This is a genomic window from Microbacterium sp. BR1 (assembly GCF_002812725.1).
Lineage (GTDB): Bacteria > Actinomycetota > Actinomycetes > Actinomycetales > Microbacteriaceae > Microbacterium.
Map to the genome: position 1 here is coordinate 171503 of NZ_NMUN01000009.1, position 115343 is coordinate 286845.

At 65.6% G+C, this 115343-nt stretch carries 107 protein-coding genes and 2 pseudogenes (2 of these 109 running past the window's edge); 57 read left to right on the forward strand and 52 right to left on the reverse strand.

Going from position 1 to position 115343, the window contains the following annotated elements:
* A protein-coding gene (locus tag CGU35_RS15005) for an alpha-ketoacid dehydrogenase subunit alpha/beta (protein WP_100812324.1) crosses the window boundary here: on the reverse strand, window positions 1–988 show its 5' portion. It extends 1190 nt beyond the left edge of the window; the window shows 988 of its 2178 coding nt (coding positions 1–988); the start codon lies at window positions 986–988; its stop codon lies off the left edge, out of view.
* 160 nt (window positions 989–1148) lie between these two features.
* Between CGU35_RS15005 and CGU35_RS15010 the strand changes: the two genes are divergently transcribed.
* Genes CGU35_RS15010 through CGU35_RS18750 form a run of 3 tightly spaced genes read left to right on the forward strand, consistent with a single transcriptional unit; the run spans window position 1149 to window position 2363 of the window.
* Entirely contained in the window at window positions 1149–1682 is a 534-nt protein-coding gene (locus CGU35_RS15010; RefSeq protein ID WP_100812426.1) for a VOC family protein, read from the forward strand.
* A gap of 13 nt (window positions 1683–1695) precedes the next feature.
* Window positions 1696–2193, forward strand: coding sequence for a GntR family transcriptional regulator (locus tag CGU35_RS15015; protein ID WP_269800330.1), 498 nt, complete (start codon window positions 1696–1698; stop codon window positions 2191–2193).
* The gene (locus CGU35_RS18750) at window positions 2190–2363 is read left to right on the forward strand and encodes an FCD domain-containing protein (protein ID WP_269800331.1); all 174 of its coding nucleotides are present in this window, start codon (window positions 2190–2192) and stop codon (window positions 2361–2363) included. The genes CGU35_RS15015 and CGU35_RS18750 overlap by 4 nt, the downstream gene beginning before the upstream one ends.
* 624 nt (window positions 2364–2987) lie before the next feature.
* On the opposite strand, the gene CGU35_RS15020 is transcribed toward CGU35_RS18750, so the two are convergent.
* A complete protein-coding gene (locus tag CGU35_RS15020) occupies window positions 2988–3311 on the reverse strand; it encodes an ArsR/SmtB family transcription factor (RefSeq protein WP_100813230.1) in 324 nt (107 codons plus the stop codon).
* A 384-nt stretch (window positions 3312–3695) separates the two neighbouring features.
* Between CGU35_RS15020 and CGU35_RS15025 the strand changes: the two genes are divergently transcribed.
* The 11 genes from CGU35_RS15025 to CGU35_RS15075 are packed head-to-tail and all read left to right on the forward strand — an operon-like array spanning window position 3696 to window position 14385.
* The gene (locus CGU35_RS15025) at window positions 3696–4427 is read left to right on the forward strand and encodes a hypothetical protein (RefSeq protein ID WP_069696858.1); all 732 of its coding nucleotides are present in this window, start codon (window positions 3696–3698) and stop codon (window positions 4425–4427) included.
* Window positions 4428–4440: 13 nt separating this feature from the next.
* On the forward strand, window positions 4441–5040 hold the full coding sequence (locus tag CGU35_RS15030; protein WP_157814014.1) for a M23 family metallopeptidase: 600 nt from the start codon (window positions 4441–4443) through the stop codon (window positions 5038–5040).
* A gap of 24 nt (window positions 5041–5064) precedes the next feature.
* Window positions 5065–5361, forward strand: coding sequence for a hypothetical protein (locus CGU35_RS15035; protein WP_036300536.1), 297 nt, complete (start codon window positions 5065–5067; stop codon window positions 5359–5361).
* Window positions 5361–6812: a hypothetical protein gene (locus CGU35_RS15040; protein ID WP_036300537.1), complete on the forward strand. Its 1452-nt coding sequence runs from the start codon at window positions 5361–5363 to the stop codon at window positions 6810–6812. The genes CGU35_RS15035 and CGU35_RS15040 overlap by 1 nt, the downstream gene beginning before the upstream one ends.
* Entirely contained in the window at window positions 6809–8302 is a 1494-nt protein-coding gene (locus tag CGU35_RS15045) for an SCO6880 family protein (RefSeq protein WP_036300538.1), read from the forward strand. Before CGU35_RS15040 ends, CGU35_RS15045 begins: the two co-directional genes overlap by 4 nt.
* Window positions 8302–9912, forward strand: coding sequence for a hypothetical protein (locus CGU35_RS15050; protein WP_157814015.1), 1611 nt, complete (start codon window positions 8302–8304; stop codon window positions 9910–9912). The genes CGU35_RS15045 and CGU35_RS15050 overlap by 1 nt, the downstream gene beginning before the upstream one ends.
* A gap of 2 nt (window positions 9913–9914) precedes the next feature.
* Window positions 9915–11204: a ParA family protein gene (locus CGU35_RS15055; protein WP_036300576.1), complete on the forward strand. Its 1290-nt coding sequence runs from the start codon at window positions 9915–9917 to the stop codon at window positions 11202–11204.
* 15 nt (window positions 11205–11219) lie between these two features.
* Window positions 11220–13034, forward strand: a complete 1815-nt coding sequence (locus CGU35_RS15060) for a type IV secretory system conjugative DNA transfer family protein (protein WP_036300577.1) — start codon at window positions 11220–11222, stop codon at window positions 13032–13034.
* Window positions 13031–13426: an HNH endonuclease signature motif containing protein gene (locus CGU35_RS15065; RefSeq protein WP_036300578.1), complete on the forward strand. Its 396-nt coding sequence runs from the start codon at window positions 13031–13033 to the stop codon at window positions 13424–13426. The genes CGU35_RS15060 and CGU35_RS15065 overlap by 4 nt, the downstream gene beginning before the upstream one ends.
* Window positions 13423–13899, forward strand: a complete 477-nt coding sequence (locus CGU35_RS15070; protein WP_051513879.1) for a hypothetical protein — start codon at window positions 13423–13425, stop codon at window positions 13897–13899. Before CGU35_RS15065 ends, CGU35_RS15070 begins: the two co-directional genes overlap by 4 nt.
* 39 nt (window positions 13900–13938) lie before the next feature.
* Entirely contained in the window at window positions 13939–14385 is a 447-nt protein-coding gene (locus CGU35_RS15075; protein WP_069696852.1) for a single-stranded DNA-binding protein, read from the forward strand.
* A gap of 309 nt (window positions 14386–14694) precedes the next feature.
* On the opposite strand, the gene lpdA is transcribed toward CGU35_RS15075, so the two are convergent.
* The 6 genes from lpdA to CGU35_RS18425 form a co-directional block, all read right to left on the reverse strand.
* On the reverse strand, window positions 14695–16092 hold the full coding sequence (gene lpdA / locus CGU35_RS15080) for a dihydrolipoyl dehydrogenase (protein WP_100812325.1): 1398 nt from the start codon (window positions 16090–16092) through the stop codon (window positions 14695–14697).
* A gap of 64 nt (window positions 16093–16156) precedes the next feature.
* Complete coding sequence (locus CGU35_RS15085) at window positions 16157–16861, reverse strand: SDR family NAD(P)-dependent oxidoreductase (protein WP_036300211.1); 705 nt, start codon at window positions 16859–16861, stop codon at window positions 16157–16159.
* Between the two features lie 69 nt (window positions 16862–16930).
* Window positions 16931–17812, reverse strand: a complete 882-nt coding sequence (locus tag CGU35_RS15090; RefSeq protein ID WP_081766396.1) for an NAD(P)-dependent oxidoreductase — start codon at window positions 17810–17812, stop codon at window positions 16931–16933.
* Window positions 17791–19173, reverse strand: a complete 1383-nt coding sequence (locus tag CGU35_RS15095; protein WP_036300216.1) for a M24 family metallopeptidase — start codon at window positions 19171–19173, stop codon at window positions 17791–17793. Before CGU35_RS15095 ends, CGU35_RS15090 begins: the two co-directional genes overlap by 22 nt.
* Entirely contained in the window at window positions 19173–19559 is a 387-nt protein-coding gene (locus tag CGU35_RS15100; RefSeq protein ID WP_051513789.1) for a RidA family protein, read from the reverse strand. The genes CGU35_RS15095 and CGU35_RS15100 overlap by 1 nt, the downstream gene beginning before the upstream one ends.
* 125 nt (window positions 19560–19684) lie before the next feature.
* Window positions 19685–20377 (reverse strand): helix-turn-helix domain-containing protein, encoded by a 693-nt coding sequence (locus tag CGU35_RS18425; RefSeq protein WP_051513791.1) that lies wholly within the window; start codon window positions 20375–20377, stop codon window positions 19685–19687.
* Between the two features lie 244 nt (window positions 20378–20621).
* Here CGU35_RS18425 and CGU35_RS15110 point away from each other — a divergent pair, with 244 nt between their 5' ends.
* A complete protein-coding gene (locus CGU35_RS15110; protein ID WP_069696851.1) occupies window positions 20622–21305 on the forward strand; it encodes an enoyl-CoA hydratase/isomerase family protein in 684 nt (227 codons plus the stop codon).
* A gap of 73 nt (window positions 21306–21378) precedes the next feature.
* On the opposite strand, the gene CGU35_RS15115 is transcribed toward CGU35_RS15110, so the two are convergent.
* Both CGU35_RS15115 and CGU35_RS18270 read right to left on the reverse strand, forming a co-directional pair.
* Window positions 21379–21975, reverse strand: coding sequence for a flavin reductase family protein (locus CGU35_RS15115; protein WP_442923071.1), 597 nt, complete (start codon window positions 21973–21975; stop codon window positions 21379–21381).
* A gap of 718 nt (window positions 21976–22693) precedes the next feature.
* Window positions 22694–22900 carry a hypothetical protein gene (locus CGU35_RS18270; RefSeq protein ID WP_036299415.1) on the reverse strand — a complete coding sequence of 69 codons (207 nt, stop codon included), beginning with the start codon at window positions 22898–22900 and terminating at the stop codon, window positions 22694–22696.
* Window positions 22901–23081: 181 nt separating this feature from the next.
* Here CGU35_RS18270 and CGU35_RS18865 point away from each other — a divergent pair, with 181 nt between their 5' ends.
* Window positions 23082–23408: a hypothetical protein gene (locus CGU35_RS18865; RefSeq protein ID WP_036299416.1), complete on the forward strand. Its 327-nt coding sequence runs from the start codon at window positions 23082–23084 to the stop codon at window positions 23406–23408.
* A 323-nt stretch (window positions 23409–23731) separates the two neighbouring features.
* Here the strand turns inward: CGU35_RS18865 and CGU35_RS15125 are convergent, their stop codons facing one another.
* Both CGU35_RS15125 and CGU35_RS15130 read right to left on the reverse strand, forming a co-directional pair.
* Complete coding sequence (locus CGU35_RS15125) at window positions 23732–24931, reverse strand: acyl-CoA dehydrogenase family protein (RefSeq protein ID WP_036299419.1); 1200 nt, start codon at window positions 24929–24931, stop codon at window positions 23732–23734.
* A 728-nt stretch (window positions 24932–25659) separates the two neighbouring features.
* Entirely contained in the window at window positions 25660–26931 is a 1272-nt protein-coding gene (locus CGU35_RS15130) for an acyl-CoA dehydrogenase family protein (protein WP_100812327.1), read from the reverse strand.
* 908 nt (window positions 26932–27839) lie between these two features.
* Here CGU35_RS15130 and CGU35_RS15135 point away from each other — a divergent pair.
* The gene (locus CGU35_RS15135; protein ID WP_198519613.1) at window positions 27840–28400 is read left to right on the forward strand and encodes a YceI family protein; all 561 of its coding nucleotides are present in this window, start codon (window positions 27840–27842) and stop codon (window positions 28398–28400) included.
* Window positions 28401–28817: 417 nt separating this feature from the next.
* Here the strand turns inward: CGU35_RS15135 and CGU35_RS15140 are convergent, their stop codons facing one another.
* The 4 genes from CGU35_RS15140 to CGU35_RS15155 all read right to left on the reverse strand — a co-directional run bounded on the left by CGU35_RS15140 (window position 28818) and on the right by CGU35_RS15155 (window position 36530).
* Window positions 28818–31931, reverse strand: coding sequence for an AAA family ATPase (locus CGU35_RS15140; RefSeq protein WP_232711338.1), 3114 nt, complete (start codon window positions 31929–31931; stop codon window positions 28818–28820).
* A gap of 425 nt (window positions 31932–32356) precedes the next feature.
* Complete coding sequence (locus tag CGU35_RS15145) at window positions 32357–33352, reverse strand: hypothetical protein (RefSeq protein ID WP_100812328.1); 996 nt, start codon at window positions 33350–33352, stop codon at window positions 32357–32359.
* A 6-nt stretch (window positions 33353–33358) separates the two neighbouring features.
* A complete protein-coding gene (locus CGU35_RS15150; RefSeq protein WP_442923072.1) occupies window positions 33359–35089 on the reverse strand; it encodes an ORC-CDC6 family AAA ATPase in 1731 nt (576 codons plus the stop codon).
* A gap of 151 nt (window positions 35090–35240) precedes the next feature.
* A complete protein-coding gene (locus tag CGU35_RS15155) occupies window positions 35241–36530 on the reverse strand; it encodes a metallophosphoesterase family protein (protein ID WP_036297723.1) in 1290 nt (429 codons plus the stop codon).
* 91 nt (window positions 36531–36621) lie between these two features.
* On the opposite strand from CGU35_RS15155, the gene CGU35_RS15160 reads away from it, so the two are divergent.
* The 3 genes from CGU35_RS15160 to CGU35_RS15175 all read left to right on the forward strand — a co-directional run bounded on the left by CGU35_RS15160 (window position 36622) and on the right by CGU35_RS15175 (window position 39757).
* Window positions 36622–37800, forward strand: coding sequence for a DNA adenine methylase (locus CGU35_RS15160; protein ID WP_157811203.1), 1179 nt, complete (start codon window positions 36622–36624; stop codon window positions 37798–37800).
* Window positions 37801–38171: 371 nt separating this feature from the next.
* Window positions 38172–39185, forward strand: coding sequence for a zeta toxin family protein (locus tag CGU35_RS15170; protein WP_036297729.1), 1014 nt, complete (start codon window positions 38172–38174; stop codon window positions 39183–39185).
* A gap of 17 nt (window positions 39186–39202) precedes the next feature.
* Window positions 39203–39757 carry a recombinase family protein gene (locus CGU35_RS15175; protein WP_100813238.1) on the forward strand — a complete coding sequence of 185 codons (555 nt, stop codon included), beginning with the start codon at window positions 39203–39205 and terminating at the stop codon, window positions 39755–39757.
* On the opposite strand, the gene CGU35_RS15180 is transcribed toward CGU35_RS15175, so the two are convergent.
* The 6 genes and pseudogenes from CGU35_RS15180 to CGU35_RS15205 all read right to left on the reverse strand — a co-directional run.
* The gene (locus CGU35_RS15180) at window positions 39754–40074 is read right to left on the reverse strand and encodes a hypothetical protein (protein WP_036297731.1); all 321 of its coding nucleotides are present in this window, start codon (window positions 40072–40074) and stop codon (window positions 39754–39756) included. The two genes, CGU35_RS15175 and CGU35_RS15180, sit on opposite strands and share 4 nt — an antisense overlap.
* A 236-nt stretch (window positions 40075–40310) precedes the next feature.
* Window positions 40311–40598, reverse strand: a complete 288-nt coding sequence (locus tag CGU35_RS15185; RefSeq protein WP_036297733.1) for a hypothetical protein — start codon at window positions 40596–40598, stop codon at window positions 40311–40313.
* Window positions 40595–41431, reverse strand: coding sequence for a hypothetical protein (locus CGU35_RS15190; protein ID WP_157811204.1), 837 nt, complete (start codon window positions 41429–41431; stop codon window positions 40595–40597). The genes CGU35_RS15185 and CGU35_RS15190 overlap by 4 nt, the downstream gene beginning before the upstream one ends.
* 335 nt (window positions 41432–41766) lie before the next feature.
* On the reverse strand, window positions 41767–43008 hold the full coding sequence (locus tag CGU35_RS15195) for an IS256 family transposase (protein WP_100809640.1): 1242 nt from the start codon (window positions 43006–43008) through the stop codon (window positions 41767–41769).
* A 62-nt stretch (window positions 43009–43070) separates the two neighbouring features.
* Entirely contained in the window at window positions 43071–43448 is a 378-nt protein-coding gene (locus tag CGU35_RS18430; protein ID WP_198519614.1) for a hypothetical protein, read from the reverse strand.
* Window positions 43449–43450: 2 nt separating this feature from the next.
* Window positions 43451–44107, reverse strand: a pseudogene (locus tag CGU35_RS15205) (ParA family protein); the annotation flags it as partial.
* A gap of 117 nt (window positions 44108–44224) precedes the next feature.
* Between CGU35_RS15205 and CGU35_RS15210 the strand changes: the two are divergent.
* The 8 genes from CGU35_RS15210 to panB all read left to right on the forward strand — a co-directional run bounded on the left by CGU35_RS15210 (window position 44225) and on the right by panB (window position 50355).
* Window positions 44225–44815 (forward strand): hypothetical protein, encoded by a 591-nt coding sequence (locus tag CGU35_RS15210; RefSeq protein WP_232711339.1) that lies wholly within the window; start codon window positions 44225–44227, stop codon window positions 44813–44815.
* The gene (locus tag CGU35_RS15215) at window positions 44808–45026 is read left to right on the forward strand and encodes a hypothetical protein (RefSeq protein WP_146048055.1); all 219 of its coding nucleotides are present in this window, start codon (window positions 44808–44810) and stop codon (window positions 45024–45026) included. Before CGU35_RS15210 ends, CGU35_RS15215 begins: the two co-directional genes overlap by 8 nt.
* Before the next feature lie 110 nt (window positions 45027–45136).
* Window positions 45137–46381, forward strand: coding sequence for a bifunctional phosphopantothenoylcysteine decarboxylase/phosphopantothenate--cysteine ligase CoaBC (gene coaBC / locus CGU35_RS15220; RefSeq protein ID WP_036297740.1), 1245 nt, complete (start codon window positions 45137–45139; stop codon window positions 46379–46381).
* Between the two features lie 40 nt (window positions 46382–46421).
* Window positions 46422–47372, forward strand: coding sequence for a type I pantothenate kinase (gene coaA, locus CGU35_RS15225; RefSeq protein ID WP_051513293.1), 951 nt, complete (start codon window positions 46422–46424; stop codon window positions 47370–47372).
* Between the two features lie 109 nt (window positions 47373–47481).
* On the forward strand, window positions 47482–48210 hold the full coding sequence (locus tag CGU35_RS15230) for a DUF2520 domain-containing protein (protein WP_232711340.1): 729 nt from the start codon (window positions 47482–47484) through the stop codon (window positions 48208–48210).
* Complete coding sequence (gene panC, locus CGU35_RS15235) at window positions 48207–49058, forward strand: pantoate--beta-alanine ligase (protein WP_036297741.1); 852 nt, start codon at window positions 48207–48209, stop codon at window positions 49056–49058. The genes CGU35_RS15230 and panC overlap by 4 nt, the downstream gene beginning before the upstream one ends.
* 11 nt (window positions 49059–49069) lie before the next feature.
* Window positions 49070–49453 carry an aspartate 1-decarboxylase gene (panD, locus tag CGU35_RS15240; protein ID WP_306342095.1) on the forward strand — a complete coding sequence of 128 codons (384 nt, stop codon included), beginning with the start codon at window positions 49070–49072 and terminating at the stop codon, window positions 49451–49453.
* Window positions 49450–50355 (forward strand): 3-methyl-2-oxobutanoate hydroxymethyltransferase, encoded by a 906-nt coding sequence (gene panB, locus CGU35_RS15245; RefSeq protein WP_100812329.1) that lies wholly within the window; start codon window positions 49450–49452, stop codon window positions 50353–50355. The genes panD and panB overlap by 4 nt, the downstream gene beginning before the upstream one ends.
* Before the next feature lie 137 nt (window positions 50356–50492).
* On the opposite strand, the gene CGU35_RS18275 is transcribed toward panB, so the two are convergent.
* On the reverse strand, window positions 50493–50621 hold the full coding sequence (locus tag CGU35_RS18275; protein ID WP_198517666.1) for a ParA family protein: 129 nt from the start codon (window positions 50619–50621) through the stop codon (window positions 50493–50495).
* 126 nt (window positions 50622–50747) lie between these two features.
* Between CGU35_RS18275 and CGU35_RS15250 the strand changes: the two genes are divergently transcribed.
* The 3 genes from CGU35_RS15250 (at window position 50748) to CGU35_RS15255 (ending at window position 52563) form a co-directional block, all read left to right on the forward strand.
* Complete coding sequence (locus CGU35_RS15250) at window positions 50748–51038, forward strand: hypothetical protein (protein WP_232711341.1); 291 nt, start codon at window positions 50748–50750, stop codon at window positions 51036–51038.
* A gap of 156 nt (window positions 51039–51194) precedes the next feature.
* Window positions 51195–51428 carry a helix-turn-helix transcriptional regulator gene (locus CGU35_RS18435; RefSeq protein ID WP_051513295.1) on the forward strand — a complete coding sequence of 78 codons (234 nt, stop codon included), beginning with the start codon at window positions 51195–51197 and terminating at the stop codon, window positions 51426–51428.
* Entirely contained in the window at window positions 51415–52563 is a 1149-nt protein-coding gene (locus tag CGU35_RS15255; protein ID WP_158497526.1) for a tyrosine-type recombinase/integrase, read from the forward strand. Before CGU35_RS18435 ends, CGU35_RS15255 begins: the two co-directional genes overlap by 14 nt.
* A gap of 956 nt (window positions 52564–53519) precedes the next feature.
* Here CGU35_RS15255 and CGU35_RS15260 read toward each other — a convergent pair.
* From CGU35_RS15260 to CGU35_RS15270, 3 genes are all read right to left on the reverse strand, one after another.
* Window positions 53520–55952 carry a S8 family serine peptidase gene (locus CGU35_RS15260; RefSeq protein ID WP_081766254.1) on the reverse strand — a complete coding sequence of 811 codons (2433 nt, stop codon included), beginning with the start codon at window positions 55950–55952 and terminating at the stop codon, window positions 53520–53522.
* 1 nt (window position 55953) lies between these two features.
* Window positions 55954–57129 (reverse strand): AAA family ATPase, encoded by a 1176-nt coding sequence (locus CGU35_RS15265; protein WP_036298077.1) that lies wholly within the window; start codon window positions 57127–57129, stop codon window positions 55954–55956.
* 167 nt (window positions 57130–57296) lie between these two features.
* Window positions 57297–58037, reverse strand: coding sequence for a GNAT family N-acetyltransferase (locus CGU35_RS15270; RefSeq protein ID WP_036298075.1), 741 nt, complete (start codon window positions 58035–58037; stop codon window positions 57297–57299).
* 834 nt (window positions 58038–58871) lie between these two features.
* Between CGU35_RS15270 and CGU35_RS15275 the strand changes: the two genes are divergently transcribed.
* Both CGU35_RS15275 and CGU35_RS15280 read left to right on the forward strand, forming a co-directional pair.
* Window positions 58872–59948, forward strand: a complete 1077-nt coding sequence (locus CGU35_RS15275) for a Fic family protein (protein ID WP_232711342.1) — start codon at window positions 58872–58874, stop codon at window positions 59946–59948.
* 226 nt (window positions 59949–60174) lie between these two features.
* A complete protein-coding gene (locus CGU35_RS15280; protein ID WP_100812331.1) occupies window positions 60175–61923 on the forward strand; it encodes an ATP-dependent nuclease in 1749 nt (582 codons plus the stop codon).
* 255 nt (window positions 61924–62178) lie between these two features.
* Here CGU35_RS15280 and CGU35_RS15285 read toward each other — a convergent pair whose 3' ends face one another.
* From CGU35_RS15285 to CGU35_RS15325, 9 genes and pseudogenes are all read right to left on the reverse strand, one after another.
* Entirely contained in the window at window positions 62179–62865 is a 687-nt protein-coding gene (locus tag CGU35_RS15285; protein WP_100812332.1) for a hypothetical protein, read from the reverse strand.
* A gap of 156 nt (window positions 62866–63021) precedes the next feature.
* Window positions 63022–63227, reverse strand: a pseudogene (locus CGU35_RS18870) (IS5/IS1182 family transposase); the annotation flags it as partial.
* Window positions 63228–63268: 41 nt separating this feature from the next.
* A complete protein-coding gene (locus CGU35_RS15295) occupies window positions 63269–64300 on the reverse strand; it encodes a HoxN/HupN/NixA family nickel/cobalt transporter (protein WP_198519615.1) in 1032 nt (343 codons plus the stop codon).
* A gap of 1 nt (window position 64301) precedes the next feature.
* A complete protein-coding gene (locus tag CGU35_RS15300) occupies window positions 64302–65051 on the reverse strand; it encodes an urease accessory protein UreD (protein ID WP_232711343.1) in 750 nt (249 codons plus the stop codon).
* Window positions 65048–65812 carry an urease accessory protein UreG gene (ureG, locus tag CGU35_RS15305; RefSeq protein WP_100812333.1) on the reverse strand — a complete coding sequence of 255 codons (765 nt, stop codon included), beginning with the start codon at window positions 65810–65812 and terminating at the stop codon, window positions 65048–65050. Before ureG ends, CGU35_RS15300 begins: the two co-directional genes overlap by 4 nt.
* Complete coding sequence (locus CGU35_RS15310; protein ID WP_100812334.1) at window positions 65805–66485, reverse strand: urease accessory protein UreF; 681 nt, start codon at window positions 66483–66485, stop codon at window positions 65805–65807. Before CGU35_RS15310 ends, ureG begins: the two co-directional genes overlap by 8 nt.
* 12 nt (window positions 66486–66497) lie before the next feature.
* Window positions 66498–68195 carry an urease subunit alpha gene (locus tag CGU35_RS15315; protein ID WP_100812335.1) on the reverse strand — a complete coding sequence of 566 codons (1698 nt, stop codon included), beginning with the start codon at window positions 68193–68195 and terminating at the stop codon, window positions 66498–66500.
* Window positions 68182–68532, reverse strand: coding sequence for an urease subunit beta (gene ureB, locus CGU35_RS15320; RefSeq protein WP_100812336.1), 351 nt, complete (start codon window positions 68530–68532; stop codon window positions 68182–68184). The genes CGU35_RS15315 and ureB overlap by 14 nt, the downstream gene beginning before the upstream one ends.
* Before the next feature lie 26 nt (window positions 68533–68558).
* On the reverse strand, window positions 68559–68861 hold the full coding sequence (locus CGU35_RS15325) for an urease subunit gamma (protein ID WP_100812337.1): 303 nt from the start codon (window positions 68859–68861) through the stop codon (window positions 68559–68561).
* 465 nt (window positions 68862–69326) lie between these two features.
* Between CGU35_RS15325 and urtA the strand changes: the two genes are divergently transcribed.
* From urtA to CGU35_RS15365, 8 genes are all read left to right on the forward strand, one after another.
* Window positions 69327–70628 (forward strand): urea ABC transporter substrate-binding protein, encoded by a 1302-nt coding sequence (urtA, locus tag CGU35_RS15330; protein WP_100812338.1) that lies wholly within the window; start codon window positions 69327–69329, stop codon window positions 70626–70628.
* Window positions 70629–70721: 93 nt separating this feature from the next.
* Window positions 70722–71606, forward strand: coding sequence for an urea ABC transporter permease subunit UrtB (urtB, locus tag CGU35_RS15335; protein ID WP_100812339.1), 885 nt, complete (start codon window positions 70722–70724; stop codon window positions 71604–71606).
* Window positions 71603–72703, forward strand: a complete 1101-nt coding sequence (gene urtC / locus CGU35_RS15340) for an urea ABC transporter permease subunit UrtC (RefSeq protein WP_100812340.1) — start codon at window positions 71603–71605, stop codon at window positions 72701–72703. The genes urtB and urtC overlap by 4 nt, the downstream gene beginning before the upstream one ends.
* Entirely contained in the window at window positions 72700–73521 is an 822-nt protein-coding gene (gene urtD, locus CGU35_RS15345) for an urea ABC transporter ATP-binding protein UrtD (protein WP_100812341.1), read from the forward strand. Before urtC ends, urtD begins: the two co-directional genes overlap by 4 nt.
* A gap of 1 nt (window position 73522) precedes the next feature.
* Window positions 73523–74206 (forward strand): ATP-binding cassette domain-containing protein, encoded by a 684-nt coding sequence (locus tag CGU35_RS15350; RefSeq protein ID WP_100812342.1) that lies wholly within the window; start codon window positions 73523–73525, stop codon window positions 74204–74206.
* A 69-nt stretch (window positions 74207–74275) separates the two neighbouring features.
* Complete coding sequence (locus tag CGU35_RS15355; RefSeq protein ID WP_374935781.1) at window positions 74276–76030, forward strand: purine-cytosine permease family protein; 1755 nt, start codon at window positions 74276–74278, stop codon at window positions 76028–76030.
* Window positions 76030–76596, forward strand: a complete 567-nt coding sequence (locus CGU35_RS15360) for a TetR/AcrR family transcriptional regulator (RefSeq protein WP_100812343.1) — start codon at window positions 76030–76032, stop codon at window positions 76594–76596. Before CGU35_RS15355 ends, CGU35_RS15360 begins: the two co-directional genes overlap by 1 nt.
* A 28-nt stretch (window positions 76597–76624) precedes the next feature.
* Window positions 76625–77209, forward strand: coding sequence for a TetR/AcrR family transcriptional regulator (locus tag CGU35_RS15365; protein WP_100812344.1), 585 nt, complete (start codon window positions 76625–76627; stop codon window positions 77207–77209).
* Between the two features lie 53 nt (window positions 77210–77262).
* On the opposite strand, the gene CGU35_RS15370 is transcribed toward CGU35_RS15365, so the two are convergent.
* The 3 genes from CGU35_RS15370 to CGU35_RS15380 form a co-directional block, all read right to left on the reverse strand.
* Window positions 77263–77634: a hypothetical protein gene (locus tag CGU35_RS15370; protein ID WP_100812345.1), complete on the reverse strand. Its 372-nt coding sequence runs from the start codon at window positions 77632–77634 to the stop codon at window positions 77263–77265.
* Between the two features lie 172 nt (window positions 77635–77806).
* Entirely contained in the window at window positions 77807–78967 is a 1161-nt protein-coding gene (locus CGU35_RS15375; RefSeq protein ID WP_181003462.1) for a class II glutamine amidotransferase, read from the reverse strand.
* A gap of 28 nt (window positions 78968–78995) precedes the next feature.
* Window positions 78996–80720, reverse strand: coding sequence for an amidohydrolase (locus CGU35_RS15380; RefSeq protein WP_100812347.1), 1725 nt, complete (start codon window positions 80718–80720; stop codon window positions 78996–78998).
* Window positions 80721–81131: 411 nt separating this feature from the next.
* On the opposite strand from CGU35_RS15380, the gene CGU35_RS15385 reads away from it, so the two are divergent.
* Window positions 81132–82700, forward strand: a complete 1569-nt coding sequence (locus tag CGU35_RS15385) for a sugar transferase (protein WP_100812348.1) — start codon at window positions 81132–81134, stop codon at window positions 82698–82700.
* 36 nt (window positions 82701–82736) lie between these two features.
* On the opposite strand, the gene CGU35_RS15390 is transcribed toward CGU35_RS15385, so the two are convergent.
* Both CGU35_RS15390 and CGU35_RS15395 read right to left on the reverse strand, forming a co-directional pair.
* Window positions 82737–83855 (reverse strand): glycosyltransferase, encoded by a 1119-nt coding sequence (locus CGU35_RS15390; RefSeq protein ID WP_100812349.1) that lies wholly within the window; start codon window positions 83853–83855, stop codon window positions 82737–82739.
* A complete protein-coding gene (locus CGU35_RS15395) occupies window positions 83852–84880 on the reverse strand; it encodes a glycosyltransferase family 4 protein (protein WP_100812350.1) in 1029 nt (342 codons plus the stop codon). The genes CGU35_RS15390 and CGU35_RS15395 overlap by 4 nt, the downstream gene beginning before the upstream one ends.
* A gap of 68 nt (window positions 84881–84948) precedes the next feature.
* Here CGU35_RS15395 and CGU35_RS15400 point away from each other — a divergent pair, with 68 nt between their 5' ends.
* Window positions 84949–86094: a glycosyltransferase family 4 protein gene (locus CGU35_RS15400; RefSeq protein WP_103663410.1), complete on the forward strand. Its 1146-nt coding sequence runs from the start codon at window positions 84949–84951 to the stop codon at window positions 86092–86094.
* Here CGU35_RS15400 and CGU35_RS15405 read toward each other — a convergent pair.
* Genes CGU35_RS15405 through CGU35_RS15415 form a run of 3 tightly spaced genes read right to left on the reverse strand, consistent with a single transcriptional unit; the run spans window position 86087 to window position 90164 of the window.
* Window positions 86087–88039 carry a glycosyltransferase gene (locus CGU35_RS15405; RefSeq protein ID WP_100812352.1) on the reverse strand — a complete coding sequence of 651 codons (1953 nt, stop codon included), beginning with the start codon at window positions 88037–88039 and terminating at the stop codon, window positions 86087–86089. The two genes, CGU35_RS15400 and CGU35_RS15405, sit on opposite strands and share 8 nt — an antisense overlap.
* A 9-nt stretch (window positions 88040–88048) precedes the next feature.
* Window positions 88049–89269 (reverse strand): L-2-hydroxyglutarate oxidase, encoded by a 1221-nt coding sequence (lhgO, locus tag CGU35_RS15410; RefSeq protein WP_100812353.1) that lies wholly within the window; start codon window positions 89267–89269, stop codon window positions 88049–88051.
* A complete protein-coding gene (locus CGU35_RS15415) occupies window positions 89262–90164 on the reverse strand; it encodes a glycosyltransferase family 2 protein (RefSeq protein WP_100812354.1) in 903 nt (300 codons plus the stop codon). Before CGU35_RS15415 ends, lhgO begins: the two co-directional genes overlap by 8 nt.
* A 148-nt stretch (window positions 90165–90312) precedes the next feature.
* On the opposite strand from CGU35_RS15415, the gene CGU35_RS15420 reads away from it, so the two are divergent.
* Window positions 90313–91269, forward strand: coding sequence for a glycosyltransferase (locus CGU35_RS15420; RefSeq protein WP_100812355.1), 957 nt, complete (start codon window positions 90313–90315; stop codon window positions 91267–91269).
* 143 nt (window positions 91270–91412) lie between these two features.
* Window positions 91413–92408, forward strand: coding sequence for a glycosyltransferase family 2 protein (locus tag CGU35_RS15425; protein ID WP_157814017.1), 996 nt, complete (start codon window positions 91413–91415; stop codon window positions 92406–92408).
* Window positions 92409–92455: 47 nt separating this feature from the next.
* Here CGU35_RS15425 and CGU35_RS15430 read toward each other — a convergent pair whose 3' ends face one another.
* A complete protein-coding gene (locus tag CGU35_RS15430; protein WP_198519616.1) occupies window positions 92456–93280 on the reverse strand; it encodes a polysaccharide deacetylase family protein in 825 nt (274 codons plus the stop codon).
* Window positions 93281–93431: 151 nt separating this feature from the next.
* Here CGU35_RS15430 and CGU35_RS15435 point away from each other — a divergent pair, with 151 nt between their 5' ends.
* The gene (locus CGU35_RS15435) at window positions 93432–94508 is read left to right on the forward strand and encodes a glycosyltransferase (protein WP_157814018.1); all 1077 of its coding nucleotides are present in this window, start codon (window positions 93432–93434) and stop codon (window positions 94506–94508) included.
* 121 nt (window positions 94509–94629) lie between these two features.
* The gene (locus tag CGU35_RS15440; RefSeq protein WP_157814019.1) at window positions 94630–95625 is read left to right on the forward strand and encodes a GNAT family N-acetyltransferase; all 996 of its coding nucleotides are present in this window, start codon (window positions 94630–94632) and stop codon (window positions 95623–95625) included.
* 43 nt (window positions 95626–95668) lie between these two features.
* Here CGU35_RS15440 and CGU35_RS15445 read toward each other — a convergent pair whose 3' ends face one another.
* Window positions 95669–96775 carry a DegT/DnrJ/EryC1/StrS family aminotransferase gene (locus CGU35_RS15445; protein ID WP_100812360.1) on the reverse strand — a complete coding sequence of 369 codons (1107 nt, stop codon included), beginning with the start codon at window positions 96773–96775 and terminating at the stop codon, window positions 95669–95671.
* Window positions 96776–97103: 328 nt separating this feature from the next.
* On the opposite strand from CGU35_RS15445, the gene CGU35_RS15450 reads away from it, so the two are divergent.
* Window positions 97104–98006: a glycoside hydrolase family 16 protein gene (locus CGU35_RS15450; RefSeq protein ID WP_146048060.1), complete on the forward strand. Its 903-nt coding sequence runs from the start codon at window positions 97104–97106 to the stop codon at window positions 98004–98006.
* Here CGU35_RS15450 and CGU35_RS15455 read toward each other — a convergent pair.
* Genes CGU35_RS15455 through CGU35_RS15465 form a run of 3 tightly spaced genes read right to left on the reverse strand, consistent with a single transcriptional unit; the run spans window position 98003 to window position 101186 of the window.
* Window positions 98003–99133, reverse strand: coding sequence for a DegT/DnrJ/EryC1/StrS family aminotransferase (locus tag CGU35_RS15455; RefSeq protein WP_100812431.1), 1131 nt, complete (start codon window positions 99131–99133; stop codon window positions 98003–98005). The two genes, CGU35_RS15450 and CGU35_RS15455, sit on opposite strands and share 4 nt — an antisense overlap.
* Window positions 99130–100131, reverse strand: a complete 1002-nt coding sequence (locus tag CGU35_RS15460) for an SDR family NAD(P)-dependent oxidoreductase (protein ID WP_100812362.1) — start codon at window positions 100129–100131, stop codon at window positions 99130–99132. The genes CGU35_RS15455 and CGU35_RS15460 overlap by 4 nt, the downstream gene beginning before the upstream one ends.
* On the reverse strand, window positions 100128–101186 hold the full coding sequence (locus tag CGU35_RS15465) for a Gfo/Idh/MocA family protein (RefSeq protein WP_232711345.1): 1059 nt from the start codon (window positions 101184–101186) through the stop codon (window positions 100128–100130). Before CGU35_RS15465 ends, CGU35_RS15460 begins: the two co-directional genes overlap by 4 nt.
* Before the next feature lie 115 nt (window positions 101187–101301).
* Here CGU35_RS15465 and CGU35_RS15470 point away from each other — a divergent pair, with 115 nt between their 5' ends.
* From CGU35_RS15470 to CGU35_RS18285, 6 genes are all read left to right on the forward strand, one after another.
* Window positions 101302–101907, forward strand: a complete 606-nt coding sequence (locus tag CGU35_RS15470) for an acyltransferase (RefSeq protein WP_100812364.1) — start codon at window positions 101302–101304, stop codon at window positions 101905–101907.
* A gap of 251 nt (window positions 101908–102158) precedes the next feature.
* Window positions 102159–103418: a GNAT family N-acetyltransferase gene (locus tag CGU35_RS15475; RefSeq protein ID WP_146048061.1), complete on the forward strand. Its 1260-nt coding sequence runs from the start codon at window positions 102159–102161 to the stop codon at window positions 103416–103418.
* Between the two features lie 40 nt (window positions 103419–103458).
* Window positions 103459–104625, forward strand: coding sequence for a GNAT family N-acetyltransferase (locus CGU35_RS15480; protein ID WP_100812366.1), 1167 nt, complete (start codon window positions 103459–103461; stop codon window positions 104623–104625).
* A 91-nt stretch (window positions 104626–104716) separates the two neighbouring features.
* Entirely contained in the window at window positions 104717–106195 is a 1479-nt protein-coding gene (locus CGU35_RS15485) for a hypothetical protein (RefSeq protein ID WP_100812367.1), read from the forward strand.
* Between the two features lie 76 nt (window positions 106196–106271).
* A complete protein-coding gene (locus CGU35_RS18280) occupies window positions 106272–107738 on the forward strand; it encodes a hypothetical protein (RefSeq protein ID WP_157814020.1) in 1467 nt (488 codons plus the stop codon).
* Window positions 107735–108670, forward strand: a complete 936-nt coding sequence (locus CGU35_RS18285) for a glycosyltransferase family 2 protein (protein WP_157814021.1) — start codon at window positions 107735–107737, stop codon at window positions 108668–108670. Before CGU35_RS18280 ends, CGU35_RS18285 begins: the two co-directional genes overlap by 4 nt.
* A gap of 51 nt (window positions 108671–108721) precedes the next feature.
* Here CGU35_RS18285 and CGU35_RS15495 read toward each other — a convergent pair whose 3' ends face one another.
* From CGU35_RS15495 to CGU35_RS15510, 4 genes are all read right to left on the reverse strand, one after another.
* Complete coding sequence (locus CGU35_RS15495; RefSeq protein WP_157814022.1) at window positions 108722–109621, reverse strand: GT-D fold domain-containing glycosyltransferase; 900 nt, start codon at window positions 109619–109621, stop codon at window positions 108722–108724.
* A 224-nt stretch (window positions 109622–109845) separates the two neighbouring features.
* Window positions 109846–110892, reverse strand: a complete 1047-nt coding sequence (locus CGU35_RS15500) for a glycosyltransferase family 4 protein (RefSeq protein ID WP_103663411.1) — start codon at window positions 110890–110892, stop codon at window positions 109846–109848.
* A gap of 8 nt (window positions 110893–110900) precedes the next feature.
* The gene (locus tag CGU35_RS15505; RefSeq protein ID WP_036298092.1) at window positions 110901–111719 is read right to left on the reverse strand and encodes an ABC transporter permease; all 819 of its coding nucleotides are present in this window, start codon (window positions 111717–111719) and stop codon (window positions 110901–110903) included.
* Window positions 111719–112927: an ABC transporter ATP-binding protein gene (locus tag CGU35_RS15510; RefSeq protein WP_100812370.1), complete on the reverse strand. Its 1209-nt coding sequence runs from the start codon at window positions 112925–112927 to the stop codon at window positions 111719–111721. The genes CGU35_RS15505 and CGU35_RS15510 overlap by 1 nt, the downstream gene beginning before the upstream one ends.
* 192 nt (window positions 112928–113119) lie before the next feature.
* Here CGU35_RS15510 and CGU35_RS18290 point away from each other — a divergent pair, with 192 nt between their 5' ends.
* The 3 genes in view from CGU35_RS18290 to CGU35_RS15520 are tightly spaced (each overlapping or abutting the next) and all read left to right on the forward strand, a layout consistent with a single transcriptional unit that may run on beyond the window.
* Entirely contained in the window at window positions 113120–113971 is an 852-nt protein-coding gene (locus CGU35_RS18290) for a hypothetical protein (RefSeq protein WP_157814023.1), read from the forward strand.
* Window positions 113968–115098 (forward strand): glycosyltransferase family 4 protein, encoded by a 1131-nt coding sequence (locus tag CGU35_RS15515; protein ID WP_157814024.1) that lies wholly within the window; start codon window positions 113968–113970, stop codon window positions 115096–115098. Before CGU35_RS18290 ends, CGU35_RS15515 begins: the two co-directional genes overlap by 4 nt.
* On the forward strand, window positions 115095–115343 hold the 5' portion of the coding sequence (locus CGU35_RS15520) for a glycosyltransferase family 4 protein (RefSeq protein ID WP_181003464.1). Its footprint extends 924 nt past the window's final position; 249 of the gene's 1173 nt are visible here — the first part of the coding sequence; the start codon lies at window positions 115095–115097; its stop codon lies off the right edge, out of view. Before CGU35_RS15515 ends, CGU35_RS15520 begins: the two co-directional genes overlap by 4 nt.

Below are 115343 nucleotides of genomic sequence, written 5' to 3' on the forward strand. Positions count from 1 at the left end.
CGCCCTCCGCGTCGATGAGGTCGCGTTCGATCATCTTGGAAGCGACCAGATCGAGGGGGTCTCGGGCACGCCACACTGCCTCCTCCTCCTTGGTGCGGTAGCCGAAGGCACTACCCGGGTACGGGCCGTTCTGGTGGAAGAAGCGGTACACCTCGGCCTCGATGATCGTGGGCCCCTCTCCCGCACGCATCCGCTCGGCCGCTTCCCGGGTCGCGAGGTAGACCGCGAGCGGGTCCATGCCATCGACGCGCCACGACGGAATACCGAAGCCCTGACCACGCACCGAGAACCGCGGGTCCGCCGTCGCCTCGCTGGCGTGCGTGGAGACCGCGTAAAGATTGTTCTCGACGAAGAAGCAGACCGGTAGCTTCCACGCCGCCGCCAGGTTCATCGATTCCAGCACGGAGCCGATCTGGGCGGCACCATCACCGAAGTAGTTGATCGTCAGATCGGTAGTGCCGCTGTGCTTCTGGGCCCAGGCGTTGCCTGCCGCCATCGGAGCGCCGCCGCCAACGATTGCGTTCGTGCCGAGCGCGCCCGCCTCGAACCACTGCAAGTGCATCGACCCACCTCGCCCGCGGCAATAGCCGCTGGCGAGACCGAGAATCTCCGAGAGGGTGCGGTCGAAGATCGTCTGAATGGCGGGAGTGATGGGCTGTGCCGGGTCGATGCCATCGGGGCTCACGTGCGTCAGCGCCTTCGCCAGGAACTGATGATGCCCGCGGTGAGATCCGTTGACCCCGTCCGTGGAGCGCAGACCGACGATGGAGCCGACGGCGCCGCCCTCCTGGCCGATGCTCGAATGCGCCGGCCCGTGAACGAGTCCCTCTCCCGCAAGCTCGAGCACCGTCTCCTCGAACGAGCGGATCAGATGCAGCTCGGCCAGCATCGTGCTCAGCAGAGTCGGATCGGCGGCATTCCAGTCCGCGGGCGTAGTGGTCAGTTCGAACCAGTCCGCGCCCGTCTGCAGTCGCTTCTTCTTCGGCATCCTCGCCACTTTCCCCTCGTGAGCGGTCACATTTCCGCCAAGTTGGATCCAACCCTCGCAGAGGATTTGATCCAATGCAACCCATATTCGCCACTTTGCCAACCAAACCTAGGCGTATCCTAGGGTTCTGGATACAATCCTCGGGGAGAGGATGCTGAACATGAAGCCCAAAGGAATACCCGGCGTACGCGGAACCGATCACATCGGATTCACGGTGCCTGACCTCGACGAGGCGCACGCCTTTCTCGTCGACGTCATCGGGTGCACGCAGATCTACGCGCTCGGTGCAAAGGAATCCGACAGCAACTGGATGCACACGCACCTGGGTGTTCATCCACGAACCGTCATCCGAGAGATTCGCTTCTACCGGCTGGGCAACGGCGCGAACTTCGAGGTCTTCCTGTACGAATCAGCGGATGGCCAAAACCCGCAGCCACGCAACAGCGATATCGGCGGCTATCACATCGCGCTCTACGTCGAGGATCTCGATGCCGCAGTCGAGTATCTCCGGGCGAATCAGGTCGAGGTCATGGGCGATCCGACCTCCAGTAAGCAGTCCGCAGAAGGACAGCGCTGGGTCTACTTTCGCAGTCCCTGGGGACTCCAGTTCGAACTGGTGAGCTTTCCCGAAGGCAAGGCATACGAGAATGGTGCCGACCAGTTGCTCTGGCATCCGGCGAACCCGGGACGCTGACGGAGGACGAAAGATGACACCCGCTGCAACGGCCCATGGGGCCACCGGCGCAAGGATCGCGGCGGGCCTTCGGCTGTCGATCCTTGACGGAGCATATGCCCCCGGGGAGCGGATCCGCCAGGACGAACTCGCTGAGAAGCACGGGGCGAGCAGGCTCCCCGTGCGGGAAGCACTGCGCATGCTCGAAGCGGAGGGGCTTGTCACACTCATCGCGAACACCGGCGCGTGGGTATCGAAACTGAGCGCCACCGATTGTGAGGAGATGTACCAGATGCGGGAGCGGCTCGAGCCGTTGCTGCTCCGACTGAACGTTCCACTCCTCACCGAGGAAGAGATCGATGACCTCGACTTCCTCGCCGACAGAATGGAGACCTCGAACGACGTCGAACGATTCCTCCGACTTGATCGCGAATTCCACCTTTCGTGTCTCGACGCCGCACCCACCACCGTCCTCGGAGACACGGTGAAGTCGCTGTGGAATCGCACCCAGCACTACCGCCGCGCGCGGTGACGAGGCTGTACTACTCGGACGGCGACCGCAGCGTCCACCACGATCACCACCTCATCGTCAGCGCAATGCGACGCCGCGACCCAGAGGAAGCCGAAAGGGCACTTGCCGGGCACATCCGCCGCAGTCGACTCGAGCTCCGTCGCCACCCCGAAGTCTTCACCGTCGACTGACGCGCGATTCAGCGACCAACAATGTGCGGCCGTGCTCTGGAGAGAATCTCCCGCACACTCACTCGCCGGTCAAGGCCATCCTCGCGGCAATGGCTTCCGCGATCACCAAAGCTCCAGGCACCTGCGCGGCGGGAACCTCTGGGATGTCGCACATCCGAGGCAGCGGGATCGGAGTGGGGAAGAGCATCTTCGTACTGGCAGTCTCATAGTCAGATCCCCAAGCCGCCGCATGGCGAAGGCGCAGCTGACTCACACTCAGACCCGTAGAAGGACACCATCAACGACCAGGAGGGCCGCATGGCATCGACCCGAGCGCGTGGCAATCGACGTGACTTGGCGCATGCGTAGCTACCCGACGGACGGTGTCGCGGTCGCGGTCGCTGCGACGACACGGTCTCACGTGGCTCAAGCCCGATGCCCCCGCAGGGTTGACGCTTGCGGCGGTTGTGTTTCGCCGATTGATCTCAATCGACCAGCACGTCCGCCGCCGCCGCCTTCGGATCCGAATCGACAAGCCCCCGATCGCCCCGCTTCGCACAACGCGGCGCTGTCCTGGCACGCTATCTCGTCGCGATCCCCAAGAGCGCCCAGATCTCCGGAAGGTGCGAACCGGCGAGCGGCCGCTCAGAACTCGCCGATCGCCATTCCCAACCGGAGGTAGAGGTCGGTGACGGCCTCGTCGTTCACGCGGTACTTGATCCAGATCCCTCTCCGGGACTGCCCCTCTACCGGGGGTGGGTCGGCGATGACGAGGCCGGCCGCTGCGAGCTCGTCGAGGATCGGCTTGATCGTCGACGCACCAAGTTCAAGTGCGTCGCAGATGGGGCCGGCGGTGACGTCCGGGTTCGATCGCAGGTATCGCAGGACCGCTGCTTTGACGAGGCTCCCGAGAAGCGCGATCGGCTCCTCGGAACCCTCGGAACCCGCTGGCTGAGCGATACGAGGCATGAGGTCCATTCTGCTGCACCGACCGTGCACACGTCCAGCAAACAATACGACTTAGGGGTTTACTCGAAGACAACACTGCTATACCGTGTGGTCATGGTCGGGTTGAGCAAGCCACAGGCACCGCGGTCGAACGCGGCGCTCGCAGCCTTGTCCCCCAAACTTCCTACAGACGACTCGCTCATTCACGGCCTAAAATTCGCTCACCCAACTCGGCTCTGTCGCGAGGTGTCCACACGCACGCATTTGTGCCGAGTTGTCCACAACCTTGGGTCGGTTCCTTTTCCGTGCTGCCCCCGGATGCGTAAGATGCCGCCACGGCGACCGTCGCGCGAGCCGTTCTCCCCGTGCACGGTGGCCATCCTGCAAGATCAGGAGGGCTGACCAATGACGACAAATCAGGCTTCAGGGCGGCGCGGACTCGCGTGGGCGATCATCGGCGGCCTCGTCCTGATCGCCGGAATTGTCGCGATCATCGTCAGCTCCACCCTCTCCTCCCCATCCCCTACCGGTAGCCCCGGCGGAAACTCGAATACTCCGAGCCCGGGTGGAACGGAATCAGCGGGCGGTGAGTTCGTGGATCCTGCGGTCTCTGAGCGTGGATGGGTACCGGAGCCGATCACAACTGACCCCGAGACCTATATCCGGGCCGCGCTCGAAGCGGCTTCCACGTTCGACACCACATTGAGCACCCGCGAAGAATGGTTGGACTACCTCGACAGCTGGTTCACGCCAGACACCCGCTACACGTCGGAAGCCGACCAACAGTCATCGGTAGACGACGCGCAGGTCGAGTTGCGGACGGGTGTTGTCCTTCCTCAGGAGGAGTGGGACTCGCTCGCCCGCGAGGATGGCCGCGTCGTAGCGAAGACGAGTGGGGACGTCATCTACGTTGCCGTCAGCGATGACGCATCCGGTGACATGTCGATCGGCACTTCGGACGTGACGTTGACGTTCACCCGGTCAGATGGCGACGGAGGGGAGACGGCGTACGAGGAACCGGTGCGGGTGAGCGTCCAGGTGCTCTGCGGGCCGGCATCGGTGCCGACACTCGAGTCGGCGCAACAGGCTGGGGATTGCAAGGTGGTCCGCTACTTCACGGAGCCGTTGGAGCCCTGACATGGGAGCCCCGATGATCGCCGCCGCAGCCCTCAACACGAGGACTGGCCGGAAGATCCTGATCGGGGCGAGCCTCGCTGCCCTCCTAGCGGTCGCGTTCCTGCTGACGCCGCTGATCGCCGTCCCGTTCGCCGTCGCGGGCAGCATCGTCAGCACCACCTCGGCTGGGTCCGGTGCCGCTCCAGCGGTCAGCGGCGAGTGGGGATTTCCGCTCGCCGGGGACTACTCCAAAGGTCGCGGGTTCGGGTACAACCCGGTGCAGGGATGCAGCTACTGCTCCACGGATCATCAGGGCTACGACATGGCCCAAGGCTGTGGAGCCACCGTCTACGCCGCCGGGCCCGGCGAAGTGATCACTGCCGGCTCCTATCAGGGCTACGGCAACGCGGTCCGCATCGACCACGGCGGCGAGATCGTCACCCTCTACGGCCACATGCAGTGGGACTCGCTGCGCGTCACCGTCGGGCAGGCGGTCACCGCCGGTACCCCGCTGGGCGCGGAAGGCAACACGGGGAAGTCGTTCGGCTGCCATCTGCATTTCGAAGTCCGGGATTCCGGAACTCCGGTAGCCCCGGAGCCGTTCATGGCCGCCCGCGGCCTCCCCCTGATGTAGGCCACCGAGCAAGGGAGCACGATCATGTCCAGGCGCACCACTCCCGGGAATGTCGACATCCCCGACATCCAACCCGACTTCTCGGCCCCGTTCTTCCAAGGCTTCCAAGTCATCGCGTCCTACATCCTGGCCGGGGCGATGCTGGTCGTGCTGATCATGTTGATCATCGCCGGCGCTGCCCTCGCATTCCGCGGGTTGGCATCGGACCGGGTCCGCACCTGGGCAGGCGAGAACATCCTCTGGATCTTCATCGCCGCCGCCGTGCTTGGCGCCGCATCCGGTCTATTCGCCTGGTTCGTGAACTTCGACTTCGGTTTCTGATGAACCTGTCGCGCGTTCTCCGTCTCGGCATCGTCGTGGGCATCGCGCTGACCGTGGGATCCGGCACCGCCGCGCAAGCGATGACGACGCATGCCCCCAGCCCTGTGCGGATGGAGGTCGTTGGCGGAGAACCGTGGTCGGCTCCCGCCTATCCCGTCGACTGCCAGATCGCCAGCGGACAAGTCACCTGCACACCGACCGATCCAGGAAACGTCACACCTCAGCAGTGCTTCATAGGCGTCTCTCTGGGCGGCGAAAAGGCGACGGTCTGCACGACCTACGAGGGGCACGCGCGGGCGATCCAATCCGACGGAGGCAAGGCGCTCACTGTGAAGTACGGGTGCAGCCTTGGCGATGCCGTCTGCGTCACGTTCGAGAATGCCGGTCGCGGGATGGCGTTGGCGGCGACCGGGATGATGTTCCTCGTCGCGGAGAACATGCGCTTCGATACCAGCAGCCTGTTGTGGACGGCGGCGGTCGATCAGTGGTCGTTCTGGCAGTGGGCGATCCTCATCATCACGTTCGGGGCGATGGTGTGGGCCATCGCCGCCGCGGTCGTCTCGGGCGACCGGGCCGAACTGGTCGGAGCGTTGGTGCGGTCCTTCATCGCGATCCCCGCAGTCGCGATCACGCTGTGGCTGACCGGACATCTGTTGAACGCGGTCGATGAGATGACCTGGTACATCCTCAACGGCGAGGGCCCCGCCAGCATGTACTCGACGTTGCAGTCGGTGATGTGGGCGGGCGGACAGGCGAACTACTTCTTCGCGTTCCTCATCCACTTCCTCCTTATGCTCGGGATGCTGCTGCTCATGCTGGTGTTCGCGTTCCGCAACATCGTGCTGGCCGCGCTGATCATGGTCGGTCCGGTTGCATGGATGCTGTTCCCGGTCCGCGGCATCGGACCGCAATGGGTGGTCCGGTATGTATCCGCGGTGATCGTACTGCTGCTGACGGGGCCGCTCACGATCGGGTTCGTGACCCTCATCATCAACGGCCTCGCCGGGGTGAAGACGATCTGGAACCCGCAGTCCTGGCCGCTGCTGGTCGGGCTCGTGTTGGTGGCGTTCGCGCCGTTCGCGATCTTCGGACTGTTCAGCTTCGCCGGTGCGGTCGCCGCCGACGGTGTCGGGTCCCGTCTCGGCTCGCACGGCGGGCGGATGGCCACCGGCGCCGCCCGCTCCGCTGCACAGATCCCCACCCGCCTGGGCGGGCTACCCTCCGGTGTGCGCCCGGCCGGCAGCTCGTCCGCATCCACCGGCCCCTCTCCGAGGTCCGCCTCGACACGCTCGACGTCGGCGGATTCGCCGCGCGGTGCGCTCTCTCCCGCCCAGACCCGCACCGCCCCGTCGAGCGGTCCTGGGTCGAGCGGTAGTGCCGGGAAGCCCGCGCCGTCACGTCCGCCGGCGACGTCGCCGCAACCTCCGACCACGGATGGGAGATCGTTATGACCGCCACACCCGAGTACGCGCGCCCTGTCCGGTTGCCGCGCCGGTCACGGCAAGGCGTCGTGATGGGCATGGACCCCTGGCAACTCGCCTTCCTCGCCACGGCGGCGCTGATCCTGCTGGTGTTCGTGAACAGGTTCGGCCCGCTGGGGCTGTTGTATGGGGCGCCGCTGTATCTCGGGTTCGGCGTGACCGCGCTCACCAGCATCCACGGGGTCTCTACCCCGCGGATGGCCGGGCTGTGGCTGATGAAGCAAGTCCGGCACGCCGGCGGCGCCACCACGCACACGTTCCGCCCCGAACGGCCACGCCTGGCCGGGACGCTGAACCTTCCCGGTACGCGGGCCTCGATCCAGCTGTGGGACACCGGCCAGGCCGGCGCCGTCTACAACCCCCACGACCGGTCCGTGTCCGTGATCGCAGAGCTCGAGGTGCAGGGGTTTTTGATGCATGACCTGCCGGAACGGTTCGACCTGGCCGAGCAGTTCGACCGGGTCCTGGGCCCGTTCACGCAACGCCCGGGGGTGAAGCGAGTGACGTTGCAGGAACGCACCTTGCCGACCACGATCCGCGCCGCCCGGGAACACTACGACACCGTCCGCCGCGTCCAAGACCTCAACCCGGACTCCCCGGTCGCGCACAACTATCAGGATGTGATGGACCGGTCCGAACGGTTCGAGGTCGCCCACCGCAACTACCTGATCCTCACCCTCGACCTGGTCGTCCTCGGCTCACAGCTGAAGGCGCTCGGCGGTGGCCAGGACGCGATTCTCGCCCTGGCGCAGATCGAAGCCGGCAACCTCGCCGACGCCCTGACGGCGGCGAAGATCACCGTGCGCCGCTGGCTGACCCCGCGCGACGTCGCCGCTCTGGGGCGGCTCGCGTTCGACCCGGAGTTCGCGGCGGTCGTGCAGAACCGTCCCGATGCCCTGACCGGGGTGGACCCGGTGGCGATTGGGCCGATGTATCTGGACGAACCCGCGCACCGCAACGGGATTGTCGTCACCGACTCGGGCGTGCACACCACCCTGTGGGTGCACGAATGGCCGCGATCGGACTCGCCCGTCGGGTTCCTCGCCCCGATCGTGTTCGCCCGGCACCCGAACACCGGGGAGGCGATCACCCACATCCTGTCCATCGTGCTGACGCCGGTGCCGGTGTCGAAGGCGTTGAAGCGGATCCGGGAGGAGAAGAAGGTATGGCGGGGCAACGAGTCGCTGCGGGCGAAGCGGGGCGCGGACGGGTCGGCAGCGGACGCCGCGGACTGGCGCGCGCTGGAGCAGCAGGAGCAGGAGATCGCGAACGGGCACGGCGAGTTCCACTACGGCGCCTACCTCACCATCACCGCGCCCGACGAGGAACGCCTCGACCAGGCCTTGGCCGGGATGCGCAACGCGCTGTCTCGTGCCGGGATGGAGGCGCAGGTCTTGTACTGCCAGCAGGCCGAAGCGTTGATGGTGAACGCGCTGCCGATCGGGTTGGGGATGAAGTGATGGCCCGCCACACCGCCACCTTCACCCCCGCCGACCTCACCCGCCGGCAAAAGAAGGAACTGCGCCGCCAGATCGCCCAAGGGGCACCGCCCGAGAGGCCAGCACGGTCGTCGAGGAAAGACCGTTCTCTCCCGGAGGCGGCGGTGCCCGGTCCGTTCGGGCCGGGGCTGGTGCAGGGCGGGTACTGGAATCTCGCGAAAGCGGTCATCCCGGCCCATCAGGCCACCTCGCAGCACATCGCCGGGATCTACCCGTTCGTAGCCGACTCCGGGCTCGGTCACCGGGGCCCGATCCTGGGGGTGGATTTGAACGCGGACGCGCTGTGGCATTTCTCCCCGTGGGAGGCGTATGTCGACTCCACCGAACGCGGCACCTTCTCCACCAACATCCTCGTGCTCGGTGCGTACCGGGGTGGGAAATCCGCCACCGTGAAAACCCTCGTGACCCGGTCGATCGCGTTCGGGCACCAGGTCGTAGTCCCCTCCGATCCGAAAGGCGAATGGGTGGCCGTGGCCGAAGCCATCCCCGGTGGGCGGGTGATCCGCCTCGGCGGCGGCACCGGTACCCGCCTCAACCCGCTCGACCGCGGACCCCGCCGGACGGACACGACCGATGAGCAGCACGAGCAGATGGTCAAGCAGCGCCGCATCGGCACCCTGATCGCCCTCATCGAAATGACCCTCGGGTCTCGGCTGACCGCGGTCGAGCATGCCGCAATCCTCGACGCCCTCGACCGGTGTATCGAACACACCGGCGACCAGCCGACGCTGCGCGGCGTCTACGAGCAACTCGGGCATCTCGCCGCGGACACGGATGCCGCCTTCCACGCCGCGGACGGCGCCATCCAACCCCGGTTCGTGCTGCGCAGGTTCGTCGAGGGCGATCTATCCGGCCTGTTCGAAGACGCCTCTACCGTCACATTCGACCAGGACGCCCCCATCGTGGTCACCGACACCAGCGAACTGTTCGCCCGCGGCGACCTGGCCGCGCAACTGACCCAGGTGTGCTCCACCGCGTGGATCCAAGCCGTCATCAGCGACCGAGCCGCCCACCGCACCCGCTACGTGGTGCGTGAAGAAGGATGGCGGGACATGACCTCGCTGGCATCCCTGCAGATGTTCCAACAGTGGCTCAAACTCAGCAGGCATTACGGGATCAGCAACATCGTGATCCTGCACAAGATGGGCGACCTGGACGCGGTCGGCGACGCCGACTCCCTACAACGATCCCTCGCCTACTCGATCGTCGGGGACATCGAAAACAAGTTCATCTTCCGCGTCAACCACCAAGAACAAACCGCCCTCCGCACTCGGCTGAACCTGCCCGCCCCGCACGTGGAGATGGCCCGGCTGCTGCGTAAAGGCGAGTTCCTCGCCTACGTCGGCCAGTACTCCTACCTGGTGGACTGCTTCGCCACCTCCACCCCGTGGGAGTACGACCTGTTCGCCACCGACGACGCCGTCACCCCCGCCGACCACAACGACGCCGAGCTCCGGCTGATCGACCCCACCACGCTCGACACCTACTGGCCCGGTCCCGACCCCACCCCGGAAACCAGCCTGGACGGGTGGCTCCTCCCCGATACCCGCGACCTCACAGAGGAGCTCTGATCATGAGCACCGTCACCCACCCCCGCACCTATGCGACCGTGACCGGCCCCCACGCCACCTTCGTCACGCTCGACGGGCACACCGAACCGATCACCGCCACCGGGGGCGAAGACATCCGGCACACGATCCTGCGCCGCGCCACCGACGAGGCCCGCCGCACCGGAACCCCGGTCGAACTGGTCACCTCCGGCGACCGCGGCGACCACCACCTCCTCATCGGCACCGATGGGGCCCTCACCCCGGTCACCCCTGTCACCACCGCATCCGACTCCACGAGCAGTTCCGACGACGCCCACAACAGGGGGCAGGGAAAGGAGGTGAGGGAACAGACTCCACGGCCGGATGGCCTCCGCGCAGGACCGCTGCCGGCTGTGGAGTCCCCCACACGCCCCACCTTCCTCACCTCCACCATCGACACTCCCGCCGCTTCTGCCTGGTGGCGGGGCGCGCTCGCCCGCCTCGGAATCACCGTGCGCCCCTCGGCGGCACAGCGCGAGCGGGCCGCGTGGACGGCGACCGTATCGCGGCAGTGGGCGGGATGCCGCACGATCGCCGTCGCGAACGGCAAAGGCGGCGTCGGTAAGACGATGACGTGCGCGATGCTCGCCGCCGTCTACGCAAGGGAAGGCAGCGGGCAGGTCCTCGCCTGGGACAACAACGACACCCGCGGCACCCTCGGCTGGCGCACCGAACAAGGCCTCTACGACACCACCCTCCGCGACCTACTCCCCGCCGCCCCCACCCTCCTCAGCCCGTCCGCAGGAGTGTCCGACATCACCCGGTTCGTGCACCACCAGGCCACCGACCGGTACGACGTCCTCCGCTCCAACCCAGAACTGCTCGCCACCGATCAACGCATCCAAGCGGCCGAGTTCGACTTGCTGATGCAGGTCGCCGCCCGCTACTACCGGCTCGTGATCTTCGACTCCGGCAACGATGAGTCCGCCGAACGGTGGCTGCGGATGATCGACTCCTCCTACCAACTCGTGATCCCCACCCTCGCAACCCCCGAGTCCGCCGAATCCGCCGCCCTCCTCCTGGACGCGCTCCATGGGCGTGACGAGCGTTCCGCGGCACTGGCCGCGAATGCCGTCGTCATCGTCACCCAATCCGAACCTGCTCTGACCGTGGCCCGTCGGATCGCGGACGGGTTCGCCCCGCACGTCCGCGCCGTCCAGATCGTCCCGTTCGATCCCGCCCTCAAAGCCGGGCAACTCCGCTTCGACGCCTTGCACCGGCGCACCCGAGACGCCTGGCTGGGCGCGGCCGCCGCGGCCGCCGAGGCACTCTGAAAGCGAGGGTTGGCCATGTCGCAGGGTGTGCTGGGGAAGACGGTCGCGATCACCATCGCAGGCGGGGTGATCCTGGCCGTCGCGTTCGGGTTCCTCGCCGAGGCGATCACGGGGCGTGTCTGCGGCACCCGCCCCACACCGGGCAACCTGTTTGCCGGCCTCGGGCTGGCGATCACCGGCAACCCGGCCGGGTACGCAATCCCCGCCGGGTGCGTCCTGCCGGTTGAGTGGATTCGAGTCGCCGACGTGGCCGCCGTCCTCCTCGTCGCCGGGCTCGCCGTGTGGCTGGTGAGGGCGGTGCGCCGGTACCGGGAATCGGACCGGGCATTCATCGCGGACCTCCGCACCCGGACCGGATTCGCCAGCACCTCCGAAATCCGCGACCATCTCTCCGCCCGCGCCGTGCTGCGTCGCGCCCAGCAACTCCGCCCCGACCTGGCCAGACCCACCCCTACCGACGTCGGGTGGCGAGTCGGGCGCGCCCGCGGGCAAGACGTATACGTCTCCATCGAAGACTCCGTCGCCCTCGAGGGGCCGCCCCGGTCCGGGAAGGGGTATCGGGTGTTGATCTCGGCGATCGTGGACTGGTCAGGACCACTGATCACCACATCAACCACAAACGACAACCTGACCGCGACGATGCGGATGCGGCAGGCCCGCGGGACCGTCCACGTGTTCGACCCGCAAGGGCTCTCCGGCATCCGTCACCCGCTCCGGGTCTCCCCGATCGTCGGCTGCGAGAACCCCCTGGTTGCAATGCAACGCGGGACCGCGATCATCACCGGCACCGCCCTGGGCGCCTCGACCACGAACGGAGAATGGGCCCAAGCCTCCGGTGTCGTCCTGGGCCGGCTGCTGCACGCCGCCGCCGTCGGCGGGAAGTCGATCGCGGAACTGTATGACTGGGGCACCAGCCCCGCCCAAACCCGAGACGCGGTCGACATCCTCAAGGCCGACGGCACACCCGGGTGGGGAGACAGCCTCGACGCCACCATCAGCGGGGACGAAAAACTCGTCTCCTCCATCTGGTTCGGCGTGCACGGCGCCGTCGCCCCGCTCGCCGTCCCGCAGATCCGCGACACCCTGCTCCCACACCCCGAAGACCCGACGTTCGACCCGCGCGAATTCCTCAACGCCGCGAACACCCTGTACTTGATCGGGTCCTCGTCGGGGGCATCGGCGATGGGCGGATGGCTCAGCGCTCTCCTGGATGACATCGTCGAAGTCGCCCGCACCACGGCGCTCGCCTCCCCCGGCTCCCGCCTGACCCACCCGCTCGGACTCATCCTCGACGAGATCGCGAACATGTTCCGATGGGGGAACCTGCCCCGCATCATGGCCGACGGCGGCGGCCGCGGAATCTGCACCTTCATCGTCCTGCAGGCTCTCTCCCAAGCCGAGACATCCTGGTCCCGGGCGGAGGCCGACACGATCTGGGCCGCCGCGACCGCGAAAGTGCTCCTCGGCGGGGCCAGCCACGTGAACCACCTCCGCGACATCGAATCCCTGCTCGGCACCCGCGACACCCAGCGCACGCTACGGTCCTGGACGACACGGGATGCCGGGCATTCCACCAACGAGCACCACGAACGCCGCCCCCTGATGTCGGTGGATGAGATCCGGCGTCTCCCGCCCAGCACCGGGCTGCTCGCCTACCGCAACCGGCGCAGCGTGCTGCTGGAACTCACCGGGTGGGACGAACGCCGCGACGCCGCCACCATCCAAACCGGCAAACACCAGACCGAGCAAGAGCAACGCGACGTGTTCGAGACACGACGCCCGTCCGCCCCCTCCCGGGCGGATGCAACGGAGGCGGTGATCGACGAATGAGCAACCACCGCAAACCCCCGATCATGAACCTGTACCGGTCCGGGTTCCTCCGCTCCCCGGCCTGGTTCGCCCGCCGGGACCGCTGGTTCACCCAACAGGCAGCGCTCGGGTGGCCACTGGTCTGCGCGGCCTGCGGTCGTCCCGCGTCGAAAAGGCAGCTGCAGTTGCACCACCTTGACTACACCGGGGTGACGATCATCCAGGGGCGGTACAAGGCGCTCGAGGCGCATGAGGACCTCATCCCGTTGCACGCGTACTGCCATGACCTGCTGCACCGCCTCATCGACCGCGACGTGGTCCTCTCCCGCAACCGCACCCGCCGAGACGCCACCCGCCTCGCCCTGGAACGCCTCCGCCCCGCTCTGCAATCCCCTGACGGGAGCCCGTCATGAATGACTACGAAGACCCCATCGATCTGGACGATGCGATCGCCGCGGACCTAACCGAGCTCGAACCCGACATCCGTTACGCCGGCTCCGCCCCGATCGGCGGGCACGTCGTGGACTGGCGCACCCTGACCGATCGGGATGCCCGCACTGAATGGCAGGCGTTGCGGGCGTGGGTGGAATGGTTCACGGTTCGGTATCGGATCTCCGAGTCCGTGGTTCCGCCGTGCTGGTACCAGCACGGGCATCTCGTCGAGGAACTCTCCGCCCTGCACGCCGCGCACACGGCCGCGTTCGACCGGTCCGATACCGGGTTCGGGCCGATCGGGTTCCACGAACGCCTCAGCCTCGCCATCCCCCGACTATCCCGCGCGTACTTCGGAGGATGCGCACGCGGACACGACCCCGCAAAACCCCGCTCCTGGAACACGAACGAGCAGGAATGGGACGCGTGGACCTGCCAGGCCCACGCCCACTGAGACCCCACCCGGGCGTCTCACCAATGAAAGGAAGCAGAGATGACCACCAAGATCCCGGTCACCATCGAGGGGAACCTCACCGGCGACCCCGAACACGGCACCGGCGAATCAGGCAACGAGTATGCCCGCTTCACCGTCGCGGTCAACGACCGGCGCCTCAACGAGACCACGAACCGGTGGGAAGACGCCGGCACCGTGTTCCATCGGGTCGTCGCGTTCAACCAACAGTCCCGGCATATCGCCGACTCGCTCCGCAAAGGCGACAGCGTGATCGTCGCCGGGGACCTGCGGTTCGGGACCTACACCGACAAGGAAACCGGGCAGACCCGCGAAACCCGCGACATCGTCGCGGACAACGTCGGCGCGTCCCTCAAGTTCTCCAGCGTCGAGGTGGACCGCACCCCAAAAGCTGAAAGGCCCGCAGCAGACGCTACGGGCCCGACAGCAGTACCGGCCTCGTACGCCGGCACCGGAGTGATCCGCTGACCTGAACCAACAGGAGCGGGGTGAGAGTCACTGTACTCTCGCCCCGCTCCGCTGCATATCCAACGCTCCCAGCCGTACGCGTGATGTAGATGCCACCCCGACTCGGTCTTGAAGACGTCAAAGACAAGACCTCCCCGACGCAGTCGGCTGCCTGGGGGGCCACCCACACAGCCCGTTGCCGTGCCTCAAGCGGCGGACCAGATTGACTCCCGCAAGCGCATCGGAGTGTCCATCACGCGCCACCCCCCGCGCCCGCATAGAACGTGCGCTCAGGGATGTCATGCTTTGGCGATGGCTGCCACTCTTCGGTCACATGTTGATCATGTGGCCGGCGAGGCCGTGGAAGGCTTCCTGCACGGCTTCGGACAGCGTCGGGTGCGTGTGCACGTTGCGGGCCGCTTCGAGGGCCGTGAGGTCCCACTTCTGCGCGAGCGTGAGCTCGGGGAGCAACTCGGAGACGTCGGGGCCGATCAGGTGGCCACCGAGCAGCTCGAGGTGCTCGCCGTCGGCGATGAGCTTGACGAAGCCGATGGGCTCGCCGAGGCCGTTGGCCTTGCCGTTCGCGCTGAACGGGAACTTCGCGACCTTGACGTCGTAGCCGGCGTCGCGCGCCTGCTGCTCGGTGAGTCCGAACGAGGCGACCTGCGGCGAGCAGAACGTCGCGCGGGGCATCATCCGGTAGTCGCCCAGCGTCTGGGTCTCGGCCTTGCCGATGGTCTCGGCGGCCACGACGCCCTGCGCCTCGGCCACGTGGGCGAGCTGCAGCTTGGCCGTGACGTCTCCGATGGCGTAGATGCCGGGGACATTGGTGCGCGTGTAGTCGTCGATGTCGATCGCACCGCGGTCGGTGAGCTTCACGCCGGTGTTCTCCAGGCCGAAGCCCTCGACGTTCGCGGCGAAGCCGATCGACATGAGCACCTTGTCGGCCTCGATCGACGCGGGCGCGCCGTCCTTGGGCGTGTAGGTGACGGTGACCTTGTCGCCCGAGTCCACGACGGTCTCGACCTTGGTGGAGGTGAGGATGTCGACGCCGTACTTCTTGTACTGGCGCGCGATCTCCTTGGAGACGTCGACGTCCTCGTTCGGGAGCGCCCGGTCGAGGAACTCGATGATCGTGACCTTGACGCCGTAGTTGACCATGACGAAGGCGAACTCCATGCCGATCGCGCCGGCACCGACGATGACGATCGAGCGCGGCAGCTCGCGCGTGAGGATCTGCTCCTCGTACGTCACGACGTTGTCGCTCAGCGTGACGCCGGGAAGCAGGCGCACCTTGGAGCCGGTCGAGATGATCGCGTTGTCGAAGGTGAGCTGCTCGGTGGAGCCGTCGGCCTTCGCGACGGTGATCGTGTGCGCGTCCACGAACGAACCGCGACCCTCGTACTCGGTCACCTTGTTCTTCTTCATGAGGAAGTGGATGCCCTTGACATGCGTCTCGGCCACCGTGCGGCTGCGGTCCCACGCGGTGCCGAAGTCGAACGTCACGTCACCGGAGATGCCGAACAGCTCGGCCTGGTGGTGGAAGACGTGGGCCAGGTCGGCGTTGCGCAGGAGCGCCTTGGAGGGGATGCACCCGACGTTCAGGCACACACCGCCCCAGTACTTCTCCTCGATGATGGCGACCGAGAGGCCGAGCTGAGCGCTGCGGACGGCTGCGACGTACCCGCCGGGGCCCGCGCCGAGAATGACGACATCGTAATGAGGCATGACCCGTGATTTGCTTCTTTCGACTCTCGAATAGGTTCGTCCTGCCCTGAACAACGGGGGCATGTTAGCCGATGCGCCAGCCACGGTCGACGTTAAGGCTGTGCGCGGAGACACCCCGGTTGAACAGGAGGAACTTCACGGCGTCGATGACGTCGTGAAGTTCTGCGAGCTTCCCACCGGGGGTCCGGCTTTCGTATGCTGCAACCGCTTCAGGTCGCGAAGCCCAGAAGGGGCTGTCGCCGATTATCCCCGGATGGAGAGCGTTGACCCGGATGGGTGCAAGCTCATGCGCCAAGGTGTTCATTAGCCCATCGATGCCGCCATTGACCGTGGACACTGTGGTGGATCCCGGGTACGGTGCGTCCTTGGCGCGGCCCCCAAACAGGACGATACCGGAGTCCACTGACGGCTCGATGCGGTCAACGAGTGTGTGGACGGTTTCGGCGTAGCCAATCAGTTTAAGGGTGATGAGTCTCCTCGCACGAGCGAGGTTGTAGTCACGGATGGTATTCGCATCGCGCTCGATCGCGCTGAGCACGATTCCATTAAGGCGGCCGATGCCGTCCAGTTGCGCAGCGATGCCTTCCGGCTCGGACAGGTCCAGGGCGATTCCGTGCGCCAAGGGGCCGAGCTCGGCCGCGACAGATTCAGCTGTCTGTCTACTTCGGCTGGTCACGATGACACGGTCACCGCTGGCCACGAGGTCCTTTGCTAGTTCCAGCCCAATCCCGCTCGAACTCCCAGCAATGAGCACCGTACGATCAGTCACGATCTCTCCTTTGATTGGACGACTGCTCCCTGACATCCGGGAGCATCCCTCTGCAATTCGGGTAACGCATCACAGTAGGTTTCGTCTCGTGACTTCTGCGATAGCGCCCCAGTCGGATGTCGCGAGCTCAGGATCGGCTAGGGCTCGTTCGAAGACCGAGAACAGGGCGGGCATCGTGGCGGGCTTCACGCCGCCGGCCTCGGCGAGGTCTCGAGCCAGGCCGAGGTCTTTGTACCCGAGCGCCATCGAAAAGGCCGGCGGCGTGTGTCTGTGCGCGGCGATCTCTCGCCCGTACTCTGTGTAGGCCACGCCGGCGAAGAGGCTGCTAGTGAGCAACTCGACGAACACTGAGGGATCGACGCCGCGCCTTTCGACCATCGTGACCGATTCGCCTAGAGCCTGCAACACGTGGATGAGGTTGTAATTGACCGCGACCTTGACCGCATTCGCGTCGGAGGGGACTTGCCCGATCCGCCAGACTCGTTTGCCTATCTGATTCAGATGAGGCAACACCGCGTCGATGTGGTCGCTGGCACCCGCGGCGAGCAGGTGCAGCTGCCCTGCGGCTGCCGCGGACGGGCGACCGAGAACGGGGCTGGACACATATCCCGCGCCGGCCGCGGCGAATCTTCCCGTGAGTTGGTCAGCCGCTGTCGGGCTGATCGAGGCCAGATTCACATGGATGCGGCCCGTTCTTGTCGTTCCATCGTTCAGAACCTCTTCTGCAGCCTGATCGTTGGCGAGCATGCTGAAGGATATATCTGCAGCGAGCGCCTCAGACGGCGTCGCCACCGGCACAGCACCGATGGCCACGAGATCTGCGAGGGGGCCGGGGGATCTGTTCCAGACCAACACACTGTTTCCTGCGGCGATGAGTCGAGCCGCGATCTTTGACCCCATCGCGCCGACTCCGAGAAAACCGAGAGTCGTCACGACTGACCGCGTCCCCATGTCGTGTTCAGGTGCGACTGACTATCACGATTGGTGTTGAGTGGACCATCGATCGTGTAGTACTGACGGCCGGCGACGATGAGCTCCTCCGCAGGGAACTTGGTGATGACTTCGCATCCATCGGCGGTGACGACAAGCTCCTCCTCGATCCGCGCGGCTCCCCACCCATCCGCTGAAGGCCAGTAGGTCTCCAGCGCAAACACCATGCCCTCCTCGATCGTCTCTGGATGATCGAACGAGGTCAACCGTGAGAAGATTGGCTTCTCCCAGATCGACAGCCCTACGCCATGCCCGTACTGCAAGGCGAAGGCTTCCATCTCGTTGGCGAAGCCGAACTCCTGTGCCTCGGGCCACACTGCCACGATGTCGGCCGTCGTCGCCCCTGGCTTCACGAGGGCGATCGCGCGGTCCATATACTCCCGAGCACGTGTGTAGGCGTCGCGCTGCTTGCTTGAGGCGGAGCCCACAGCGAATGTGCGGTAGTAACACGTGCGGTAGCCGTTCCAACTGTGCAGGATGTCGAAGAACGCCGGGTCGCCGGGCCTGATGAGCCTGTCCGAGAAGACGTGCGGATGCGGCGAGCAGCGCTCACCCGAGATTGCGTTGACTCCCTCGACGTACTCCGAGCCAAGGTCATAAAGCGTCTTTGCGACCACCCCGACGGCCTCGTTCTCCCTCACGCCAGGACGTAGGAACCGGTGTAGCTCCTCGTATGCGGCATCGACCATCGATGCAGCCTGGGTGAGCAAGCGAATCTCGTCGGGTGTTTTGATGCGCCGCGCCTCCATGAACACCTGCTGGCCGTCGACGACCTCGATGCCCTCCTTCTGCAGGGCGATCAGCACAGGAAGCTCGATCACGTCGACCCCGAGGGGCGCGTGGGCGAGTCCGAACTTCTCGAGTTCGCGCTTGATCTTCTTTGCCAGATCGGTCGCCATCTCGGCGTCCGGCGGGAAGGCGCCTCGCAGCGTCGAAAGACCCGCTCGTGCGCCTGACTCCAGTCGTGGCCGCTTGGCGCCCTCGTGGGGCGCGTGTGGGTCCGCGTCCATTTCGGATGTCGTTACGTCCAACCAGGGGTTGTACAGTGCGTGGTGCTTGGCCGCCGAACCGAAGTCCCACACGATCGGATCGGTGTTACGGGTGAGTAGGGCGAACCGGATCAACTTGTCCATCGCCCACGTGCCGATATGCGTCGCGCTCATATAGCGGATGTTCGAGAAGTCGAAGGCCAAGACTGCGCCCAAATCGGATCGATTGAGTTGCTCCTTCAGCCTTCTTAAGCGCGCATCCCGTAGTCGCTCGAAGTCAACACGCGCTTCCCAGTCGACCGCATTGGTTCCTGTTGTTCCGGTGTTCTTCATCAGATTGCAGCGATCGCGTCAATCTCGATGGAGGCGCCCTTGAAGAGCGAGTACACCCCGATCACGGTGCTCGCAGACGGCTCGTCGACTCTGACAACCCGGTCGCGCGTGTCCCGCCAGATCCCCAGCTTCTCCTGATCCAGTTCGGTGATGTAGACATTGACGCGGACGAGGTCATCGAATGACGCACCGCCCGCCTTGAGAGCGCGTTCGAGCTCAAGGTAGGTGAGTTCGATCGCGCGCGCGAAGTCCGCGGGCACCGAGCCGTCCTCTTCGAAGCCCACCGCGCCCGATACGAATAGCAAGTCCCCGGCGCTGACCTTGACACTGTCGGCGATACCCGGGATGACGGGCGCTGGATTGTGAGTGATTCGTCCGTTGGCCATGTCCACTCCTCAGAAGGTGAGAGGGAGGACCGTCCGCCGCGTCGACGTACTCGAGAGCTCCCTAGATCTGTTCAGTCAGAACGATCATACATGGATCCAATTGTGAAGTGGTACTCAAATCCCCCTCAGGCCCGCGGTGGGATTATCGTGTCGTCCTGGCGCAGAACCTGACGCACGGATTGCAGTCGATTGATGTGCGCGGGTGCCGGCTGCCCGTCGAACTGTAGAGGACTCTCGCCCAGCGGCCCTGTCACGAACCAGATCCCACGAGCCGCCCGGTCCGTGTCGTTGCGGTACAGGTGCGGACGGTGCGAGTCGAAGCATATTGAGTCACCCACATGCAATGTGAACGAGTCGAAATCGAGGAGGAGCGTCAACTCACCCTCTATCAGATACCCGTACTCGGTCCCAGAATGTCGCATGAGCTTGCCTTCGGCTGAACTGGATGCACCCGGCTCATACGTCATAATCAGCGGATCGACCCCACGGTGCCCGGCATTCGCGAGTCGCTCCCAGGTGACACCGTTTTCCATCTCGATGGTGGGATTCGCCTCTGCGCGTTGTACTCCGAGGCGCTGAATCTCCCGCAGCGCAGCGGTCGGCGCGGCATCCGACGGGACGATCCCCAGCAGCTCGTCCAGGGATACGTTGAGGTGCGACACAAGTGCGTACAGCGTCGTGACGGAAGGATGGATCTTCCCAGTTTCTACTTGCGAGAGCATGCTCGGGGAGACCCCTATCGCTGAGGCAACCGCACGCAGACTCAGCTTCTGCTCTTCACGTGTTGCGCGGAGTCGTCGGCCCAGTTGCTCCTTCATGTCTCCTCCTCCATCTCTGGTCGGTTCGATCACAGGTGCGGAAGACGGAAGGTATTGAGTGTCGCTTCCGGACTTCGGCGGTTCGGGCTGGTTGGCGGTGTCCACACTCCGAGAATAGCGTCCTGCTGTCGTAGAACTGTCCAGGCGTTCAGTGTTCCTTGACGCACCGAACGCCTTCTGCGAGGCTGGACGGGCTACTGGGCGCGTTGCGTGGCCCGGAGGAATCTCATCGAAGGAGAGACTAATGACTGACGATGTTCGCATTGCGACCGTGGAAATCGCGGGCCCCGGGCGGAATCTTCTCAATCCCGAGGTGCTCCAGAGCATCGAGGACCAACTAATCGCTGCGGCAAATGACGCGGCGGTGGCCGGCATCATACTGACCGGAGCCGGCGACGATGCGTTCTGCGGCGGCCTTGATGTGCCGGCGATCAAGGCCGGCGCTGATCCCGTTCCCTTTTACCAGGGCTTGATCCGCGTGCTCAAGCTGCTGCCGACCTTGCCGAAGCCCGTTGCCGCAGCCGTGAACGGAGACGCTCTGGCGGGCGGCGCAGGATTCGTTGCTGCCGTTGACTATGTCGTCTCCGTCCCGGACGCGAAGATCGGCTCTTACGAAGTCAGCGTCGGAGTATGGCCGATCGTCGCTCAAGTCGCCCTCATCAAGAGGCTTGGGGCCCGTGCTGCGATCGAGAACATCGCCAGCGGCGAGCCGTTCACGGCGGAACGCGCGCGGGAGGTCGGGTTGGTCAATGCGCTCGCACCTGCTGACAGGGTCATCCAGGCAACCGAGGACTGGCTTCGATTGGTCGCCCGCGGCGGTGCCACGGTTGCCGGCGGGCGCCCGTCTGTCTATCAGGTCGAAGAGATGGCCTATGGCGATGCACTGGACGCGGCGCTGCACAGCATCACTGCGGCCTACGCCAAGTAGCACACACGTTTCAGGCGGTGGACGAGCTTTCGTCCACCGCCTGAAACGTGGGTGCTACCGGTCAATCCTGATTTCAGATAATTGCTGAGCGCTCTCCGACCTGGTGCCAGCTTCGGTTCATGAAGACGAGTCCTTCGCGCTCCGGTTGCTGATCGAGTTCTGCCGCCGTGTAGTTCGACTCGATCGCCTGTGCGATCACGATGGTCGATCCGCTCGCCTCCAGCCGATTCACCACCCGCGCGCGGATCCACGTGCGAACCGCATCAAACACCACTTCCCCGGTTGGGAGGCGGGACCAGATGGTCGAGTCCGCGAATCGGTCGATTCCGCTCGTCGCGCCAAGTTTGGCGATCTCGATGCTGTCTGGGCCGATGAAGTGGACGACGACAGTATTGGCATCTTTCAGGATGCGCGCACTCGAGGACGACGATGACACGGAGAAGATTAGCAGCGGCGGATCGGCGCTCATAGAGGCGACCGATGTGGCCGTGAGGGCGACTGGGCCGGTTCCTGCGTCTGCCGTTATGACGGTCACGCCAGCAGGATGCCGACGGAAGATCGCCCGGAAATCGTCTGCGGAGAGCGTGTCCAGGACCAGAGCGCCACCCCCACTGCTCGACTCCTGCGCGTGCTTCGGGGTAGGGCTTTCTGACGTCATGACTTCTACCATCCTTGGTGTGTGTCCAGCCGGTTCTCGTATGTGCCATCGCAGCGAACACTTTATTGTGACTTCTCACATCCGGGCCTTGTGTCCAGCCAGCATTTCAAGACCGGCTCGTCGCAGCGACCTGTGTTTATTCTGACTTACTTTTTATCGGAAGTCCAGCCTTGTGCGCGGGGTTGAGTTTGACGAATCACCGAGTCAGGTCGCTGTGAGGGCCGTCCCTCCCGCTAGTCGCCGGACTGTTGATCTGACCGATCAGGATGGTGTCGGCGACGATTACTCGGGGCTTGTCGACGCGAGTCCGGTTGGGGCCGGCTGTCTACGCAGGGGCGGTCCCGTCACGAACCGCGGTGCCCAGATCATCGGCGTCCACACGGGAGAACCTGGGTGTCCCTTAGCGTCGGGCGACGACGTGAAACGGGGCGCCCCATGACTCTCCGCCCGATAGCGAGCGCCTCTGCCCTGCGGGTGACGATGCGTCATAGACACCACGAAGACCTACCAGCCGGGGCCGCTCCCGCGAACAGGACACACTCGATGTCGTCTTGGCTGCGCCCGACCGCCTCGAGGCAGTCAACCCCACACGCGAAGCAATTGCGTTCGCCGCCGCATGGAAAGCACCCGAAGCCAGGAGAGTCGGAAGCCGTTTCTGCGCCAGGCCGTCCCCGCGCGCCCGCAAGGCTGGATCAGCTGGAACGATCGCCGACCGCTTGCGCGAAGCGCGTTAGCGCCACTCCCACCACACAGTGGGAAGTGCCTCGAGCGCCGCGACGGCCTCGTACGACCAGGAGCCGGCAAGGTCGAGCGTGGCGCCGGTCGCTTCGTGCTCGCGCAGTTCGAGGAGTTCAGCGTCGAGAATCGAGGGATCTTCACCCCGGCGACGCGCTCGATCCCTCGTCGATCCGCGCGAGCAGGGAGACGGGTGCTGCATCCGTCCGCTATCCGAGCAGGAGGTAGGACATCGTCATCGCACCAGTTCGCTATCCGGTGCCCGGCATCTTGCCAGGCTCGTCCGGGTCGGACGAGAGGTCAATGGCATCTACCTCAAGGTACTCACCGACAAGACTGGTTCGCTCATCGCCGCGGCTGCGCAATCGGGTCTGATTTTCGCGATGGGCCCGGCAGAGCTCGAACGGCCGGTCGTCGTGTTTGGGGAGAAGGACGGGGTCGCGTTCCAGCTGCTCGACGGCTCGAAAACATGGTCGTGGACGCGAATTCATCGCTCGCCCTGCCGAGCGATGATCTGGTTCGCGCGAGAGAACAGCGAGTCGCCGGTGAGGATCGCGACGTTGTTGGCCCTCGCGCGCGTCGACCGCCTCGTCAAAGAGGTGGGCGTCACCGACCGAATTGCCGACGCCGCGAGCCGCTACCTCTATGAAGCCGTCGGCAAGCGGGTGCGGCCGGCGTTGGCGCTCATCACCGCAGCTGGACGATGTTGAGTATCGATGTCATCGAGGACGCGACAGCACTCGAGATGATGCACCTCGGTTCGCTGTACCACCACGATGTGAAGGATGCCCCTGACAAAATGCCGTGCGGTACCCAGTGCGCACGCAGTTTGGCCCGCCTTCACCAGCGATGCGAGTTCGCTGGATCGCTATGCGGTGAGTGTGCGGGCGAAGAGACCCCAGTCCGGCGAGGAGAAGCGGTTATTGCTTTGGACGTCTCCCTTCTCGTTCGGCCATATGGATCCAAATGCCGATTGTTGGGGGAGGGGCTGGTTCGGGATCGAAGTGGCTCCCATCCCGAACCAGCCGGGGGCTCAAACCAGAGGCGTAACGGAATCCCCATCTTCGCGGCCGAGAAGGGCCTTCCCGTAAAGCTCGTAACCGAGCGCCGGAAGAACGAACGCGTGCCGTGACGCGACTGCCTGGTCACGCCAAAGGCGCTGCAACGGGTTCACTTCCGCGAAAGCTCCCGACCCGTGCGCGGTGAGCAACATCTCAATGGCGCGAGCGGTGTGCTCGACGATCCAGCCCACGTACGCACGATTTCGAGCTCGGGTCAAGTAGTCCGGATAGACGCCCTGAGCAGCGGGGATGTCGATCTCGTCAGTGGCGCGGTGGGCGAACCCTTCCGCAGCTTCCAGCAGCAGCGCGGCCTTGGCGATGTCGAGTTGGAATGCGATCGAGTCACTCTGTCGCTCGAAGCTTGTGTATGCGATGGCTTTCGAGTCTGCCTTCGAGATCACCCTCTCTAGCACGGCACGGCCCATGCCGAGCTGCGGGCCGACGAGAATGATGTTCAGCACGGGAATCCACCCCGCCCGGTAGACCGCGGGAGTGTCCTCGGTCGTGCCAGGGTAGGTGCCTCGCAAGGCAGGTTCCCCACGCATCACACGGTGATCGGGAACGAAAACGTCAGTCGCGCTGAGCGCGTTGCTTCCGCTCGAACGCATGCCGGCCACATGCCAGATGTCCTTGAAGCCGAGATCCGAGCGCGGGATCAGCAGTTGCGCGGTGTCAACGAAGTCACCATTCTCGTCGACGAGCTCGGCCCCGAGAATCGCCCACTGCGTGTGCCACGATGCCGAGTTGTAGCTCCACTCCCCGCTGACGAGGTACCCACCATCAACGCGCTGGGTCTTACCGTTTGTGGCTAGGACCACGGAGACCTTTGCGTTGCGATCCTCACCCCACACATCATCCTGCGCCTTCTCGGGATAAAGCGCGGTCAGCCAGTTCGCGATGTTGGTGAGCGCGACGACCCAGGCAGTCCCGCCGTCGCCCTTGCCGACGGCTGCGCCCACGTCGACCTGCGCACGAGAATCACCTTCATATCCTCCATACTTGGCTGGCTGCGTCACCCGGAAGGCTCCGATTGCCTCGAGGGCATCGATCGACTCCTGCGACACGCGTCGTTCTGCTTCGCCTTGCGCTGCGTTCTTCTCAATCAGCGGGCGGATCTCATCGATCCTCTCCAGGAGGGCGGAGATGTCAGGGGGCAAACTGCTATCGACCATGGAACGGTCTTCCTTTCGCTCTGAAATGGTTAGTGAAGTCTTCTGTAGCTCACTGCAGTGGAACACCGTTCAGCTCGCACCGGGTTCGGACAGGGTCTCGGTTCGCCCTCCCGCGATCTACTGGATATCCGAGGAGGATCGGGGCAGCGTTGTCGGCGCATCGACGCCTCCTTCCTCAACCCTGAGGTCAGGTTCAGCGCACGGATGCACTTTAGTCCTACCTGACGTTTTCACAGCCTGTGTAGTCACAATAAACGAGTGCAAGTTCCGAAAGCAACACTCGGCTTTACAGCCCGCCCCGTTCATGGGTCAGTCGCCGCCGGTTCAAGGCAGCTCATCTCCGAGCTTCCCGAAGCGAGCGGCCTGGTGGTCCTCGCGCCGATCAACATCGCATAGTGGCCGTTAGTCTGGCGCGATTTCGGCAGCAGTTCACCAGGCCGGATCGCCTCGACTGACACCCCTGTGGAGTCACGCGGGTCGCTCTCTGAACCTGTACAGGAGCTTCGACCGCGAAGCCCTGCTGTTCAATCGGCACAAGTGACTGTCGTGACCATTCGAACAGGATGTGTGCTATGCATCGAGATGGAGTGATGACCAATTGCTGGCCCCTGCAATACCGGACCCTCGGTCTGACGCGTGGCCTACCGCTGAGAAACTCAATGGCTGAGGGCACGACCACCGCGTCGACGACCGAAGCGGCGTCCATGCCCTCAGCGGTTGAGCCTTCGCTAAATCGGCATGACGAACTCGTCGATGCCGAGCAGCGACTTCCCGTACGTTTCCTTCGAAACGCCCACGTTCACCAACGCATGACGGCTTGCCGTTTCCGAGTCCCTCCATATCTGCTGAAGTGGGTTCACCGAGGCAAAGGCGGCCGAACCGATAGCAGTGAGCATTTTATCGATGGACTCTCGACATAGCACCGCTATGGTCGCCGCATCCATCCGAATACGTGCGCGCGTTGCCCAATCGATTTGACCACGATTGGTTACCGCGGCGGCATCGATGTCATAACTAGCTCGCCGCCCAAGCATGCGTGCAGTGTCAATCGCGTTCGCAGCCTCGGCGACCGCAATCTGGTTCGTCGGCGCGTCGCTCCCCTTTGCATACTTTGTGTTTGTGACGCCGCGCGTCGGAAGCTTTTCGAGAGCATAATCCAGAGCTGCCTGAGCAAGTCCGACTTGAGCCCCAACGAGCACTAGATCGTGGTTGGGGACCATAGGCGTGAGATATTCGAGCTCATCGGTGAACTCGGACGCGTAGTTTCCTTCGACTAGATTGTCAAAGCTTTGAGTGCGGTAGTCCGGCGCGAAAACCTCTGTGCCGACGACTGTGTTGCTCCCAGAGCCACGCATTCCTGCGACATACCACGTGTCTTCAAGCGTGACCTCGTCCATCGGAACGAGAGTCATCATCCGTACCGGTGCGCCATCAATCTCGACGACGAACCCGAGCTCCGCCCATTGTGCGTGGAGGGACCCTGACGCGTACGGCCAACGGCCGCTGATTACATAGCCACCGTCAACCTTGCGCGCCGATGCGGTAGGGCCGGCAGGAGGATTCGTTACAGTGGTGATGCGTGCACGCGGATTCGCGCCCCAAATGTCGTCCTGGGCCTCGCGTGAGTAGGTGCCGACGTCCCAGGCGTTTGAGTTGAGCAACGCAAACGCCCAAGCTGTACCCCCATCTCCCCGTGCGATTTCGGCGGTGAGCTCGAACAGCGTTCGAAAATTGCTCTGGAATCCGCCATAGCGACGAGGAGTGCAGACCTGGAAGAGGTCAAGTTCTTCCAGCCCATCGATCACCACTTCGGAGACACGGCGGTCACGATCGCTGTCTGGGGCATGTTCATGGATAAGTGAGTAGAGCGATTGGGCGCGGCCGAGGAGGTCAAGGTTCGGCTGTGAGATTTCTGGAACGAACGAATGCGCACCATCTGACGCCGCAGTAGCCGATTGGACAGATTTCATTTGGATCCCTCTCCTTTGATAGACGACCATGTGTCGGCACCCTCGCCGACATCAGTCCTCATTGATCTCGTTCACTATAAATGAATATCTTCACGTGCGCCAGATGCGAGAAGGATTCCTTCCGACGCGGACTCCGCCGGCGAGACCTCGTGGGCCGTCCGTGTGAATTTAACCATCGACCGCCCCACAATTGCGCGACGAATCCACCACGCGCGGAGGGCGACCGAATCGAATTGCGAGGATCTGCGTATCGATCCCTCGGATGACCCGATTGGCCGATCATGCGGTGGTTTGAGCGCGAAGAGTCCATCGCCGACCTGTGCAAGACTGCCGTTTGTTGTGCGCGTCAGCACTGCTCAAGCCGGCGATTCCCGACGCTGCTCGCTCCTGAGCGATCAGTTCCGTGCGGCCAGGCGCCGGCCGGATCGGCCGTACAAACAGCCGGATCGCGTCTGCCGCGACAAGGCACACTCGTCGAGCGTGATCCGTAGGCATCTATATGGGCGCAGCATCATCGCCGACACCTCGAACCCTCTCCTCAGCACGGACACCGCACACGCCGCGGACTGAAGGGTGGCCGGCCAGTGAACGACGACGTCGACAACTACATGGCCCGAAACACCGTCGAACGAGGATGAACGAAGACGATAGGCGATGGCGCGAACCCGCGGCCGGTTACGACAAGCTCGCCCCCACTTGCCGCTGCGGGCGCTCTTCTCGGGCCCCATCGCTTTCTGGCTGAAGCGGTTAGGAGACGTGTCTCGATGCGGAATAGCTTGCAAGCCGCACCGTTCGGTGGTTCTTGACAACCAACAGAGTGTTCTGCGAACATAAACAAAATTTGGACGCTGACGTGCTTCGTCCCAGTCGAAGTAGTTGCCTCGCCTGCCCGAGCGGCTCATGTGAGCGCCGCCGTCCCTTCATGGAGAGGAAGATCAATGACGCTGACCAACACCGAGGTTCCTGGCTTTCGCGCAGGTAAGTGGGTTCTCGACCCAACTCACAGCGAAGTAGGCTTCCACGTTCGTCACATGATGGTCTCGAAGGTTCGGGGCGCTTTTGGTGTAAAATCAGCCACTCTGATTGCGTCTGACAATCCCTTGGATTTCGTCCTCCACGCTACGGTCGACGCAGCATCCGTAAATACGAACTTGCAGATCCGCGACGACCATCTTCGATCGGTCGACTTTCTCGACGTCGCACGATTCCCGACGATGGAATTTGTATCAAGCGGCGCTCGAGTGAGCGGTGATGAGTTTCTCGTCGATGGCGAATTGACGATCCGCGATGTGACTCGGTCTATTACATTTCAGGTCGAGCTGGGCGGATTTGGCTCTGACACGGACAAGGTGTATCGAGCAGGCGCTTCTGCGAAGACAACCATCGATCGAGAGGATTTTGGCCTGACCTGGAGCGCGACGCTCGAGACAGGTGGGCTTGTGGTTGGGAAAGAAGTGACGATTCTCCTGGAGTTGGAAGGTTTTCTCACCGAAGAGTGACTTGAGTGGGATGTGCTCGCACCCTGCGGATTTCATTCCGGCCAGGTTGGCTTCCAGGGTTACGACGACGTGCCCAGCTACGACCTCGATTCATTCGCTCGAGTGGTTTCGGTGTCCCCCAACACAACGATCAGGTGTGATGATCTTGCGGCCTCCGTCGAGCCAGTACGCCTGGTGCTCGTTGGGCACTCGGTGCCCAGCTGGGCTGAGGTCCCAGACATGATCCAGTCGAGCGGGTCGAGATCGAGACGCGCGGAGAACCGCTCGGTTCAATTCATCATCAAGGTCCAGCCCGCTGAAACGAATGCGCGCCAACGAGCTCAGTTGGGTCATCGACATCCATTTCATGCGGCTGAGCACGCTCAGTCACGAATCCGGCCGATCCAAGAAGTGACCGCGGGGGATGCCACGACCATGTCAGCGCGAGAGGTCCGACCCGTCAAATGCTGACCGAACCACGACACGCGCGTCTGCGTCGCCGCGGCGTCGTTCGGTGTCCTTCTGCCGAGCGATCGGGGCGGGTGCTCCGCTGCCATTCATCGCGTCATTTGCGGCGAGAATCGCCTGTTCGTGAACGTGACGGGCCTCGACATACTCACCGACACCCGCCACATACTGTGCCACAAGCTGCTGCCGCGCCGCGACTATCGGCGCGGCAGTCAACACGGCTTCGGGGTGTCCGTGCGTGCCGGCGTCGTCATCCGCAATGCGGCGGTCCAGCTCGATCAGCGCCTGTTTCGTCGCATGGAGCCCCTTATTCAGTTGCTCCAACTGGTATCGCTCGAGTCCGCGACTTGGACTTTGTTGAGCGCTCCACAGGTCGGGCGGGGTATCGGCAACGTTGTGGGGGGTGCGGGCGGCGCGTCCCAGCTCGATGCGGGCAGCGCGGATGGAGTCGTTGATGCTGACTTCACGGAGGCCGCGGAACATACTGTCCGCGATCTGCGCGCGGGCCGCGGCAGCGGTGGGGGCGATCGCGAGCGCTTCGTTGCGAGTGCGGCCTCGAGTCATTCCAACGTAGAGGCCGGCCGCGTCGACACCCGGCCCCACAACGGCGGCATCCGTGGTCTCGCCCTGAATGCGGTGCACCGTCGACGCGTACGCGAGATGCACATGGTCGGCTGCGTACTCACGCGTGACCGTGCGGACGTCGGCGCTGTCGTTGAGGCTGACCAGTTCGATCCCGGTGCAGGTGAGCTTGCGGATGACCCACAGGGCCCTGTTCTCGACGTTGGCGTGGCGGTCGTTGCGGCGGGTTTGAACGATGTCGCCTTCAAGGAGTCGCTGCTCCGCCTGTCCCACCGCGATCCGGCTCAGCGCGAGCTGCCCGTGGTCGATGCGGCGTTGCTGGATGGCTTCATTGATCGCGTCCGCTTCCTCGTTCGTGCTGGTCACCAATGCCATCCGACGCTGGCCCGCCGAGGCGCGGAAGTACGCCTCCACCATCACCTCGCGCGCCTGGGCTTGGTCTGCGACACAGTGGATGAGCCCGCGAGCGTCGAGGTCGGACGCGACCGCGAGCGCCTCATCCTTGGAACCCGGTTCACGCATGCGCAGGGTCAGTTCGGCGTACTCCGGGTCGTGGAATCGATGTACGACGGTGAGTTCGACAACGGCGGTGGCACGGCGGGTCATCGTCGCCATCGCACCGGAGTGTCCGACGGGCCGGGCCTGGAGGTGGTCGCCGACCATCGCGATCCCGGCCCCGGTCTCGGCCGCCACGATCGCGAGGGCGTTCGCGGTGTGTAGGTCGACCATGCCGGCTTCGTCGACCACGACTCGATCCCCCGCCCGGAGTGGGAACCGGCGCGGCCCTGCGTAGCGAAGCCCGGTGGTCGGGTCGATTTCGTCCCGATGGAGTCGGGTCCAGACATCGGCACCCGACTCGTCACGCCCCCAGCGGAACCCGTGATCGCTCAACAATGCGTGCAGGCTTGAGGCAGACGTGCCGATCTCTCGGCCGGCGACCGAGGCGGCCTTCTTCGTTGGTGCGACCACCACCATCCGGTCGCCGCGCTGCGAAAGCGCCTCTTTTGCGGCGCGCAGCATGGTCGTTTTTCCAGCGCCGGCAGGCCCAGTCACCGATACCAACCTGTCGGTCCCGGCGATTGCGGCGGCGGCCTGCACCTGGCGGCTATCCAGTTCGACGTGCTCTCGCAGCACCGCTTCTGCCGCGGCGACGATCAGGGTGGGCTCAACCGCGGCGCCCGCCCGAGTGAGGGCGTCGAAGCGCTCGGCGAGCTCGGTCTTGAGTGCGGCTGTGGTCGATGCCATCAGCCGCTTCACGTGCGCGGGCCGTTCCTCTTCCGCAGTCAGCAGATCCACCGTCAGCGTCAGCGCGCGCTCGATGATCTGCTCGAGCACGGGTTGGAGCGATTCGCGGGGGACGACGATCCCGGTTGCCGCGAGGGCGCGGGTGGCGCCAGCGCGCACGTCGACCAGGCTGAACCGGCCCCCGCAAGACGCGGCCCGCGCGTCTGCATCCACAATCGCCCGCGCCGCCAACAACGCCACATCCAGATCCTCGATTGTCCCGGCCTGCACCGGCACCGGGGCACGACCTCGCAGGATCCCCGGGTCGATCGCGGCCAGTTCGCCTGCGATGAGTTCTTCCCAGGCAGCTTCGTCGAGATCACCAGGCTTGTTTGGTCGGGCTTTCGCCCACGCCAGTCGGTCGATCCGGTGCATCTGATCTGGGCTTGGTTCCTGCCCCGGGTGCGCGGTTCGCCACTCAACCAGCAGTACAGCCCGGTTTGCCTCGATCTGCGTCGACCGGCGCGACAGCGGGCGGACCGCGTGAGCGAGCTCCGCGATCTCGCCCTCGGCGTTCAGCGTGAATCCGTGGCGGGCCAGCGCCGCGACCCATTGCGGGTCGGTGCGGGCGGCGAGTTCGCCTTCGGCGTTGATCAGGGTGTGCAGCCTCATCGCGACCCGGGAGTCCACGTTGGACCACTTCCCGTCCTCGCCCTGCACCTTCACGCTCAGCCACAGATGCCGATGAACGTGCGGGTCCAACGCCCTGGAACGACGATGCTGCAACTCGACAACCTCGACCCGCTGCAAGGGCTCACGGAACCTGCCACCCGCGCCGCGGCGCGCGTTCAGCTCGGCCTGCCAAGTCGTGATGATCCGATCCCGCAACCGATCCTGCAGCGCCTCGAACTCGCGTGCCAGGTCCGGGGCGATCAGTGCGGCGATGCTGAATGATTTCGGTGCGTTGATCGTGCCATCCAGAATGAGGTCCGCATCCGCGGAACTCAGATCGCGCCCACGCCGCTCCCCGGACTCCGGATCGCACCCATCCACCCAACTGCGCAACTGCATCTCGTCAAGCGTGTCCGTCGAAATGACGCCCGCCGTAACGATGAATCGTCGGACGCCGGCTGCCGCATCCCCGTACCCGGCGAGCGCATCCACGCCAACGGTCGCGCGCAGGTGCGAGTCACACGAGCCCTTCAACGCATAGCCCAGCGCCTGTCGAACCCCCTGCGATCCGACACCTCTCTTCCAGCGCTCGAGACCTCCTCGCACCCGAACAGCGTACCGCTTTTTTTATGCTGAACTCGAAACGAGTTCCACAAAAAGTGCCTGCGTGCATTGCTATCTTGGGTCGCACTACTACTGTGGTGGTTGCCGTTCGGGTTGACTACGGGTTGGGTCGGTCCATCGATGTCTGCGGTCAGCTCGCTAGCCTGGCAGCCTTCATCGCTGGCTGGGATGGCAACAGGCCGACCTAGGTGATTCAGGAACTCTCGAATGGACTCAAACCTCCCGATTGCCGACGACTCGGACGCTCCGGTCGATGCAAACGGGCACGCAGAGCACAAGAGTCACCAAGCGAGGGGTGCGGCCAGCAGAGCAGAAATGACTCTGACAAATGCACGGTTTCGGATCCCGGGTGCGATCCCTGGACTGCGGACTCGTGCCTGCGGTTCCTGACTAGCTACGCGCCCTGACTACCCACGGGCTCGAATGCCGCCGGCGGGGTCCGCCCCTTCCGGCCCTTGGGACGTCACACACAAGCCAACAATTGAGCCATCAGGAATACGATCGATCGCCTGTCGCCTCGATTCAGAACTGAGCCGCCATAGAGTGATCGACTCAGGGGCTGATAGCGCAACGAGTGAAGCGACCAAGGCGAAGATCTTGGGGCCCAACGGAATGATGACGACCCGGCGGGTTGCGATCTCTCCGCCCAATAGTGCGTCAAGTCGCAGCAGTGCTTCGAGTGGTTGATCAACTCGATACTCGAGTGTCTTGCCCGCCTCGACCACGTGCAAGAGTGAGCTATTCAGCTGGTCCAGTTCGACGTCATGGTTGGGGGAATACCCGCGGGGCAAGAATGCCCAAACATCCTCGGGTTCGATGTCATCGATCACCCCGAGTGCGAGGTCACCCTCGAAACCCGCCCCGACCACACAGGTCACCGGGAGGCTCGGATCTCCCCATCCCTCGTAACCGCTCACAGCACCGTTGGTAACGACAACCTGATCGTCCACACGGGAACCTTCGAAGGTTGCAGGGGCATAAACCCAGTGCGCTTCCACCGCCGCGCCCAACTCGGTATGCAGAATCCGGATCGAGTCGGCAATTCGTTGACGCGTCATGGACGAGATGTCGACCAAGAACCGAGGTCTTTCATCCGGCGTCGCGCCATGAAATGCCGCGATCACGTCAGTCAACGTGTTCCGAAGCCGCTGTGCAAACTGATCCTCGGCTTCGACCTCAACTACAGCTCCGTGCTCGAGCGCCCAGATGCGGTTCTTCTGAAATTGCCCCTCACGCTGAGTAGGGAAAGTGAAGCCCACGAGGTGCGAGCCCTGGCTAGCCGTGCTCGCAATGAACGTTGACCGCGTTTCGTAGCCCACTGAGTAGACGACCGCCACATAGTCGATCAGCGCAATTTCGCTTGACGCAAACGATGCCACCTGGGCATGCAGTGCCGAAGTCATGTTGGCCTACTCTCTGGACGGCGGGAAGTCGAACAATGCCTGACCTCCTCGATCCCGGCGGCTGCGGCCCGAAGGGAAGTACCAAGCCCGCGCGTCACCCCTTGTAACGATTGAGCGCAGGCCCCGATGTTCGCCAAGCCGCAGCGGCAGTCGATAGCGAGGCGCGAGCACGAAAGACAAGCGGAAGAGCTCCCCTTCGAGCGTATCTGGGATCGGCCGATTTGAGTCGTCCGGAAGGTGAACAATGGCCCCAACGTTAAGCGCGATTTGGAGGGCACTGATCACATGCGGAGGTGATCGTCGATCGACTCGAAACGCAGTTACGGGGTTGTCGTCGAAGGGTCCGCTAATGAGTCGACGCCCGAGTTCCTTTCCAATCGCTTCGACGAGGTCTACGACTTGAAACAGGCGTCCGTCGTCCCCCTGTACTGCTGGTTGAGACCTCAACAGCGCGAGGAATCGATCAATGACACTGTCGATGGCCGCGCTTTGGGCCGCGCGGTCGAGCGGAAGCGTGCGCGGTAGGTCCCGTGGCAAGACATGCCCGAGCAGCGCCATCAATAGGCGGGGATTCGCATCAACTAGTGTCGCCAACCCCTCCGCTCCCGTGTAGAGATCGTGCGACTTGCGACCCGTCTGGTGGGGGCGTCGGTAGTGCTCGCGCAATACGACGATGTTTCGGATCTTCCGCACCTTTGCTGCGCGTTCGTTGGGCGTCAAATCCTGCAGTGCGTGCAGGTCTACGCCCTTCTTCGCGAGCCAATCAGCAAAGGTGTCGTCCGACTTCGCCAGGCTGTCATAGCGCTTCCACAGCCAGGACCCAATTGCGTACGGGTCCTCGTCCTCCTCAACCGACGCGAATCGCCCCGCACCGAAGACCCGACGAGATGTGAGGGCCAACTCATTGACGTAGCGTTTTCTGAGTTCGGCTTCGATGATGTCTTCCGCGAACCGTGGTGCCGCCGAGTACTGGGACGACAGACGGATGAGCTCGAAATCCTGCCCGTGAACTCCTGCTAGCGGCATATTCAACCGAGCGAACTCCGGTTGAACGGGCGACAAACTCAATTTATACAGGAGCACAGACTGACTCCCCCGCATGGCGTCCAGCACCGATTCAGTCACCCTTGGTGGGGCGAGCTCCATCTCGTCGAACAGCAGCGCCCATTGATGATCGGACTGCTGCGCGGCGGTATTGAAGAGCCGAATACACGCTTCCGCTGTGCTGAGGGTGTCTCTTATGAGCCAGTCGGGCAGCTGAGTGTCGATCTCACGAGGGCTACGTAGGAGCTCGCCATGTTCCCTGAACCGTGCCACCAAAGCGCTCACAACCGACTCGATTCGAGGGACTTCGACGCGCAGCCTCAAGAGAGACGATAGTTCCCGGACAAGAAGCAACTCGTCGGCGGGAGTGAGTCGGGCCCTCGCATGATGCGGCGTATTTTCGGGAATGCTATGGGCGCGCCAAGCCATCGTCGTGACGAGTTCACGCGCGACCTGCGTCGCGAACGCAGACTCCGCGATCACGTCGCGAATGAGCCGATCAAGTTCGTCCGTGTCCGGCTCGAGCTGCTGTTTCCAGATCCGATCAGTTGCAACGAACACACCGGTGTAGTCGATCGCGCCAACCATCGACTCCGCCTGCGTATGGTGCCATCGCTCGAGCGCCTCCGGCTGGAGCATCTTCAGCAACGTGGTCTTGCCTGAACCTCGCGGACCCGAGAGCACCGAGTGCACCGGATTTTAAAACCAAGCGTTAAAAAAGAAAAATGAACTCGGGTTGGCAACGAAAAACGAAAAAGCGGCGAACCTTGCTGCGCCGAGTAACGTTTCGCGCATTTTAAATGACGTGAGTGATCGGTCTGCGCCAACAAAAACCCTCGCACGCTCACGCGATCACTCCGCTCACATCAGGGATCTTGGCCCTCAGTTCCACTATCTCGCCACTTGAGTCCCGAGCGACGGCGATCCCGAGATTATCCAGCTGACGCGCAAGGTTCTCGATGTCGCTGGGGGCGAGGAATGGGAGCTCTGGGTGCCGCATCTTCAGGTCCGCAGCCGTAAGCGCCAATCCAGGTCCGAGTCCGGCTGCTTTGATCATCCTGGCGAGAGCGGCGGGATCGATCCGCCATCCGAATCCACCTCGCCCGGGCCAGCCTGCCGCGCCCTCCGCTTCTGCCCACCCGATACTTGGCCGCCATGACCACGAACGGAACTGTGCAGCCAGACCCAGCGTTGGGACGCCCTGATCGGAGGGATCCCACAGCGTGATCAGATGGACCTGATTGCTAGCGATGGAGGATGTCTGGCCCCAGGCGAAAGCAGCCATACTCGCGGCCGAGAACACAGCCGCGCTGCCGGCTCCGCCGCGGGCGTACTGAAAATATGGGCGGTGTTTGTGTCCGTGTACCACCAGCCATGGCCCCGTTCGTTCCAACATGGCCAGAAGGTGCTCCGCCTCTCGAACTTGGCCATGCTCGTCAGTGTCGACGTCAGGCAGCTGTTCGACGTGGTGGTGCAAGAGAAGGATTTGAATCTGTGCTGGCGCGCGACCCTGCAGATCGCTCTCCAGCCTGTTGGTCGTTCGCTTCGAAACCCGTCCGTGGTCCAGCTCTTCCCCCTGCTTGGAGCTGAGACCGTGGAATGCGCTTGAGTTGACGGCGACCACACGCCACGGGATCGGCCCGTCATCGGCAGGGGCTGCCGCGTCAATGATGCAGTAATTTCTGGACCAATAGTCCGCTCGTGACGCATCGGCGTCGTGAGGGAAGAGCGGCGCGAGATCGAACAAGACTCCTCGAGGATCTATCTCGGTGCCACCGCGGGAATCCACGTCGTGATTTCCTGCTGTCGCGATCAGCGTCGACCCACGACTCCCGGCAAGGTCATTGACGTCTCGCCACGCGTCGACGAGCGCGGCTGAGTCGGCCTTGTCGGTGATATCACCAGCGCAGAGAAGCAACGTAGGGAACAACTTTTCGCGTTCAAGCACATGTCGCAAGCCAACGATCGGGTGATTGCGTTCATCCCGCGTCGTAGTTGTCGTGATCCACGATCCAGCCTTGTCGCCGGGGGCGCTACTGCTCGCGTGAAGGTCGGACACGACAAGTATCGAGATGAGCGGCTCGCTATCCCCAGGGACTGTCAAGCCTTCCGGCCCGCCGTCGTTCTCCGGCACGGGCTCATCGTATAGTGCTGAGAGCACAAGGCTGACAAGGCGCCGCTCGGGAGTGTGTCGCAGAATCGGAATCGCATCGATGATCCGCTATATGGGCACCAAGCGCCATATTTCCGGCGCCGTGCGAGAAGCCGTGGAGAGCATCAGTGAGGACGGGCCGATCCTTGATCTCTTTGCTGGGATGGGGAGTGTGGCAGATGAGTTCGTTGGAAAGCGCCCCGTCTACCTGAATGATGCTTCCGAGTTCGTCGGTGCAATGCTCCGAGCACGCTTCGGACCGACGAGTTCCCCCCCTGCCCTCGATCGCGGAGTCTTCGATGCAACGATGCAAGAGTCCCGAGATCGACTGACCCAAGAGTTCTCTGCTCAACTCGAGATCGAGACGGCTGCGTTGAACGGCGACGTCGCCAAGCTGCAAAGCTATGTTCGACGCGCGAAACACGTGGGTACCTCAGCCACCGCTCGCCGGGCCGCCGTCGACGCATCAACCTGCGCTGGCGTCGCTAGATACAAGTTGGCTTCGCTCTATTTTTCCGCGGGATACCTGAGTCTGCATCAGGCGATTGAAGTCGATGCGCTCCGCTTTGCGATCGATTCCTACCCGGATCAGTCTGTGCGCGACGCCCTCATGTCGCAATGGCTAACGTCGATATCGGCCGTCTTGAACTCCCCAGGACATTCCGCGCAATTTCTTAAACCAACCCCTTCCGGCGGCTATGGCCGAGTCGTGCGAGCCTGGAGCAAGAGCGTTACCGAAAAGTTCTGGCAGGTCGGCACCGTCAATCAACCTCACAGCCTCGCCAGTTGGCGAGCGACGACGCGAGTAACGACGGTTGACGCGCTCACCCTTCTCAGATCCGGCGGAGCCACCGATGCGTCAGTCATCTACGCAGACCCGCCGTACACGCGCGATCAATATGGTCGGTTTTATCACCTGTACGAAACCCTCTACAAGTATGATTTTCCGACTTCGCGCGGATCAGGACGGGTCCGAGCAGACACGTTTGTGTCTGGGTTTTCACGGAAGACCGAAGTAGAGACGAGCATCCGCGAATTACTCAGAATCTCGGCTGCCTCAAGCAAACCCATTGTTCTCAGCTACCCCAAGAATGGGCTTCTGAACCAGGCGGGTCGCGATCTCCACGTCCTGGCTCGCGACTACTTCGAGTCCGTCACGGTCGAATCCATCTCTACCAATCACTCCACTCTCGGGGGCTCGTCTGGATCACGTAGCAAGGCCGCGACGGAGCAACTTGTCATCTGCCTCTGAAGAGTCGGTGCCGAGTCGGTTACGCACGCGGGTTCGCGCAACTTCTACTCTGCGGGAACATTCCGAAACTCCCGTCCTACCCTTTACCGCGCCGGGCTTAGCATAGGCGCGGAGGCAATGGTGACTGAGATCTCGTCGTGGCGGGCGAACGATGTCGTGGCGTACGAACTCTTGCGAGAGTCGGCGTCAACGCTCACTGCGCTCCTAACCTATGCCGCGTCTTCCGATGTGTCAGCGCCAGACGGCGCGCGACTGGAACTCACACAGCTCCGCCGCGATCTCCTGACAATCGACGGGTACGATCGCGCACGGGTGAACGCCCTCGCGGCACAGATCGATGCTCGAGTCAGGGAACTCTCGGGAGCATCCAGATGACCGACGGGGACATCACCGAGGACCAGCACCGCGAAATCCTGCGGCGTGACATACTCCCGCTGTTGTTCCCGCAAGACACCATAGGCGGGGCCAGGGCTTTCGTTCTCCTCAGCGGCCAGCCAGGGGCAGGCCGGTCTCGCGCGATTGCGCCCCTCCTCGCTGAGCATGGCGGTGCCCTCGCGGCCGTTAGCGGCGATGAGCTACCCGCATTCCATCCAGCCTTCCGCGAGCTCTCTACTGCGCGTTCGGCCGATGGCGCACGAGTCCTTGCCCGGGCGTCGGCGGGCTGGGTGCGCGACTGTATTCGCTACGCACGAGAGAACCATCGTTCGCTGCTGCTTGAGGGTACATTCCATGATTCCGCCGTTGCCACTGCGATAGCCGATCGCTTCGCCGCGGCGGGTTTTGAGACCCGCTTGGTGGTTGTCGCCTCGCGTCGCGCGGAGAGCCTCTTGACCGTGGTGTCACGCTACCTGCGGGAAGTACAGGCCGATAGTCCGGCGCGATATACGAGCCGCGAGGCACACGACCGCGGATTCGACGCGACACGAACACTTGTCGCAGCTGTCGAGGATGGAGCGTTGGTGAATCGCCTGACGATCCTCGATCGCGACGGCGATATGGTCTTCGACGCGCGCGGCTCAGATCGGGATGATCCGTTCCGAGGCGCAAGCATTGCTCTCGCAGCTGCGCAGTCGGCGCCGATGAGTCGATTCGCGGCGACGCAATGGCTGAGTGAGCTGCATCATGTGACGCAGTTCGCCCGGTCGCGTCGTGATCTACCGCGAGGGGTGACGGAGTTGCTGGTGGACCTACATGAGACGTCGCTGCGGGAGGTGATTCCGGAGTTGCGGATTCCCGCAGACGGGAAGTTCGCTACGGCGATGGAGCAGAAGACGGTGGCGAACCTAGTGGCGCTGCGGCGCTCGATGCAGCCTGCACAGCAGACGGACGCCGCGGCGCCAGTGATCGTGCCCGGCGGTCCCGAGCGTGGGGGCCCGTCTCGGTGACACGTGCCATCGGTTACATGCGTGAGCTACTGCCCGGCACCACCCCGGATACCGACGAGCTGACCCGCGCGGGCGCAGAGCAGATCTTCACGGACGACGGCCCCGCGGAATCTCGCACCCGTCCAGGCTTGGAGGAGTGTCTTCACAGCCTCGATCCCGGGGACACTCTGGTAGTGACGAGCGCGGCGCACCTGTCATCCGCAGTTCCGCACTTCGTTGCGACGGTGGCGGGCTTGAGGAGACGGGGCGTGGGGTTTCGGTCGTTGAGCGAGCCGGCGCTGTGCGCAGGGGTAGGTGCGTCGGTGGATCCGGGCGAAGTGCTGTTGGCGTTGGAGGTGTTGCGGCGGCGGTTGGCGAGCTTGCAGACGCGCGCGGGGATGGCGACGGCTGCAGAGGAGGGGCGGCGGCCGGGGCGTCCGACCGTGATGACGCCGGAGCGGATCGCGATGGCGGTGGAGTTGCGGAATCTCGACCGGCCGATCACGCATATCGCGCGCGTGCTCGGGGTGAGTGCGAACGCGGTGCAGCGTGCGCTCGCCCCGATCCCGCGCACAACTAAATCTCAGCCCTAGCCGTCGAGGTCATCGAGCTCGCTGGGTGCGACCGAAATCGCGAGCCAGCTTCGGGCGGTCGCTGCCTGCTCAGGGTCGTCGTTCCAGTCGGGTTCGGTGAGCACCCAACGATGCATGAGCCGAGCGGCGGCGTCGGCGTGGTGGCCGGCGTAGAGGACCTCAGCGAGGGCTTCGGCCTGGTCGAACTCGAGCATGCAGCTGACTTCTTCGTGGCCCTTGAGGAGCCCGTCGACGACGTCGGCAAGGCGGTCGACGACGTCTTCCAGGTGATCCCTGGCGACGATGGAGTCGGGGTTGCCCGGTGTTGTCGTGTTCATGGCCGTTCCTCGCTTCTTGACTATTCGTAGCGCCTGTCCGGCAAGTGGCTTTAAGAGCGAGCGGAGGGGCGCGCAGTGCCGGGCCCGAGGATTACCGGACTGAGCGTCAGCGAGGGAGGATATGCCGCAGGGCCGGAACGGAGCAGGCCGGAGCGAGCTACGATCGGCCGCCGGGAAGGGCTCGCGGGCCGCGCCGAATCGTTCGACGGCACGGCGCTCCCATCGCCCCTTCCCTGTTAGTCCCCGGCGAGCGTTGCGAGGGTTGCGATGAACTCACGGCGGTCGGCACTCGGGTCGATGATGAGGGCTCGGATCGTGTCCGTCGTGTGGGCGAGTTGGCGTGCGGGGAGGGATCGGAGCGGTGCAATGCACCAGGCGAGGTCCTCGTCGATCGTGTACCCCGGCTCGTCGCTGAGCTTGCCGGGGTAGTACAGGAAGGCGGAGATCGCGACGCGGAACAGGGTCACTTCCGTGTCGCGTTGATCGACCAGGGTTGTTTCATTCATGTGCGGGGTGAGGGTCATCGGTTCATTCCCATCGGATGATTCGGTTGCAGCATGGGGTGCGGTGCGGCGGGGTCCAGGTGGTGCGGGTGCCGGGCGGGTTCGCGATGCCGGAGCCGTTCGTTGACTTCACGTCCGATTGCGTCCAGTCGCGCTTCTTCCACGGCTTGGAGGGTGCGGGTCGGCTTGGGGCCGGGCCGGGCGCGGTCCAGTTCCTTGTGCAGTCGGGCGAGCTCTTCCTTCTGCTCGGCGAGGTGATAGGCGGCGCGGGCTCGAAGACTGTCGCGTTTGAACGCCGCCACAAGCTCGGGTGGGGTCGCGACCGACCGGAGCGCCTCGGATAGCTCCGCCGTGGTCCATTCGCGGGTGAAGAACGCGTCCGCATCCGCCCTGTGAGCTATCCGGTCGTCTCGGGACACCCGGTGGAGCCGGCGCGGGGGCAGGCCGGCGTCGCGGCGCCGTTTCTCCCGGTCCCGCCATGCCCGCTGGGTCGCGAGCTGCCTTTCCTTGTTCCTTGCGTAGTACTCGCGGCGCCGCGCCCGTTGTTCCTCGGCATTGGCGGCGTAGTGCTCACGGCGTCGCTGCCGGTGCTTTTCGGGATCCGTCCGGTATTTCTCGCGCAGCTTCGCGTTGACCTCGTCTTTGTGCTTGTCGCGCCACCGTTGGTCGCGTTGCCGCTTTGCCTGGCGGTACGCCTCTGGATCCTTCTGCCGTATCGCGGCCCGGTGTTGCCGCTGATACTCGAGGTACTCCTCGCGGTGCTGCGCGTAGTACTCACGGGACCACGCGCGGCGGGCGTCGCGGCGTTCCTTCTCCCGGTCATACAGCCGCCGGCGGGCCTGGGCGATCTGCAACCGAAGGTCCTCGGCGTCCGGGGAGATCGGTTCTTCGTCGTTCCAGTAGTCGTCCGACATGGCCTCACCGCGCAACCGTGCCGGGCTGACCGGAGGTGACGGGCATCCACGTCTCGTGTGCGCGGGAATCATGATCATGCTGACCCAGGGAGCTATCGAAGGCGGGGCGTTCGGATGTGGCAGACCTTGGCTGTCGGGATGCTCCGTGGTCGGTCACCGCGGAGGTTTGCGAGTCCCGGACATGGGCACTGCCGGAGTCCGGGACTGCCGGAGTGCGGGAGGGTCAAGTCCTGGGACGTGGTGTATCGGTGATCGTGTGATCCCTCGTGTCGAGGTCAGGCTGTGAGGGCCCGAAGGTCGGGTTCGATCACCTCCTCTGTGGTGGGTTCGCCGACGCGGCGTGCGGCGGCGAGGGCGTCGAGGCCGAGGTAGCGGCGTTGCTCGGCCCACTCGTCGTGTTGCTCGGCGAGGACGGCGCCGACGAGCCGGATGATCGCGTCGCGGTTCGGGAAGATGCCCACGACGTCGGTGCGGCGGCGGATCTCCCGGTTGAGGCGTTCGTTCGGATTGTTGGACCAGATCTGCCGCCAGATGCTCTTCGGGAACGCGGTGAACGCGAGGATCTCCTCACGTGCGGCCTCGAGGTGCTCGAACGACCTGGGGAGCTTGTGCTCGAGCGCGTCCAGGACGCGGTCGAACTGGGCGTGCACGGACTCCGCGTCGGGCTGGTCGAAAACCGTGCCCAGCAGGGTCTTCACCCATGGCCACGAGGACTTTGGGGTCACGCTCATCAGGTTCGCCGCGTAGTGGGTTCTGCACCTCTGCCAGGACCCGCCGACGGTCGCGCCGATCGCTGCGACCAGACCTGCGTGTGCGTCGGACGTGACGAGCTTCACGCCGGTCAGGCCTCTCGCGACGAGGTCGCGCCAGAACGTCAGCCAGCCGGCGCCGTCTTCGGTCGAGTTGACTTGCAGACCGAGGATCTCGCGGTAGCCGTCGGCGTTCACGCCGGTCGCGACCAGCACCGCGACCTTCACGACCCGGCCGCCCTCGCGGACCTTCATGGTGAGCGCGTCGGCGGCGACGAACGAGTACGGGCCGGCGTCCAACGGCCGGGTGCGGAACGCGGTCACCTGCTCGTCAAGGTCGCGCGCCATCTCCGACACCTGCGACTTCGACAGCCCGGTGATCCCGAGGGTCTTCACCAGGTCATCCATCCGACGGGTGGACACGCCGAGGAGGTAGCTGGTCGCGACCACGGTGGTCAGTGCGGCCTCCGCGCGGCGGCGGCGTTCCAGCAGCCACTCCGGGAAGTAGGTGCCCTGCCGGAGCTTGGGGATCTTCACGTCGATGGTCCCGGCGCGGGTGTCGAAGTCGCGGTGGCGGTAACCGTTGCGACGGTTCACCCTGTCGTCGCTGATCGTGCCGTAAGCGGCGCCGCAGATCTGGTCCGCGTCCGCGGATAGCAGCTGGTTGATGAACGTGCCGAGCATCTCCCGCAGCAGATCGGGAGACGCCTGCGCGAGGTGGTCTTCGAGGAAGCGGGCAGGGTCGATATCGTGGGGTGAGACGGTCATCGTCGGGGTCCTTTCGAGATGGATGTGAAGAGTTCTCTCGAAGGATCACGCGGTGACCGTCGCTACGTCCGCAGCGACACGGTCACCCGATCCGTACACCACCTTGCCGGACGCCACCTGCGGGAGTTCGGAAGTGCGGTGATCACGGAGCGGCGGAGCTCGTCTTCCGTAGACCCGCGCAATGTGTCCGCGTGAGCCAGGAGTAGATCGATCGCGACGCGGATCAGCGTGTTCTCTGTGATGCGTTCCGTTTTGACGCGTCGGCGCCGCATCACCGTTTTGGTGAGAGTGGAGAGTGCGGCATCCTGGTCGGCCCGCAGGCGCGCGTCCTTACGCACCAGTCGCGCAAACTTCGCCAGTCCGCGTTCCTCGACCGGCAGCTCTGTCTGCATCCGGGCGCGCACGTCACTCAGGCGTTGGCCGAGTTCGATCTTGCCCATGGTCACCACCGCCCGATGCCCGTGAGGGCGACTTGTTCGGACACCTCGAGCCCGACCCGCGTGATGTCGGCGATGGCGCCCGCCGTGTGGCGGTTGTCGCGGACCGTGGTCACCAGGTGCCCGAGCACGGGCGCGTCAGCCTGTGTCTTGTATTGACGTAGGTAGGCGTCCAGGCGCGGAATCCCCCACGTCGTGTCGAGCAGGTCTCGCCACGCCTTCAGCTGCGCAGGGATGCGGGGGTCGATACGGTTCAGCAGCACCGCATGGCGCATCTGGCGCGGCTCGATCAGGCGCGCGATGGTCCGCATCGTGGGCTCAACCGCGAGGGCTTCCGGCGTCAGCGACACGATCGCGTAGTCGGCCGCGTCCAGCACGGTCTCCAACACCGGAGTGTCTTCGAGGCTGCCGGGGGTGTCGACCAGGAGGAAGTCATACTCCGCGTGCAACTCACGCATCCGGGTGAGCACCTTCGGGTTCTGGTTGCCGGCGAAGTCAAACGGCAACCGATCCCTGATGTTCTCCGACCACCACACCGTCGACTGCTGCCGGTCAACGTCCACCACCAACACTCGATGTCGACGCGACAGCGCCGCGCCCAACTGCATCGTGACAGTCGTCTTGCCGACGCCGCCCTTCTGGTTTGCAACAGCGATCACTCGCACGGCGACCTCCTATTTGCGGAACTCGTTACGGTCTTGACAGCAGTACACTCCTAAGTCGTATAGTCAGTCAAGAGCAATCTGCGGAATGCATGTGCGGTACGGCAAACTAAGGGGGTGAAGGTCGACGTGAAGACACTCGACGGCAAGAGCATGTCCGCGCAGCGCGCGACAGAGCCGGTCGGGTCCGCACTGCGTATCGCGCCAGGGTTTGTCGCAACCACTGTCGATGACACGGCCGGCGTAGAGACGACACTCGAGGCGCACTACCTCGCCGAACGAGGCCGCTACGTCATCACCACCATCACCAACCGTGCAATCGCCACCGACTTCAGCGAAGACCGGTTGAAGCACACCGCCCCACAGGCGATCCTGCGCGCGGCCATCCCGCACTGTGTCGCATTGCTGCTCGATGACAGTGCGCAGGCGAAGTGGACGACGGTCGCGGACCTCACGACCACCGATCGGCGGATCGTCCCGCTGTGGATGGCCCAGGCGGTCGTCAAGCGTGGGATGAAGGACGAGCGCTGGCAGGTCATTGAGATCCTGTACGGCATCGCCGCACTCGCAGATCTGCCGCCCGTCAAGCTCATCGCGCTTGAGCTCGATGTCCCGGAGCGCACCGCCTCAGACTGGATCCAGAAAGCACGCGCCGCGGGCTGGCTGGTCGGCATGACGTCCAATGTCGGCCGACCTGCCGGTGGTTGATTCCCTCACACTCCCCACGACCCTCGTCGCAGTCGACGACGCGACGGCCGCCGCGATCCTCGGGCTGAGTCCCTCGCGACTACGCCATCACGTGCGCCTCGGCAACGTCGCTCCCCATTTCTCTGGCACCAAGCCGTTGTATCTGATCTCCGAACTGGAACGCTTCGTGGAGCATCTGCCGACCCATCCCGAACATCTACCCACGGTGTAGCTCAGTCGTCGGGCTGCGCGCTTGTGGCATTCGGCGGTCGAGTAGTCTGCGATTGATCGCAGACCGATGCGCATGAGACGACGCGTGTCCACCCTTGCCATAGAGGAACCATGAGCCAATCATTAAACATCGTCGTAGGTGTGACAGGTGGCATCGCCGCTTACAAGACCGTGCAGGTGGTGCGGGACCTCGTCTTGGCCGGGCATTCCGTACGGGTGATCGCGACCGAGTCCGCGTTGCGGTTTGTCGGCGCGCCGACGTGGGAGGCGATCAGCCGGAACCCGCTCTCCACGTCGATCTTCGACGATGTGGCCGCGGTGCGTCACGTCAGTCTGGGGCAACAAGCGCACGTCATCGTGATCGCTCCGGCGACGGCCAACACCCTCGCAAAGCTCGCCGCCGGCATTGCCGACAACCTTCTGGGAACGACGGTGCTGGCCAGCAACGCACCCTTGGTGGTGGCCCCAGCAATGCACACCGAGATGTGGACACACCCGGCGACCGCCGCGAACATCGCCACTCTACGAGCTCGCGGGGTGATTCTGGTCGGACCGAACTCGGGACGACTCACCGGCAACGACATCGGGCCGGGGCGAATGAGCGAGCCCGACGCCATCGTGTCCGCGACAATCGCTGCCGCATCGACTGTCGTGACGCGCGCGGCATCCGACGATCTCACCGGGCGACGGGTCCTCGTGACCGCGGGCGGCACCCGCGAGCCGATCGATCCGGTGCGGTACCTCGCGAATCGCTCGAGCGGCAAACAAGGCGTCGCGATCGCCCTCGCCGCAGCCGCGCGTGGGGCCGAGGTGACAGTCATTGCCGCGCACATGGATGCGGAACCCGCCGCAGCTCTCAAGAACTCCGGTCTCCACACAGTCGACGTGCACACCGCCGCTGATCTGGCCCGCGAGGTCGGCACCGCGGCGGGCACCGCATCGGTCGTGGTCATGGCCGCAGCCGTCGCCGACTTCACCCCAGCGCAGGTCTCTGACCGCAAAATCAAGAAGAACGCGCACGGGGAGACGCTCGAGCTGGCGCTCGTCCGCACAAAGGACGTACTCGGCGAGCTGGTCTCGCATCCGGTGCCGGGGCGGGTCGTGGTCGGATTCGCGGCCGAAACGGCGGCGGATCGCGACGAGCTCGTGACGCTCGCCCGCGAGAAGCTCTCCCGCAAACCCGCCGACCTCCTGGTGGCCAACCCCGTCGGGCATGACAAGGGGTTCGGCACGGATGACAACGAGGCACTCATCTTCGCAGCATCCGGGGCGGTCGTGGCCGAGGTCTCCGGCAGCAAGCGCGTCGTGGCCGACGCCATCCTCGACCGCGTGGTCGAGCTGCTCGACCGCGAGTGAGTTGAAACCCGAGCACCGGTCCGCTCGAGACCATGGTGCCATGATCAGCTCCGTCGATCCTGCCGCGCCCGCACGGACGCTGTACCGCAAGATCGAACGATCCCAGTGGGCAGATCTGGCACCGGGGATGGAGCAGCCCCTGACCGAGCGGGAGATCTCGCAACTGCGCGGACTCGGCGACCACCTCGACATCGACGAGGTGCGCGACGTCTACCTCCCGCTCAGCAAGCTACTCAGCCTTTACGCACGGTCCACCAGAGCTCTGGACTCCCGGACGAGCGCCTTCGTGGGGGAACCTCCCACCGCCACTCCGTTCGTGATCGGCGTCGCCGGTTCAGTGGCGGTCGGCAAGTCCACCATCGCCAGGCTGCTGCGGGATCTGCTCAGTCGCTGGGCCGACACGCCACGCGTCGAACTCGTCACTACAGACGGCTTCCTCTACCCGAATGCCGAGCTCGCGCGCCGGGGGCTCATGAGGCGGAAGGGATTCCCCGAGTCCTATGACCGCCGCGCGCTCGTTCAGTTCCTCCGACAGGTCAAGAGCGGTGCACCCGAAGTCGAGGCCCCGGTCTACTCCCACCTTCACTACGACATCGTGGATGGCGCACGGGTGACGGTGAGCAGGCCGGATGTCGTCATCGTCGAAGGCCTGAACGTGCTGCAACCTCCCCGGGACACCGACGGCGTATCGATCAGCGAACTCTTCGACTTCTCGATCTACGTGGATGCCGACACCGACGACATCGGCCGTTGGTACATCGACCGATTCATGACCCTCAGACAGGGCGCCTTCAGCAACCCGGACTCTTACTTCACCGTGTACGCCGACCTCACCGACGAAGCGGCGATTCAGACCGCGAAGGGGTTTTGGAACGGCATCAACCTGCCGAACCTCCAGGCGAATGTACTGCCGACGAGACAGCGGGCACGACTCATCCTCCGCAAGGGGTCAGACCACGCGGTGGAGAGAGTACTGCTCAGGAAGCTGTGACCCTGCTTTTGCACTTGGTGCATAAACCATCGATACTGAGCACAGGTCAGCTGTGTCGCTCGGCCATCCACACATGATCCCCCTTCCCTCACACCCACGCACCGCCCCCATGACTGTCACCGTCGTCGGCGGTGGGCGACTCGGGCGTCCGCTCGCGCGCGCACTCCGTGCTGCGGGAGCGGTCGTGCACGGGCCGATGATGAGGGGCGAGACCGTCCCTTCGGCGGACGTCGTCCTGCTGTGCGTGACCGATGGAGAGATCGCTGGCGCGGCCGACATGCTTCACGGCTCGGCGGCTCTCATCGGCTCCGTGTCTGGAGCGAACCCCCTTGCCGAGCTTGACGTGGACTTCGGGTGGCACCCGCTGCAAACCTTCGTCGGCGACGAAGGACCTGACGCGTTCCGCGGGATCGGCTGCGCCATCGCCGGGAAGTCCGTCGATGCCCTCGCGGTCGCCCAGCAGCTGGCGGACCTGCTCGGCGCCCACGCGTTCCCGGTCGCCGACGACCAGCGGGCCGCGTATCACGCCGCCGCGTCGATCGCGTCGAACTTCACCGTCACCCTCCTGGCTGCGGCCGAAAATGTCGCCGCGGGCGCAGGGCTCACCCCGGCGGAGGCGCGTGCGCTCCTCGCCCCATTGGTGCGCCGCACGATCGAAAACTGGGCAGTGCGGGGCCCGGAGGCGGCGCTCACCGGTCCGGTGTCGCGGGGCGACGAACGCACGGTAACCCGGCAGCGCGACGCGATCGCCGGACGATCTCCCGAGGTGCTCCCGCTGTTCGACGTCTTGTGCGAAAGCACGCGGGGGCTCGCTAAGAAGGGCAGGGCCACCGCATGAGAATCATCCGCGACATCGCCGAGGTGCGCGACGCGCTCCGCAACGCTCGCGACGGCGGGAGCAACGTTGGACTGGTTCCCACCATGGGAGCCCTCCACGAAGGCCATCTGTCGCTCGTGCGTCAGGCTCGCGCCGAGACTGATCTCGTCGTCGTGTCGCTCTTCGTCAACCCGACCCAATTCGCCGCGAACGAAGACCTCGGCGCGTACCCGCGCGATGAAGCCCGCGACGCGGAACTCGCCGACGGGGCAGGCGCCGACATCCTGTTCGCTCCCCCAGCAGACCAGATCTACCCGGGCGGATATGCGACGACCGTGCACGTCTCCGGGATCACCGAGGTGCTATGCGGGGCGGCTCGGGGGCCAGAGCACTTCGACGGCGTCGCCACCGTCGTAACCAAGCTGCTGCACATCGTCGCACCCGACTCGGCCTACTTCGGGCAGAAGGACGCGCAGCAGGTGCTCGTGATCCGCCGGGTGGTCCGGGACCTCAACATTCCCGTGCGCATCGTGGCCTGCCCGATCGTGCGCGAGCGCGACGGCCTCGCGATGAGCTCACGCAACGTCTATCTCGATCCCGCCGCGCGTGAGCGCGCCACAGCACTTAATCGGGCGTTGGATGCCGCGGCCAGACTCGTCGCTCAAGGAGAAACGCGAGCGGATACGGTGCTCCAGGCAGCGCGCTCCGTCCTGGCTGCCGCGGACATCGACCCGGAATACCTCGAACTGCGCTCACCCGACGATCTCCGCATCCTCGACAGCGTCGGCGACTCGGCGCTGCTCGCGGTCGCTGCGCAGGTCGGACGAGCACGCCTGATCGACAACCGAATCCTGGAGGCGACCCGCTAATGCGACGCACGATGCTGAAATCGAAGATCCACCGTGCGACCATCACGGACAGCGATCTCAACTACGTCGGTTCGATCACGATCGACCCCCTTCTCCTCGATGCGGCCGACATCCGCGTCCACGAGCAGGTGCAGGTGCTCGACATCGACAACGGCGCCCGCTTCGAGACCTACGCGCTCCCCGGCACGCCCGGGAGCGGTGAGATCCAGATCAACGGCGCGGCAGCGCGCCTCGTCCACCACGGCGACCTCGTGATCGTACTGACCTACGCCGACTACGACGAGGACGAGGTCGACTCGCACGACCCGATCGTGGTGCACGTCGATCACCGCAACGGCATCATCGACGTCGACGACGCGGTCGCCGTCCTGCGAACGCCGGCCGTGCGCTCATGAGCGCTCAGTCGGTCCCCGTGAGTTCGTCGAACGCCCGCGCACGGCGGACTATCGCCAGCCTCGCGGCGCAGAAGACCGCCGGTGAGCCGATCGTGATGGTCACCGCCTACGACTACCCGAGCGCACAGATCGCCGAAGCCGCCGGGGCCGACGTCGTGCTCGTCGGCGACTCGGCCGCGATGACCGTACTCGGATACGACAGCACGGTGCCGGTAACGGTCGAAGAGATGCTCATGCTCACCGCCGCGGTGCGCCGTGGCCTCTCGACCCCACTCCTGGTCGCCGACCTCCCCTTCGGTTCCTACGAGGGTTCCGACGAGCAGGCCATCGCGACCGCGCAACGGTTCATCAAATCGACCGGGTGCGACGCCGTCAAGATCGAACGCGGAGGATCCTCCGTCGACCGCGCCCGCGCCATCATCGGAGCGGGCATCCCCGTCATGGGCCACGTCGGACTCACCCCCCAGACCGCCGCCACGATCGACGGGTACCGATCGCAGGGGCGCACCGCCGAGGAAGGCCTCGCCATCCACGACAGTGCCCGAGAACTCCAGGACGCGGGGTGCTTCGCAATCGTGTTCGAAGCGATCCCCACTGCGGTAACGAACGCGATCACGCCACGTCTCGACATACCCGTCATCGGGATTGGCGCAGGGCCGAACACGGACGGGCAAGTGCTCGTCTTCCATGACATTCTTGGCATCTATGACGGCCACGCAGCCCGCTTCGTAAAGCGCTACGCCGAACTGCGCGGCCCGATGATCGCCGCGGTGACCGCATACGCTGACGACGTGCGCAGCCTCGCATACCCGCAGCCCGAGCACGGGTACAACCTCACCGCGTCGGAGGCCACCCGATTGGATCGACTGCTGACCGACCGGAGCCACATTCATCCCGACTAGCCCGAGGGATGCGGAGCATCGCGCCCCACATACGTGGCCTGGCAGAGAGCCTTGAGCTGAGCTGGTTCCCCCGGCCGCGGCTGGCGCCGCGGGGGCGAGTACTCGAGCACGGGGCGCGTACGCCGATGACCAAGGCTCTACACCTGGGCAACTTCGAGGCTGCGGGATCGCCGAGTTGTCCGACGCGAGAGCGCCGCACCCAACTGCATCGTGACGGTCGTCTTGCCGACGCCGTCCTTCTGGTTTGCCACAGCGATCGCTCGCACGACCATCTCGTTGTTGCGGAACTTGTTAGGGCCTTGACAATAGTACACTCCTAAGTCGTATAGTCAGTCAGAAGCAATCTGCGGAATGCATGTGCGGTAAGGCGAACTAAGGGGGTGAAGGTCGACGTGAAGACACTCGACGGCAAGACAATGTCCGCGCAGCGCGCGACGCAGCCGGTCGGGTCCGCACTGCGCATTGCGCCCGGTCCTATCGCAACAGCCGTCGACGACACGGCGGGCGTGGAGACCACACTCGAACCGCACTACCTCGCCGAACGCGGCCGCTACGTCATCACCACCATCGCACTTCAGCTCGACGTCCCGGAGCGCACCGCCTCAGACTGGATCCAGAAAGCACGCGCCGCGGGCTGGCTGATCGGCATGACGTCCAACGTCGGCCGACCCGCCGGTGGCTGATGTAAAGCCTCAACCAGACGTGGGTGTTTCGCGTGTCTTCCGCTGGATTGCGCTGGGGCTTTGCGCGGCCTTCACCGGGCCTGCATTCGCAGGACGATCGCACCACTCGTCGTGGAAAACCGTCTCGCGTTCCACCGAGGACCAAAGGAGGCTGCAATGACGCTGGATGCATCACCGTTCGCCGACGTGGACGTGCGAACGCCCCGCTCCGCATACCTCGATCGGCGCGAAGCGGCAGAGTACTGCCGAGTGCCGATGTCGACGTTCGACTCGCTACGCCGCAGAAACCAAATCCCCCACCCTGATGCGGAAATGGGCAAACACATGCTCTGGAAGCGCGCGACACTCGACGACTTCCTCGAGTCCGGAGGCACCCGTGACCTCCGGTGACGGGCCTGCAAGCCGAATCGACCCCAAGACTCTTCGGACACTTCCTGAAGGGATTCGATACCGTGCCGACCGCGGGGGCAAGTACCAAGTGCGTATCTGGGGTGTCGGCCGCAATGGCGAGTGGAAGGAGCGCGCCACACTCGTCGATTCACTCAAGGAGGCGAAAGCACTTCGCGCAGACGGTGCGGCACGGCAGTTCCCCGAGGGGTCAATGAGACTCGGCGACTGGTATGAGAGATACTGGCCGACGATCCGTGACAGTGTCCGCCCCGCTACAACGCGCGCATACGAGCGCGGCTGGCGGCTGCGGGTCCAACCATGGCTCGGGCACCGCAGACTCGAGACGATCACGGCAGGCGATGTCGAACAAGCGCTCACCGAGTGGACCGGCGGGGCGTCGACCAAGATCGACGCGCTTGCTGTCCTCAGCCGTCTCCTCGACGGCGCAGTACGCGCCAAACTGATCCCGATGAATCAAGCACGCCTCGCACGGCGACCAGTCGCGGACCCACAGCTCAACCTCCGATCGCGTGCACTCACACCGGAGGAGGTCGGCGTGGTGCTGAACGCGATTCCGGCAGGCCCCTATCGCAACTATCTCGCCGGCCTCATCTACACCGGCATGCGCGCCAACGAAGCCGCCGCCCTCCAGGTTGGCGACGTCGATCTCGATGCGCGATCAATCCACGTGCACCGCAGCTTCAGCGCCGATCTCGATGGTCGGATCAAGGAATACACGCCGAAGAGCCACAAGGAGAGAGACGTCCCGATTCCGTCAGTGCTCGTCCCGCACCTTGATGACGCAATGACCGGCAAATCGCGCTCCTCGCTCGTGTTCACCGGCCCAAAAGGTGGCCGGATCAACGGGTCCAACGTCCGCAGGGCCATCAAGTGGGACGCGATCAGAGCGGTCCTAGACCGTGACGATTACCGTCTTCACGACCTTCGCCACACACTCGCTACGCTGCTGTTCGATGGCGGCGCTGCTGCGAACGACGTGCAAGCCATCATGGGGCACTCCACCCTGCAAATGACCGAGCGGTACAGCCGCGCCAGGTCGGACGCAGCGAGACGCGGTGCGGAGAGACTTGATGGCCTGTTCGGAGTGCCGCCTCGAAGCGGGCCATCCCTCTGATCACCCGCGAAGCCCTGGCGACTCGGCGGCGGGCGTCGCGTTAGATTCACCCCGATCAGCCCTGCCTTGTGGCCTTCGTGGGGCGCGCAGATTGGCGCGCGACTGACCTCGGCGAGAGCCGATCGGTCGGATGGGGCCTCGCCGCGGCGGCCTGCGAAATGGAAGAATCGGTAGCATGCAGCGCGCGGCCATCGACGACGGCGTACTCGGTTGGCGGGGACGGAATCACCGCACGATCTGTGCCGGGAATGTGCTGGGAACTCCACCAAAACAATGACGATCAACGAGGCTCAATGAGCACTCGAACCGCGGAATCACGCGGCTGATTAGCATCAACGAGTACCCAAGAAGCCCCCGCAACTAACTGAAAATCGTGAGGTCACGGGATCGACGCCCGTCGGAGCCACTGAAACCCTCTTCTGGCTTCTACAGGAGGGGGTTTCTTTATGCCCGGTCAGAGGCCATTTATCGGAATGCGGGGTAGTGCAAATGGCCGCCCACTGGCAACTGCTACTTCCATACGGGCGTCCACTGCGCCATCTGTGCCGGCAAAGTGCCCGTCACCTCCCGGCACAAATGAGCTGATGCCCCTGCGCCGCTTGATCGCATCGTCCGGGGCGTTGACGAACGAACACAAATGAGCGCCAACTGCGACGAACTGCAATCGCGTGCGAAGTGGCCGATTGGCAGTGACTGCACGATTCCCATCGCCCACTCACACCCGCAATTGCATCACCGGCGGCCCGTTGAGCATCGCCGCGATTCGCTCTTAAGAAGCTGTTGCCACTGGCGCCACACACTCGATGCGGGTCCCTCGGGGCGCAGGTTGCAAGCGGATCGTATCAACTTCCGCTAATCCAAATTATGTCAGATGACTGACATAGGCGAGCAACCTGCATGCGGCCGGTGAGCACATGCGGAGCCGCGGCGCACGATCAGGTCCTTCATGACAGGACTCAAGCGCGAACTCCCACGTTTACAGCTGTGCGCAGGTCGCTCAGGGTGACACCAATCTCGGAGAGGGAGGCACGCATCTCGTCGTACACGGGTGCTGCACCCCGTAGGTCCTCGATTGTAAGGACGGCAGCGAATCGAACACCTTCGGCTGGAAAGGATTCGGCTGCTCTCGTGAGGTATTCGAGATCGAGGCGCCAGTCGGTCGATTTGCCTCGTCCGTTTGGCATGCGTGCCGTGTAGGACTTTACCGGGTACCACTTGCCAAGCACGCTCGCCAACGTGCGTTCGTTCGCATATCGATAGCCAGAGAAGAACTCGTGCGTCGGTTGTGCGCGGCTTTCGAAGACACCGTTCTCGTCAGACTGCTTCACGGCGCCGTCGAGATTTACACGGACCATTTCGACACCGTGGGCATAGTTGATGATGGGCTCGGTCACCAGTGTGAGCTTGAGAAGGCCACGACACTTGCCGTTGGTGTCGGAGAGTGAGTCTGGCCAGCGGAACGGAAACTTCACGTTCCGTCCAGGCTGAATGGTGTCACTGAGGACGATAGTCATCCGGTGCGGCTCACCCTCGAGAGTCTCGGCGACTGTGGGAAGATGGCCGCGACCAACGAACGAGGGCGCGACGACCGCCACTTCTTTCGCGAGGAGGGTTGCGGGGAGTCTGGCGCTATGGGTTGCGAGCGCGATGAGGAGATCGCGCGACACATCGCCGGAGATAGCCGCATCCAAGGTTGCGAGGTATCGGGCCACCAGCGGTGCTGCGTAACTGGTCCCCGCAACGTCGCGGATGGTGCCAAAGGAGCTAATCGCGGTCAGGCCGGTCGCTCGTGCGGGACCTTCGGGTCCCCCGCCTCCATACGCAGCGAAATCGGGCTTGAGCGCTGACGGGGTCTGATCGCTGCGACGTGTGTATCTCGCAGGTACGCCTTCAACGCCCTGCGCGAGTCCGGGTGGATTGGTCGCGCCGACACTGACATTGACCAGACTTTCAGCTGGCGCGAGGAGCCCGTCCGGGCCGGAATGGCGGGCGAGCATCGCGTTGACCTCGGTGCTGTTGGGAGGCCATTCTTCCCGCTGCTCGGTCTCGGTCAGGTTCCCAGCCGAGATCACGAAGAGCACGTCCAGATCGAGCGCGATTCTGTCGAGTCCTTGGGCAGCCAAACTGTAGGGGGCTCCACCCGGTGCCCTCCGAAGGTTGTACGACAAATTGAAAACCCGGACACCTGCTTCTTGCTTCGCGCGCGCGACGCTTGCACGAACCTCATCAAGAAAGTCCTCGAGAGATGCGTAGTAGTTGTCGTAGGCGCTGCCCGCAGGGAGCAGATCGAGATCGTAGACGCGGCAGTCCTCATCGGGATCCAAGATCCCAGAGTTGAAGGCGCTTCCCAACGCGATCAGTGAGGCGATGGTCGTTCCGTGATTCACTCGACTGACGTCACGGTCTCCTGGCGCAAGAAAGTCTGCCCGTCCGGCGACCCACGCTGAGTTGATGAACGGTCCACCGATTCCACCGTCGATGACTCCGACTACTGGTCGCACGCTTGCAGGATCCGGCGTACGTGCGGCCGATTCCTCGCCCGTGCTTGCAGCCGGCGCTTCAGTAGAGGGCGGAACTCGGTCCTCAAGCCTCACGCGCTTTACCGACGAGCTCGCCTCGAACTCCGCCAGCCCCTCCCGGAATGGGACAGTCGCCGGTGGGTGGTGAGCGACGTCAGACGGGCCGGGCGGCGACGCTTCAAGCGCACGTCTCACGCTTGCCTCGATTGCAGGAGGCGGCGCGATAGTGAAGGTGGTCTGCAGTTCGCGTAACCGAGCAGTCAACGCTCCAACCTCGGCAAGCGTTGCCGAGCGAAGGGGCTCGCGCTCGGGAAGATCAAATAGCTCAACCTGCGCCTTCGCGGCGCCATCGATCGTCAACCAAGCATCGGCTTCGTCAAGTGTGTATCCACGTTCTTCCGCAGGTGCCCACTCCCGCACGTCCTGGATCGCACTCACTTCTGTGCGTGGCGGCGACGGACTGTACACCAGTGCGCCGGAAGCGTCCGGCCGCCACCGTTCTTCGACCTCGGCGTCAGCGACCAGATCAATGACCTCTTCGAGCTTCGTCGGCGTTATCGCGAAGACGAGCTCCCCGTAGTCCCCGGTGCCCACATGGGACGCGCGCGATGATCTGAATAGTGTGCCGAACGGCCGGTGGGACTTCGCCAACGCATCCGGTCGCATCCGAACTGCAACGTTGACTCGGTCGCTTGCGAGGTTGTTTCTCAGGATGGAACGCAGCGCACCGACGATGGCTGTTCTGTGCTCAGCAAATCCGCGGTCGTCACCTCGGAAGAAGTCTTTCGCCGCACCGCCACCGCGACGACCGTCGCGATCCCCACGAAACCAATCGGGGTTCATCACAATCTGAACAGGGCCGCCAGCCATTTCACACCTTCACTTCGCTCGGGTTCAGCCAGCGGCTGATCGTTTTTCTATCCCTGCCAAAAATCACTCCAAGCTCGCTCTGGCTCAAAGATGCTGGCGGCTCGTTGAGATGCTTCGCGAGCTGCTGGTCAGTCGAGTCGAGCCCATCCGCGCCCTGTATACCCGTGGCCTGCGCTGCTTCGCGAAGCACGGTTACAGGTGACCGAGCATCCCGAGTCGCAAGCACTGTGGATTTCAGGAATGCCATTGCCAGCGTTCTGACATCAGCGCCTGATCGACCAGAGGTCACACTGGCGACGGCCTTGGCGAGCGGATCCACTTCTTCCAACCGGTCGAGAAGAAGATGGCCGATCTCAACCCGACCCTCGTACGTCGGCATGCCGAGGTGAATTTGATGCTCGAACCGACGCCACACTGCTGAGTCGAGGAGTTTCTCGTGGTTGGTGACAGCAATCGTCAAGCCGAACTCAGTCCGCTTATCGAGGTTCTGCAGCAACGCGTTCACTACACGCTTGATCTCTCCTACCTCGTTCGCATCGTCGCGGATCTTCGCGACAGCATCGAACTCATCGAGGATCAGCACGCAGTCGTAGCGGTTACAGAAATCGAAGAGAGCCCCGAGGTTCCTGGCGGTGTTGCCAAGCAGCGAAGAGATAAGCCCATCGAGACGCGCGATCACTGCTGGACGACCGAGACGCACGGAGATTGCGAGCGCCAGCGTGGTCTTACCTGTCCCGGGAGGCCCATAGATCAGCAGGGTGCGGCTGATGGGGAGCCCCACCTGCGCAAGTTCAGCTTCGTGCTGCCATTCGCGCACCAGCGAGTCGTACGCTGCCTGCGCCTGCACGGGGAGGACCGGTAGCGCGCGGCGACGGTCCGGCGTCACGACTTCACACAGCGGCGCTCCAGACTCACGATCTACGGGGAGCGCCGTCTTCGGCCCTAGTCGTTGAGCCGTCGGAGCAGCCGTTGCGACATCGGAGGGCTGCAAATTGATGGGCTCAACCGCCTGGCGGTTGCGAGCTCGCGTAATCAGCGACCGAAGCTTGCGGGCGTTGCTGTCATCTCCTGATTCGGCGAGCCTCTCGGCAAGGCGGGTTACCTGGTGCTCGATAGCCTCCGGGTTGCCAGCGAGAGCAGTGCGGGCGAGCGCCTGAATGACATCGAAGTTCTCCATGTGGACAACACTAGACGCTGGGTGCGACATTCACTCGCCCCGATGGGGCACTCGGGCCTCGAGATGGGACACGCGACGGTGTTCACTCGAGTGCATCGCGTCGGCCCGCCACCGCGACGGGATCCTGGCAAATGTCTCCTATCCCTACGGTTGTGAAACGCAATGCTTTATGGCGTAGTTTTCGCGGCGAGAGATCGCGCTTCGGCACGACCCATCGTGACGAAGTCGCGGGTGAATTCATCAAATTTTGACGGGTCGAGCTTGCCTGCGTCGACGAGCCGGGCTGCTTCCATCGACGCGTCGAGGGTCGGCTTTCCAGTGACGACCGGGTAGGGGAAAGACTGTAGGACACCGCGCGACCTAAGCACCTTGCTCGCCATCAGCGGGAAGCCGAAGGCAGGATCGCCGGCATCCGCGCGGAGATGGTCTCCATCGGGGAGCCACGCGAGCCCGTGACCCATTGGCTCGACCTTCCACCCCAACCCCTCGTAGAAACCCACCTGGTCTACTGGGATGTGCGCATGAATGAGATTCTGCACAACCTTTTGCGATCGCGTAATGATCTTCTTTACCAGCGCTGCGCCAATACCCTGCCCCCGGTGCTCCGGCTGGACAGCGAGGTACTGGAGGTTCATGGTCTGCGCGTCCGTATCGCCCGACGTCATCATGGAGGGCACCCCGACTGCAAATCCGACTATTTCCCCTTCTACTTCGGCGACGAAGGTGAAGGCGCGCATCGGCGCGGCGAGCCGTTCTGTGAGGGCAATAGCGGCGAGATTCTCGTCGTCGTATAAGTAGCCCGCGTGGCGCACTCCAGACTTTGCCGGAAAGTACTCGTGCTCCAGCAACCTGAGCGCTTCACGGTCGGCGGGGGTGGCGAATCGTATGCGGGGACGCGGTGTGGTCATGGGGAGACAGTATCGACTCCGGTCCGACGGTAGGCGGTTGCTCCGAGGTCGGATCCGCCCCACAGGGCCGATGGGTCGATGGGTCGATGGGTTCACGATCATTGCCGCGCTCGCACAGATGGAGCATGAGATATGGTGCGAACGCGTCACCGACTCCATCAGCAAATGGGCGGCCGCAAAGGCACGGACTATCGTCGTAGTCCAGCACGTGCTGCTGAGCAGGGGCTCCGACATCCACACCTGATGCCCTTACGTGCCGGGAAAGTGCCGGGAGCTCCATGGAATCGACGACGATCAACGAGCACCAATGAGCACTCGACCCGCGGAATCGCGCGACCAACGAGTACCAACTGAGACACGTGGAGTCGACGCGCCTAACTGAAAATCGTGAGGTCACGGGATCGACGCCCGTCGGAGCCACACGGGTGATCATTACGTCATCCCAGAAACCCTCGCGGAGCTTCTATCCGCGGGGGTTTTGCTTTGCCCTGATGAGAGGCAGATTCCGAACCGCTCCCGTGGTCTGTAGGCGCCCGGTCGTTGAGCGAGCGCAGCGAGACGAAACGCGCGGCACGCATGGATGAGGCCGCTGTCGCCACTGGACTGGGCCGGTCTGGGGCCGGCGTGTTGCGCAAGTCATAATCCAAGCGACTCGAATTATGAGTAATGTCATTACTCATAACTTTGGAGTTGGTTCTTATGAGCAAGGGCCCGAACGAAGAGATTTCAGGCGCGACCCGACCGTGGCCTGACGTCTCCACCGAAGAGCTGGAGTGGGCGCCCGCACTTCACACCCACGCCTCATCACTAGCGCCCAGGCGCTACCGCGCGACGGTGCCCGCAGCGATCGCCAACCTCCTACCGGCGATAGACCACGAGACCGCCGCGCTTGCCGAAGAAGCGACGCAGGAACTCAGCAGATTTGACGCCGAGTTCGGCCACAGATTATCGACGCTCGCGCCCGTGCTTCTGCGATCAGAAGCGGCATCGTCGTCGCAGATCGAAAACCTCACGGCGAGTGCGCGCGCCATCTTCAGTGCAGAACTGGGCGCGACGGGGAGCCGCAATGCTGTCGATATCGTCTCCAATACTCGGGCGATGACTACTGCTCTGGACCTGGCGGAGAATCTGTCTGTCGAGATGATCCTCGAGATGCACGCGACACTCATGGCAGAGCACCCTCGACACACTCCAGGCCGGTTCCGCACCGAGGCCGTGTGGATCGGCACCCGGTCCGATTCGCCGGTCGGGGCCGAGTTTGTCGCCCCCTTCTATGGAAGAGTCCCCGCGCTTCTCGACGACGCGCTGTCCTTCGCACGCCGCACCGATGTGCCGGTGCTCGCCTCCGTCGCCATCACGCACGCGCAATTCGAGACGATCCACCCATTCACAGACGGCAACGGTCGCACCGGGCGAGCGCTGGCGCAGGCGATGCTGCGGCGCCGCGGAACCACCCGCAACGTGGCGGTCCCGGTCTCCGCCGGCCTACTTGCCGATGTGGAGGGGTACCACCGCGCGCTGACAAGCTATCGCGAAGGCAACGTATCGCCCATCACCCGCGCGTTCGCGAACGCATCTCTGCGGGCCGTGACCAATGCGCGCGAGCTAGTCGCTGAGCTAGACGCGATCAGGATGGGGTGGGATCGACAGCTGAACGTCCGCAAATCGAGCAATGCATGGAAACTCTTGGATGTAATCCTGCGGCGTCCTGTGATCGACGCCACGATCGCAGCCGCAGAACTCGGAGTGAAGCCGCCAAACGTGTATCCCCCGCTCAAGGCCCTGGTAGATGCAGGGATCCTCCGATCCAAGGCAGAACACAGGCTCGGTCCGTTCTGGCGCAGCGAAGAAGTGCTCGCGGCAATCGATGGATTCGCCGAGCGCGCAGGCAGACGCGAGCGGGTTCGGTGAGCGAACTGTGAGAACTTTCTTTACTCGTTCAAGGCCGGCCTACGGCCGACAGTGCGGGTGAGGGGGTGCACTGCGGTGCGTCCGGTCCTCGCTCCGCTCCGGTCCGGGCGCTCCTCGGCGCCCCCTCACCCGCACCCGCCAGGCCGTGTCGCCGTCGTCTTCATCGATTACACGCGTCGCCCGCAGTAGCTTGAGCCTGTAGCTACTGAAAGCTCAAGGGAGATCAATGCGGATCACAGATGCGACCGTCGGAAATTACAGGTCGATCGGGAAGCAGACGCACTTCGCGCTCTCGGACCTGACGACTTTGATCGGGCCCAACAACGAAGGCAAGAGCAACTTACTCCGGTCCTTGGCTCTTGGACTTCGTGTGATCGAGGCATGGGGGAACCTGCCCGAGCGGTTGACGAATACGGGTGAGCTTTCGGGCCCTCAGCTCGGACTAGTGTATGACCCGTTCCACCCGCGCAGAAGGCCGGACCGTCACAGAGATGTCAGCTACGACTGGTCAGCTGACTACCCCCTCTCGAAGCAAGGGGCGAGGAGCCCTCAGCCCACTGTGGTGCGGATTACATTCAGCCTCACAGAGGAGGAAGTCGCGGAATTTCGGGAGGAAACCGGACTCTCCAACAATGGGACGTTACCCATCGAGCTGAAGTTCAGCCGATCAAAGACCTCACTCCAAGTCGTGAAGCCCGGCCGCGGCGCTGCTGGGTACACCAGCAAAGCACCTACTATCGCAAAGTTCGTGAGCCAGCGAATCGATTACGTCCTCGTACCAGCTGTTCGAACGATGGAGCAGGCCATGGAGTTGCTGAACAGCCTTGCGACATTGAGGCTTAATGAACTCGCGAGAACAGACGCATACCGGGTGGCACTACGACAGGTCGACGAACTCCGCTCCAGCGTGGTCGAGAGCGTCCAGGCGGACCTGAAGAACACTATTTCGACCTATCTCTCGAACGTATCCAGCGTTGAGCTGATACGTCGAGACGTCCGCACCGCAGAGACCATCAACCGAGTAGTGATCGATGATGGATCTCCGACGTCGCTCGCCCAAAAGGGCGACGGCGTCAAAAGCCTGTTCGCCCTCGCTCTGATCCAACACCTGGCAAATCAGCGCGTCGATCAAGCGAGATCGAGCCTCGTACTACTCGTAGACGAACCCGAAGCTCACCTGCATTCGCGCGCTGTACATGATTTACTCGCCCTCTTCACCAAGATCGCGCGCCAACAGCAAGTTGTTCTCGCGACTCACAACCCGATCTTCGTGAATCGAGAATCGATCGCCGCCAACGTGCTCGTTCGCAGCAACGCTGCCACTGCTGCCCGCACCGTGCAGAGCATCCGCGAGGTGATGGGCGTCGAACTACACGACAACCTCGATTCAGCGGAGGTCGTTGTCCTAACCGAAGGCTGGACCGACGCAAAGATCCTCCCCGCGGTTCTCGCCCACATCACTACAAAAGCAACGAAAGATATCTCCTCAGGACGCATCGTATTCAAGGCCGCAACCGGCACTGGGAAAATAGGCCGCCTCATCCAGCGCGAGCGCTCCACCGCGTGCCGAATTCTCGCAGTGCTCGATGGTGATGCGGCGGGTGATGCGCAAGCGCAGCAGCTGCATGACGACGGCGTACTCGACCGCGCAAACATCTTCGTCCTGCGAGATCCGGGCCGCGATGCGTCAGAGATCGAAGACTTGATCAATCCTTCGGTGTACCTCGATGCGCTCAAGACGAAGTTCGGCAGACAGTTCAAGGAAAACCAGTTCAAGAATCCGCGCAAGAAGTGGTCGCAGAACTTCGTCGCCGCTGCCTCGGCAGTCGGCCTCTCTGGAGCGCCAGCGGATCTCCTCAAGGAAGCGAAGATGGTCGTCAGCCACTCCGTTTCCCACGCCAGCAGTCAATCCGCAAAGCCCACCGCAATGACGGTGATGGAAGCCCTAAGCGTAGCCATCTGGAACGACAAGTAGTCCGCCTGTGGTCCACGGACCGTGCCGGTTCTGTGCCGGTAGTTCCACTGAGATCACCCTCAACTAGCCGCGACCAACCATGACAACTTCCGCGTAATCACGCAGCAAACGAAGATCAACGAGCACCCACCGGGCCACCGCATACAACTGAAAATCGTGAGGTCACGGGATCGACGCCCGTCGGAGCCACTGGGACCCTCGTGGCTTCTACGCACGGGGGTTTCTTCATTCCGGGTCGAGACCCACAGCGCACCATCACATGGCAGCCAGGACGAACTGCGCGAAAGCCCCGGCCGACAACAGCGCAAACCCGCCCGCGGCGACGAGAAGAGCTCGTATCGCGCGGCGCTCGATGGCGTAAGCGACCGCACGAGCGACGAGGGCGACTCCCGCGACAACCATCGCCAGTCCACCCAGGACGGTGCCCCAATATCGAGCACCGTCGCCCCCGAATACGACCATGAAGTAGGTCACCAACACACCGACGAAGCAGATGGCGACAGAGAGAACGAACCCGGCGAGGGACGCCTCGCGAAAGCGCTCGGCGCCGCCGCTCTCCCGTCGAACGAATTCGCGCGTAGCCCGTTCACCGAACTTCTGGCGATACAGAGGCACCAGGATCAGGACGTCCCTGAGCTCTGCAGGATCGGGAACATCCGGAGGTATCGCCAGGAAGGCTCGCGTCCAACGCTCGGAGAGCCCGCTGGCCGCGATCATCCGAGCGAGACGATCCCGTTCTATCGGTGTCGTCCACCCGTCGAGGACGATCCCCCACCGACCGGCCTGATCGGGAGAGTTCAGGCCGCGATAGATCTCGGCCAACGCGCGCCGCGTCTCGAAAGGAGGACGGTCCTGCTCTGCAGCTTTGCGGAGCACCTCGAGGGCGGCCTTGACGTTCCCGGCGTTGATCAACGCACGCGCCGACGCTATCGCCGTCACCACGGCGCCTCCTCCTGGCCCAGGGATCGCCCGCGGCACGCCGCCGAACATGTCCAGACGTTACCGGAAACGGCCGCCCTCCGCGCCCGACGACATGACCGCGATGACGATTGGAAAGGAACGAGCACGAGGGCGTGTCTGACAATGTCCGTGTCCAGGCGATGACGGCGCTGAGCACGGCGGCAGCGCGGTAGAGACAGTGGTCAGGTGCGCCATCAGCGGCAGGAACATTGGTGAGTTACCGGCCTGACCGGGTGTGATCAGCGTCACCACGGGGAGCCCGTTGCCAACGACGAGCTGGTGAATCTTCGTCGACAGGCCGCCCCGGGAGAGCGGCCGATGCCATGATCAAGCGGCTCTTCCCGCAGTTTCCAGCCACACGACGGTGCTGACCTCGGCGCTCGGCTCAGCTCTCGCTCACCCGCGGTCGGCGTGCGAGGACCAGGACCACGGCCCACATCGTCACGAGCACGCCGGTCAAGATGAACCCGAGGTCGTCGATGCCGAACGATGCCAGCCACGGAAGAGGGCCGCCGAGCCCGAGGTTGTCGACGAGGACGCCCGCCAGCTGGACGATCGCGATCAGCACCGCGGCGACGACCGAGAGTCCGGTCATCGCGATCGCGTACGCCGCACCGATATGGCGACGGCCGGGCTGCAGAGTGTACGCGCGACGCATGACTGCACCCTGCGTCGTATCGAAAGCACTCATTCCGGCAGCGAACAGCACCGGCAGAGTGAGCGCCGCCCACCACGGCACGGCAACGAGGGTGGCGGCGCCGGCGAGAGCAAGCAACCCGATCTCGGTCGCGGTGTCGAACCCAAGTCCGAACAGCAACCCGACGATGTACATGCGCGACGGACGATCGACCGCTTTCTCGAAAGGTCCGAGCAAGCGGAGTACGGGCCCTCCCACCGCCTGGTGGCCCCCCTGGTGGCCCACCTGATCGCGACGGCGCAGCGACGCGACGTTGATCGCGGCGATCGCGAGGAGGAAGACTCCGGAGACCGTGGGGCCGATGATCCCCGTCCAGGTGCGCAGCGCGGAGGAGTCGTCTGCCAGCGAGGAGCCGATCGCCGCGATCCCGAGGGTCAACAGGATGCACAGGACCACCACGATCGTGGAGTGCCCGAGGGAGAACCAGAAGCCGACTGTCGTCGCCGGGCGCCCCCGTTCGGCGAGCCGCCGGGTGGTGTTGTCGATCGCTGCGATGTGGTCGGCGTCGAAAGCGTGCCGTACTCCGAGCGCATAGGCCGTGAGCCCGACCCCCAGAGTCACGAGTGCGCCACCCCCACCACCGAGCGGGATGTCAGCCGGGATGACGATCAGGAGGAGGACGCCCCAGCCGAGCACGTGCAGCAGCCCGATCAGCGCGATGACCGCGATCGTGCCGCGCCGCGGCACCGTCCGCGTGCCGGATTCAGACAGTGACGTCACTTCAGTTCCCTCCGACCGCGGCTTCGTTCGCTGGTTCGTCGCCGTGCGGTGCCGTTCTCTGTCGCGCCCGCTCGGCCCATCCGTCCCACACCCGGTCGAGGCGCGACGTGTGCGTCTCGGCGCCGAAGTGACGCGCGATCGCACCGTGATGCTCCAGCACGAGGTCGTCCGCCGTCGTCGACGGCCGGAATCCCAGCGCGATCACCGCGTCGAGCACCCTGTGCTCGCCCAGCACACCCGGCTCGGGAGCGAGCCCGTCGAGGTCGAGCTGCTCGACCAGCAGCGGACCTTCGGCATCCCGCGCCGTGAAAGCCGAGCGCAATCGCCCGCCGCTCTCGCCGTGCCGCCCGAGGACGAGGGTCTCGCGGATGACGGCGGTCGCCCCCGCCGCGAGGTCGAGCGTCGTGCGGCGCTCGACCTCGGCGCCATCCGTCACCACGAACGGGAGTCCGCGCCACAAGAGCGTCGCTCCCTCCTCAACTCGCACCGACATGGTCCAGGCCGAGGGCCGTCCGTCCGCCCGATAGGCGATGGTTCCGCCGACGTCTTCGAGCTCGAGCAGGCAGCCCGCCCCGACGACGACCTCGACGTGCACGTGGTCGCCGCCGAGGAGGATCATGCCCGCCGCGGCGAGCGCGACGTGCGCGCGGGAGTCGTCCCGCGCGACCAGCCGCGGTGCGAGCGCGCCGACGGTCAGGTCGACCCGGGCCCTCGGGTCGCCCTGGCGGACGGCGATGCGTGTGGGGATCACTCGTGCGTGTGCGTCCCGACGCCCGCGTGCTCGTGCGCGTGCTCGTGCGCGTGTACGAATCCGCCCTCGGGATGCTCCTCGTCGGCGTGGAAGTGCGGCGCCATCGGTCCCGGGTCCTGCGGGACGTGCGTTCCGGCTCGGTGATCCGCCAGCATGCTCAGCACCCAGGCGCGGAGCGCTGCCACGGACGCCGGATCGTGCCGCGAGAGCGCGAGGACGGCGCGCCCCTCCCGCGCGTCCGAAGCATCCGCCACCATGCGCGGCACGTCGACCCCGACGTACGGCGCGAGGTCCGTCTTGTTGACCACGAGCAGGTCCGCGCGGCCGATCCCGGGGCCCCCCTTGCGCGCGACGTCACCACCCCCGGCCACGTCGAGCACGAAGATCTGGGCATCGACGAGCGCGGGCGAGAACGTCGCGGTCAGGTTGTCGCCGCCCGACTCGATGAGCACGACATCGAGCGGTGCGAAATCCCGCTCGAGGTCTTCCGCGGCGAGCAGGTTGGTCGTGATGTCGTCGCGGATGGCGGTGTGCGGGCACGCACCCGTCTCGACCGCGCGGATGCGTTCGGGATCGAGCACCCCAGCGGACCGCAGAAAGCGTGCATCCTCGTCCGTGTAGATGTCGTTCGTGATCACGCCGAGGCGCAGATCGTCGGCGAGCGCGCGACAGACGGTCGCGATGAGCGACGACTTGCCGGTCCCGACGGGGCCGGCGACGCCGAGCCGGAGCGCGCGGTCGGATGCGGGGGAATCAGGCACGGAAGAGCCTCCTGTTGCTGGCGGCGTGGGCTTCTGTCCACGCCTCGGATTGGGGAGCGCTGGACGCGGGGATCGCGTCGGGCGAGGTGATGATCGCGAGGTGCGGGACGAGTGGGTCGACGGACTCGCACGCGTCGAGCACGAGCCGCGCCCCCTCGACCGGGTCTCCGGGTTCGAGTTTCAGCAGGGCCGCGACGGCGCACGCCATGTCGTCGTAGACCGCGAGACGCACGAGCGTCTCGGCGTCCACCTCGGCGTGCGCCGCGACGGCGCCGAGCACGATCGGTCGCGGCACGCCCGAACCGGACGCCATGCTCACGACAGCGGCGATCGACGCCGACTCCGGCCAGAGCCCGCGAGCCAACCGCAGGAACCCTCGACCGAGCTCGCGGGAGGCGTGCCGCGCGGCGGCACTCGGGGTGCGGGCGGCCCATGCGCGTTCGAGGGCGTCGAAGGACGGGGCATCCGCCTGCGCGATGTGACGCGCCACGACCGCGACCGCCGCGTCGACCAGGGTGGTGGTCCGGGCTCGTGCGCGCAGGAACGCCGCCACCTGCCGTGGCGCGAGTCCACCCTGCAGGGCCGGCTCGAGGCCGGATGAGAAGGCATGGCCGCCGGATGGCAGGCGGGCGTCGGCCAGAAGCAGGGTGATCGTCTGCGCGGCGGGGTTCATCGGGTCACCGCGTCAGAACATGTTGTACAGCTGGGCGAGGGGCAGGGACTCCGCGGGAGCGGGCGCGACGCGCTCGCCGTCGATCGCGATCTCGAACGTGTCGGGTTCGATGCGGATGTCGGGCAGCAGGTCGTTGTTCTTCATGTCGGCCTTGCCGATGTGCCGGGTCGGCTCCACCGGGGCGAGTCGTCGGCGCAGCCCCAGGGTCTCGGCGAGCCCCTGCTCAAGAGCCGCGGGCGCGACGTAGGTCACCGACAGATCGGCGCCGATCGTGTCGCCGAAGGACGGGCGCATCATGACCGGCTGCGGCGTGGGGATCGAGGCGTTCGGATCCCCGAGCGCCGCCCAGGCGATCGAGCCGCCCTTGACCACGACGGCGGGGCGCACACCGAAGAACTTCGGGTCCCACACGACCAGGTCGGCCATCCGGCCCACCTCGATCGAGCCCACGTCGTACGCGATACCGTGCGCGACCGCCGGGTTGACCGTGTACTTCGCGACATAGCGCCGCGCGCGCTCGTTGTCCGCCGCCATCCCCCCGCCGAGCGGTCCGCGATGGTGCTTCATCACGTGCGCCACCTGCCACGTGCGCGTGATCACCTCGCCGATACGGCCCATCGCCTGCGCGTCGGAGGAGGTGATCGAGAGCGCCCCCATGTCGTGCAGGATGTCCTCTGCGGCGATCGTGGTGGCACGGATGCGCGACTCGGCGAAGGCCAGATCCTCCGGAACCGCGGGGTTCAGGTGGTGGCAGACCATCAGCATGTCCAGGTGCTCCGCGACCGTGTTGACCGTGTGCGGCAGCGTCGGGTTCGTCGAGCCCGGGATCACGTTCGGCAGGCCGGCGATCGACAGGATGTCGGGGGCGTGGCCCCCGCCGGCGCCCTCGACGTGGAAGGCATGGATGGAGCGCCCGCCCATCGCCGCGATCGTCGACTCGACGAAGCCGGCCTCGTTGAGGGAGTCGGAATGGAGCGCGACCTGCAGACCCCAGTCATCCGCCGCCCGCAGCGACGCGTCGATCGCGGCGGGGGTCGAGCCCCAGTCCTCGTGCACCTTGTAGCCGGCCGCGCCCCCGAGCGCCTGCTCCTTCAGCGCCGCCGCCGAGACCGTGTTGCCCTTGCCGAGCAGCAGCACGTTCACGGGCAGGGGGTCCAGGGCGCGGTGCATCGCCTGCAGGTGCCATGCGCCGGGGGTGACCGTCGTGGCCTTCGATCCCTCCGACGGGCCCGTCCCGCCACCCACGATCGTGGTGATGCCGGTCGCGAGCGCCTCGTGGATCTGCGAGGGCGAGAGCAGGTGCACGTGCGAGTCGATCGCGCCCGCCGTGACGATGCGCCCCTCGCCCGCGATCACATCCGTCGACGGGCCGATGGTCATGTCGATCCCATCGCTGATATCCGGGTTGCCGGCGTGACCGATGCCGACGATCCGGCCCTCGCGGATGCCGATGTCGGCGCGGACGATCCCCCACCAGTCGAGGATGATCGCGTTCGTGATGACGGTGTCGAGGGCACCGTCCGCCCTGGTCGTCGTGGCCTGCGCCATCGACTCGCGAATCGACTTGCCGCCCCCGAAGACCGCCTCTTCACCCCCCGCCGTGAGGTCGCGTTCGATCTCGATCCACAGATCGGTGTCGCCGAGACGCACCTGGTCGCCGACCGTGGGACCGTAGATCGCGGCATACCGGGCGCGGTCAATCCAGACCATCGAGCATCTCCTCACCGTCGGCCTTGAGCTGGATGCCGGGAACCCGGCGCGCACCGCGCAGCGCGACGGCATCGAGCTCGCGCGACGCACCGGGCTCGAACCTCTGCGACGTGCCCGACGGAATATCGAGCCGGAAGCCGTGCGCTCGCGCCCGATCGAATCGCAGCCCCGCGTTCGCGTCGGGCAGGTGCAGGTGCGAACCGATCTGAATCGGGCGGTCGCCGGTATTGACGAAGACCAACCGGATGCGTTCGTCGTCCGTCCGATCGCCGTTCAACTCGATCTGCCCCGGACGGATCCGAAAGGCCCCGGGGCCTTCACTCGATGCGGATGCCACGGCATCCCCTTTCGCGGGAGGTCGACTCAGTCGATGGGGTGATGGATGGTGACGAGCTTTCGCCCGTCGGGGAACGTCGCCTCGATCTGCACGTCGGCGATCATCTCGGGAACCCCCGGCATGACCTGCTCCCGGGTCAGGACGCGCCGCCCGGCGTCCATCAGCTCGGCGACCCCTCGGCCTTCCCGCGCCCCCTCGATGACCCAGCACGAGAGCAGCGCCATGGTCTCGGGATGGTTCAGGGCGATGCCGCGGTCGAGCCGGTCGCGCGCGACCATGGCGGCGACCGAGAGCAGGAGCTTCTCGGTCTCGGCTGGCGTGAAGTGCATCGCGTCCCTCCGACGTCGGATCGATGTCAGAAGTGTGTCACAACGCGATGGCGGAGACGACGGAGAAAAGGCCGGAATCACGCCCGCTGGGCCGATGTGCCCTGCAAATACAGGCGTTTTGGCCGGATGAGCTTCCGACGGTTTACACGATCGGAACAATCGAGAAATGTCAGAGTAATGTCACGGTCCCATGCTGACTGCTACCGCAGCAGTCGGCGAGCACCCTCGGCCGACCCAAACCGGCACGCGAAGCCCGCACTATCCGGCCTCGAAACGCACGCACCACCGGTCCACCCCTGCACCACGCCCTGATTCACCGATCAGCACGCACCGTCGTTCCTCGGCACGCCTTCCTTCGGCGTGCCTCGGGACCGTGGCGGCACGACGGCGTTATTCGGCGTGCCCGCAGACGTACCACCCATCCGAGAACGCACCAACCTGCTTCACACAGAAACGGAGATCCACATGATTACGACACGGACCCGACGGGCCCGACGTCTCCTGGCCGTTCCGGCCATGGCGGCGGCCGCGGCCCTCGTGCTCGCCGGTTGCGGCGCACGAGCGGGAGACTCGGAGGCATCCGAGTCCGTCGCCGCCTCCGAGAGTTGCATCGACACCTCGGGCGACACGATCAAACTCGGCTTCCTGAACTCCCTCACGGGCGGCATGGCGATCTCGGAGAAGACCGTCTCGAACGTGCTGCACATGGCCGCGGACGAGATCAACGCCGACGGCGGAATCCTCGGCAAGCAGATCGAGTACATCCAGGAAGACGGCGCCACCGACTGGCCCACCTTCGCCGAGAAGACCGAGAAGCTCCTCACGCAGGACTGCGTCGCGGCGATCTTCGGCGGCTGGACCTCGTCGTCCCGCAAGGCCGTCAAACCTGTCGTCGAAGAGCACAACGGCCTGTTCTTCTACCCCGTGCAGTACGAGGGTCTCGAGGCTTCGCCCAACATCTACTACACCGGCGCGACCACGAACCAGCAGATCCTTCCCGCGATGGACTACCTCGCCTCGCAGGGTGTGAAGACGCTGTTCCTCGCCGGCTCGGACTACGTCTTCCCCCGCACGGCGAACGCCATCATCAAGCTCTACGCGGCCGAGCTCGGCATCGAGATCGTCGGCGAGGAGTACGTGCCGCTCGACAAGGACGACTGGACGACCCAGGTCGCCAAGATCGTCGCGGCCGACCCCGACTTCATCTTCAACACGATCAACGGCTCGTCCAACGTCGGCTTCGTCAAGGCCTACTACGACGCCGGCCTGACCCCCGAGACGACGCCGATCATCTCGGTGTCGATCGCCGAAGAAGAGGCGCCGTCGATGGGCCACGAGGTCACGGGCAACTACGCATCCTGGAACTACTTCCAGTCGATCCAGTCGCCTGCCAATGAGAAGTTCATCGCCGACTGGAAGGCCTACCCGGGCAGTAGTGGAGTGACCTCCGACCCGATGGAAGCCGCGTACATCTCGCTGTACCTGTACAAGGCGCTCGTGGAGGCGGCCGGATCGTTCGAGGTCGACGACGTGAACGCCGCGGCTGCGGCCGGAGGCATCAGCTTCGACGCGCCCGAGGGCACCGTCACCCTGGACGGCGACAACCACCACATCTCCAAGGAAGGCCACATCGGAAAGATCAACGCCGAGAACCAGTTCGACATCGTCTGGTCGTCGGATGGTCCCATCGCACCGGACCCCTTCCTCGAGGAATACGACTGGTTCCCCGAGGACGTCCGCGATGCTCTCGTAGCGGCCGCGGGCTGACCCACCCCTGAGCGTGGGGTCCCGTGCCACCGGTACGGGACCCCACGCCCCAGAACCTCCCCCGAACTTCCCACACAGAGAGAGCGACAGCACGTGGATGCACTCATACCGCCGCTCCTGAACGGCGCCGCGCTCGGTGCGCTGCTGCTGCTCGCAGCGCTCGGGCTCACCCTGACCTTCGGTCAGATGGGGGTGATCAACATGGCGCACGGCGAGTTCATCATGGCGGGCGCCTTCATCGCCTATCTGACCCAGCTGGTCATGACCTCGATCAACCTCTCGATCGTGGTCGCCTTGCCCCTCGCCTTCATCGGCGCGGGGCTGCTCGGACTCCTGCTCGAGATCGGCATCATCCAGTGGATGTACCGACGCCCCCTCGACACCCTCCTCGTCACCGTGGGTGTGAGCCTGATCCTGCAGCAGATCGCGCTGCAGGTCTTCCCCGCGCAGGGGGTGCCCGTCGAAAGCCCCGACTGGCTCGACGGGCAGATCGATGTGTTCGGCTACGGCTGGCCGCTCCGTCAGGTCTTCACGATCCTGCTCGCCGCGCTGTGCCTGGCCGCTCTGGCCGCGTGGCTGAAGTACTCGGCCTTCGGACGCCGGATCCGGGCCACCGTGCAGAACCGCGACCTCGCTGAGACCAGCGGCATCCACACCCGCGCCATCGACCGATTGACCTTCTTCGTCGGCTCGGGCCTCGCCGGCGTCGCGGGGGTTGCCGCCTCGCTCATCGGCGGCACGAACTCTCAGATGGGGACGCAGTACATCATCCCGGCCTTCCTCGTCGTCGTGGCCGGGGGCATCGGCCAGATCAAGGGCACCGTGATCGCCGCGCTGGCGTTCGGCATCGCCCTGTCCTACTTCGCCGATTGGACGACCGGCAGCATGGCGCAGGTGCTCGCCTTCGTCCTGCTCGTCGTCTTCCTGCAATTCCGACCGCAGGGCCTGTTCACGGTCCGCACCCGGGGGCTGACATGACCAAGATCAAACCGTGGCTTCCCCTCATCGGGATCGGCGTGTTCGCCGTCCTGCTGCTGGTCGTCGCACCCGCCGTGCTCTCGACGCACTGGATCAACAACCTCGGAAAGTACTGCTGCTGGGCGATCGCGGCAGTGGGCATCGGCCTCGCCTGGGGCCGAGGCGGAATGCTGGTGCTGGGTCAAGGCGTCTTCTTCGGTCTCGGCGCCTACGCCATGGCGATGCACCTCACCCTCGAGAGCGCGGGTCCCGACAGCCTCCCCGTCTTCATGATCCTGTACGACCCGTCCGCGCCTCTTCCCGCCTTCTGGGAACCGTTCCGCAGCGACGCGTTCACACTCCTCGCCATCGTCCTGCTCCCGGTGATCGTGGCCGGGATCCTCGGCTACGCGTTGTTCAAGCGGCGCATCAAGGGGGCGTACTTCGCGATCCTGTCGCAGGCGCTCGCGGTCGCCCTGGCCGTCCTGATCAGCTCGACGATCCGTGAGACGGGAGGAGACACCGGGCTGAGCGACTTCACCTACTTCTTCGGCTTCGTCCTGGACGACGACGCGAACAAGGTGATGGTCTTCATGATCGCCGCGGCCCTGCTGATCGTGTGCCTGCTGGTGGTGTGGCAGCTGAACCGCAGCCGCTTCGGCGAGCTGCTGATCGCCACGCGCGACGCGGAAGAGCGCGTCCGATTCCTCGGCTACGACCCCGCCAACATCAAGCTGGTCGCTTATGTGGTCGCCGCCGTCATGGCGAGTATCGCCGGAGCGATGTTCGTTCCCATCGTCGGCATCATCACCCCGGCAGAGATCGGCGCTTCCGCCTCCATCCTCATGATCGCCGGTGTGGCGCTCGGGGGACGAGCGTCGCTGTTCGGTCCAGCCCTCGGGGCCATGGCGATCGGCTGGGGGCAATCCAGCCTCGGATCGAGCTGGCCGAGCGGTTGGATCTACATCCTCGGCCTGGTGTTCATCCTGGTGACCCTCTTCCTGCCGATGGGACTGTCCTCGCTCTGGGGAAAGGCGAAGAGTGCGGTGTGGCGCCCACGCCCCGGACCCACCGAGCCCGCGGCCGCGCCGCCCGTCCTCGAAGAGGTGATGAAATGACCCCCACGGATGGTTCGCTCGTCGTCACGGATCTGCGCGTCGAGTTCGACGGATTCGTCGCCGTCGGCGGCGTCTCGTTCGATGCCCACCCCGGCGAGGTCCGGTTCCTCATCGGGCCGAACGGCGCCGGCAAGACGACCTGCATCGACGCCATCACGGGCCTGTCCAAGGGCACCGGTTCCGTCACGCTCGGCGGCCAGGAACTCCTGGGCAAGGCCGTGAACAAGATCGTCCAGCTCGGCGTCGGACGCACCTTCCAGACGGCCAGCGTTTTCGAGCAGCTGACGGTCCTGCAGAACCTCGACATCGCCGCCGGTCTGCACCGCTCGTCGTGGTCGCTCCTTCGGGCCCGCCGCGGCGTCGATCCCGCTATCGAGATGGCGCTGGAAGAGACGGGGCTCCTCGACGAGCGCGAGACGCCCGCCGGCATCCTTTCGCACGGCCAGAAGCAGTGGTTGGAGATCGGGATGATGCTGGTTCAGGATCCCCGCGCGCTGCTTCTCGACGAGCCCGTCGCCGGCATGAGCCAGGACGAGCGGACGGCCACGGGCGAGCTCCTGCAGCGCATCGCGGAGCGCCGAACGGTGCTCGTCGTCGAGCACGACATGGACTTCATGCGCCGTTACGCGTCACGCGTCACGGTGCTGCACCAGGGCAAGGTGCTCTCGGAGGGCAGCGTCGCACAGGTGCAGGCCGATCCGAAGGTGCAGGAGGTCTATCTCGGCACTGCGGCCGCTCCGACGACGACGGGAATGATGGCGGTGGCCGACGGGGCGAGCCCGGCGACGGAGACCACGCCCCACGGAGAGGACGCCTGACATGCTCGAGATGGACGACATCCAGGCCGGCTACGGCCGGACACTCGTGCTGCACGGCGTGACGCTGCCCAGCGCGCAGACGGTCGCGGTACTCGGCCACAACGGCGCGGGCAAGTCGACGCTGCTGCGCGTCGCGATCGGTCTCATCAAGCCGCGCAGCGGCAAGGTGATCTTCGACGGTGCCGACATCACCGCGCTCGCCCCCAACAAGCGGATCGCACGCGGTATGGCGTACGTGCCGCAGGGTCAGCAGTCGTTCACGCAGCTGACGACCATGGAGAACCTGCAGCTCGTGGCCGATGGACGCAAACGCGGCAAGGCGCTCATCGAGCAGCAGCTCGCGCGCTTCCCGGCGCTCGAGAAGTTCGCCACGCGCAAGGCCGGGCTGCTCTCGGGCGGCCAGCGTCAGCAGCTCGCGATCGCCCGGGCGCTCATCACCGAGCCGAAGATGCTGATCCTCGATGAGCCCACCGAGGGCATCCAGCCCACGATCGTCGCCGAGATCGAGCACACGATCATGCAGCTCGCGGGCGAAGGGCTCTCGGTCCTGCTCGTCGAGCAGCACATCGGGTTCGCCCTGGAGGCCGCCGACGAGTACCTGGTCCTGGCCAGCGGCTTCGTGTCGAGCACGGGGAGGGGCGGAGCCTCCGCCGCAGAGGGGGTCCGCGCGGCGATGGCCATCTGAGCATCGGAGAGAAGAACGTGATCGAGGGCGATCCGGGCGCAATACGGCTGTAACACGTGACCCGCCACAATGAGCCCCACGCGTGAGGCGCAAGGAGTTGCGACGGTGACCAGTGCAGACAACGCGCGGGCGGCGGCCGAGGACAGCCTCGAGGACTACGCCTTCCGGTACGTGCCCCGCACGTTCCGGCGGTGGAGCGCCGGAGCCGTGGGGGTGACCGCGCTCGGCTCCATCGCGTTCCTCGCCGACTTCTCCATCGGCGCCAGCATCGGGATCGAGCACGGCACGATCAACGCCGTGCTCGGCATCCTGCTCGCGTCCGTCACCATCTTCATCGTCGGCGTACCGATCGCCTACTACGCGGCGCGATACAACCTCGACCTCGACCTGATCGCGCGGGGGTCGGGGTTCGGCTACTACGGCTCATCGATCACGACCGTCATCTTCGCCGTCTTCACGTGCATCTTCTTCGCGCTCGAGGGCGCGATCATGGCGCAGGGCCTGCAGGTCGCCACCGGCATCCCCCTGCCCATCGGCTATCTCATCTCGACCGTCGTCGTCATCCCGATCGTGATCTACGGCATGCGCGCGCTCGAGCGCCTGCAGTTCTGGACGACGCCTCTCTGGCTCGCCCTCGCTCTGCTTCCCCTCCTGTGGGTGATAGTCTCGGACCCCGGAGCCGTGCAGGCATTCGTGTCGTTCACCGGCAATTCGGACGGGGACCTGCACTTCGGCGCCATCGTCGCCAGCGCGGCCGTGTGCTTCGCCCTCACCCCCCAGCTGGCCGAGCAGATCGACGTGATCCGGGCCATGCCGCCACGCACGCGCCAGAACCGACGTTCCTGGTGGACATCCCTGCTGTTCGCGGGACCCGGATGGGTTCTCTTCAGCGGAATCAAACAGGTGGTGGGGGTCTTCCTCGCCGTCTACCTGTTCACCCGCATCGATCCCGACCTCGGCACGCGGGCCACCGAACCGGTGCGGCAGTTCGTCGGACTCTACGCATCGATCATGCCCGAATGGCTCGCGATCGGGCTCGCTCTGATCCTCGTCGTCATCGCGCAGGTGAAGATCAACGTGACGAACGCGTATTCCGGCTCGCTGGCGTGGTCGAACGTCTACACCCGTCTGACGAAGACCTATCCCGGCCGGTCGGTCTTCATGTATTTCAACCTGGCGATCGCGCTGGCGCTGATGTGGATGGATGTCTTCAGCCTGATCTCGTTCGTCCTCAGCCTCTACGCCAACGTCGTCATGGCGTGGCTGGTGACGATCGCGGCGGACATCGTGATCAACAAGCACCTCCTGCGCATCTCGCCGAAGTACCCCGAATTCCGCCGCGGAATGCTCTTCGACTGGAACCCGGTCGGCCTCGTTTCGGTGGGGCTGGCATCCGTGCTGTCGTTGACGGCCTTCGCCGGCGCGTTCGGTGCGGACATGCGGTCGTACTCCGTCCTGATCGCGATAGGCGTGGCCATGATCACGACGCCCGTCATGGCACTGGCGACACGGGGTCGCTTCTACCTGCGTCGTCAGACCGACGGCATCGCATCGCCCATCCTCGACGCGGACGGAAACCCATCCGGTGAGCGACTGCGCTGCCATGTCACCGGCTACACGTTCGAGCGCCCGGATATGCTGGCCTCGGCGGAACGCGGACCGCACGGGGAGACGCAGTACGTCTCGTCGCTGGCACTGACACTCGACGACTCCGACCGTTACGTCCTACCGCCGGAGCCGGCATCGGCACCGGCGCGACCGAAGGTCTCCGCCGAAAGCATCGGGGCGACGGGACGACACTCCGGGAGGGGAAGAGGACAATGATGGCGGAGACGGTGGACACACCGACCGCGATCCTCGCGAGCGCTGCCGCGTCGTTGCGCGAGAACACCTTCGACGACATCTCTTACCGCGCCCTCGGCGACGCCGTCGGCGTCTCGGAGCGCACGATCTATCGCCAATTCCCGACGCGCTCGCACCTTCTCGAGAGCCTGGCTCAGTGGATCGAAGAGACCGAGTTCCCTCTCCCGGCCTTCGTCACGATCCCGCAGTTCCAGGCGGCGGTGCGGGCCCGTTTCGGCCAGTTCGATGCCTCCCCCGCGTTCGCCTTCGTGTGCGCTCGCGCCGCCTCGATCTCTCCCACGGGCGATCCCGAACCGACATTCCTGACCCGCACCGTCGAGGCGATGTTGCAGACCACCTATCCGAGCGTCGACGCCCGCGACCTCCGCCGCGTCGCTGCCACGCTGCGATACTTCTCGTCCGCGCAGTTCTGGGCACGCATGCGCACCGGGTTCGACATGGGTGCTTCCGAGACCTCGGATGTCTTCGACCGCACGGTCGGGCAGACGCTCGGTCGGCTCCCGTCCGTCACGCGGACCGCCAGCTGATGTCGCGGGCGGAACGGGCGGGGGCGCCATGACGACCGCTTCCGACGAGGCATCCCCCGGCGCGGACCTCAATCGGACACAGGAGGCGATCCTCTCCGCCTACGCGGAGCTCATCGAGGAGCTCGGCACGGACGACGTCTCGTTCCGCCTCATCGCGCGCCGCGCGGGAGTCGGCGAGCGCACCGTGTTCCGCAACTACGCCACGCGCGTGGACCTCCTCCTGGCGACGGCCGCGTGGATCGAGCGCAGTATCTTCACGCGGGAGGAGTCGGAGTCGGTCTTCGACACCCCCCTGTCGATCCGTGAGGCCATGGAGGCATACGACAAGCGTCCGGAGCTCACGCACGTGGTCGCCGAGACGACGATGCGGGGCGTCAGCGGCGCGGCGCCGACCCCGCGCCGCCAGCGACTCGAGCAGCTGCTCCGCGCGGAGGTGCCAACGCTGGATGACGCGGATCGCCGGGCGATCGTCGCAGCCCTCTCGCACATCGATTCCGCGGCGACGTGGGTCACCCTCCGCCGCGAACTCGGGATGAACCGCCGCGACATCGCCGACGCCGCCGCCTGGGCAGCCGAAGCGGTGCTCGACCCCATCCGCGGGCGCGTCGGCTGAGGCGTGGTCACGACGCCGCACGGTCACGACGCCGCGCGGGCGCCCCGAACCGCTCAGCCCAGCGCGATGAGCAGCGACAGCACCGCGAGGACGATCACGACGGGCACCATCGTGTACCGCTCCGGCTTGCTTCGAGAGATCGCATTCGCCGCGATTCCGAGCACGAAATACCCGAAGATCACCCACATCGCGACCTCGGAGAACGAATCGGGAAAGACGTCGATCGTCCCGACCCTGTCCCACGCGATCACCGCGATCAGCGCGTAGACGAGAATCGACACAACGCTGCCGATCCTCAGGCCGACGGGAAGAACGCGGTGCTGGCCGCCCCACGCGAAGTGCCCCCAGGGTGCGCCGACAGCGAGAGCGAGCTGGAAGCCCGTGAGACCGACGAGCACGACGGTGAGGATGATCGCGTAGAGCACAACTCACCGTAGCGGGCTCAGCATCCGGAGCATCAGCCTTCGAGCGATCCCAGCGTGGCGGCCACGAGCGGGCGCCTCGTCCCCGAGCGGCACGACGAAACGCTCGTCGTCGAGGCTATGACACCGCGGTTCGGGTGCTCCCTTCGACGGGCTCGGGGAGCGTGGATTCGGCTCAGGGAGCGGCGACGGGAAAGTCCGGGTAGACGCTCCAGCCCGCCTCGCGCTCCAGCGCCGCGGCGAGCGCGAGCGCCGACAGTCGCGCGTGCTCGAGCCCGAGGGGCGAACGCACATCGATCGCGAGGGGCGGCGGCTCGCCGAACTTCGGGATGTCGACCTCGGCCCACGCTCCCCCGTCGAGCTCGATACGGGGCCGCGCCGAACCCGCGGCGAGCACCGGGCTGTCGACCGCGAGCGAGATCACGGCGAGCGCGTCGAGCTTCGTGACGGCGAGCTGCACGACGAGCGTCGCCACGGCATTCGGGGCCGCCTCGCGAAAATTGGGAAGAGTCATCAAGACCGAGCGTATGCCTGCGCCAGCGACCGCGGGTTCGATGGGAACGGATCGGATGCCCGCGACGTCGATGCGCGACACCGAGTCGACGGGAAGCGCATCCCAACCGTCCTGATCGACACCCGTCGTCGCAACGACGAACGCTCCGGATGCCGCGCGCACGACGCGCAACGTGTTGTAGTCCGGGCCGTGCCCCGGGGGCAGCAGGTCGGGCGTGAACCCGCGCTCCGCGAAAGCGGGCAGCGGGGTCGCCGCACGGCCTGCCGAGTGCACGACGAACAGGCCGGAATCGTCGAGCAGGAACGCGTTCAGACAGGCATCGGGGTAGACCGCGCGCACCTCGTTGACCGCCGCCGCGATCGCCGTGAGCCGAGCGGATTCGTCGGGACCCGCCGCGCGCAGGTGCCGGCGGACGACCGCGAAGTACACCTCGCTGTCGGTGGTGCCGACGAGTTGCGCGACATCCGCGGGTGCCAACAGGCCCAGCCCCCGGTCGCGCGGCGCGAGTAGTCCGTTGTGCTGGAACGCGAGCCCATCGCGGACGAACGGCTGCGTGTTCTCAGGCAGGGCGGGCGATCCCTTGCTCGCGAAGCGCAGGTACACGATCCGCGCGACGCTGGCCGCGGCCCCATCGAGGTTGCCCGGCTCGAACGCCTCGACGCCGCCCGCGCTCCCGACCCCGCCACCGGCATCGATCCATGCACTGCCCCACCCGTCTGCGTGCAGGCGCGCGAGGTCCGCAAACGCATCGAGCACCCCCTCGTCCCAAGCCTCGCGCGGTGTCAGCGGGCGATCGGCGACGTAGGCCAGCATCCGGGACATCCGGCGCTCCTCTTTATGTGGTGCCCGATCAGGCGTGCGCGGCGTGGTGGCAGCAGGCCGGCGGACCCATCGCGCGCAGCTTCTCGAACGACGCATGATCGACCTGTCCGGATGCCTCGACGAACTCCTTCACGTCGATGCGCTGCCCGCCGAGCCACGTGCCGTGCACCCGGATCTCGCCGATCCGCTCCGGCGCGACGGCGTAGGGGTCGGCGGAGAGTTCGACGAAGTCGGCGAGTTTGCCGGGCTCGATCGATCCGACATCGCCGTCCGTGCCGAGCGCGTACGCGGCGTTGATCGTCTGCGCGCAGAGCGCCTCCCACAGCGTCGCGGCCTGGTCGGGCCCGTGCACGGCGCCCGAACTCGTGCGGCGTGTCACCGCCGTCTGCACGTTGAGCAGGGGCGTCGGCGGCGAGACGCTGCCGTCATTGTGGAAGGACGGATGCACCCCCGCGTCGAAAGCGTCGCGGAACCGCTGCCATCCCACGCCCGTCTCGGTGGAGAACAGCTGCCCGTCGAGCAGATCGCCCCAGTAGTAGTACTGAAAGGGGCCCATCGACGCGACCACACCGAGGCTCGCCGCCCGCCGGAACTGCTCGCCGCGCGCTCCCCCGACGTGTTCCACGCGCCAGCGGTGATCGGTGCCGAGCAGATCGTGCTTCTCCAGCGCGCGTCCGAAGGCATCGAGCACGATGTCGAGCCCGATGTCGCCGTTCACGTGGAAGGCCATCTGCCAACCCTCGGGCGCGTGCTCGTCGAGCAGCGCGTCGAGGCGCTCGCGCGGGTAGTTCATCATCTTCTCGCCCGCCACGCCCGGCGCGATCCCCGCCGCGCGCGTGGCGGGGGTGTCGAGGTACGGCTCGGACATCGCGACGTTGCCGACCCAGGGCGAGCCATCGGCCCACAGCTTGATTCCACGCTTGTGCAACATGGTCTGGGGCGCGGTCGAAACGAACGGCTCACCACAGTCGACCTCGGTGGACATGTGGTACAAAGCGACGCGCAACGGCGAACTCGGGAGCGCCGCGAGGGCCTCGTACGCCGGCTTGAGACTCGTCTGATACGTGTGCTCGGACGTGGACGTGATGCCCGCGCGCGACATGTAGGCGTAGTACTCGACGGCGCCCTGCAACGGCTTTCCGGGCAGGGCGGCAAGGACGGGATGCGCCAGGGCCAGGCATGCGGGGACCTCTGTGGCCGAGCCATCCAGGCTCCCGTCGGCGAGGCGCCCGTAGCTGCCGCCGGGCGGGTCTGCGGGCGGGTTGTCGATCCAGCCGAGCGTGCGCAGCACCGCAGAAGACACGTAGGCCGTGTGCCCCGAGTTGCCGAAGACCAGCACGAGCCGGTCGCCGAAGATCGCGTCGAGGGATGCGGCGGTCGGGGCCTCGTGGTTCTGCAGGAGTCCGTCGTAGCCGAAGAAGGACAGCGCCGTGCCCGCGGGCGTCTCGTCGATCGCCTTCTGGAAGATCGCGAGAACCGCATCCCAGGTCGGCGCGACCCACGGGGCGATGTAGTAGCCGGGCGGCATCGTCGCCATGCCGCTGAGGACCGGATGTGAATGGGGGTCGATGAACCCGGGCATGAGGACCGCGACGCCGGAGTCGCGCACGTCGGCACCGGGAAGTGCCGACCGGCATTCGTCGAGCGACCCGACCGCGACGATCCGCTCGCCCGACACCGCGACGGCTTCTGCTCGAGGCTTCTTCGGGTCCATCGTGAGGATGGCACCGGCGGTCAGTATGTAGTCGGTCATTGGGGCCTCCATGTAGGGCCGTCCTCGTGCATGAACCCAATACAAGACGATCGGAGATCGTCTCCCCCATGATGGCGCATACCGAACCGTTCCCTTTGTTCGGCATACGCTCGCGACGGGCCTCGATCCGATGCTGCGCGGAAACTGAGCACAATCTGAGGATTCTCCGCTTCCGGATCGTCGCAGGACTCCGGTAGCATCAACACTGCATCACCTGGCACCAGCTGTCAGGAAAGACCGAACTTGGGGTTGGGTCTTTCTGGGTGATTGAACGTGGGGTTCGATCCGAGGGGTACCTCTTGGTGATGCACTTGGGGAATTTGTCGTGGCTTGGGCGCCGCGATCTGGGGAAAAACTGGGGATACACGTGCAGGCATCTGCAATTGCGGCTTCCGTGGGTGACGGAAAGCCATGACTACCGTCGAGAACGCGCGGATTGCCGCGCTGCGCTCATCGTTCGTCGCGACGCCCGTCGCCGCGCCGACCATCGTCGCACCGGCCATCGTCGCACCGGCCACGCGGGCGATCGCGTCTCCCGTCACGACCGCCGCGCTCGAGCGGCGGCAGCGCTGGGAGCGCTACTACCGGATGCGGCTCGTCTGGACCGACTTCGTCATCGTCCTGGCGTCCGCCGGACTCGCAGCGTGGATCCAGATCGACACGATCGCGCAGGTCGACCTGACCGATGCACCGTGGCAGTACGGTCGCGTGTTCCTCGTGACCGCCGCCATCTGGCTGCTACTGCTCGCACTCTTCCAGTCGCGGAGTTCGCGCGTCATGGGACAGGGGATGACGGAGTACAAGCGAGTCCTGCACGCGACGGGTCTCGCGTTCGGCATCCTCGCGATCGGCTTCGTGCTGATGCAGTCGCAGGGGATCCGGTCACAGCTCCTCATCGCGATGCCCGTCGGTATCGTCGGCCTCGTGCTCAGCCGCTGGTTGTGGCGCCGATGGCTTCAGCGCCAGCGGGTGGCGGGCCTTTACGTCTCGCGTGCGATGGTCGTCGGCAACCGCCACGATGTCGAGTACGTCCTCTCCTCGCTCCAAGCGGACGGCCGCATGGCCTACCACGTCGTGGGCATCACGCTCGACACCGGCGAGGACAGCGAGATCGTCGTCGGCGGCGAGCACTACCGCGCGTACGGCGACCTCCGGAGCATCGCCTCGCAGGCCACGGCGCTCGGCGCCGATGCGATCATCCTGGCGAGCACTCCGGACGAGGACCGCGGATTCATCAAGCGTCTGTCCTGGCAGCTGGAGGGTACCGCGGCCGAGCTCGTCCTCTCGAGCCCGCTCGTCGACGTCGCCGGACCCCGCATGTCGCTCCGGCCGATGGAGGGCCTGCCTCTCATCCAGGTCGAGATCCCGACCTTCGAGGGTGGGCGTCACCTGACCAAGCGAGCCTTCGATGTCGCGCTCTCTTCCATCGCGCTGCTCTTCATCGGTCTCGCCACTCCTTTCATCGCGCTCGCGATCAAGCTCGACAGCCGCGGACCGGTGTTCTTCCGCCAGCGACGCGTGGGACGCGACGGCGTGGAGTTCTTCATGCTCAAGTTCCGCTCGATGCACGTCGATGCCGAGCAGCAGCTCGAGAAGCTGAAGCAGCAGAACGAGGGATCCGGTCCGCTCTTCAAGCTGAAGTCCGACCCTCGTGTCACGCGGGTGGGCGCTTTCCTGCGCAAGTACTCGCTCGACGAGCTGCCGCAGTTCTGGAACGTCTTCGCCGGCGACATGAGCATCGTGGGTCCGCGCCCGCCCCTCCTGGCCGAGACCAAGGAATACGGCACCTCGACGTATCGACGTCTCTACATCAAGCCGGGCATCACCGGCCCGTGGCAGGTGAGCGGCCGCAGCCACCTCTCCTGGGAGGAGAGCGTCCGCCTCGACCTGCGCTATGTCGAGAACTGGTCCGTGGTCGGGGACTTCCGGCTCGTCTGGCGTACGGTCGGCTCGGTCCTCAAGGCCGACGGCGCCTACTGAGCCCGCCAGCCGGAGCCGTCCGCCCTGGCAACCGCCTCACTCCGCCCTGAGCGGCGCGAGCACCTCGACGTAGGCCGCGACCCGGTCCTTCCAGTCGGGGACGTCCTCCACGACCACGGACGGTGCGGGATCCGCCAGGAGCGCGGACACCGCATCCGGGAATGCGGCGGCATCGGCGACGGTCAGGGAGTCGCTCGCCAGCGTACGAAACCCCGCCACGGGGGTGCTGACGACGGGTCGGCCGACCGCGAGGTATTCGTAGAGCTTGATCGGATCGAGGCTGTCCGTGAACGCGTCCACGATGTGCGGCACGATCAGGACGGCGGCGTGCTGGAGATACGCCGGAACATCGGTGAAGGACTTCGGGCCGAGCAGCGCCACCGCGGGGTGAGCCGCGAGTCGATCGACGTTGGCGGCGGCCAGGGCCGAAGGACCGACGAGCACGACCGATCCCGAAGCGGATGCCGCGGCATCCGCCGTCCGCAGGACGAGATCGACGTCGAGCCGGTCCTCGTGGAGCGTGCCGACATAGAGAGCGGACCGCTCCGGCAGGTCAGCGGGCCGATCATGGGGCACGCGATAGCGAGCGACGTCGACGGCGTTGGGGATGAGAACCACGGACCGCTCCTCGCTGCGCGTGTCGAAGAGCCCTGTGGAGCAGACCACGACGGCGCGGCAACGCTGCATCAGCACCGCTTCGTTCGCGGCGATCCGACGGAGCTCACGTTCGCCGCGGTCGGCGGCGAGCCAGTCGTCGGTCATGTCGTACAGACTCGGCCAGCCCGTCCTCGCCACCAGACCGGCCCAGCTGGGGTCGTTGACCCAGAGCACAGGCTCCACGAGTCCCGCTCTCGTGACCGCCCGGCGCACGTCCCGTCGAAGAAGCGCGTCGGCGGCGGGCCCCGCGAATCGCGGCAGCACCTTGTCGGGCTGGAACAGGCTCAGGCGACCGGCGTACCCGTCCGCGATCCGAAGGCCTCGGCCGCGATTGATACCCCGGCCCGCGACGACGGAGTGCAGCAGATCGTTCGAAGGCTCGACGAAGAGCACGCGCAGGGTCGGATCGGCGCGCAGGAGTCCGTCCACGAGGTACTGGTTGCGGCGCCACACGTCATCCCATGGCTCGAGCGAGAGCACGACGAGGTCGCGATTCACGCGAGCACCCGCTCGTAGACCGCGCGGGTTCCTGCGACCTGGCCACCGATCGTGAAGCGGTCCCGCTGAAGGCGGCGGAGCGCGCTTCCCGCCTCCGAACGAAGCCCGGGATCGACGAGCAGTGCATCGATCACGCGGGCCGCGTCGGTCGCGTCACCGGGGGCGAAGAGCAGATCGGGCGTGGCGACGCCGACGGTCTCCAGGTGTCCCCCGCCCGCGGATGCGACGACGGGGGTTCCCTGGGCCATGGCTTCGAGCACGAGGATTCCGAGCCCTTCGCGCGGAGTCGGAGCGACGACCAGTCCGGCCCGCGCGAGCAGTTCCGGAACATCGGAGCGATGCCCGAGGAATTCCACGCTTCCCGTGACCCCCCGCGTGCGCGCGAGCTGTTCGAGCTGACCGCGTTCCGAGCCGTCGCCCGCGATCCGCAGCGTCCATCCCTCGTCGGCGCCTCGCGAGCGCGCCCACGCCTCGATCACATCCGCGGTGCGCTTCTCGGGTTCGAGGCGCTGAGCCGCGAAAACGAACGGCTCACGGGACATCGCGGCATCCGCGGACTCGACTCCGGAGTAGACGACCTCCGTAGGCGGCTCGACGTTGTGAGCGACGAACTCCGAGATGGCGATCTGGGCAGCGAGTGAGCGGCCGACCGGGCGGAAGGCTGCTCGTGCGAGGGTGCTGGTACCGCGCATACCGGCGAAGTGGCGCGTGCTCACCTGTCGGCTCTTGCGGCCACGCCAGCGGCGGTGCAGCCATCCGACGAGGTCGGCCTGACTCATGTGCGTGTGAAGGATGTCGGGGGCCGCAGTCCTGCGCAGCGATGCCAGCGCGCCACGCATGTCGTCTCCGGGAAGCCAGTCGACATCCGTCGCTGCGAGCGCCCTCTGCATCTGCGCGGACGACCCGCCGATGACGGTGACGTCGACTCCGTCGCGGGCCAGCCCCGAGGCGACGTTGACGATGTAGTTCTCGACGCCGGCGAAGCCCGTCGAGCAGACGAGGTGCACTACCCGCACGTCAGTCACCCCCTCGCGTAATCCCGTTGCAGTCTATGAGCAACCGAGGCAGCCTCGTGCCTGGCTAGCATTGCCGTGTGCGTGTAGCGATGTCGTCCTTCCGGTTCAACAACGAGGGTGGCATCGAGCGCGCGTCGTACGAACTCGCGCTGCGGGTCCAGGACCGTATCGATCTGACGCTCGTGGCGACCGATGTCGATCCGCACCCCGAGCCGCCGTTGAAGTGGCTGCGGGTCGAGGCGCGCAGCAGACCGGGCTTCATCGTGCCCGTTACATACTCGGCCGCGGCCACGCGAGCGCTCGCCGGCCAGGGCTTCGACATCATCCACAACCAGGGCGGCTGCGCAACGCGCGTGCAGGACGTCATCACCGCCCACAGCTGCCACCGCGCCTGGTGGGAGATGAAGTTCCGCAACGGCGAAGCGCTGCGGGCACTCGCGAATCCCTTCCACCACGCGGTGCTGCGGGTTGAACAGCGCAACTACCGGCCGGGCGGCGTGCGCCGGGCCATCGCCGTCTCCCCGACCGTCGGACGCGAGCTCACGCGGTACTACGGCGTCGACCCCGACCTCATCACCGTGATCCCCAACGCCGTCGACGTGACGCGCTTCCAGCCGACGGATGCCGCGGCCCGCCGCGCCCGCATCCGCACTCAGCACGGCTACATCGACGACGACGTCGTGCTGCTGTTCGTCGGCAAGGAGTTTCGCCGCAAGGGCCTGCGCGCGATCATCGACGCCCTCCCCGCGTTGCCGGCCACGGTGAAGCTGCTCGTCGTCGGTGGCGACGACCCTGGGCCCTTCCGATCGCGCGCCGCCGAACTCGGCGTGGCCGACAGAGTCACGTTCGTCGGCCACTCCCCCATCGTCGAGGACTACTTCCAGGCATCCGACATCTTCGTCTTCCCGACGATGTACGAGCCGTTCGGGCTCGTCGAACTCGAGGCAGCGGCATCCGGGCTCCCCCTCGTCGCGACCAACCTCGGCGTGGCCGAGGAGTTCATCGTCGAGGGTGAGAACGGTGCGGTCATCGAGCGCGACGGGGCCTCCATCGCCCGGGCGCTGCGTCCGCTCGTCGACGACCGCGACCTACGGCGCCGGATGGGCGAGCGAGCACGCAGGGATGCCGCCGGCTACACGTCCTGGGAATCCGTCGCCGAGCAGACGCTCGCCGTCTACGAGCGCGTCCACCAGGAGAAGCTCGCGGGGCACACGCTCAGCTGATACGGCGAAGATGCGCGATCGGCCCTTCGCGAAAGATCGCCAGGCGCCTACGGGCATCGACACCACGTGCCCCCCGCAGAAGAGCGCCGCGTACCGCCGCGCCGAGCATGACGGCGATGCGGAACGACTGCCACCCCGCTGCGCCGAAGTGCTTGCGCTGGTACTCCTCGTTGCTCGCGAAGAACAGGGCCTCCCGCCGCGTGCCGTCGCCGCCCGTTCCTGCGCCGATGTGCGTCGCGTCGACCTGCGCGATAGCGATGCGCCAGCCCGCATCCGTCGCGCGCTTCTGCCAGTCGACCTCTTCGGCGTAGAGGAAGAACCGCTCATCGAGCAGGCCGATCGCCGAGATCGCCTCGGCGCGCAGCAGCAGTACGGATCCGATCGCGAAGTGCTGCGCGCGGTCGAAGCGGCCGAGTCCGAGCGCGTCGATCCACGCGCGAAACGGACTCGGGAACGGCCAGGCAGCGCGCACCCGCTCCCCGCTTTCGGGCTCGGTCTGCGTCGCCCCGACGGCCGCGATGCGCGCGCCCGAGTGCAGCAGGCGGTGCATCTCGGTCACCGCGTCGACGCCGATCCGAGCGTCAGGGTTCAGCAGAAGCACGTCGTCCGCCGCAAGACCGCGCTCGGCGAGCGATTTCAGAGCCACGTTCACGCCTGCGCCGAAGCCGAGATTGCTTCCGGGATCGATGTAGTGCGCGCGGCGCCGCTCGGCCATCGCGCGTGTCTCGCCCGAAGAAGAGTTGTCGACGATCGTCAGGCCGAACCCGTCGCCCAGAGTTTCGAGCGCGCCGTCGAGCATGTCGGCGTCGCCATAGGCGACCGCGACGACCTGAGGCGGGCGGGCCGCCCCGGAATCTCTTTCGGGAGACACCTCTCGGTAGAGGGCGAGCTGCTGCTCCGCAACGCGCTCCCACGTGAAGTCCGCCGCCCGAGCGACTCCGCGTACTCGGAGGTCTCTCCAGCGCGACGGCACGAGCGCCGCATCTATGCCGTCGCGAAGCGCCTCGGGATCCCCGGGCTCGACAAGGATGCCGGATTCGGCGACGACGTCGGGAATGGCGCCGGAGCGACTCGCGACGACGGGAACGCCCGAGGCCATGGACTCGACGGCCACACGACAGAACTGCTCGAGCCACCCCGGCCACGGGACGGACGGCACCGCCACGACGTCGACGCGACGATACCGGTCGGCGAGCTCGTCGCCCTGCGCGAAGCCGAGGAACGCGACCCGGTCGGCGATGCCGAGCTCCGCGGCGAGCGCGACCAGCTCTGCTCGCTGCGGCCCGTCGCCGGTGATCTCGATGCGCCACCGCGGACGATCAGCGGCGGCGCGCAAGAGCGTCGAGACGCCCTTGTACGGCTCGAGACGCCCGAGATATCCGATGATCGGTGCGTCCCCGGGCTCGTCCCGCTCCGCGACCGAGAATCGCGCCGTGTCCACTCCGAGGGGGATGAGCCGCGCGGGTCCGCGCAGGCCCTTTCGCACGAGGATCTCCCCCGCCTCCCGGTTGCACACATAGGCGCCAGCGGCGCCCCGGAGCGCCGCACGCTCGAACCAGCGGAACGGGATCGGGTAGCGCTTGTCGATGTTCTGCGCGGAGTAGAGCACGTAGGGCGCCCTGGTGCCCCTCAGCTTGCGCAGCAGCAGCAGTTCGGCCGTCGCGAGGGCCATCGGCTCCTCGTGCAGATCGATGATGTCGGGACGGGCCTTCAGCGAGCGCCAGAATGGGCGCGGATCGTACAGAAAGGCGTTCGGGTGTGTGCCGAGCGTCGAAGCCGCCGCGACGAACCGGTCACCGTCCGCCTCGAGGTCGGTATCGCGGCCGCCTTCGTTCCAGCGCTTGGCCGAGATCAGCTTCAGATCGACGCCGAGACCGCGCAGCCGTCGTTCGCGCTCGCGCCACGCCGACACGACGGCATGGTGGGCGACCCGCAGCACTCTCACCCGTCGAGCCTAGCGACGGTGGTGTCGCGAGCGCGGCGTCGGGGCGAGGTAGTGCTCCGCGACATATTCCGCGATCGCGATCGAGGAGGTCGCAGCAGGCGAAGGAGCATTACGCAGCAGCGTGACGGCTCCGACCTGGTCGACGGCGAAATCGTCGATCAGTTCTCCCGCGCGTCCCCATGCTTGAGCCCGGACACCCGCAGCAGCCCTGTGTGACAGATCCGAGATCTTCAACTCCGGCAGGAATCGGCGCGCTTTTCGGTAGTACAGCGGCTTGATCAGCGAGCCCGAGATCTCGTCGACCCCCATCTGCCAATGATGCTTCGCGAGCGGCCATGCTCCCGGCCAGGAGAGCGACTCCCACGTGTCCCTCGCCGATATCCGCAGCCAGCGGTAACCCTCGCGCGCGAGAGCGGGCACCGCATTCGGGCCGACATGCACGGCGTCGTAGACGCCGCGCGTGAAATGCACGCCCAGGAAGGGGAACCGCGGGTCGGGAACGGGGTAGATCATGCCGCGCACGAGCGACGCACTCTCGGGCGTCATCTCCCAGTATTCGCCACGGAACGGAAGGATCTTGGGCGCGGGATCCGCACCGACGAATCGTGCGACCGCGTCCGAGTGAAGCCCCGCGCACACGATCACACGGTCGAAGACATCATCGAAGACGGGCGTCGTCACGCGCACTCGACCGTTCTCCTCAGCCATACCCGTCACCTCGTGACTGAGCAGTATGCGCCCGCCCGCCGCGCGCACATCCTGCGCCATGGCCTCGGTAATCGTCGAGTAGTCGACGACCGCCGTGTGCGGCGAGTGGACCGCCGCGACGCCGGCGGTGTGTGGCTCGATCTCGCGCAGGCGGACGATGTCGTCGATCCGTGCGAGATCGGGGACACGGTTCTCGATAGAGCGACGCTCGATTTCGGCGAGCGCTGCGAGCTCCGACGCGTCGACCGCCACGACGAGCTTTCCCACCTCCCGGTACGGGAGACGCTTCTCTTCGCAGAACTCGCGAATCTTGACCCGACCTGACGCGCATAGAGTCGCCTTCAGCGAACCAGGCTTGTAGTACAGTCCCGCGTGCACCACGCCCGAGTTGTGGCCGGTCTGGTGCTGAGCGAGGTGCGACTCCTTCTCGAAGATGGTCACGTCATCGCCCCGGCCGGTCAGCAGTCGGGCGAGAGCGACTCCCACAATGCCGCCCCCGACGACGCCTACACGCTCAGTCATCGACGCGCACCCCCGGTCGCTGACGGATCGACGCTTCCACCGCTACGGGTCCCCGCCGGAACAAGTCAGCGCGGGCGCGCGCCGCGCGCCCGCGCTGACCGCGAAATACCAGCACCCTCGGGATGCCGCCGACGACGATCGACCATCGCGCGACCTGCCACCCCCACCACCCGTAGTGTTTGCGCAGGAAACGCTCCAGACCGGCGTGCAGGAACACCTCGCGGCGGTCGAGGTCGAGACTCGTGCCGGCACCGACGTGAAGCGCGGTGACATCGTCGACAGCGACGTTGCGCCAGCCCGCCTTGTGCGCGCGGTACTCCCAATCGGCTTCTTCGGCGTACAGGAAGAAGTCCTCGTCGAACCCGCCGACCTCCTCAAGCGCCGCGGAATTGACAAGCAGGACCGAGCCGATGACGTAGCGCGGCTCAACGGACACGAGCCCGCCGAGCATCACCGCGCTCGCGAGGTACTGGAGCGGCCGAGGATACGGCCACGTGACCTGCTGATGGCTGCCATCGGCGTACACCTGCGCGGGCCCCACCGCCGCGATCCGCGGCTCGGCATGCAACGACTCGCGCAATCTGCCGATGACCTCGGCCGCCACGACCGCATCGGGGTTGAGCAGGAGCACGTCGGCTCCGGGCAGGCGACGACGCGCGAGCGCGTAGTTCACGCCCGCGCCGAATCCGAGGTTCGCGCCCGGGTCCCAATACGCAGCGCCCTCCTCGCGCGCGATACTCTCGATCTCGGGCATCGAAGAGTTGTCCACGATCGTGACCGCGAAGCCGCGCACCGGCGCGAGGGCGCCGCGCAGTAGTTCGGGAGCGCCGTAGGCGACGACCACGATCTCGACGTCGTCGAACGCCGCGGATGCCGCCCCCTCATCGCCGACCATCGCACCCCCCGCTGCGCTCCGGCACCCCGCCTGCCTATCGGCGCCGCTACGGTCCAGCATATGGGAGCACCGACTACCGCCCTCCGATCCCCCATGATGGAATCAACGGTGCGGCACCGGCGGTCGGCGCGCACGAGAGGAGAGGACGATGGCGTTGCGTGCACGACCCGTCGTGAGCATCGTCATCCCCGCGTACAACGCGGCGGCCTTCCTCGGCGAGCAACTGGAGGCGCTCGCCGACCAGGATGTCGACTTCCCGTTCGAAGTGCTGGTGTGCGACAACGGCTCGAACGACGACACTGCGTCGATCGTCCGCGCCTTCGTGGATCGGATGCCGAACCTGAGGCTCGTCGATGCCTCGTGCCGCCGCGGCGCCTCGGCGGCACGCAACATCGGAGCCGGGGCCGCTATCGCGCCACTGCTCCTGTTCTGCGATGCCGACGACGTCGTCGGGGCGGGCTGGACTCGTGCGCTTCACGACGCGCTCGCGGACGCACCGTTCGTCGCGGGCATAGTCGAACACAAGCTCTTGAATCCCGGACGGGAGTGGGACTACGGCTGGGACCGACCCACCTTCCACGACCCGGCTCTGCCACAGTTGCCCGCGTGCGGGTCCAACAACATGGGGGTGCGCGCCGACGTCTTCGCGGCGGTGGACGGGTTCGACGAGTCACTGTTTGCGGGCGAAGATCTCGATTTCTCCTGGCGAGTGCAACTCGCCGGTAACCGGCTCGTGGATGCACCGTCAGCTGTCGTGCACTATCGCAAGCGCGCCGGAATCCTGGCGGCGATCCGGCAGGCACGCGCCAAAGGGGCGGGGACACGAGTGCTCACGTATCGGTACGCGCTCGTTCGCGCCGCCTACGCGCGCCAGGTCGCCCCACAGGTGGCCGCACCCGTCGCCGTGCCAGCGAAGGGTGCGCACCGGCTCGCAGGAGCCCTGGACAGGCTGGGCCGGCTCCCCCGCAAGGCGCTCGAAGTGATACGCAACCCGGTCTCGATCACCCCCTACCTCGCCGCCCTCGCATTCCGATGGGGATACCGCAGGGAGAATGTCGACGGCGTTGCGCAGCTGCCGGTCCCCCGTCGTCTCCCGACCGCGTGAGCACGATCGAAGTCACGCGACAGGCGCCAGTGCATGTGCGCACCTGACCGCAGTCCATGATCGGAAGGCGCCCGCGCTCGCGTCCACGCTACGATCGCCGGGTGGCCCCCGACAGCGCTCCAATCGCAGCATCTGCGCCGGTCGTGAGCGTGATCATCCCTGCTTACAATGCGGAGGCGACCCTCGGTCGGCAGTTGGAGGCCCTGTCGCGACAGCGCATGGATGTCGAGTGGGAAGTGATCATCAGCGAGAACGGTTCCACAGACCGCACAGCTGCGGTCGCGCGCGCGTGGATCGGCCGACTGCCGCTCCGAATCATCGATGCTTCTTCCCGCCGCGGGCCATCCGCCGCGCGGAACGCGGGAGCGATCGCGGCGCGCGCGCCGCTGCTCGCCTTCTGCGACGCCGACGACGCGGTCACCGACGACTGGCTCGCACATCTCCTGCCGGTTCTCTCAAAGAATCCGTTCGTGGTGACGTGCGCACGCATCGAGTCGACGTATTCCACGACCGAGCGCCCCCTGTTCGACCTGGTCACGACCTTGCGTATGCCGTTCCTGCCCGAATTGCCGTTCGGGAGCAGCGCACATTTCGCCGTCCATGCCGAGGCCTTTCACCACGTCGGTCGATTCGACGAGACACTACGCACTGCAGAGGACGTCGACCTCTCGTGGCGGCTCCAGTTAGGGGGTTACCCCCTCACCGAGTGCCGCAGCGCGATCATCGACCACAGTCGTCGAGCGGGGTTCGCTGCGACGGTGCGCCAGTTCATGGGATACCAGCAGGGGAGGCGCCAACTGCAACACCGCTACGCGCTCGTCATCGGCGAGTTCGATGCTGCGCGCGGAGGACCGCCCACACAGGAGCGCGACTGGGAGGTCGGCGTCGTCGTGAACTCGGTGGATGCCGTCGGGGTGCCAGCGCCCGCCTCACGGCTCGGACGTCTGGCGCATTATCTCCGCGACCCGGACGAGCTACGACACTTCGTGCGTCGTGTGGTGCGATCATCACGCATCCGCGCAGCCAGATCCCTCGGGCTCTCACTGGGACGACATCTCGGCAGGATCGACACGTCCCACCGGCAGCTTCCCGCTTCGCTCGCTCACGAGTATCTCGACACGGAACGCCCGTTCGGATGACGCAGACGCAGCGTCGACGCTGAGACGGAGCGGGATGAGACGTCCGCTCAACGCTTGCGAGCGGGCCAGATCCACTCCTCCCACCGGTCATATCTGCCACGCAGAAGCGCGTCGAAGACGCGCGGCGAATCGAACTTGGTCACGAACGTGCGAGCGACCGTACCTGGCGCGCGCGTCTGCTCCGCCTGCGCGTAGAGCACGTCGTACCCGAGTTCCCGCGCCGCCTCATCGGCGTGGACGGGCCAGTTGCCCGACTGCCCCCACGGGATGGCGAACGTGGTCGTCCGAATACCTGTGCGCTTCTCGATCAGCTCCTCCGCGTCGCGGATCTCTTGCAACGCCTGGTCCTTCGTGACCCGGGAGAAGTCGGGATGGGTGGCAGAGTGATTGCCGATCTCTGCTCCCAGCTCGGCGACGCGGCTGACATCAGACCAACTGAGCGCGTTCCCTCCCAGCCCTTCCTCCGACCACCTCGACACGACGAACACCGAGAAAGGGATGTCATAGGACCCCAGAATGGGCGCCGCCGCCGAAAGAACGCTTCGCGGGCCGTCGTCGAAGGTGATGCTCAGGTCCCGCGGTCCGCCACCCGTCCGAGCGAGCTCCGATGCGGGAACGAAACGATAGCCGGCCTCGAGCGCCAGCTCAATCTGCTGGCGGAACCGAACCTGACTGACGTCATTGACGCCCCACCGGGGCTGGTCCAGCGAGTGATAGCAGAGGATCCGACCTTCCGAACGTCCTGAGTCTCGGCCGAAGCGAGCCAACGCATGCCGATCGACGTACAGACGCGCAGCGCCTACCGTGTTCTTGACGCCCTCGCCTACCGTCGCAAGCCGTTCGCGAATCCCGAGCCCGAATCGGATGTCCACCGGTCCGACTCTACAGCGCGTCGCGATCATCTCATCCGACGGATCGCGTCCACAGGTGGACCCCGCCGGGCGGACTCTGACTGTGGGGTACGATCGGCTCGGCGTCGAGGACTTAACCTCTACGCGTCGTCACCGGAGGGAATCCGCACCGATGAGGAAGGCCGAGCCCATCGCGTTGACGACGCGGCCCACTGTCAGCGTCGTCATCCCGTGCTACAACTACGGGCACTTCCTCCCGAACGCCGTGGAGAGCGTGGCTACCCAAGAAGGCGTCGACGTCGACGTCCTGATCGTGGACGACGCCTCGACAGACGACAGCTTTCACGTCGCCGAAGAATTGGCGTCGCGGTTTTCTCGCGTGCGGGTCGTCCGCAATGAGGAAAACCTCGGTCTCATCGGCACGGCAAACAAGGGTCTCGCGACGGTCACCGGCACGTACGCGCTGCTGATATCCGCCGACGACGCCCTCGCGCCGGGCGCACTCGCGCGTGCAGCGGCGCTGATGGAAGCGAATCCCGACGTCGGGCTCACCTACGGTCCGGTGAACTACACCACCGAGGCGGAGCTGCCCCAGGAAGTGCCGGACCCCGCAAGCCACTGGGTGATCTGGGACGGCGTCGAATGGGCGAGTCGCCTGTATCGCAACGCCGAAAACCAGATCTATTCACCGGAGGCGGTCGTCAGGACCTCCACGATGCGTGAGGTCGGCGACTACGATCCGGCGCTGCCGTACACATCCGACGTGGAGATGTGGCTCAGATTCGCTGCGCGCGCGAAGGTCGGCTTCATCGCCGGCACCGTGCAGGCGTACTACCGTGTGCACGGTTCGAACATGTCCATGACTCAGGGCGGTATGACCGGCGAGCGACGACAGCTGCGTGAGCTGCGTCACCGGATGGACGCCTTCGAGTCTGCCTCGAAGTGCTTCGCTCACGGCAAACGGTATCTTGCAGTCGCGCGGCGCGGCGCGGCAAAGTACGCGCTTCTTCTCGCGCGGATCGAACGGGACTCGTCCCCGGAATCCGGCGAGTACATCGATGAGCTCGTCACATTCGCGGCGACCCTGGATCCGACCGCCAGGCTGCGTGCCGCATGGGCGGCCTCCGGCACTCGCAGACGCCTCGCGCGCATCCTCACCCGCACCGGGGCGCGAAGCCTGGTGGTGTTGCCGCGTGTTCTCGCGACGGGGCGCCGACGCGTCCGCAACGAGGACACCGGCGTCCATTGATGTGTCACGCAGGCACGCTCCGCGCGAGCGCCTCTCCAGCGACTGCTAGCTTGTAGGGCGAACGGTGATGCTACCAAGTGAAGGCGGGACCACGTTGGGTGCGGTCGAGAGTCTGAGCCTCATGACCGAATCGCTGCGGGCTCGGCTGCGGGGGCTGCGGGTCGTCATCGAGGAGACGCCAAGCGCCGAGTTCCAGGACGCGCTCGAGCATCTCGTACCAGCCGACGATGAGGTCGCGCGCCTCGTGCATCGCACGCTCTCGGAGCCGACGAGCGTGCCCAAGAAGAACGTCATCGTGATGCAGCGCGGTGAACCGATCCTGGCGACGACGGTCCGGGCACGCCAGGACCGCTGGGAGATCGCGACGACGACCGTCGCCCCGACGCTGCCGATCCCGTGTCTAGAGGGGATGCTCGAGCCCGCCCTATCCTCACTCGGGCTGCGCATTCTCATCGTGGATCACGTCGGTGACGCGCACGCGGACTTCGCGCGTCACCGCCTCGTACCGTTCGACTCCTATGTCGCGACGCTGAACGGGTTCGACTTCGAGGCGTACTGGCGCTCCACCCGGCTGTGGGAAGACCTCCGACGCGTCGAGCGCAAGACAGCGGAGTGGGACATCGTGCACGACGACCCAGCGACGCTGGAGTGGTCTATCGACACGTGGGAGGGCCGCTGGACCGATCATCCGAATGACGAAGCCGGTGCGGCCGACGATCTGCGGGCGCTGTGGCCCGAACTGCTGCGCAGGAAGCGGCTCATGTCGACCGCGCTCGTCATGCCCGACGGCAGCGCGGTGGCGTCAACGGTCAATATCATCGACGGCGACACGCTCGTGGGACTGATCACCGCTCGGGATGTGGCGATGCCGACTTCCACCGGATCCGTCGGCACTCGAGTCGCCGTCGAGTGCTTCAATGCGGCTCGGAGCGCCGGACTGGCAAAGGTCGACATCGGCGGCTACCACGACCACTACAAGCGCCGCCTCACCCCAGCGGGAAGAGTCGCGTACGGGGTGGAGATCGAGCCGCGAATCTTCTCCGCGGGTATGGCTGAGCGTGCCGAGCACATTGCGCGATCCACGAAGCGCGGGCTCCGCAGGCTCGCACGTCGGTGACACGGCGCGCCGTTCGTTAGCATCCGCGCGCGAAGCACGTCGTCTAGAGCAGCGCGAGCACGGTCTCCGCGACGTATTGCTGATCTTCGACCGTGATGCCCGGATACATCGGCAGGCTCACGATCTCGTCGGCGAACGCCTCGGCTCGCAGGAAGCTGCCCGGGCCCTGCGCGAGGAACCCGAAGGCAGGCAGCAGGTGGATGGGCCTGGGGTAGTGGATGCCCGCGCCGATCCCGGCGTCCGAGAGTCCCGCGAGCATGCGATCCCGGTTGGATACCCGGACGACATACAGATGGAAGACGTGCTCGTTGCCATCGGCGACGCCGGGGAGCCGGATGCGCGCGTCGCCGCCCAGCAACTCGCCGTATACGTTCGCGGCTTCACGCCGCAACCGGTTCCACTCGTCGAGGTGAGCGAGTTTGGCCGTCAGGACAACCGCCTGAATGCTGTCGAGTCGTGAATTGCGTCCCAGCAGACTGTGCTCGTACCTCGCTACGCCCCCGTGGTTACGCAGCTTTCGGACGGTATCGGCGAGCTCTCCGTCGTTCGTCAGAACCGCGCCCGCGTCGCCGAACGCACCCAGGTTCTTGCCCGGGTAGAAGCTGGTCCCTGCGAGATCGCCGAGGCTCCCGGCCATCTCGCCGTAGCGCCGAGCGCCCTGCGACTGCGCGGCGTCTTCGAGAATGAGGACCCCGTCGCCCACCACCGCACGCAGCGCCTCGACCGGCGCCGCCTGTCCGTAGAGGTGGACCGCCGCCACCATCCGCGTGCGGGGCGTCAGCGCGTCGGCGACGGCCTCTACCGAGATCAGGTAGTCGTCGGTGCAGTCGACGAGCACCGGCACGGCGCCGACCCGCGCAACGGCCTCCGCGGTCGCGGCGAACGTGTTCGCCGGGAGGATGACTTCATCGCCCTCTCCGATGTGAGCAGCCTCGAGGGCGAGTTCGAGGGCGTCCGTGCCGTTGCCGACGCCGAGGCAGTGCTCGACACCGCTATAACTCGCAAAGGCGCGCTCGAAGGCATCGGCGTCGTCGCCGAGGATGAAGCTCGACCTGTCGATGACGCGCCCGATCGCCGCATCCGCCTCGGCACGGATGCGGGCGGTCTGCCAGCCCAGATCGACCAAGGGGACGGTACGCCGTTCGGTCATGCTGACAACTCCTCGTTTCCAGGACGGTCTGACACCGACACTACCGCCGCTTTCCCCACTGCCTCGCGCTGCGACCGACGTCCACGATGATGCGACTGCGCTCCAGCCGATTCCATCACCTCCGTGCGCAGGCCGGTGAGGTCTTGAACGCTTGTACCATTGCATCCGAGGGGGTACCAGGTGACCAAGAAGCGTGTGGGCGGGTCGGCCGGAATAGATGACGGGGTGCCATCCGATGGTTCCGGGGGAGACCAGAGGGACGCCCGCTACGCCCTCCGGCCGTATGCGCGAGCGTGACCGTCGTTTGTCGCCCCGCTCCAGATCGGCGGTGAGCGTGATTGCCGCGGCGGCGTTGCTGCTGAGCGGTTGTTCGGCGCAGCCCGCGGTCGGCCGACCGTCGCCGGACACCGGCGCGCCGTCACCGTCTTCGTCGGCGGGCTCGCCGACGAAGCCTGTCGAGGCCGGCGAGGGGCTCGTCTGGTCGGAGGAGTTCGACACACCAGGGTCGCCGTCGACGCTCTGGAAGCGCATGGAGGGCGCGGGCGGATGGGGCAACGAGGAGTTGCAGAACTACACCGCGTCCGACGAGAACTCCTATGTCGCCGACGGCATCCTGCACATCGTGGCGAGGAAAGCGCCCTCCGTCGATGCATCGGGCACCTCGTCGGACTACACTTCGGCACGGCTGATGACTTACGCCGCGTTCCGCTATGGTCGCATCGAGGCGCGCATCGCGGTGCCGGCTGCCTCGGGCCTGTGGTCGGCGTTCTGGATGCTCGGTACATTCAGCGCCCCGGACGCCAGCTGGCCTGGCGTGGGCGAACTCGACCTCATGGAGTACGTCGATCAGGCCCGTGATCTGAACAACGGGGTCGTCGGTGCGAAGAAGGACGGCTCTGCCTGGAGTCGGGTCGAGTCGCATCCGAACCCCGCGGGCTGGAGCGGAGACTGGCACGTGTACGCCGTCGAATGGACGGCGGATTCGGTGACCTATTCAGTCGACGATCAAACACTCGGCGTGATCCGCAAGGCGGACCTCGAGTCCGACCAGCTCTGGAGCTTCGACAACCCGGCACACATCATCATGAACATCGCCGTCGGAGGGAGATGGCCAGACCCGCGCATCGCCGATGAACTGCTTCCCGCGGACTATCTCGTCGACTATGTCCGCGTGTACGACTCCGAGGTTCACGAGGTACCCCAGTCGTGGCTGCCACCTCCGGCGGACTAGCGCGCTGAGGCTCCGCGAAGAACGTCGATCACGCGATCCTGCTCGACGGCGGTCATCTGATGGAATACGGGCAGGATGAGGGTGTTGTCCGTGAGCCGCTCGGTGACCGGAAGCACGACGTCGATGTGGTCGTAGGCGGGTTCCCGGTGCGTCGACATGATGCCACGACGCGCCGAGACGTCGGCATCTCCCAGAGCGACAAGCAGTTCCTCTCGAGTGAGCGGGTACTCGCTACACACCTCGACCCAGAACGACTGGAAGTTGGCGGTGCCATATTCAGGATCGGCGACCGCGCGGAGGCCATCGATCTCGGAGATCGCGCTCGCATAGGTCGCCGCGATCTCGCGTCGACGCTGAACGACCTCGTCGAGTCTCCCCAGTTGGACGAGCCCGACCGCCGCCTGCAGATCGGTCATGCGGAAGTTGAAGCCGATCTCGGTGTACTCCTCGGGGGGCGACACGACGCTGGCATGGCGCGCGGCCGCCGAGGCGCTCATCGCATGCTCGCGGAGCTTGCGTGCCCGATCCGCCCAATCGGCGCGCGAAGTGGTGATCATCCCGCCTTCGCCGGTCGTCAAGATCTTGCGCGGGTGGAACGACCACGCGGCGATCTCGGCGCCGGCACCGACGGGACGGCCCTTGTATGTCGATCCCGCACCGCAGGCGGCGTCCTCGACGACGACGATGCTGAGCGGGTCACACACGGCACGGATCGCGTCGATGTCGACGGGAACGCCGCCCTGATCCACGGCGATGACGGCGCGGGTGCTCGGTGTGAGTGCTTCCCGGACCGTCGCCGCGGTGAGGTTTCCGGTCACCGGGTCGACGTCGGCGAATACCGGATTGGCTCCGACGTACGTGGGAGCGTTCGCGGTTGCGATGAACGAGAAGGACGGCACCACCACGTCGTCCCCCGCGACCACGCCGGCGACCTTGAGCGCCAGGTGCAGGCCGGTGGTGCAGTTCGACACGGCGACGGCGTGCGCCGCCTGCTGCTTCTCGGCGAAGGCAGCCTCGAATGCCGCGACCTTCGGGCCCTGAGCGACCCAACCCGACTCGATCACCTCGGTCACCGCCGCGATCTCTTCCGCGCCCAGCCAGGGACGCATGACGTTGATCCGACTCATGCGCCGGTCTTCGCGGTCGTGCGTCCCGCCGAGATCTCGTCCCGCAACGGCCGCCACCACTCGACGAGCTCACGAAGGCCCTGCTCTAAGTCGGTCGTGGCCCGGAATCCCAGGTCACGTTCTGCCGAGGACGTATCTGCCAAACGGCGCACGACATCGTTCACGCCGCGAGCGGGCCCGAACTCGACCGAAAGGTCCGAGCCCATCACCTTGAGGAGCATTTCGGCGAGCTCGAGAAGACTTGTCTCGGTGCCGCTCGCGATGTTGTAGACGCCCTCGTCGACGGCACTCTGCGCGGCAAGGATGTTCGCATGGGCGATATCGGTGCTGACGACGAAGTCCATCGTCTGCCTTCCGTCACCGAAGATGATCGGCGGCTTGCCGTCCGCGATGCGCTCCATCCAGCGCACGAGTACCTCGGTGTAGAACCCATGGACATCCATTCGGGGTCCGTACACGTTGAAGTAGCGGAGCAGCACGTAGTTGAGACCGTACATCGCCCGGAAGCTCTTCGTCATGCCTTCGTTGAAGGTTTTCGCCGCGCCGTAGAAGGTGTCGTTGTTATAGGGATGATGACGCTCTGTGGTGGGGAAAGACTCCGCCATCCCGTACACGGACGCCGATGAGGCGGCGATGAGCTTGGCAACCCCATGCTCCGCAGACGCCTCGAGCACGTTGAACGTCGCATCAACCATCGTCTCGAGCGCCAGGCGGGGCTCCTCCGCGCACTGCGTGATGCGGATCGCCGCCTGATGGAAGACGACGTCCTTCCCCCTCACCGTGTCGTGCACCGTGTCGCGATCGCGAACGTCCCCTTCGATGAGGGTGACCCTGCCGGACGCGAGCGCGTCGTCGAGGTTCGCGACCCGGCCACGAACGAGGTTGTCCAGAACGTCGACGTGAGCGACCCCCGCGTCGAGGAGCTGGTCGACCAGGGTCGATCCGATTGTGCCGGCTCCACCCGTGACGAGGACGTTGGCGCCTGCGAGTTCGGTCATACGACACTCTCCTTGATATCGCTGTCGACAGTAACCAGCGCGCTGCCTGCGTCCAGGCTCCGCGTGGTCGCATCCAGGACGTTGAGCACACGAAGGGCCGCCAGGCCGTCGGTACGCGGGGGGCGTTCTTCGCGGATCGACGCGGCGAACTCGGCCACCATCAGCGAGAGTGCCTCTTTCTCGGGCAATGCCGGCACCCACGTGTCTCCGTAACGGTACGACACCTGAGCCGCAGCTCGCTCGGCGTCACCGGTCGCCGTGATGAAATCGATGCCGCGGTCGTACATGCTCACCCGCTGGGTGGGGTTGAGGTCGTCCCATACCAGGGTCCGACGCGTGCCTCCGACGATGAGTTGACGGATCTTCGTCGGGCTCAGCCAGTTGGCGTGGACGTGGGCGATGACCCCATTTCCCAGCTGCATCACGAGATACCCGACGCATGCCTTGCCGAGGCCCAGTGGGTCGCCGCCGTGGGCCGAGACGCCCGAGGGTCGCAGTCCTCCCGGCAGGATGAAGTCGAGGATCGAGAGATCGTGCGGCGCGAGATCCCAGAACACATCGACGTCCGGCTGGACGAGTCCATGGTTGATTCGCACCGAGTCGACGAACGTGATGTCGCCGAGCTCACCTGCCTGGATGAGTTCGGCGATCTTCAGGACGGCGGGCGTGTAGCAGAACGTGTGATCGGCCATCAGAATCACGCCCGCCGCCGCGGCCGCGGCGACCATCTGCTCCCCGCTCTCGACATTGTCGGCGAGCGGCTTCTCGGTGAGAACGTGCTTGCCCGCGGCAATAGCGGCGAGGGCGATCGGCTTGTGCGTGCGGGCCGGCGTGGCGATCGCAACAGCATCGACGCCGTCCAGCGCGAGGGCCTCTTCTATCGAGCTGACCGCGACTGCGGTGCGTGTGGTCGATGCGAGCCGCTCGGCGCGTTCGAGATCGAGGTCGCACACCGCAATGACGTGCCAGTCATCGCCGAGATTGAAGTTGCGCACGAGGTTCGGACCCCAGTAGCCCGCGCCCACCACGACGACACCCAGCTGACCGTTGCCCACGAAGCCCCCCGACCGGATCGAATCGACCCTCTCCCGCGCCCATGGTACGGGATGCCGCGTTCCGATAGTGTGCGACCATAGTCGGCCTGCGTTTCGGCCATGACCTGGAGAAGACTTGACGAACCTACCCGAACCTCGAGTCGCCGCCTCCGCCGACGTCGATGAGCGCGCCGTCGTGGGCGCCGGCAGCGTCATTTGGCACCTGGCTCAGATACGTGAGAACGCGCTCGTCGGCGAGGAGTGCGTCATCGGCCGCGGGGCCTATATCGGCCCGGGCACCCGACTCGGCAGGCGATGCAAGGTTCAGAACTATGCGCTTCTCTACGAACCCGCCGTCCTAGAGGACGGGGTCTTCATCGGACCGGCCGTCGTCTTCACCAATGACTACTATCCGCGAGCCGTCAACCCGGATGGATCTCTCAAGGACGCCAGCGACTGGGAGGCCGTCGGTGTGACCGTACGCGAAGGCGCCTCACTCGGCGCCCGATCCGTCGTCGTCGCGCCCGCCACGGTAGGGCGCTGGGCGTTGGTAGCCGCCGGCGCCGTCGTGACGAAAGACGTCCCCGACTTCGCCCTCGTCGCGGGAGTCCCCGCGCGGCGTATCGGCTGGGTCGGTCGTGCGGGCGCGCCGCTGGAGCGCCAGGGGGACGAGTGGGTGTGCCCTCGCTCGGGCGAGCGCTTCCGCGAAGTGGGGGGTGCTCTACGGAACGCGGAGGGCTGACCCCCGGCGCAGCGGATGCATCGGTGGGACGACAGCAGGAACCTGCCGAGTCCTGTCTGGGACAGGATCCCTGAGGGCGATTCCGGGCGGCCTGGCTCTCTCATCGCGAGCGAACGCGACGAGCCAAAGCGGCATGTCTCGCTTCCACGACCTCTGGAGGGCGCGACGAGACCACGTCCACACCCAGACAACGACCATCCGCTGCGACTCACCCATGCGACCGTGTTCGTGCCGTCATACTAGGCGTGTGCGTGTCGGGAACCTCCCGGGATCGGCACATTGTCCAGGAGGTGGGCGTGCGGGCGATGCTGTTGCGGCTCGCTGAGGTGACGGAAGCGGACTGGGCGTGCTGGCGAGCACTTGCAGAGCGGGCGTCCGAGCCCAACCTCGCGCTTGACCCTCGGTTCCTCACCCCGGAACAGGGTTCCGGCGGTGACGTCGATTACCTGTTCGTCGTCGCGGAGGAGAACGGCGAATGGTACGGACTACTGCGCGTCTTCGCGATGGACGTCTCCTCGACGATGAGCGTCCCGACATACGGCACATGGGATCCGCCGCTCTTCGGCGCATCCCATCCCCTCCTCGATCACTCGCGCGCCGTTGATGCCCTCGCGGCGATTGCGCGTGGCGTCCGCCGACATCTGCGAGGTGGCTTCTTGATCTTGCGTGGCTATCCCGCATCCGGCCCGCTCGCAGAGGCGCTCCGGGAGATCCGCCGCGGACCGGTCCTGGGCGCGATCATCATCGGGTCGCATGCGGCGGCGTGGGCGGAGGTGACCTCGCACCACGCCGGGTCGGCAACGGATACCAACACCTTTCCCGCCCGAATCGATCCCGATCATCACGGCTCCGACACCCGGAAGAAGCTACGCCGCGCGGCCCGGCGGCTCGCCGAGGCCGGCGGCGGCCCTCTCACCCTGCGCGACGCGAGCGATGACCCTACGGCGATCGACCGCTTCATCGCAATGCAGGCCTCGGGATGGAAGGGTGATCGCGAGCGCGGCGGAACCGCAGTAGCCCTCGAGGCGCAGGTAGAGCTGAAGTTCCGTGAGAAGGTTGCAGCTTTCCGTGCCGACGGCGACCTCATCGTCCTGGAGCTATGGGCAGGTGAGCGGTGCGTCTACGCGTCGGTCTACTTGGTCACCGGAGCCATCGCCGAGGGCTTTCTCGACGCCTACCAGCACGAGTTCGGCGACTTCTCCGCGGGCAAGCTGGGCCGAACGGCAGCATACGCTCACCTGGCGGAATCCCATCGACAGCCGCCGCTGGTCGCCGTGAGCCCGGGGATCTACGACTACTACCCCGATGCTGCGACGATCTATCCCGACCGTCGAGAGTTCCTCGACGTCGTCATCGGTGTCGGCATCGTGCCGTCGCTCATCGTGCGAGTTTTGCCGCGTGCGGAAGCGTCGCCGCTTGCGCGAAAGGTGTTCCTCGCGCTGGCGCGAGCCGACCAGTTCGCGATGCGCGTCGTGGGCGCCGCACGTCACAGACTGAAACCGAAGACCTGAGGAGGCGGATGTGCGGGCGAGACTGCTGCGGTTAGCGGAGGTGAGCGACGACGAATGGGAGCGCTGGACGGCGCTGGCGGAGCGCGCCGCCGAACCCAACGCTGCGCTCGATCCCCGATTCCTCCGTCCCGACCGTGAAAGCAGCGGCGGCCACCTTCTCGTCGTGGCCGAGGAGGACGATGAATGGCTCGGCCTGGTGCGGGTGTTCTCGATTAACGTGTCCGCGACGCTCCCTATCGCGTCGTACGGCACCCTCGAACCCTCCGACCTTGGCCCGCCCTACCCCCTGCTGGATCGAGCTCACGCCGTCGAAGCTCTGACCGTGATCGCGCGGGGGGTCCGTCGACTCCTGCACAGCGGCTATCTCCCTTTGCAGGGTTATCCCGCCTTCGGGCCCTTAGCCGAGGCAATGCAGAGGCTCCAGCGACGACCGGCGCTCGGTGCGATCGTCGTCGCGACGAACAGCGCACCATGGGTGGATGTCCACCCAGGGCAACACGCGCCGGATGAACGGGTTTTCGTCGCTCAGACCGATCCCGACCATCGCAGTGTCAGCTCCCGCAAGGAACTCCGTCGTTCGGCGCGGCGACTGGCCGAAGCGGGCGGCGGTCCCCTATCGCTGCACGACGCGAGCGACGATCCGGCGGCGATCGACCGCTTCGTCGCGATGCAGGCGTCGGGATGGAAAGGAGATCGCGACAACGGCGGCTACGCCGTCGCGCTGGATCCCGAGCGCGAACGGGCGTTCCGGGGGAAAGCCGACGCGTTCCGCGCTTCCGGCGACCTCATCGTGCTGGAACTGCGAGCTGGGGCGCAGCTCGTCTACTCGCACGTCTACGTGGTGTCGGGAAATGTCGCGCTGGGTATTCTCGACGCCTATCAGCACGAGTACGGCCAATTCTCTGCGGGTAAGCTCGGACGCACCGCAGCAAGCGCCCATCTGCGGCATCTGCCGCGCCTCGACGCGGTGAACCCCGGCTATTACTACTACACCGACGATGAGGCGATGAAGGTGTTCCCCGATCGTCGGGAGTTCGCCGACATCGTCGTCGGGATCGGCGTCGTACCGTCCCTTGCCGTTCGGCTGCTTCCTCGAGCCGAGAAGTCGCCCTTACTGCGGAAGATGCTCATCGCGATGAGCAGGGCGGACCGATTCGCAATGCGGGCGCTCAACGGTCTGCAGCGGCGTCTGAAGCCGAAGACGTGACGCGATACCGGGCCGCCGCGGGTGCCAGAATGTGGCTCTGGGGCTACGCTCGTGAATCCGCACGCGCCGCACCGCCGACGAGGAGGATGAAATGACGACCGATGCGCTCATAACGCTGGTCGCATTGATGGTGGGATTGCTACTGCTCGTCGCGCTCGCGGGCGGGATGATCGTCGGCATCCTGCTGTGGCGACGCTGGCGGCGGGCCCATCCGCGTCCGCTACGCGAATCCAGGAAAACACCGGTGACGGATGCGACGGCGGCTGAGTCAAATCGGAGCGGCGGCGCGGGGCGCGGCGGCGGACGGCCGGCATCGGAACCGGTGCCGAGGGGCGACGCACCCGCCGACGACCCGCGAATCATCGCGCTGGGACTAGAAGCGCCGACCTCGACCGAAGCGGTGTTCCGCAACCTCGAGAAAATCAAGCCGCTGTTGCGCGCCGAGGCTGCTGAGAGCGACCGAATGGCTCGCACCACGCCACTGGCGGGCCGTGCTCTACGATCGGCGGGTCTCTTCCTGTGGTGCTTTCCCGCCGAGCGCGGCGGTCTCGATGCATCGCATGCCGACAGGCTCGAAGCAGCCTCGCAGGTCGCGCGCATCGACGCCGGGATGGCGTGGACGATGGTCATCCTCAGCAGCCACGGAGATTGCGTCGCATACCTCGACGACGAGGCATGCGCCTACCTGTATCCGACTGCCGACGTGCCGACCGTCTACTCGGCGGTCCCGTTCGCTCGCGCTATCGAGATCGCCGGCGACAAGTATCTCATCGAGCCCGCGCGCTGGCGGCTGGGCAGCGGTGGCTATCACGCGGAACGATGGATCGGCGGGGCCAAAGTGTGGGACGCCGCCGGCAATCCCGTCCTCGACGAAGAGACGGGCTGGCAGAAGGTCATCGGCGCCTGGCTGCCGGCGGACAAGGTGCGCCAGATCGATGACTGGGATCCGCTCGGAGTGCGTTCATCGGGAAGCTCGTCGTATGAACTGATCGAGGCCGTCGAGATCCCGCGGCATCATACCTACAACGACACTCGCGATCTGCGGCCATTCCGTTTCCCCTTCTTCGGTATCGCCATGGGTGTAGCTCAACATCTCATCGACCTCACCGTCGAGACCTTGAGCGGTCCGCGCACCGAGCCCGTGGACGCCTACGCCGCGAGCGTGCTCGGTGATGCACTGGCGTCTCTCGACATGCTCGTCCTGGGGCTTCGCGGGTATGCCTCATACATCGACGGAGCACGCGAAGCGCGCACGTCTCGCGCACTGACGGTGGACGAATCGAACTGGGTGCATAGCGCCGGCGTGCCGGTGCGCGACCTACTGCTGAAGATCCGGGGCATCAGCACTGATCTCAGCGGCACGCGCTACGTGCCGGCAGGGTCTGAGTTCGCGCGTGCGCTTCGCGACATCGACGTCATCCTGGCGCACGTGCTCTTCCGTCTCACCATCACTCCCGGCAAGCGAGAGCGGGTTCACGGCGTGCTCACCGGCTCAACCTCGTCCGGCGTGTGGGACTCCCCGTGGCCGCGTGTCGCTGCCGACGGGCCCGACTCCGCGGAGAACCGTTGATGATCATGCAAGAATACAAAGCGACTGGGGCGCGGGGGCGCGCGCAAGCGCGTCGCCGCGAACGGAGAGGGTGCTCGTGACCACCGACCAACTCCTCGCTCTGCTCGTGACTATGGTTTCGGCGCTGCTCTGCCTCGCGCTCATCGCGGGCGGTGGATTGTTCTATTTCTTGATCCGCCGACTTCGCGGTCGTCCCCGAGCCCGCCGAACGTCGGCACCGGTCACAGTGCCGCCCGCAGCACCCGCAACGCCACCACGCGCGTCGGCCGGACGGTCGAACACGGCCGACGAGCCCGTTCCGAAGGGTGACGTCGTGCGGGACGATCCGCGCATCATCGCGCTCGGCCTTGAGGCGCCCCTGTCGATCGCCGCGGTCTTCCGCAACCTGGACAAGATCAAGCCCCTCCTCAGGCAGGAGGTTCCCGAAAGCGACCGAATCGGCCGAACCACACCGCTCGCCGGCGGCGCTCTGCGGGCTACCGGCGTCTACCTTTGGACGTTCCCGGCCAATCGAGGGGGACTCGATGCGCCCTACGCCGACCGGCTCGAGGCGGTGTCACAGGTGGCGCGCATCGACGCCGGGATGGCATGGGTGGTGCACTGGTTGAGTTCTCACAGCGAACTCGCCGGTCGTCTCGATGAGGAGTCCTTCACCCAGCTGTATCCGAGCCTGGACCTCCCCACCGTCTTCTCGGCAACTCCGCCCGCGCGCGCCATCGAGACTGGCACCGATATGTACCGGATCGAGCAGGCGCGCTGGCGGCTCGGAAGCGGCGGCTACCATGCCGATCGATGGCTCGCGGGGGCAAACGTCTTCGACGCAGCGGGCGAGCCCGTGATCGACAAAGCGACCGGCGTACACAAGGCGATCGGCGTCTGGGTGCCTTCAGACAAGCTCCGTCAGATCGACGACTGGAATCCGCTCGGCCTGCGGTCATCGGGGAGCGCTTCCTACGAACTCACCGGACCCGTAGAAGTGCCGCGCGGCTGGAGTTTCGAGATCACGGGCGACACGGGTGCACACTTCTTCCCGTTCATGGGAGTGATGGTCGGGGCAGCGCAGCACCTCGTCGACCTGACCCTCCAGCTCGTCCGTTCGAAGCGCCAGGCAGGCGTGAACACCGGCTCCCACGATGTCACGGCCCTGGCCGATGCGATGAGTTCCCTCGACATGCTGGCCCTCGGCCTGCGCGGCTACGCCCAGTACATAGATCGAGTGCGTACGGAACGCGCGGGGGTGTTCACCAGCGAAGAGGCGGCGTGGATTCACACCGTCGGTATGCCTGTGCGCGAGACTCTCATGAGAGTGCGGGACATCACTTCCGACATCTACGGCACGGGATACGTCCCCGCAGACTCCGAGTTCGGCCGGGTCCTTCGCGACATCCAGGTCGGTCTCGCCCACGCATGGTTCCGCCGGTCCGATGCCCTCGACCTGAGGACTCGGCACATGTCGGTAGTTCTCGACAGCCCCCGCTTCGCCCCGATCTGGGATGCGGGATGGCCCGTGCAGCTTCCCACAGGCGTCCCCTCCCCATCGTGAGCCGGGGACCGGTCGATTCTTCGGCAATTGACGCGCCGCTCGTGAGCGTCGTCGTTGCAACGAATCGCGTGAGCCCCTTCCTGTCCGCGGCCCTCGGCTCGCTGGCCGTCCAGACACATCCGCGTGTAGAGACGATAGTCGTCGACGACGGTTCTCCAGATCCTTCCGCAATAGACGCGGCCGTCGCGAACGCGCTGCCGTCCGCGCGAATACTACGTCACGCTCCCGCCGGGGTATCGGCGGCGAGGAATGCGGGAGCCGCCGCCGCGAGCGGAGAGCTGCTCGTATTCTTCGACGACGACGACCTGTCCCACCCCGAACGACTCGCACGGCAGGCGGCTCAGCTGACGTCCGCGCCCGATGCCGTCGCGTGCTATTGCGGCATGCGCACCATCGATGCCGACGACAACGTGCTCATCGAGGCCGATCAGACCGCCGTGCGCGATCGATTCGACGTCGCGCGGCGGCGCACCGGGATCCTGCTGGGCAACCTAATGATCCGTCGCGCCGACTTCGAGGCGGTCGGCGGCTTCGACGTCGAACTGCGCCTCGCTGAAGACCTCGATCTCGTCCTGAGCCTCTCTGAGCGTGGCGATTTCGTGTTTTCGCCCGAGACGCTCTTCGACTATCGATTGCACGGAGCGAACACGACCTCTCGCCACCGAGAGCTCACCCACTCGATCCACCGCATCGTGCGCGCCCATCTCAGACGCGCACAAGCCGGCGGCGATGCACCACTCGTCTCTGCGCACCGCGAAAGCCTCCGCGCCAATGGCCGTTATGCATGGTGGGGAGCGCTCCGGCATGCACGCGCGGAGGCACGCGCGAGGCGCTGGGGATCAGCAGCCTCCGACGTGCTCTGGGCGCTGCGATTCGCGCCGCTCGCACCGGCCGACGCGATCCTTCAAAGACTGCGCGAGACGCGCGCATAGGTAGACCGGCTGCAGACAGGAACGGCCGGCGGATTCAGCGAGTCCGTCTCCTCAGTCCGCGGCGAAGAACTCCTCGGTCGCCGCTGTCCTTTCGTTCCGCCACCATTCGTAGGACTTGGCGATGTGGCCGAGGTCGAGGGCACGGTAGCCGGCGCGGTGGAGATCGTAGGCGAGTACGGTCGCGGTGGGGCCCAGTATCGCGATCATGAGGCATTCCTTCGGCGCCAGCGAAGCGCGGCGCAGGATGTCGTCGTACTCGTCGAACGCGTTCTGCCTCGGTGCCAGGATGTGATCCACTGAGGCTGCGTTGTCGAAGATGTCATGCGTGAAGCCGTCGAAGATGCCTTCGCCATGGATGAGGACGACCGGCGCGCCGTCCCAGATCTGCCGACACCTCTCGAAGTAGGCGCGACGGTCGAACCCCGGTCCAAACGTGCTGTGTCCCAGCGACACCTCCGTGGCCGCGTACCTCTTGCTGGTTCGCAGATACGGATTCAGAATCCGGCGCAGGTGGGGTGCCCAGCGCAGGAAATAGTCCCGCATGCCCTCGAGAAGTTCGGGGCTCAGTTCATAGGCGAAGCTCGGGATCGCGACCAGCAGATCGCTCTCGTCTGAGACGAGTACCTCTCGCAGTCGTCGGGTCAGCTCGACCCCGGGGGTCTGGAACATCTCGAACCAGCCATCCATCGTCGACAAATCCCCTGCGCCGAAGCGCGCGATCGACTTGCCTTCGATCAGAGCATCCAGGGTCTGGTCTACGGTCATGGTCACAGGCGCCTCGGCCATCTGGGTGCGGTAGATCAGAGTTTCGAGTGACGCGCGCTGCTCTGCTATGGCCGCGTCGATGATAGCCCTCACGCTGAACCGCTGACGCACCGCCGCAACGAACCGCTGTCGACGAGTGCTACCGGGGATGAGCTTCGCCAGCAGCAGAAGAATGTAGTACGTCACGGGCTTCCCCTCGCGTCTCCAGTAGTCGGCCAATAGAGTACGCACACCCGTCACCCGCGCGCCATCATCCCATGACAAGGACGGGCGGCCTGCCGCCACGAGCGACGGCGGAGCGCATGCTTCCGGTGACGCACGAACACCGTATCCGCCCGCGCACCACGAATGATTCAGCATCCGATCGACCAACCGAGCGAGACGCCGCGGTTCCGAGCCAGGGGCCGGGCTCAGCGCTCCCGACGGTAGACCGCCTCGTACGCCGCGACAACCGATGAGAGGGCGAATGCCTGCGACCGCTCACGGCTCACCTCCGCGAGTCTCGCGCGCTCGTCGTCCTCCGTCAGCACTCGAAGAAGCGCGCCACCGAGTGAATCGAGGTCACTGAGCACGCCTGCCCGACCCTCATCGGTGACATACCGCGCACCGACGTTGGGTGTCGCGACCACGGGCACGCCGCACGCCATCGCTTCGGCATACGGAATGCCGAACCCCTCGTACTCTGACGGGAGACAGAACACCCATGCCCGCTGATACGCCTCGACGAGCTCAGCATCCGTCAGCTCCCCGAGCACAGTGATGCCCGGCCCGGGGTCGTCCGGTGCGTCACGGCAGACCATCTCGAGCCGGGCGTCGGGGAGCGCGGGAAGGACATCGCGCTGGAACACCTGTGCGAGCGAGCTCCCGCGCTTGCGGTTGCCCCACGTGCCAACGAAGAGGACGGTGGGAGCGCCCCCCCGCCTCGCCGGGTCTGGCCGGAAACGCCCCGTGTCGACACCGTTCGGGATGACGCGCCGCACCCAGGGCATCCATCGTCTCGTCTGCGGCGAAACGGCGACGGTAGCGTCCGCGACGAGCGAAGCGAGCACCTCGGTCAGTCCGAGCAGGAGCATCCGCAGCTTCTCTTTGAACCCCGGGATGCGCAGGGCTTCCTCGAACCCGGTCCCGTGCATGGTGCGCACATGGGTGGGCACGCGGCGGCGCCACAACCAGTAGTCGTCGCCGTGGGCGTGGATCACGTCGTACGAAACGAAATCGACGCGCCGGAGCGCGCGCGCGAATCGAAAGGTCTGGAGATTCCCCGACAGCTTGATCTCACGATGGCCGTATAGCGCCCCATCGACCGGCGGACAAGCCGAGAACATGTCGACATGGTGCCCGTTCGCGACGAGGGCGTTCGCCAACTCGTGGGCTTGATAGCCAACGCCGATCTTGCTGCCGCTGGGCAGGTAATACGAGATCATCGCGATGCGCAAAGGAGCGCCCTCCGCCGCCACCGGCGCGCCTAGATGATGTCCGCGAACGCACGCTCCGCGCGTTGGAAGATGATCAGTCCCACGACGATGCTGACGAGCGCGGCGCCGATGAGACTCAACACCTGCCAGAGTTCCGGGGCGGACTGCCCGAGGAGCGACCAGCGATAGCCCTCCATCAGCCACGTGATCGGGTTGATATTGAAGAGCCAGAGGAGGTCAGGCGGCACGGCTTCGAGCGAATACGCGATGGGCGAGCCATACATGAGCACCTGGAAGACCCAGGGCAGGAAGTATGCGACGTCGCGGTACTTGACCATCCCCGCCGAAGCCGCGAGGCCGATTCCCATGGCGAGAACCGCTGTCAGCAGTACCCACAGCGGAAGCGCGAGGATCGGCCAACCGGGATTGATCTGGAAGGCGAACAGCAGCACGACGAAGAGACCGAAGGCTATGAGGAAGTCGAGCATGATCGAGATCAGCCCGGACAACGGCACGATCAGCCGGGGGAAGAACACCTTGGAAACGAGCGACTGGTTGGCGACGAGAGACGATGCCGCACCGTTTGCGATGTTACTGAAGAGGTTCCAGCCCAGCTGCCCGGCGAAGGCGAAGATGAAGTAGGGCACTCCGCCGCTGGGCAGTTGGGCGATACCGCCGAAGACGATCGTGAAGACACCGGCCGATACGAGGGGCTGCACGAAGACCCAGGCGACGCCCACCGCCGTCTGGCGGTAGCGGAGCAGGATATCCTTCTGGCCGAACCGGAAGGCGATCTCGCGCGCCGCCCAGAGCTCGCGCCAGTTCGGCATGTTGAACTTGCCCGGAGGCGTGACGATCGTGCGGTTCATCAACGGGCCTCGTACTCAAAGTCGGCGAGCACCATGCCGTGCGCAAGGGCGTCATCGGTGGTGAGCTCAGGATACGGACTGTGCTCGATCACCTCGATGACGTCGGCACCTTCCCATGCGTCGAAGACGCCCGACTGGCAGACGAACACGTCGACGGTGTACCGACCGGGCTTGAGCCACAGGTTCTTGATCCGGAGCACGCCCGACTGCTCGTCCGACGGATCGAACCACTGGCCGGTCAGGCGGGAATCGCACTGCACGACGACCGCACCGTTGACGTCGGTGATGTGCGCCGACACGAAGTACTTACCGACCACATCCACGTTGCGCCCGACGGTGAACTCGATGACCTTGTCGTCGTCAGGCTCTTGCGTCTGCTCGGTCACGGCGACGCGCGAAAGGCGTAGCTGTCCGGAACCTGGACGCTTGTGCGCATCCAACTGTTCGAGCTGGAACTTCTCGAACGTGTCGCGATAGTGCTTGATCGCCCCGTCCACGGTGCCGTAATACCCGAGCGTGCCCTTGTCGAGGAACATCGCCGAGGTGCAGAGCGCCGTCACGGTGTTCATCTGATGGCTCACGTAGAGCACTGTGCGACCGTCACGCGCGACGTCGCGCATCTTCGCGAGCGACTTGGCTTGGAATTCGGCGTCGCCCACGGCGAGAACCTCGTCGATGGCGAGAATCTCGGTGTCGAGGTGCGCCGCGACCGAGAAGGCGAGTCGCACGTACATGCCCGACGAGTAGCGCTTCACCGGTACGTCCAGGAACTTCTCAACCCCCGAGAAGTCGACGATCTCGTCGAACCGACGCTTGATCTCCTTGCGGCCCATGCCCAGCAGAGCGCCGTTCTGATAGATGTTCTCGCGTCCCGTCAGCTCCCCGGAGAAGCCGGTTCCGACCTCGAGCAGCGAGCCGACTCGTCCTCCGAGGTCGATGATGCCGCCGGTCGGCGCGGTGATCCGGGTGAGCAGCTTCAGCAGCGTGCTCTTGCCTGCTCCGTTGCGACCAACGATGCCGACGGCTTCGCCCCACGGGATCTCGAAAGACATGTCCCGCAGCGCCTCGAAGTCCTCGAAGTGCGTCCGCGTCAGCGGATGACGGATGCGGTTGATGACCGCGGTCGTGATGCGGTCGACATGTTCACCCGCCACCTGAATGCGGTACGACTTCGACAGGTCGGACACAGTGATCGCGCTGTCAACCATTCGGCTCTGATCCCCCAATAAGATGCCACCGCGGCCCCGGAGCAACCTGAGCGCACGCCGATCAACGATAGCATCGCACGAGGTGCATCGATTCCTCCGGGATCCGCGACGGGCACGTTTCCACGGCGAGGCATACGATGTGCGTGTGGCCGAGCGCGAGCGCGAGATCACACATCACACCGAGGAGAGTACGTGCGTCTGACGGGATACGTCCTCGCCGCCGACCCCTGGTGGATCGAGGAGAGCGTCCTGTCCTACTACGACGTCGTGGATCGCCTCGTCGTCTCGTACGACGAGAACGCCACATCGTGGTCAGGCGGACCCATCCCCGTCGAGGAGTGCTTGCGACGACTACGCCGTATCGATTCCGCAGGCAAGCTCGACTTCGTACCCGGGTCATTCGCCCGACCCGATATTCACGCGCTCGAGGCCGAGACACTTCAGCGATCCCAGGCGCTCCGACGGGCATCCGCTGACGCCGACTGGGTCATCCAGCTCGACAGCGACGAGGTCGTCGGGAATCTGGAGACCTTCGTCGCCTGCATAGAGGAGGCCGAGAGACATGGTGCCGGCGGCCTCGACTACCCGTCTCGCTACTTCATGGGTCGATCGAGCAGCGGCCGACTCCTCGAGACATCGACAAGGTGGTGGCGTCCCTACGCGCACTACCCGGCGCCGATGGCCGTCCGCGCAGGCAGCCGACTCGTCCATGCACGTCAGGCGGAGGTCGCGCTGTACCGAACGGACTTCCGTCCCGATTCGACAAGCCCCCTCCACGCCCGTGACGCCGTCGTGCATCGCGTGATCCCGGTCGAGGCCGGCATCCGGCACTATTCGCGGGTGCGCAGCCAGGACTACATGGAGCGCAAGTCCGCATGGTCGGCGCACGCCGACTACTACGCGCGCGAGCTGGCGCGATGGCGCACTCGACAGGATCACCCCATCGCCGCCGTCGTCGCGACGCCCTTCGCGAAACCCACCGAACGATTCCGATTGACTTCGCTTCCCCCACAGCAGCGCTACTGGCGGGGAGAGTTCGATTGAGCAGCGGCACGGTCATCGTGAACAACAGCCGCGAGACATACACGACATCGCACAGTGGCGCCATCGCGACCTGCATCCTGGAAGTCGTTCGCGTAGCCGGTGAGGATGCGCCAACCGTGATCTCGCGCAAAGGGCCCGGATCACCCATCACCGGCTACCCCCTCGTCTACGTGCCCTCGAAGAGCGGTCCGCACGGCCGCGTCCGAGAACAGATCCGACGCGCGCGCCGCCGCGTCGACGGTTGGGCCCGCCCGGACCAGCGCGAATACGCCCGCGATGTCCGTGCGGCGCTGCGCGTGCTCAACGCGCGGCAGATCATCGTGAACAACGATCCGGAGGTCGCGGTCGCCCTCGCCCGCGCGTTTCCCTCCGCACACGTCGTGCACTGGTTCCACAATCTGGAACTCGCAGGAGACCGATTCCGGCGGAGATTCGCCGCGAGCAACATCCGATCGGTGGCGGTCAGCCGGTATCTCGCACGCGCGGTCGAGGCAGCGTATGGGTTGACGCCGTTGAGCGTCTCGCACGTCTTGAACGGTGCTTCGTTCAGCGAAGCCGTTCCCTTGCCGACCGGTAATCTCACGACCATCGGCTTCGTGGGACGAGTGGCGGTCGAGAAGGGCGTCGATGTCCTGCTGGCCGCCTGTCTGGAAATCGCGGAGTCCCGCCGCGACTTCCGAGTCCAGCTTGTCGGGGACACCAACTGGGGTCGGTCGGACGGGGGCCCGTACAGCCGGCTGATCGACGCGCAGGCCGAGGAGCTGAAGCACGCGGGAATCGAGGTCGTTCGCCTGGGCCACCTCCCTCGCAAGAGCGTTCCCGGTGCGATCGCGGCGACGGACATCCACGTCGTCCCCTCGCGGTGGGATGAACCGTTCGGTTTGACCACTCTCGAAGGTCTGGCTCTCGGAAGAGCTGTCGTCGTCAGTGCAACCGGCGGCTCGCCGGAGCTCGTCATGGATGCCGGTGTGCTGTTCCCCCGCGAGGACCCGTCCGCGTTGGCGCGCGTGCTGAGTGCACTGCTGGACGACCCCCAGCGACGGGCGGATCTCGCGTCACGCGCGCGCGAGCGTGCGAACGAGCTTTCGTGGCAGCAGACGTGGGAGACGCTGAGGGGCGGACCGTGACGCCTATCGACATCACGTTCGTACTTCCGGAGGATGAGCGCTACTCCACGTCGGGCGGTGCGATCGCGACCGTCACCCGTGAACTGGTGATAGCTCTCGATCGGCAGCACACATCGACATCGGTGATCAGCCCACGCTCGCAATCACCAACTCCGTATTCGGATGGCCGAGTCGACTGGCTGGCCGGTACCGGCGACCTCCCGATCGCCCGACGGGCGTGGTACGCCGCGTGCGGACGTATCCGG

What these genes read in the sequence shown, in the direction of transcription:
- CGU35_RS15020 (WP_100813230.1), bottom strand. Translation starts at nt 3,311, where the DNA reads ATGCCTCGTATCGCTCAGCCAGCGGGTTCCGAGGGTTCCGAGGAGCCG.
- CGU35_RS15035 (WP_036300536.1), top strand. Translation starts at nt 5,065, where the DNA reads ATGTCCAGGCGCACCACTCCCGGGAATGTCGACATCCCCGACATCCAA.
- CGU35_RS15175 (WP_100813238.1), top strand. Translation starts at nt 39,203, where the DNA reads ATGCGTGAGCTACTGCCCGGCACCACCCCGGATACCGACGAGCTGACC.
- CGU35_RS15485 (WP_100812367.1), top strand. Translation starts at nt 104,717, where the DNA reads ATGACGACCGATGCGCTCATAACGCTGGTCGCATTGATGGTGGGATTG.
- CGU35_RS15420 (WP_100812355.1), top strand. Translation starts at nt 90,313, where the DNA reads ATGGCGTTGCGTGCACGACCCGTCGTGAGCATCGTCATCCCCGCGTAC.
- CGU35_RS15025 (WP_069696858.1), top strand. Translation starts at nt 3,696, where the DNA reads ATGACGACAAATCAGGCTTCAGGGCGGCGCGGACTCGCGTGGGCGATC.
- CGU35_RS15040 (WP_036300537.1), top strand. Translation starts at nt 5,361, where the DNA reads ATGAACCTGTCGCGCGTTCTCCGTCTCGGCATCGTCGTGGGCATCGCG.
- lpdA (WP_100812325.1), bottom strand. Translation starts at nt 16,092, where the DNA reads ATGCCTCATTACGATGTCGTCATTCTCGGCGCGGGCCCCGGCGGGTAC.
- CGU35_RS15270 (WP_036298075.1), bottom strand. Translation starts at nt 58,037, where the DNA reads ATGACCACACCGCGTCCCCGCATACGATTCGCCACCCCCGCCGACCGT.
- CGU35_RS15415 (WP_100812354.1), bottom strand. Translation starts at nt 90,164, where the DNA reads ATGGTCGGCGATGAGGGGGCGGCATCCGCGGCGTTCGACGACGTCGAG.
- CGU35_RS15280 (WP_100812331.1), top strand. Translation starts at nt 60,175, where the DNA reads ATGCGGATCACAGATGCGACCGTCGGAAATTACAGGTCGATCGGGAAG.
- CGU35_RS15265 (WP_036298077.1), bottom strand. Translation starts at nt 57,129, where the DNA reads ATGGAGAACTTCGATGTCATTCAGGCGCTCGCCCGCACTGCTCTCGCT.
- CGU35_RS15065 (WP_036300578.1), top strand. Translation starts at nt 13,031, where the DNA reads ATGAGCAACCACCGCAAACCCCCGATCATGAACCTGTACCGGTCCGGG.
- CGU35_RS15445 (WP_100812360.1), bottom strand. Translation starts at nt 96,775, where the DNA reads ATGACCGAACGGCGTACCGTCCCCTTGGTCGATCTGGGCTGGCAGACC.
- CGU35_RS15460 (WP_100812362.1), bottom strand. Translation starts at nt 100,131, where the DNA reads ATGACCGAACTCGCAGGCGCCAACGTCCTCGTCACGGGTGGAGCCGGC.
- CGU35_RS15350 (WP_100812342.1), top strand. Translation starts at nt 73,523, where the DNA reads ATGCTCGAGATGGACGACATCCAGGCCGGCTACGGCCGGACACTCGTG.
- CGU35_RS15095 (WP_036300216.1), bottom strand. Translation starts at nt 19,173, where the DNA reads ATGAAGAACACCGGAACAACAGGAACCAATGCGGTCGACTGGGAAGCG.
- CGU35_RS18865 (WP_036299416.1), top strand. Translation starts at nt 23,082, where the DNA reads ATGGGCCCGGCAGAGCTCGAACGGCCGGTCGTCGTGTTTGGGGAGAAG.
- CGU35_RS18430 (WP_198519614.1), bottom strand. Translation starts at nt 43,448, where the DNA reads ATGGGCAAGATCGAACTCGGCCAACGCCTGAGTGACGTGCGCGCCCGG.
- CGU35_RS15100 (WP_051513789.1), bottom strand. Translation starts at nt 19,559, where the DNA reads ATGGCCAACGGACGAATCACTCACAATCCAGCGCCCGTCATCCCGGGT.
- CGU35_RS15090 (WP_081766396.1), bottom strand. Translation starts at nt 17,812, where the DNA reads ATGGGGACGCGGTCAGTCGTGACGACTCTCGGTTTTCTCGGAGTCGGC.
- CGU35_RS15125 (WP_036299419.1), bottom strand. Translation starts at nt 24,931, where the DNA reads ATGGTCGATAGCAGTTTGCCCCCTGACATCTCCGCCCTCCTGGAGAGG.
- CGU35_RS15030 (WP_157814014.1), top strand. Translation starts at nt 4,441, where the DNA reads ATGATCGCCGCCGCAGCCCTCAACACGAGGACTGGCCGGAAGATCCTG.
- CGU35_RS15115 (WP_442923071.1), bottom strand. Translation starts at nt 21,975, where the DNA reads ATGGTAGAAGTCATGACGTCAGAAAGCCCTACCCCGAAGCACGCGCAG.
- CGU35_RS15110 (WP_069696851.1), top strand. Translation starts at nt 20,622, where the DNA reads ATGACTGACGATGTTCGCATTGCGACCGTGGAAATCGCGGGCCCCGGG.
- CGU35_RS15060 (WP_036300577.1), top strand. Translation starts at nt 11,220, where the DNA reads ATGTCGCAGGGTGTGCTGGGGAAGACGGTCGCGATCACCATCGCAGGC.
- CGU35_RS15355 (WP_374935781.1), top strand. Translation starts at nt 74,276, where the DNA reads ATGAGCCCCACGCGTGAGGCGCAAGGAGTTGCGACGGTGACCAGTGCA.
- panC (WP_036297741.1), top strand. Translation starts at nt 48,207, where the DNA reads ATGAGAATCATCCGCGACATCGCCGAGGTGCGCGACGCGCTCCGCAAC.
- CGU35_RS15440 (WP_157814019.1), top strand. Translation starts at nt 94,630, where the DNA reads ATGACCGAATCGCTGCGGGCTCGGCTGCGGGGGCTGCGGGTCGTCATC.
- urtA (WP_100812338.1), top strand. Translation starts at nt 69,327, where the DNA reads ATGATTACGACACGGACCCGACGGGCCCGACGTCTCCTGGCCGTTCCG.
- CGU35_RS15315 (WP_100812335.1), bottom strand. Translation starts at nt 68,195, where the DNA reads ATGGTCTGGATTGACCGCGCCCGGTATGCCGCGATCTACGGTCCCACG.
- CGU35_RS15310 (WP_100812334.1), bottom strand. Translation starts at nt 66,485, where the DNA reads ATGAACCCCGCCGCGCAGACGATCACCCTGCTTCTGGCCGACGCCCGC.
- urtD (WP_100812341.1), top strand. Translation starts at nt 72,700, where the DNA reads ATGACCCCCACGGATGGTTCGCTCGTCGTCACGGATCTGCGCGTCGAG.
- CGU35_RS18425 (WP_051513791.1), bottom strand. Translation starts at nt 20,377, where the DNA reads ATGAAGGAGCAACTGGGCCGACGACTCCGCGCAACACGTGAAGAGCAG.
- panB (WP_100812329.1), top strand. Translation starts at nt 49,450, where the DNA reads ATGAGCGCTCAGTCGGTCCCCGTGAGTTCGTCGAACGCCCGCGCACGG.
- CGU35_RS15055 (WP_036300576.1), top strand. Translation starts at nt 9,915, where the DNA reads ATGAGCACCGTCACCCACCCCCGCACCTATGCGACCGTGACCGGCCCC.
- CGU35_RS15135 (WP_198519613.1), top strand. Translation starts at nt 27,840, where the DNA reads ATGACGCTGACCAACACCGAGGTTCCTGGCTTTCGCGCAGGTAAGTGG.
- CGU35_RS15360 (WP_100812343.1), top strand. Translation starts at nt 76,030, where the DNA reads ATGGCGGAGACGGTGGACACACCGACCGCGATCCTCGCGAGCGCTGCC.
- CGU35_RS15160 (WP_157811203.1), top strand. Translation starts at nt 36,622, where the DNA reads ATGGGCACCAAGCGCCATATTTCCGGCGCCGTGCGAGAAGCCGTGGAG.
- CGU35_RS15180 (WP_036297731.1), bottom strand. Translation starts at nt 40,074, where the DNA reads ATGAACACGACAACACCGGGCAACCCCGACTCCATCGTCGCCAGGGAT.
- coaA (WP_051513293.1), top strand. Translation starts at nt 46,422, where the DNA reads ATGATCAGCTCCGTCGATCCTGCCGCGCCCGCACGGACGCTGTACCGC.
- CGU35_RS15505 (WP_036298092.1), bottom strand. Translation starts at nt 111,719, where the DNA reads ATGAACCGCACGATCGTCACGCCTCCGGGCAAGTTCAACATGCCGAAC.
- CGU35_RS15145 (WP_100812328.1), bottom strand. Translation starts at nt 33,352, where the DNA reads ATGACTTCGGCACTGCATGCCCAGGTGGCATCGTTTGCGTCAAGCGAA.
- CGU35_RS15455 (WP_100812431.1), bottom strand. Translation starts at nt 99,133, where the DNA reads ATGAGTCGGATCAACGTCATGCGTCCCTGGCTGGGCGCGGAAGAGATC.
- CGU35_RS15385 (WP_100812348.1), top strand. Translation starts at nt 81,132, where the DNA reads ATGACTACCGTCGAGAACGCGCGGATTGCCGCGCTGCGCTCATCGTTC.
- CGU35_RS15015 (WP_269800330.1), top strand. Translation starts at nt 1,696, where the DNA reads ATGACACCCGCTGCAACGGCCCATGGGGCCACCGGCGCAAGGATCGCG.
- CGU35_RS15365 (WP_100812344.1), top strand. Translation starts at nt 76,625, where the DNA reads ATGACGACCGCTTCCGACGAGGCATCCCCCGGCGCGGACCTCAATCGG.
- CGU35_RS15130 (WP_100812327.1), bottom strand. Translation starts at nt 26,931, where the DNA reads ATGGTCGTCTATCAAAGGAGAGGGATCCAAATGAAATCTGTCCAATCG.
- CGU35_RS15260 (WP_081766254.1), bottom strand. Translation starts at nt 55,952, where the DNA reads ATGGCTGGCGGCCCTGTTCAGATTGTGATGAACCCCGATTGGTTTCGT.
- CGU35_RS15195 (WP_100809640.1), bottom strand. Translation starts at nt 43,008, where the DNA reads ATGACCGTCTCACCCCACGATATCGACCCTGCCCGCTTCCTCGAAGAC.
- coaBC (WP_036297740.1), top strand. Translation starts at nt 45,137, where the DNA reads ATGAGCCAATCATTAAACATCGTCGTAGGTGTGACAGGTGGCATCGCC.
- CGU35_RS15510 (WP_100812370.1), bottom strand. Translation starts at nt 112,927, where the DNA reads ATGGTTGACAGCGCGATCACTGTGTCCGACCTGTCGAAGTCGTACCGC.
- lhgO (WP_100812353.1), bottom strand. Translation starts at nt 89,269, where the DNA reads ATGACTGAGCGTGTAGGCGTCGTCGGGGGCGGCATTGTGGGAGTCGCT.
- CGU35_RS15075 (WP_069696852.1), top strand. Translation starts at nt 13,939, where the DNA reads ATGACCACCAAGATCCCGGTCACCATCGAGGGGAACCTCACCGGCGAC.
- urtC (WP_100812340.1), top strand. Translation starts at nt 71,603, where the DNA reads ATGACCAAGATCAAACCGTGGCTTCCCCTCATCGGGATCGGCGTGTTC.
- CGU35_RS15010 (WP_100812426.1), top strand. Translation starts at nt 1,149, where the DNA reads ATGAAGCCCAAAGGAATACCCGGCGTACGCGGAACCGATCACATCGGA.
- CGU35_RS18435 (WP_051513295.1), top strand. Translation starts at nt 51,195, where the DNA reads ATGACGCTGGATGCATCACCGTTCGCCGACGTGGACGTGCGAACGCCC.
- CGU35_RS15380 (WP_100812347.1), bottom strand. Translation starts at nt 80,720, where the DNA reads ATGACCGACTACATACTGACCGCCGGTGCCATCCTCACGATGGACCCG.
- CGU35_RS15170 (WP_036297729.1), top strand. Translation starts at nt 38,172, where the DNA reads ATGACCGACGGGGACATCACCGAGGACCAGCACCGCGAAATCCTGCGG.
- CGU35_RS15070 (WP_051513879.1), top strand. Translation starts at nt 13,423, where the DNA reads ATGAATGACTACGAAGACCCCATCGATCTGGACGATGCGATCGCCGCG.
- CGU35_RS15050 (WP_157814015.1), top strand. Translation starts at nt 8,302, where the DNA reads ATGGCCCGCCACACCGCCACCTTCACCCCCGCCGACCTCACCCGCCGG.
- CGU35_RS15325 (WP_100812337.1), bottom strand. Translation starts at nt 68,861, where the DNA reads ATGCACTTCACGCCAGCCGAGACCGAGAAGCTCCTGCTCTCGGTCGCC.
- panD (WP_306342095.1), top strand. Translation starts at nt 49,070, where the DNA reads ATGCTGAAATCGAAGATCCACCGTGCGACCATCACGGACAGCGATCTC.
- CGU35_RS18270 (WP_036299415.1), bottom strand. Translation starts at nt 22,900, where the DNA reads ATGCAGCACCCGTCTCCCTGCTCGCGCGGATCGACGAGGGATCGAGCG.
- CGU35_RS15375 (WP_181003462.1), bottom strand. Translation starts at nt 78,967, where the DNA reads ATGTCCCGGATGCTGGCCTACGTCGCCGATCGCCCGCTGACACCGCGC.
- CGU35_RS15045 (WP_036300538.1), top strand. Translation starts at nt 6,809, where the DNA reads ATGACCGCCACACCCGAGTACGCGCGCCCTGTCCGGTTGCCGCGCCGG.
- CGU35_RS15230 (WP_232711340.1), top strand. Translation starts at nt 47,482, where the DNA reads ATGACTGTCACCGTCGTCGGCGGTGGGCGACTCGGGCGTCCGCTCGCG.
- CGU35_RS15185 (WP_036297733.1), bottom strand. Translation starts at nt 40,598, where the DNA reads ATGACCCTCACCCCGCACATGAATGAAACAACCCTGGTCGATCAACGC.
- CGU35_RS15435 (WP_157814018.1), top strand. Translation starts at nt 93,432, where the DNA reads ATGAGGAAGGCCGAGCCCATCGCGTTGACGACGCGGCCCACTGTCAGC.